85 protein-coding genes, 3 tRNA genes and 1 pseudogene (1 of these 89 only partly in view) are annotated in these 95,936 nt (G+C 62.3%); 41 read left to right on the top strand and 48 right to left on the bottom strand.

Features of this window, described 5'->3' with window-relative positions; genetic code table 11:
• The 4 genes and pseudogenes from KXR72_RS06935 to mksB form a co-directional block, all read right to left on the bottom strand.
• A pseudogene (locus tag KXR72_RS06935) lies at positions 1-139 on the bottom strand (IS3 family transposase); the annotation flags it as partial.
• Positions 140-447: 308 nt separating this feature from the next.
• Positions 448-3,297: an Mks condensin complex protein MksF gene (gene mksF, locus KXR72_RS06930; RefSeq protein WP_437420336.1), complete on the bottom strand. Its 2,850-nt coding sequence runs from the start codon at positions 3,295-3,297 to the stop codon at positions 448-450.
• Entirely contained in the window at positions 3,294-3,980 is a 687-nt protein-coding gene (gene mksE / locus KXR72_RS06925) for an Mks condensin complex protein MksE (RefSeq protein ID WP_437420335.1), read from the bottom strand. Before mksE ends, mksF begins: the two co-directional genes overlap by 4 nt.
• Positions 3,981-4,085: 105 nt before the next feature.
• On the bottom strand, positions 4,086-5,372 hold the full coding sequence (gene mksB / locus KXR72_RS06920) for an Mks condensin complex protein MksB (protein WP_437420334.1): 1,287 nt from the start codon (positions 5,370-5,372) through the stop codon (positions 4,086-4,088).
• 271 nt (positions 5,373-5,643) lie between these two features.
• Between mksB and KXR72_RS06915 the strand changes: the two genes are divergently transcribed.
• The gene (locus tag KXR72_RS06915; protein WP_437420333.1) at positions 5,644-6,741 is read left to right on the top strand and encodes a carboxynorspermidine decarboxylase; all 1,098 of its coding nucleotides are present in this window, start codon (positions 5,644-5,646) and stop codon (positions 6,739-6,741) included.
• A gap of 26 nt (positions 6,742-6,767) precedes the next feature.
• A complete protein-coding gene (locus KXR72_RS06910; RefSeq protein WP_437420332.1) occupies positions 6,768-8,012 on the top strand; it encodes a saccharopine dehydrogenase family protein in 1,245 nt (414 codons plus the stop codon).
• A gap of 63 nt (positions 8,013-8,075) precedes the next feature.
• Here the strand turns inward: KXR72_RS06910 and KXR72_RS06905 are convergent, their stop codons facing one another.
• Genes KXR72_RS06905 through KXR72_RS06895 form a run of 3 tightly spaced genes read right to left on the bottom strand, consistent with a single transcriptional unit; the run spans position 8,076 to position 11,102 of the window.
• The gene (locus KXR72_RS06905; RefSeq protein WP_437420331.1) at positions 8,076-9,383 is read right to left on the bottom strand and encodes a CitMHS family transporter; all 1,308 of its coding nucleotides are present in this window, start codon (positions 9,381-9,383) and stop codon (positions 8,076-8,078) included.
• A 49-nt stretch (positions 9,384-9,432) separates the two neighbouring features.
• Positions 9,433-9,753: an AtuA-related protein gene (locus KXR72_RS06900; protein WP_437420330.1), complete on the bottom strand. Its 321-nt coding sequence runs from the start codon at positions 9,751-9,753 to the stop codon at positions 9,433-9,435.
• Positions 9,753-11,102, bottom strand: a complete 1,350-nt coding sequence (locus KXR72_RS06895; protein ID WP_437420329.1) for an acyclic terpene utilization AtuA family protein — start codon at positions 11,100-11,102, stop codon at positions 9,753-9,755. The genes KXR72_RS06900 and KXR72_RS06895 overlap by 1 nt, the downstream gene beginning before the upstream one ends.
• 109 nt (positions 11,103-11,211) lie before the next feature.
• On the opposite strand from KXR72_RS06895, the gene KXR72_RS06890 reads away from it, so the two are divergent.
• The 4 genes from KXR72_RS06890 (at position 11,212) to rimI (ending at position 15,279) form a co-directional block, all read left to right on the top strand.
• Positions 11,212-12,144, top strand: coding sequence for a LysR family transcriptional regulator (locus tag KXR72_RS06890; RefSeq protein WP_437420328.1), 933 nt, complete (start codon positions 11,212-11,214; stop codon positions 12,142-12,144).
• A gap of 302 nt (positions 12,145-12,446) precedes the next feature.
• Complete coding sequence (locus tag KXR72_RS06885) at positions 12,447-13,994, top strand: 2-isopropylmalate synthase (RefSeq protein WP_437420327.1); 1,548 nt, start codon at positions 12,447-12,449, stop codon at positions 13,992-13,994.
• A complete protein-coding gene (locus tag KXR72_RS06880) occupies positions 13,991-14,818 on the top strand; it encodes an energy transducer TonB (RefSeq protein ID WP_437420326.1) in 828 nt (275 codons plus the stop codon). Before KXR72_RS06885 ends, KXR72_RS06880 begins: the two co-directional genes overlap by 4 nt.
• Positions 14,819-14,826: 8 nt before the next feature.
• Positions 14,827-15,279, top strand: coding sequence for a ribosomal protein S18-alanine N-acetyltransferase (gene rimI / locus KXR72_RS06875; protein WP_437420325.1), 453 nt, complete (start codon positions 14,827-14,829; stop codon positions 15,277-15,279).
• 48 nt (positions 15,280-15,327) lie between these two features.
• On the opposite strand, the gene KXR72_RS06870 is transcribed toward rimI, so the two are convergent.
• Complete coding sequence (locus tag KXR72_RS06870; RefSeq protein ID WP_437420324.1) at positions 15,328-15,864, bottom strand: hypothetical protein; 537 nt, start codon at positions 15,862-15,864, stop codon at positions 15,328-15,330.
• Between the two features lie 176 nt (positions 15,865-16,040).
• Here KXR72_RS06870 and otsB point away from each other — a divergent pair, with 176 nt between their 5' ends.
• The 4 genes from otsB (at position 16,041) to KXR72_RS06850 (ending at position 19,896) form a co-directional block, all read left to right on the top strand.
• Positions 16,041-16,817 (top strand): trehalose-phosphatase, encoded by a 777-nt coding sequence (gene otsB, locus KXR72_RS06865; protein WP_437420323.1) that lies wholly within the window; start codon positions 16,041-16,043, stop codon positions 16,815-16,817.
• 14 nt (positions 16,818-16,831) lie between these two features.
• Positions 16,832-18,241: an alpha,alpha-trehalose-phosphate synthase (UDP-forming) gene (gene otsA, locus KXR72_RS06860; protein WP_437420322.1), complete on the top strand. Its 1,410-nt coding sequence runs from the start codon at positions 16,832-16,834 to the stop codon at positions 18,239-18,241.
• An 81-nt stretch (positions 18,242-18,322) separates the two neighbouring features.
• Complete coding sequence (gene can / locus KXR72_RS06855; protein ID WP_437420321.1) at positions 18,323-18,970, top strand: carbonate dehydratase; 648 nt, start codon at positions 18,323-18,325, stop codon at positions 18,968-18,970.
• On the top strand, positions 18,970-19,896 hold the full coding sequence (locus KXR72_RS06850; RefSeq protein WP_437420320.1) for a DMT family transporter: 927 nt from the start codon (positions 18,970-18,972) through the stop codon (positions 19,894-19,896). Before can ends, KXR72_RS06850 begins: the two co-directional genes overlap by 1 nt.
• 162 nt (positions 19,897-20,058) lie before the next feature.
• Here the strand turns inward: KXR72_RS06850 and KXR72_RS06845 are convergent, their stop codons facing one another.
• The 5 genes from KXR72_RS06845 to KXR72_RS06825 all read right to left on the bottom strand — a co-directional run bounded on the left by KXR72_RS06845 (position 20,059) and on the right by KXR72_RS06825 (position 23,281).
• On the bottom strand, positions 20,059-20,451 hold the full coding sequence (locus KXR72_RS06845) for a VOC family protein (protein WP_437420393.1): 393 nt from the start codon (positions 20,449-20,451) through the stop codon (positions 20,059-20,061).
• A gap of 277 nt (positions 20,452-20,728) precedes the next feature.
• Positions 20,729-20,956, bottom strand: coding sequence for a hypothetical protein (locus KXR72_RS06840; protein WP_437420319.1), 228 nt, complete (start codon positions 20,954-20,956; stop codon positions 20,729-20,731).
• Between the two features lie 75 nt (positions 20,957-21,031).
• Positions 21,032-21,108: transfer RNA gene (locus KXR72_RS06835), tRNA-Met, on the bottom strand.
• A 117-nt stretch (positions 21,109-21,225) separates the two neighbouring features.
• Positions 21,226-22,026, bottom strand: coding sequence for a 2,5-didehydrogluconate reductase DkgB (gene dkgB / locus KXR72_RS06830; RefSeq protein ID WP_437420318.1), 801 nt, complete (start codon positions 22,024-22,026; stop codon positions 21,226-21,228).
• A 31-nt stretch (positions 22,027-22,057) separates the two neighbouring features.
• Positions 22,058-23,281 (bottom strand): MFS transporter, encoded by a 1,224-nt coding sequence (locus KXR72_RS06825; protein WP_437420317.1) that lies wholly within the window; start codon positions 23,279-23,281, stop codon positions 22,058-22,060.
• Positions 23,282-23,382: 101 nt separating this feature from the next.
• Here KXR72_RS06825 and KXR72_RS06820 point away from each other — a divergent pair, with 101 nt between their 5' ends.
• The 3 genes from KXR72_RS06820 (at position 23,383) to KXR72_RS06810 (ending at position 26,047) form a co-directional block, all read left to right on the top strand.
• Positions 23,383-24,285, top strand: a complete 903-nt coding sequence (locus tag KXR72_RS06820; protein ID WP_437420316.1) for a LysR substrate-binding domain-containing protein — start codon at positions 23,383-23,385, stop codon at positions 24,283-24,285.
• 78 nt (positions 24,286-24,363) lie between these two features.
• A complete protein-coding gene (locus KXR72_RS06815) occupies positions 24,364-24,558 on the top strand; it encodes a hypothetical protein (RefSeq protein WP_437420315.1) in 195 nt (64 codons plus the stop codon).
• A 373-nt stretch (positions 24,559-24,931) separates the two neighbouring features.
• Entirely contained in the window at positions 24,932-26,047 is a 1,116-nt protein-coding gene (locus tag KXR72_RS06810) for a metallophosphoesterase (RefSeq protein WP_437420314.1), read from the top strand.
• Positions 26,048-26,054: 7 nt separating this feature from the next.
• On the opposite strand, the gene KXR72_RS06805 is transcribed toward KXR72_RS06810, so the two are convergent.
• The 10 genes from KXR72_RS06805 to KXR72_RS06760 form a co-directional block, all read right to left on the bottom strand.
• Positions 26,055-26,753, bottom strand: a complete 699-nt coding sequence (locus KXR72_RS06805) for a DNA-3-methyladenine glycosylase (protein ID WP_437420313.1) — start codon at positions 26,751-26,753, stop codon at positions 26,055-26,057.
• 209 nt (positions 26,754-26,962) lie between these two features.
• Positions 26,963-28,063: a redox-regulated ATPase YchF gene (ychF, locus tag KXR72_RS06800; RefSeq protein WP_437420312.1), complete on the bottom strand. Its 1,101-nt coding sequence runs from the start codon at positions 28,061-28,063 to the stop codon at positions 26,963-26,965.
• Positions 28,064-28,191: 128 nt separating this feature from the next.
• On the bottom strand, positions 28,192-28,776 hold the full coding sequence (gene pth, locus KXR72_RS06795) for an aminoacyl-tRNA hydrolase (RefSeq protein ID WP_437420311.1): 585 nt from the start codon (positions 28,774-28,776) through the stop codon (positions 28,192-28,194).
• A gap of 34 nt (positions 28,777-28,810) precedes the next feature.
• On the bottom strand, positions 28,811-29,428 hold the full coding sequence (locus KXR72_RS06790; protein ID WP_437420310.1) for a 50S ribosomal protein L25/general stress protein Ctc: 618 nt from the start codon (positions 29,426-29,428) through the stop codon (positions 28,811-28,813).
• Between the two features lie 123 nt (positions 29,429-29,551).
• Complete coding sequence (locus tag KXR72_RS06785; protein ID WP_021208703.1) at positions 29,552-30,493, bottom strand: ribose-phosphate pyrophosphokinase; 942 nt, start codon at positions 30,491-30,493, stop codon at positions 29,552-29,554.
• 83 nt (positions 30,494-30,576) lie between these two features.
• Positions 30,577-30,651, bottom strand: a tRNA-Gln gene (locus tag KXR72_RS06780).
• Positions 30,652-30,681: 30 nt separating this feature from the next.
• Positions 30,682-30,756 (bottom strand) — tRNA-Gln (locus tag KXR72_RS06775).
• An 18-nt stretch (positions 30,757-30,774) separates the two neighbouring features.
• Complete coding sequence (gene ispE / locus KXR72_RS06770) at positions 30,775-31,635, bottom strand: 4-(cytidine 5'-diphospho)-2-C-methyl-D-erythritol kinase (protein WP_437420309.1); 861 nt, start codon at positions 31,633-31,635, stop codon at positions 30,775-30,777.
• Complete coding sequence (lolB, locus tag KXR72_RS06765; protein ID WP_437420308.1) at positions 31,635-32,255, bottom strand: lipoprotein insertase outer membrane protein LolB; 621 nt, start codon at positions 32,253-32,255, stop codon at positions 31,635-31,637. The genes ispE and lolB overlap by 1 nt, the downstream gene beginning before the upstream one ends.
• A gap of 4 nt (positions 32,256-32,259) precedes the next feature.
• Entirely contained in the window at positions 32,260-33,987 is a 1,728-nt protein-coding gene (locus KXR72_RS06760; protein WP_437420307.1) for a tetratricopeptide repeat protein, read from the bottom strand.
• A 184-nt stretch (positions 33,988-34,171) separates the two neighbouring features.
• Between KXR72_RS06760 and hemA the strand changes: the two genes are divergently transcribed.
• The 6 genes from hemA (at position 34,172) to KXR72_RS06730 (ending at position 39,561) form a co-directional block, all read left to right on the top strand.
• Positions 34,172-35,440 (top strand): glutamyl-tRNA reductase, encoded by a 1,269-nt coding sequence (gene hemA / locus KXR72_RS06755; protein ID WP_437420306.1) that lies wholly within the window; start codon positions 34,172-34,174, stop codon positions 35,438-35,440.
• Positions 35,437-36,519, top strand: coding sequence for a peptide chain release factor 1 (prfA, locus tag KXR72_RS06750; RefSeq protein ID WP_437420305.1), 1,083 nt, complete (start codon positions 35,437-35,439; stop codon positions 36,517-36,519). Before hemA ends, prfA begins: the two co-directional genes overlap by 4 nt.
• A gap of 49 nt (positions 36,520-36,568) precedes the next feature.
• Positions 36,569-37,429, top strand: a complete 861-nt coding sequence (gene prmC, locus KXR72_RS06745; protein WP_437420304.1) for a peptide chain release factor N(5)-glutamine methyltransferase — start codon at positions 36,569-36,571, stop codon at positions 37,427-37,429.
• Entirely contained in the window at positions 37,419-38,174 is a 756-nt protein-coding gene (locus tag KXR72_RS06740; protein ID WP_437420303.1) for a molybdopterin-synthase adenylyltransferase MoeB, read from the top strand. The genes prmC and KXR72_RS06740 overlap by 11 nt, the downstream gene beginning before the upstream one ends.
• Positions 38,167-38,958 (top strand): glutamate racemase, encoded by a 792-nt coding sequence (murI, locus tag KXR72_RS06735; protein ID WP_437420302.1) that lies wholly within the window; start codon positions 38,167-38,169, stop codon positions 38,956-38,958. Before KXR72_RS06740 ends, murI begins: the two co-directional genes overlap by 8 nt.
• 84 nt (positions 38,959-39,042) lie before the next feature.
• Complete coding sequence (locus KXR72_RS06730; protein WP_437420301.1) at positions 39,043-39,561, top strand: acyloxyacyl hydrolase; 519 nt, start codon at positions 39,043-39,045, stop codon at positions 39,559-39,561.
• Between the two features lie 78 nt (positions 39,562-39,639).
• Here KXR72_RS06730 and KXR72_RS06725 read toward each other — a convergent pair whose 3' ends face one another.
• Positions 39,640-40,902, bottom strand: coding sequence for a uracil-xanthine permease family protein (locus KXR72_RS06725; protein ID WP_437420300.1), 1,263 nt, complete (start codon positions 40,900-40,902; stop codon positions 39,640-39,642).
• 2 nt (positions 40,903-40,904) lie between these two features.
• Positions 40,905-41,543: a uracil phosphoribosyltransferase gene (gene upp, locus KXR72_RS06720; protein ID WP_437420299.1), complete on the bottom strand. Its 639-nt coding sequence runs from the start codon at positions 41,541-41,543 to the stop codon at positions 40,905-40,907.
• A gap of 175 nt (positions 41,544-41,718) precedes the next feature.
• On the opposite strand from upp, the gene KXR72_RS06715 reads away from it, so the two are divergent.
• The 4 genes from KXR72_RS06715 (at position 41,719) to KXR72_RS06700 (ending at position 48,897) form a co-directional block, all read left to right on the top strand.
• Positions 41,719-42,276, top strand: a complete 558-nt coding sequence (locus KXR72_RS06715; RefSeq protein WP_437420298.1) for a hypoxanthine-guanine phosphoribosyltransferase — start codon at positions 41,719-41,721, stop codon at positions 42,274-42,276.
• A gap of 426 nt (positions 42,277-42,702) precedes the next feature.
• Entirely contained in the window at positions 42,703-44,577 is a 1,875-nt protein-coding gene (locus tag KXR72_RS06710; protein ID WP_437420297.1) for a DUF1302 domain-containing protein, read from the top strand.
• Between the two features lie 97 nt (positions 44,578-44,674).
• Entirely contained in the window at positions 44,675-46,036 is a 1,362-nt protein-coding gene (locus KXR72_RS06705; protein WP_437420296.1) for a DUF1329 domain-containing protein, read from the top strand.
• Positions 46,037-46,275: 239 nt separating this feature from the next.
• A complete protein-coding gene (locus KXR72_RS06700) occupies positions 46,276-48,897 on the top strand; it encodes a LuxR C-terminal-related transcriptional regulator (RefSeq protein ID WP_437420295.1) in 2,622 nt (873 codons plus the stop codon).
• A gap of 139 nt (positions 48,898-49,036) precedes the next feature.
• Here the strand turns inward: KXR72_RS06700 and KXR72_RS06695 are convergent, their stop codons facing one another.
• The 4 genes from KXR72_RS06695 to KXR72_RS06680 form a co-directional block, all read right to left on the bottom strand.
• Positions 49,037-49,306, bottom strand: a complete 270-nt coding sequence (locus KXR72_RS06695; protein ID WP_437420294.1) for a DUF3509 domain-containing protein — start codon at positions 49,304-49,306, stop codon at positions 49,037-49,039.
• Positions 49,307-49,399: 93 nt separating this feature from the next.
• Complete coding sequence (locus KXR72_RS06690; RefSeq protein WP_437420293.1) at positions 49,400-49,654, bottom strand: YebG family protein; 255 nt, start codon at positions 49,652-49,654, stop codon at positions 49,400-49,402.
• A gap of 102 nt (positions 49,655-49,756) precedes the next feature.
• Positions 49,757-50,221 (bottom strand): multidrug transporter, encoded by a 465-nt coding sequence (locus tag KXR72_RS06685; RefSeq protein ID WP_437420292.1) that lies wholly within the window; start codon positions 50,219-50,221, stop codon positions 49,757-49,759.
• Positions 50,222-50,257: 36 nt separating this feature from the next.
• Entirely contained in the window at positions 50,258-50,719 is a 462-nt protein-coding gene (locus tag KXR72_RS06680; protein WP_437420291.1) for a DUF721 domain-containing protein, read from the bottom strand.
• Positions 50,720-50,995: 276 nt separating this feature from the next.
• Between KXR72_RS06680 and secA the strand changes: the two genes are divergently transcribed.
• The 7 genes from secA to KXR72_RS06645 all read left to right on the top strand — a co-directional run bounded on the left by secA (position 50,996) and on the right by KXR72_RS06645 (position 60,636).
• Positions 50,996-53,731: a preprotein translocase subunit SecA gene (gene secA, locus KXR72_RS06675; RefSeq protein WP_437420290.1), complete on the top strand. Its 2,736-nt coding sequence runs from the start codon at positions 50,996-50,998 to the stop codon at positions 53,729-53,731.
• A 108-nt stretch (positions 53,732-53,839) separates the two neighbouring features.
• Positions 53,840-55,057, top strand: a complete 1,218-nt coding sequence (argJ, locus tag KXR72_RS06670; RefSeq protein ID WP_437420289.1) for a bifunctional glutamate N-acetyltransferase/amino-acid acetyltransferase ArgJ — start codon at positions 53,840-53,842, stop codon at positions 55,055-55,057.
• Positions 55,058-55,150: 93 nt separating this feature from the next.
• Complete coding sequence (locus KXR72_RS06665) at positions 55,151-56,107, top strand: Nudix family hydrolase (RefSeq protein ID WP_437420288.1); 957 nt, start codon at positions 55,151-55,153, stop codon at positions 56,105-56,107.
• 182 nt (positions 56,108-56,289) lie between these two features.
• Positions 56,290-56,853 (top strand): alkyl hydroperoxide reductase subunit C, encoded by a 564-nt coding sequence (ahpC, locus tag KXR72_RS06660; RefSeq protein ID WP_046162591.1) that lies wholly within the window; start codon positions 56,290-56,292, stop codon positions 56,851-56,853.
• 140 nt (positions 56,854-56,993) lie between these two features.
• Positions 56,994-58,556 (top strand): alkyl hydroperoxide reductase subunit F, encoded by a 1,563-nt coding sequence (gene ahpF, locus KXR72_RS06655; protein ID WP_437420287.1) that lies wholly within the window; start codon positions 56,994-56,996, stop codon positions 58,554-58,556.
• Between the two features lie 192 nt (positions 58,557-58,748).
• Positions 58,749-59,876, top strand: coding sequence for a DUF3182 family protein (locus KXR72_RS06650; protein ID WP_437420286.1), 1,128 nt, complete (start codon positions 58,749-58,751; stop codon positions 59,874-59,876).
• Complete coding sequence (locus KXR72_RS06645; RefSeq protein ID WP_437420285.1) at positions 59,860-60,636, top strand: alpha/beta hydrolase family protein; 777 nt, start codon at positions 59,860-59,862, stop codon at positions 60,634-60,636. The genes KXR72_RS06650 and KXR72_RS06645 overlap by 17 nt, the downstream gene beginning before the upstream one ends.
• On the opposite strand, the gene KXR72_RS06640 is transcribed toward KXR72_RS06645, so the two are convergent.
• From KXR72_RS06640 to KXR72_RS06620, 5 genes are read right to left on the bottom strand one after another with little or no spacing between them, the layout of a single operon-like run.
• Positions 60,633-61,655: an ion transporter gene (locus tag KXR72_RS06640; RefSeq protein WP_437420284.1), complete on the bottom strand. Its 1,023-nt coding sequence runs from the start codon at positions 61,653-61,655 to the stop codon at positions 60,633-60,635. The two genes, KXR72_RS06645 and KXR72_RS06640, sit on opposite strands and share 4 nt — an antisense overlap.
• Positions 61,648-62,232, bottom strand: coding sequence for a cob(I)yrinic acid a,c-diamide adenosyltransferase (locus tag KXR72_RS06635; protein WP_437420283.1), 585 nt, complete (start codon positions 62,230-62,232; stop codon positions 61,648-61,650). Before KXR72_RS06635 ends, KXR72_RS06640 begins: the two co-directional genes overlap by 8 nt.
• A 14-nt stretch (positions 62,233-62,246) precedes the next feature.
• Positions 62,247-64,262: an ATP-binding protein gene (locus KXR72_RS06630; RefSeq protein WP_437420282.1), complete on the bottom strand. Its 2,016-nt coding sequence runs from the start codon at positions 64,260-64,262 to the stop codon at positions 62,247-62,249.
• Positions 64,263-64,305: 43 nt separating this feature from the next.
• Positions 64,306-65,217, bottom strand: coding sequence for a putative 2-dehydropantoate 2-reductase (locus KXR72_RS06625; RefSeq protein WP_437420281.1), 912 nt, complete (start codon positions 65,215-65,217; stop codon positions 64,306-64,308).
• Positions 65,217-66,182: a response regulator gene (locus KXR72_RS06620; protein ID WP_437420280.1), complete on the bottom strand. Its 966-nt coding sequence runs from the start codon at positions 66,180-66,182 to the stop codon at positions 65,217-65,219. Before KXR72_RS06620 ends, KXR72_RS06625 begins: the two co-directional genes overlap by 1 nt.
• 148 nt (positions 66,183-66,330) lie before the next feature.
• Here KXR72_RS06620 and KXR72_RS06615 point away from each other — a divergent pair, with 148 nt between their 5' ends.
• Positions 66,331-66,810, top strand: a complete 480-nt coding sequence (locus tag KXR72_RS06615) for a YajQ family cyclic di-GMP-binding protein (protein ID WP_437420279.1) — start codon at positions 66,331-66,333, stop codon at positions 66,808-66,810.
• Between the two features lie 93 nt (positions 66,811-66,903).
• Positions 66,904-67,728 carry a mechanosensitive ion channel family protein gene (locus tag KXR72_RS06610; RefSeq protein ID WP_437420278.1) on the top strand — a complete coding sequence of 275 codons (825 nt, stop codon included), beginning with the start codon at positions 66,904-66,906 and terminating at the stop codon, positions 67,726-67,728.
• 41 nt (positions 67,729-67,769) lie between these two features.
• Here KXR72_RS06610 and KXR72_RS06605 read toward each other — a convergent pair whose 3' ends face one another.
• Together KXR72_RS06605 and KXR72_RS06600 are read right to left on the bottom strand one after the other, a co-directional pair.
• A complete protein-coding gene (locus tag KXR72_RS06605; protein ID WP_437420277.1) occupies positions 67,770-69,476 on the bottom strand; it encodes an AmpG family muropeptide MFS transporter in 1,707 nt (568 codons plus the stop codon).
• 34 nt (positions 69,477-69,510) lie between these two features.
• Complete coding sequence (locus tag KXR72_RS06600) at positions 69,511-69,879, bottom strand: MGMT family protein (protein ID WP_437420276.1); 369 nt, start codon at positions 69,877-69,879, stop codon at positions 69,511-69,513.
• Positions 69,880-70,068: 189 nt separating this feature from the next.
• On the opposite strand from KXR72_RS06600, the gene KXR72_RS06595 reads away from it, so the two are divergent.
• A complete protein-coding gene (locus KXR72_RS06595) occupies positions 70,069-71,073 on the top strand; it encodes a DUF481 domain-containing protein (RefSeq protein ID WP_437420275.1) in 1,005 nt (334 codons plus the stop codon).
• A gap of 62 nt (positions 71,074-71,135) precedes the next feature.
• Here the strand turns inward: KXR72_RS06595 and KXR72_RS06590 are convergent, their stop codons facing one another.
• Positions 71,136-71,894: an SDR family oxidoreductase gene (locus tag KXR72_RS06590; protein WP_437420274.1), complete on the bottom strand. Its 759-nt coding sequence runs from the start codon at positions 71,892-71,894 to the stop codon at positions 71,136-71,138.
• Positions 71,895-71,985: 91 nt separating this feature from the next.
• On the opposite strand from KXR72_RS06590, the gene KXR72_RS06585 reads away from it, so the two are divergent.
• The 5 genes from KXR72_RS06585 to KXR72_RS06565 all read left to right on the top strand — a co-directional run bounded on the left by KXR72_RS06585 (position 71,986) and on the right by KXR72_RS06565 (position 75,971).
• Positions 71,986-72,690, top strand: coding sequence for a HugZ family protein (locus tag KXR72_RS06585; protein WP_437420273.1), 705 nt, complete (start codon positions 71,986-71,988; stop codon positions 72,688-72,690).
• A gap of 115 nt (positions 72,691-72,805) precedes the next feature.
• A complete protein-coding gene (locus KXR72_RS06580) occupies positions 72,806-73,270 on the top strand; it encodes an FxsA family protein (RefSeq protein ID WP_437420272.1) in 465 nt (154 codons plus the stop codon).
• Positions 73,271-73,520: 250 nt separating this feature from the next.
• The gene (locus tag KXR72_RS06575; protein ID WP_003294630.1) at positions 73,521-73,814 is read left to right on the top strand and encodes a co-chaperone GroES; all 294 of its coding nucleotides are present in this window, start codon (positions 73,521-73,523) and stop codon (positions 73,812-73,814) included.
• A gap of 57 nt (positions 73,815-73,871) precedes the next feature.
• On the top strand, positions 73,872-75,512 hold the full coding sequence (gene groL / locus KXR72_RS06570; protein ID WP_437420271.1) for a chaperonin GroEL: 1,641 nt from the start codon (positions 73,872-73,874) through the stop codon (positions 75,510-75,512).
• 228 nt (positions 75,513-75,740) lie between these two features.
• Positions 75,741-75,971 (top strand): hypothetical protein, encoded by a 231-nt coding sequence (locus tag KXR72_RS06565; RefSeq protein ID WP_437420270.1) that lies wholly within the window; start codon positions 75,741-75,743, stop codon positions 75,969-75,971.
• Between the two features lie 62 nt (positions 75,972-76,033).
• On the opposite strand, the gene KXR72_RS06560 is transcribed toward KXR72_RS06565, so the two are convergent.
• From KXR72_RS06560 to KXR72_RS06530, 7 genes are all read right to left on the bottom strand, one after another.
• Positions 76,034-79,090 (bottom strand): multidrug efflux RND transporter permease subunit, encoded by a 3,057-nt coding sequence (locus KXR72_RS06560; RefSeq protein WP_437420269.1) that lies wholly within the window; start codon positions 79,088-79,090, stop codon positions 76,034-76,036.
• A gap of 20 nt (positions 79,091-79,110) precedes the next feature.
• Complete coding sequence (locus KXR72_RS06555; protein ID WP_437420268.1) at positions 79,111-80,265, bottom strand: efflux RND transporter periplasmic adaptor subunit; 1,155 nt, start codon at positions 80,263-80,265, stop codon at positions 79,111-79,113.
• Between the two features lie 248 nt (positions 80,266-80,513).
• Positions 80,514-82,139 carry a methyl-accepting chemotaxis protein gene (locus KXR72_RS06550; protein WP_437420267.1) on the bottom strand — a complete coding sequence of 542 codons (1,626 nt, stop codon included), beginning with the start codon at positions 82,137-82,139 and terminating at the stop codon, positions 80,514-80,516.
• Positions 82,140-82,249: 110 nt separating this feature from the next.
• Positions 82,250-83,344: a DUF1513 domain-containing protein gene (locus KXR72_RS06545; RefSeq protein ID WP_437420266.1), complete on the bottom strand. Its 1,095-nt coding sequence runs from the start codon at positions 83,342-83,344 to the stop codon at positions 82,250-82,252.
• Position 83,345: 1 nt separating this feature from the next.
• Positions 83,346-84,419: an imelysin family protein gene (locus tag KXR72_RS06540; protein WP_437420265.1), complete on the bottom strand. Its 1,074-nt coding sequence runs from the start codon at positions 84,417-84,419 to the stop codon at positions 83,346-83,348.
• Between the two features lie 38 nt (positions 84,420-84,457).
• On the bottom strand, positions 84,458-85,876 hold the full coding sequence (locus KXR72_RS06535; RefSeq protein WP_437420264.1) for a di-heme oxidoredictase family protein: 1,419 nt from the start codon (positions 85,874-85,876) through the stop codon (positions 84,458-84,460).
• A gap of 161 nt (positions 85,877-86,037) precedes the next feature.
• Positions 86,038-87,387, bottom strand: a complete 1,350-nt coding sequence (locus KXR72_RS06530) for an imelysin family protein (RefSeq protein ID WP_437420263.1) — start codon at positions 87,385-87,387, stop codon at positions 86,038-86,040.
• A 180-nt stretch (positions 87,388-87,567) separates the two neighbouring features.
• Here KXR72_RS06530 and KXR72_RS06525 point away from each other — a divergent pair, with 180 nt between their 5' ends.
• Entirely contained in the window at positions 87,568-88,146 is a 579-nt protein-coding gene (locus KXR72_RS06525; protein WP_437420262.1) for a LemA family protein, read from the top strand.
• A complete protein-coding gene (locus KXR72_RS06520) occupies positions 88,146-89,027 on the top strand; it encodes a GIDE domain-containing protein (RefSeq protein ID WP_437420261.1) in 882 nt (293 codons plus the stop codon). Before KXR72_RS06525 ends, KXR72_RS06520 begins: the two co-directional genes overlap by 1 nt.
• Positions 89,028-89,036: 9 nt before the next feature.
• On the opposite strand, the gene KXR72_RS06515 is transcribed toward KXR72_RS06520, so the two are convergent.
• Both KXR72_RS06515 and KXR72_RS06510 read right to left on the bottom strand, forming a co-directional pair.
• Positions 89,037-91,097, bottom strand: a complete 2,061-nt coding sequence (locus tag KXR72_RS06515; RefSeq protein WP_437420260.1) for a putative bifunctional diguanylate cyclase/phosphodiesterase — start codon at positions 91,095-91,097, stop codon at positions 89,037-89,039.
• A 171-nt stretch (positions 91,098-91,268) separates the two neighbouring features.
• Positions 91,269-91,892: a TetR/AcrR family transcriptional regulator gene (locus tag KXR72_RS06510; protein ID WP_437420259.1), complete on the bottom strand. Its 624-nt coding sequence runs from the start codon at positions 91,890-91,892 to the stop codon at positions 91,269-91,271.
• Between the two features lie 256 nt (positions 91,893-92,148).
• Here KXR72_RS06510 and KXR72_RS06505 point away from each other — a divergent pair, with 256 nt between their 5' ends.
• Complete coding sequence (locus KXR72_RS06505) at positions 92,149-94,080, top strand: methyl-accepting chemotaxis protein (protein ID WP_437420258.1); 1,932 nt, start codon at positions 92,149-92,151, stop codon at positions 94,078-94,080.
• A gap of 74 nt (positions 94,081-94,154) precedes the next feature.
• On the opposite strand, the gene KXR72_RS06500 is transcribed toward KXR72_RS06505, so the two are convergent.
• Both KXR72_RS06500 and KXR72_RS06495 read right to left on the bottom strand, forming a co-directional pair.
• On the bottom strand, positions 94,155-94,976 hold the full coding sequence (locus KXR72_RS06500) for an outer membrane protein OmpK (protein ID WP_437420257.1): 822 nt from the start codon (positions 94,974-94,976) through the stop codon (positions 94,155-94,157).
• A 68-nt stretch (positions 94,977-95,044) separates the two neighbouring features.
• Positions 95,045-95,936, bottom strand: the 3' portion of a protein-coding gene (locus KXR72_RS06495) for a nucleobase:cation symporter-2 family protein (RefSeq protein ID WP_243606330.1). 608 nt of this gene lie beyond the right edge of the window; only the last 892 of its 1,500 coding nucleotides appear in the window; its start codon lies beyond the right edge, outside the window; the stop codon is at positions 95,045-95,047.

Genomic DNA, 95,936 nt, shown 5'->3' with positions numbered 1-95,936 from the left:
GGGTTTGCGCGGCACAGCCAATCTTCGGAGCGATGGCCTCAATGGCTGCCCACTCGGACGGATAGTCGTTCAGGTGTTCCAGAACCATGCGCACAGCACGTTCACGGACTTCAGGGGAGTAGGTAGTAGTCTTTCTCATGGCCTCATCTTCTCAAGAGTTGAGGCCTCTACGAAACCCGGGGCGATTCAGACGCAGGAGATTGAGCAAGACTGAAATCAGTAGGTCTGCTTAATGTTAGCGTCGTTACTGTTCAGATAGGAGAAGCATCGCGCCCTGTCGAAAGCGGCACTCGGCGCGGTTGCTATTGCTCAATCGAGACGGCACTGCCATGGCGCGGCAAAGTTCGGCCCGTTCTGATGATTTCGATTACTGCCTAGACTAGCCGGCCGCAACGCTGCGGTTCAAATGGGCGCAGCGTTGATGTCGTGCCGACGTGTTATGCCTAATTATCCAGCTGCTTCGGCTTCTTCAGCTCTACGTTCGACCGCTACGGTGCCCATCTGTCCGCTTGGCTGGCGTCGTTTGATGAATTTCCAGTCCGCTTCGTCGATGTAGATTCCGCTTGGGCCGCTTCCGCCTTCCAGGTCGATGGCAACGTCGGCGGAGACTTGAGGCTTGACGGAGGCCAGGATTGGGACGAAGCCAAGTTGCTGGCTGGTCTCGATCAGGGCTTGCTGGTTGCGCTCATCGATGTCCGCGGCCTCGTCAAGGTAGTACGGAAGCCGGATGCGAGCCGCCTGTTCGCGGTCCATTAAGTGCAGCAGGAGGTACATATTGGTCAGTGCCTTGATGGTCATGGTCGTCCCGTTCGAAGCAGCACCGTCGATATCCGTATGAATCACAGGCTGGCCGCCAACCTTGGTAATTTCGAACGCCAACTCGAACAAGTCCTTCAGGCCCAACTGGTTGCTATTGGCAGCGACCAGGCGGGCCAGGTATTCCTTAGCTTCCTCGTTCTTACTGTCCTGTTCGCTGCTTTGCTGTAGGTCGAACACCGACAGCGTTTCGCCTTGCTCGTATTGGCCGGCGCTGTGAATGATCTGATCGATATGCTTGAGTGCATCCTTGTTCGGCGCCAGGACAATACGGAAACTTTCGAGGTTCGAGACTTGCCGCTTGTTGATCTCACGGTTGAACAGAGCTAGCTGATGCTCGAGGCTGTCGTAATCGCTGCGGATGTTGCGCAAGGTGCGGGCAATGTCGGTCACCGCGGCGCGGCGCGCCTTGGCGAGCGTCAGGGCTTCGTCCTGGCGATGTGCATAGGCGTTCACGAGTAGCTGCAAACGGCGCTCTGGATCTTCTTCGCTATCAAATTTGGCGACGCCCTTGAGACGCACCTGCGCATAAAGCGCTTCGATCTGACCATCGACTCGCTGCAATGCCTGCCAGCTGTCTTGATAGTCGTTAAGCAGCGGCTGGAGGTTATCCAGCGAGTCGTCCACCGGATCCATGAACGGTGTGCCGAATGGCAGGTCGGCTGGGAGCAACTGGCGGCGGCGCAGCGCGTCCTCCAGCGTACGCTCCTTGGCCTCGAGATCGGCCAGCTGTCGGCCGACCAGCTGCAGTTTTGCCGAGAGGTGCTGGACTCGTTCGGTGAAGGCGTCGCTGGTCCGCTTGAGTTCGTCCTGCGCCGCCTCGGCCTGCGCCAGCTGCTCAAGCTTGCCGTCCTCTTCGGCTGTGAGCGTCTGGCAGCTACGGAAATCCTCCAATGCCTTTTGAGCGTCTAGCACCTGTTGGTACAGCTGCTCGGCCTGCGCCTTGCTCGCGGCGCGGTCGACCGCTACCGAATGCTGAGCCTTGAGTTGTTTCAGTTCCCGCTCCAGTCGGTCTTTCTGGTCTCGCAACGCAGCGCGGTCAGCCAGCGCCTGCAAGGCCGGTGGCTCGATATGGGACAGGTCGATGGACAGCCCGGGCGCTTCGAATCGCTCGCCCTTGAAGCCGTCGAGCACCGCTTCGAGCGATTTGACCCAAGTATCGCCGTCGTCTGTGGCGATACCTTTGTCACCCAGCGGCAGGCTGAACAGCTGCGCGTTGAACAGGCGCATCAGACGATCGACATCGGCTTGGGAGAACTCTTCGCGCAGGCGCGAATAGCTGTTGTTGTCCGCATGGTCCAGTTGCTGGCGTACCGACTTGAGGCGCTTTTCCAGATCGCGCAGACGCTCGTCGAGATCTTCGCTGGAGAACTGGCGCGATTGCGACAGCGCACCTGCCAGCTCGTCGTGGGCGTCCTTAGCGGCCAGCAGCTGTTGTTCGAGCACGTGCGCATCTTCGACCAGCGCAAAGCGGTTCTTCAACGCCGAGAGTTCGCCCAGCCAGCGTTGAATCTCGCTGATCGCACGTTCCAGACGCATCAGTTCGGCAGTGCTGCCACGCTGTTCGTTCTGCAGGCCGTCCTGTTCGCGACGATAGTGTTCAGCCTGTATGACCAACTCCTCCTTGCGCGCGCCGGCATAGTCCTGCCACGTGCCGAGTAGCGAGTCGAGCAAGGGTGACAGGCGATGCAGCTTGCCACGCAGGGTTTCGCGTTGCGCTACGCCAGCGGCAAGCGCTTCGACCAGCGGGCCGGCGGCGACCAAAGCCTGGTAATCCTGCTCCATGCGGCGCACGTCGCGGAAGGCTTCTTCGGTAGCGGCGATGTAGTCAACGCTGCCAGAGCGCAGGCTGTGCTCGAACGCGTCGAGAAACAGCTGCTTGAGTTTGGCGGCGGTGATCTCGCGCATGTGCAGCAAGTTGATGAACAGAGCGCGAAATGTCTTCAGGCTCTGCTCGCTGGTCGAACGCAGCGGGATCAGCGTCATGTCCAGCGGGATCGAGGTGTGCCCGCCGACCAGGAGTCGGCGCAGCTCGTCCGGCTTGGCCTCATAGGCCTTGATACCGGCGCGCTCGAGATTGTTGAACAGTTCGCGCTGACGGAGGCACGTGCCGTTGAACTGGTAATGATCGAGGTCCAGCGAGCCCTGATAGACGAAGAACTGATGCCCGAAGCCACCACCCGGTCCACGGCCAGCAACGCCGATCACGTGCGGACCTTGGGGCAGCGCGACTTCGACGAGGATATAGCTGGTATCGCTGCCGAAGTAGAACTTGCGCGACTGCTCCAGGCTGTACTTGCCGAAGCTCATGTCGGACATGCGCGCCAGGATCGGAAACTGTAGTGCGTTGATCGAGGCGGACTTGCCGAGGTTGTTCGCGCCGTAGACCGACAGCGGAGTTTCCAGCGGGAAGACTCCCAAGCTGTAGCCCGCGGTGTTCAGCAGGGCAAAGCGGCGAATGCCGTAGCGTTCCTGGCTCATGCTTCAAGCTCCTTTTCTTCGGCGATGGCACGCGCTAAGGCATCCTCTTCGGACGCATCGTGCTCGGCTCGGTCCAGAACGATGATTTCCTCATCATCCTCGGCCATCAGTTGCGGCACAGGTAGGGACAGGTCGCTGCTGTGCAGGTTTGCGGCGAGGTCGCGGTCCTGCTGCACCGACAGGCAGACGTCGAGGAAGCGGTGCATGGGCGGCAGGAATCGGTAGACCCCATTGCTGTCCTCGGCAAACCCCAGTTGCGTCAGGCGGCGCACCACCTTCTCTTCGAGCTCCTCCTGCGTAGTGATCTCGGCCTGCACAAACAGGTCGCGGTACTTTTCCAGCAGGGCGGGCAGCTCGTCGCGGCCCAGGCTGCCCCCATCCAGCACGGCGAGCGGATCGCGCCCCTGATCAGCCAGGTGCTCGACCAGGATGAAGGTAAACAGCGCCAGGCGCTGGGCCGTCTTGTTGACCTGCGCGCCCATCTGCTCAGGGACGAAGTAATAGAATCCGCGCGGGTCGCAGACCAGCTCGAAGCCGAGCGCCTTGAAGAGTGCGCGGTACTGGTCCTGCATGTTCGAGAGTTGGGCGTAGCACTCAGGCTCGCTGCGAGACAGGTGATAACCCTTGAAAAGCTCCCGGAAGATCGGGGCTAGCTGGGTCATTTCCTTGAGATCGATGTTCATTAGCGGGGCTCGGAGAGGCTGGGGATGGAACGCGGCAAGGCCAGTTTCATCGGGACATTCAGAAAATAAACGCGGGGCAAGCGTGTCGCCCAGGCTATGCGCGATTCACACATCGGCATTCCCCAAAAGCGCGTAAGAGCTCAGGCTGACTTGATGATCGCGCGTCAGGTATTCGCGGCGCTCCAGTCGGTCGCGTTGAAAGCGGCCGTCGCGAGAGAGGCGTGAGAACCAGTAGAGGAGCTCGTCGGTTGCGCCTTCGGGCTCCTGCTCCAGCAGCCACTGCATCAGGTCCGGCAGTGGTAGCGCCTGCTCGCAGCGATCGAGCATTTCGCGCGCCGTCAGCGGTGAGCGTGGCGCTTCGGCCCTGCGCTTGCCGCCGCCTTTGGGGAATTGCGCGGGTTTTGCCTCGAAGCGGGCCAGCGCATAGACATAGGCTTCGACCTGGCTGGCCGATCCAAGGAAAGTGCTCTGAGGCCGGGTGAACAGCGGCATCGAGGCCTGCGGTACAGCGTCCAGCCCCTTCTTGCGAATTGCCGACAGGGCCAGCGCGGCGCCGCGGGTAACCGCATTGTGGCGGCGCGCTTCCTCGCGCAGCGGCAGGAGCAGTTCCCGGGCGTGCCGCAGCGTCAGTTGCGCGGTGCTCTGCATGTCCAGGATGCGTGCATGAGTGCGTAGCAGTAGATCGTCGTCGACCAGTTGACCCAGCCTCTGCTGTTCACCGAGCAGCTTCATCAATACCTGCTCGACGCGATAGACGCCTTGCTCGAAGGCGCCGTCGGCTGCGACCAGCTGGATCATCGGCTCGACATACTCGTCCCAGGTCGCCAGCACCTCGGCGTAACGTTGCCGCAGCGGGATCTGCCGGTCGCTGGTCTTGGCCCGATCGGCTACGCCGATAAGCGCCTGCTCGTCGTTGGCGAGCTTCTTCAGCACGTCGCGCACGCGCATGTCGAGCAGGCGCAGTTGGCGGGCCAGGTCCTGGCCGTCTCGGATCTCAAACGCATCGAGGATATGCCCGGCCAGGCGTTCGAGATGGCGCAGGTACGCTTCGATTTCCAGGCATAAGCCCAGCCGATGTTCGCGGCGCAGGTAGGCAAGGAAGTCGTGGATCTGTGCGTTCAGCTCGAAGCGATTGGGGCTCTTCGCCACTGGCACCAGGATATCCAGGCGGATCCACTGGTCGAGCAGGGCTGTGATATCGGTGGGCGTGCCTTCCGGCAATTGCGCGGCCAGCTGATGACGAAGTTCGACCAGGCTCAGGGTGCCGGCGTCGAAGCGTTCGCACAGCGGCTCAAGCAACGTCCAGTGTTCGGCGAGGGCACGCAGTACGCGCTTGGGTTCGATCATCGTGGCGCCAGTCCAGCCAGTAAAAAAGCGCAAATTGTACTGCATTGACGGCTGGGTGAAGGCCGGCCGGACAACTGGACGCGCCGAAAGCGACCTCACTCAAGTAACGAGGCGATTCACCGGGGCGTCATCGCTCACGCGCTAGCTTGTCTAGCGTCGGCCTTCGGGGGCCGCTCGGAACTGCCGGACGTCTTTCAATGGTGACGAAGTGTTGAAAATCTATTTCGATCTGCTTCCGTAATCGGCACAATTCGCCGCTTTTGCAAACGGGGAGCTGGCGGCTCCTGGCAGCAAACTACCTTGGGGGCACGTAGACATGATCAAGACGCCGTACTACCTCATCGACAAACAGAAGCTGCTGGGCAATCTCGAGAAGATCGCCTACGTGCGCAAACAGTCCGGCGCGAAGGCGTTGCTGGCTCTCAAGTGCTTCGCCACCTGGTCGGTGTTCGACCTCATGCAGCAATACATGGACGGCACCACTTCGTCCTCGCTGTACGAGCTCAAGCTCGGTCGGCAGAAGTTCGCGGGCGAAACCCATGCCTACAGCGTGGCCTGGGCCGACGACGAGATCAAAGAGATGGTCGCCAATTGCGACAAGATCATCTTCAACTCCATCGGGCAGCTGGAGCGCTTCGAAGCGGGCACCGAGGGCACCATTCGCGGCCTGCGCGTCAATCCGCAGGTGAGCAGCTCCGACTACCTGCTGGCCGACCCGGCACGCCCGTTCAGCCGCCTGGGCGAGCATGATCCGACGAAGATCGAGGCGGTGATCGGCAAGATCAGCGGCTTCATGTTCCACAACAACTGTGAGAACGCGAGCTTCGAGCTGTTCGACCAGATGCTGACAACCATCGAGGAGCGCTTCGGCCATCTGCTGGAAAAAGTGGAGTGGGTCAGCCTCGGCGGTGGCATCCACTTCACCGGCGAAGGCTACCCGCTCGATGCCTTCTGCGCACGGCTGAAGGCGTTCTCGGAAAAGTTCGGCGTACAGGTCTACCTGGAGCCCGGCGAAGCGGCGATCACCATGAGCGCCTCGCTGGAAGTCACGGTGCTCGACACCCTGTACAACGGCAAGAACCTCGCGGTGGTCGACAGCTCCATCGAGGCGCACATGCTCGACCTGCTGATCTACCGCCTCAACGCCAAGATGGCGCCCAACGACGGCGAGCACAGCTACATGGTGTGCGGCAAATCCTGTCTGGCCGGCGACATCTTCGGCGAGTACCAATTCGATCGTCCGCTGGCCATCGGCGATCGGCTGTCGTTCATCGACGCGGCAGGCTACACCATGGTCAAAAAAAACTGGTTCAACGGCCTGAAAATGCCGTCCATCGTGGTAAAGCAGCTCGACGGCAGCGTCGAGGTGGTTCGTGAGTTCGACTTTAACGATTACCTGTCCAGCCTTTCCTAAGGCCACAGTACAAGGGGGTGAAACAATTGAAGAAAAACGTTCTTATCATTGGTGCAGGAGGTGTTGCCAAGGTGGTGGCCCACAAGTGCGCGCAGCACAACGACGAACTCGGTCGTATTGCTATCGCGTCGCGCAGCATCTCCAAATGCCAGGCCATCATCGACAGCGTTCAGGCCAAGGGCGGGCTGAAGCAGCCCGGCGACATCAAGGCTTATGCGCTGGACGCTTTGGACGTGGAAGCGACCAAAGCACTGATTCGCGAAACTGAATCGCAGATCGTCATCAATGTCGGCTCAGCCTTCTTGAATATGGCCGTGCTGCGCGCGTGTATCGAAACCGGCGCCGCGTATCTCGACACCGCCATTCACGAAGAGCCGAACAAGATTTGTGAAACGCCGCCGTGGTATGGCAACTACGAGTGGAAGCACCTGGCCGAGTGTCAGGAGAAGGGCATCACCGCCATCCTCGGTGCCGGCTTCGACCCCGGCGTGGTTAACGCTTACGCTGCCCTGGCGCAGCAGGAATACTTCGACAAGATCGAGTCGATCGACATCCTCGACGTCAACGCCGGTTCCCACGGCAAGTATTTCGCCACCAATTTCGACCCGGAAATCAACTTCCGCGAATTCACCGGCCAGGTGTACAGCTGGCAGAACAGCCAGTGGACGACCAACCGCATGTTCGAGGTCAAACGCACCGACGACCTGCCGGTTGTGGGCGAACAAAACCTCTACCTGACCGGGCATGACGAGGTGCACTCACTCTCCAAGCACCTCGACGTACCGAACGTCCGCTTCTGGATGAGTTTCGGTGATCACTACATCAACGTCTTCACCGTGCTGAAGAACCTCGGTCTGCTCTCCGAGCAGCCGGTGCGCACGGCCGAAGGGCTTGAAGTCGTGCCGCTCAAGGTCGTCAAAGCCGTACTGCCCGATCCCGCCTCGCTGGCGCCGGGCTACACCGGCAAGACCTGCATCGGCGATCTGGTCAAGGGCACCAAGGACGGGCAGCCGCGCGAGCTGTTCATCTATAACGTCGCCGACCACGAAGAGGCCTACGCCGAGACCGACAGCCAGGGCATCTCCTACACCGCTGGCGTGCCGCCGGTCGCCGCCGCGCTCCTGATCGCCCGTGGCGAGTGGGATGCCAAGCGCATGGTCAACGTCGAAGAGCTGCCGGCCCAGCCGTTCCTTAAGTTGCTCGATGTGATGGGGCTGCCAACCCGGATTAAAGACGAGCACGGCGACCGGGCGTGGGATCAGGCTCTCTGATTCCTCTCTGCTGAATGAAAAAAGGATCGCCTCGGCGATCCTTTTTTCGTTTCAGACCTAACCTCAGACCGTGACCACGCCGAACAGCACGGCCGTTGCGAGCATCACCAAGCTGATGCCCCAGGCCCACAGCACGGTGTAGCGAATGTGCTTGTACAGCTCGACACCGGCCAGGCCGATGGCCAGGTAAACGCTCGGCACCACCGGGCTGATGCCGAAGCCGGTGTTCTCACCGATCAGCATGGCGCTGGCCACGGCTTGGGCATCGACACCCGCAGCCACGGCAACGTCGCGAATCACCGGCAGCAGGGCGAAGTAGTAGGCGTCCGGCGAGAACAGCATGCCCAGCGGCACGCCGAAGGCCCCGATGATCAAGTGCAGCCAGTTGGCCGAGCCTTCGGGCAGCACGTTGATCATCCAGTGCGCCATACCGTCGGACATGCCGGCGCCGGACAGCACGCCGAGCAGGATGCCGGCCGCAAGCATCACCAGGGCCATCTGCATGGCATCGCTGGCATGGCGCAAGACGGCCTGGTTCTGCTCCGCCAGGCTCGGGTAGTTCAGCACCAGGGCGACGCCTAGGCCGACCATGAAGCAGGCGAACAGCGGAAAGGCGCCAGTGAACAGGCAGACGAGGATGATCAGGGTCAGCGCCAGGTTGGCCCAGTAGCGCCAGTTCATTGGGCTCAGCTGACGGCTGTCGTCGCCAGCTTCAGCAGTCTGCGCGGCTTGGTGGCCGGCGACCACGCCATGGCCATGGAAGCTGCGCTGGGCACGCAGGCCAAGGAATACCGCCAGCGCCATGACCAGTGCCAGGCCTACCGCCTGCACGGGAATCAGCGAGACCCACAGCAGCGAGGCGTCGATGCCGGTCACCGCCGAGGCGCGTGCGGTGGTGCCGCCCCAAGGCACCATGTTCATCACCCCGGCGCTGAGCACCACCAGGCAAAGGAGCATTTCTCGCTTCATGCCCAAGCGCAGATACAGCGGCAGCAGAGCCGGAATCACCAGCAGGAAGGTGGCTGCACCGATACCGTCCAGGTGGGTCACCGCCGTCACCGCGACAGTGACCACCGCTACCGCCAGCGGCTTGCCGCCGGTGCTGCGCAGCAGGAAGTTGACCAGCGGCGCGAACAGGCCACGCTCGCGCATGACGCCGAAGTAGAGGATGGCGAAGATGAACAGCGTGGCTGTTGGAGCCACGGCTTTCAGTCCCTCGGTGATGAACTTGCCGATTTCCCCCAGGCCGAAACCGGCGAGGGCGCTGGCGATCACCGGCAGAGTGACGAAGGCGACCAGCGGGCTGATCCGGCGCAGCAGGATCAGGGTGACGATGAGAAACATCAGGCCGAAGCCCAGGGCGGTGATCATGTCGATCTCTCCGGTGTTGTTATTGTTGGAGACAGGGTGAAATGGCGGCTCAGTCCGGAGGCGGCAGCCTCAGGCCGAGCAGCGCGTAACTCAGGCTCTTGCCGTGACGGTCCAGCCCGGGGCTGGCGTTGACGCCACCTTCCAGTGCGTGCTCTACCACGAAGTTGAGGCCGCCCAGATTCGGCAGCTCGTAGCGTTTCACCGTGCCGATGGCGCGGTGGTTCAGGCAGCCGGCGACTCGGTCGCAGGTCAGCTCACGGGCCAGCCAGGCATAGTGCTCGGCGGCGAAGGCGAACACCGCCACGCTCAGGGTGTTGCCCTTGTCGCCAGCGCGGGCGTGGGCGTAGTCGCACAGCAGTACGTCGGTCATCAGAACCACTCCAGTCGTTGCCGCACCGCGGTGCGCTCGATAAAGAAACTGGCGGTGCCGAGGGATTCGCCGATATGCCGGCGTACGCCGCCACCGCCGGCGGGGCCGTTGGTGTAGAGCGATTCGGCATCGAGCAGCAGGCGTTCCAACAGGGCCTTGTCGCGATCCAGGAAGCTGATGCGCAGGCGCACGTCCTGGCAATCGACCGCTTGAGTCAGGCGCTGCTGAAGCCACTGACCGCCAGCGTCGTTGAACAGGCTGGCGACGCCGATCACATCGATCCACGGCGTGAGCTGCGGCGCCAGCTTGGCGCAGCGTTGCTTCAGGATGTCGCGCGCCAACGCGGCCCGAGCCACGGCGCCAGGGCCTGCGTAGGAAATCTCCGCTTCGGCGAACCACTTGCCGCGCAGGCCGACCAGCCCCTTGAGGTGCTTCGGCTGCGGTTTGCCGCGCACGCCCTCGACCGCCACCTGATCGCTTGCGACCTGCCGGACACGCACCTGGCTCAGGTCCATGACCACGTCCGGCGTCAGGTAGCTGGCCGGGTCGTGCACCTCGTAGAGCAGTTGTTCCTTGACCGTGCGTTCGGTGACGCAACCTCCGGTGCCAGCCGCCTTGCCGATGACGATCTGCCCATCGGCCGTGACGCTGGCGATGGGGCAGCCGACATTGGCCAGGTCCGGTACGTCTTTCAGGCCGGGATGAGCGAAGTAGCCGCCGCTGACCTGGGTACAGCATTCGAGCAAATGACCGACTGCCGTGGCCTGGGCGATGCGGTCCCAGTCATCGGCCTGCCAGCCGAAAGCATGGCGCAGCGGTCCGACCGCCAGGCTGGGGTCGGCGACACGGCCACAGAGGACGATGTCAGCGCCTTGATCCAGCGCCTGGACGATGCCACCGGCACCGCTGTAGACATTGACTGAGACCACCTCGCCATCGAGTTGCGCGGGCAGCCACTGCTGCAGATTGATGCCGCTGTCGAGCAGGTCGTCACCCAGTACGCAGGCGATGCGCGCCGAAGCGTGTCGCGTGCCCTGCAACTGCTGACGCAGGCGTGTGGCGGCGGCGGTGGGGTTGGCAGCGCCGCCGTTGGTGACGATGGCGATGCCGGCATCCAAGCAGGTCTCCAGCACCGGTTCGAGAAAGTCGAACAGGCGCAGGGCGTAGCCGCTCTGGACATCGTTGAGACGACGCAGTTGGGCTTCGGCCAGGGTGCGCTCGGCCAGCAGTTCGAAGAACAGGAAGCGTCGGCCGTCGCGACCGGCGAGGTCGTTGGCCAGCGCCAGCGCGGCATCGGGGCGATCATTGGCGAAGCCCGCGCCGCACCCGATATGAGCTGTTGTGGTCATTGTCGATCCATTTACGGTCAGGTATGCAGCCAGGGTGATGCCTGTGGATTTAGTTGTGAATTCGAAATGTGATATGAATTGATAAGAGAATTTTATAAGTTGCCGAGCTATGGACATCAGCTTTCGCCAGCTTCAGGCCTTCGTCCTGATTGCCGAACACCGCAGTTTCAGTCGCGCCGCCGAGCAGGTTCATCTGTCACAGCCGGCGCTTAGCTACAGCCTGCGCAAGCTCGAAGACGCCCTCGGCTTGTCGCTGCTGGCGCGCAACACGCGCAGCGTGGAGCTGACCGCCGCCGGCCTGCGTTTTCTCGAACAGGCTCGCCGCCTGTTGCGTGACATGGACAACGCCGTGCACGACGCGCATGAGCAACTGCATCTGGAGAGTGGTTCGCTGCGCATCGCTGTGTTGCCGTCCGTGGCCATCGAGCCTCTGCCACGGGTGTTGCAGGAATACCGGCGGCGCTATCCCGGTATCGACATCAGCCTGCACGACGGTCGCGCCGGGGAAATCCGCCAGTGGGTGAGTGCGGCCGAGGTGGATTTCGCCATCACCTCGGCGGCCGACGACCTCGGCGCGCTGGATTTCCAGCCGCTGTACGACGACAGCCTAGTGCTGCTGGTACGCGGCCACGAGCGCCTGCGCGGCAAAGCGTTGCTCGCAGCGCTACGTGAGCAGGACTACATCGCCACCACCCGCGATACCAGCCTGCGCGGCATGGCCGATGAAACTCTGCTCCGTATGGGATTGCTGCGCGATCCTGCCTGGGAAGTGGCGTACATGAGCAGCGCCGCCGCGCTGGCGCGTGCAGGATTGGGCTTCGCCCTGCTGCCGGCCAGCGTCGCAGATACCTTCAACGGCGACGGCAGCCTCGCCGTGCACCAGCTCGACGAGGCGCCTGCGCGCAGCATCGGCCTGCTGCAGCGCAAGCCGTGCTACCTAAGCCCGCCGGCGCAGGTCTTTGTCTCGCTGTTGCAACAGCAGGTGGGTGGGGCTTGGGGCATACCCACGACTACCGAGCCACGCAACGACTTCGGCTCTTGAGCCGATCGCGCTGGATAGCTCGAGTAAAGCGCCAATGTTCGCCTGACGCCATGCCGGCGGCGCTCGCGTCGTCACGCTCCGGGCCGACCTCGCCGCGCCGTCGAGCTGAGGAGCCACTCTTACCGCTACAGGGCAAGGTGGGCGATACCTCGGTGACTGACTTGCGGCGCCCACCCTGGTGCGCTTGGGGGCGTCCGCCGTGCAGCCTGCAGCTGCTCCTTCCCGCCCCGTCCATTTCACGCGACAATCCCCAGGCGACAAGCGCCCTGCCTGAGGCGCTCGGCAGCCGTGAGGACAGTCCTATGAGCAGCAACGACCGCGTCATCATTTTCGACACGACCCTACGCGACGGCGAGCAAAGCCCCGGTGCGTCCATGACTGGCGAAGAAAAACTGCGCATCGCCAAGGCGCTGGAGCGGCTGAAGGTGGACGTGATCGAGGCGGGCTTCGCGATCGCAAGCCCGGGTGACTTCGCCGCGGTGAAGGCCGTGGCTGACAACATCAAGGACAGCACTGTCTGCAGCCTGGCGCGTGCGGTGGATGCCGATATCGAGCGCGCCGCTGAAGCCTTGGCCGGCGCCAACTCCGGGCGCATCCACACCTTTATCGCCACCAGCCCGATCCATATGCAGTACAAGCTGCGCATGCAGCCGGATCAGGTGGTCGAGCAGGCGGTGCGTGCGGTGAAGAAGGCGCGCAGCCTGTGTGCTGACGTGGAATTCTCCTGCGAGGACGCCGGCCGCTCCGAGATCGACTTCCTCTGCCGCATCATCGAGGCCGCTATCGATGCCGGCGCGCGGACCATCAACATTCCGGACACCGTCGGCTATGCGATCCCGCACCAGTACGCCGATACCATTCGCCAGTTGCTCGAACGCATCCCCAATGCCGACAAAGCAGTCTTCTCCGTGCATTGCCACAACGACCTCGGCCTGGCCGTCGCCAACTCGCTGGCCGCAGTGGTCGCCGGTGCGCGCCAGGTGGAGTGCACCATCAACGGTCTTGGCGAGCGTGCCGGCAACGCCGCGCTGGAAGAAATCGTCATGGCGATCAAGACCCGTCAAGACCTGCTCGACGTGCACACCCGCATCGAGACCGAGCACATCCTCGCCGCCTCGCGCCTGGTCTCGGGCATCACTGGCTTTCCGGTGCAGCCGAACAAGGCGATTGTCGGCGCCAATGCCTTTGCGCATGAGTCCGGCATTCACCAGGACGGCGTGCTCAAGCACCGCGAGACGTACGAAATCATGTCCGCCCAATCGGTCGGCTGGAACGCCAACAAGATGGTCATGGGCAAGCATTCCGGGCGTGCGGCGTTCCGCTCCCGGCTCGAGGAGCTGGGCATCGTTCTGCCAGGAGAGGGTGAGCTGAACGCAGCCTTTGCGCGTTTCAAGGAACTGGCGGACAAGAAGCATGAAATCTTCGACGAAGACCTGCAGGCGCTCGTGTCCGACACGCTGGCTGAAGAGCTACCCGAGCATTTCCGGCTGGTGACGCTGGAAGTCGCGAGCAAGACTGGCGAGACGCCGGACGCGAAGATTGTGCTTAACGTGGCGGGCAGCGAGCGCCCGGCATCCGCCCAAGGTTCCGGGCCGGTCGATGCCACCTTCAAGGCCATCGAGTCGGTCGCCAGCTCTGGCGCCACGCTGCAGCTTTATTCGGTCAACGCCATCACCAAGGGCACCGACTCGCAAGGCGAGGTCACGGTGCGGCTGGAGAAGGGTGGGCGTATCGTCAACGGCAATGGTGCGGACACCGACATCGTCGTCGCGTCGGCCAAGGCTTATCTCAACGCGCTGAACCTCATGCAGGTTGGCGCCAAGGCGCATCCGCAGGTGGAAGGCGTTTGATCAGCGAACAGAGGCGCCGCGCCTATTTGGAGGCCATGCAGGTAGCCGTCTGGCTGCCACGCAGCGAATTGCCCTTTGCCGCTCCCTCCCGGCTGGAGCTGCTGCAATTCGAGAGCATGCCAGCCGAGCCGGCCCCGGCCCAGGTGCCGGTTCGACCTGCTGAGCAGCCGAGCAGGCCTGCTGCCCAGCCAGTGGAGGAGGCGGTCGCCGCATCGGCGAGTCCTGCAGCGGACGCCGTGCGAGCGGCCATGCAGCGTGTCGCCAAGCCCGATCCCAAGAAGCCGGTGGTGTCCGCCGACGAATCGCAAGGAGAGGCGACGGAGCAGCCCTCCATCGCACCGCCGCCTCGCTTTGCGTTGCAGTTGATGCGCGCAGGTAATGTGCTTCTACTGGTCGAATTGCCCACAGGCGAATCGTTCCAGAGCCGAGACCCGGCTTACATCCTGCTCAAAGACATCCTGCGAGCAGCGCGCCTGCCGGACAGCCCCCAGCAGGTCGGCGACGGTGAGCCGATTCGCTGGCCGCTGCTGCATCGCGGCAGCCTTGACCAGGGCGCCGACGCCGCACGCGATTACGTCCAAGGCGTCGTTGCCGCCGAGTTGGAAGGCATGGGTTGCGCCTGCCTCTGGCTGATTGGCGCGCCAGCGCTGCGCTTCGCCGGGGAAGTCGAGGCTGACGCCTGCTTCCGCGAACTGACTATTGAAGGGCTCGGGCCGGCGTTGACCATGCCTGGACTCGAGCAGCTGATGGAGCAGCCTGATAGCAAAGCACAGCTGTGGCAGGCCATGCGGCGTAGCATGCCGCGTTGGGTGATGGGCTTATGAGCGCCGTGATGAATGATGCAGTGAGCTTCCGCCCGATGACCCCGGCGGACCTCGAAACCGTGCTGAAAATTGAGTATGCGGCCTTCAGTCATCCGTGGACGCGCGGCATTTTTACCGATGCCCTGACGACCTACGAGTGCTGGGTCATGTTCGAGGGTGAACAGCAGGTTGGGCATGGCGTGATCAATGTGATCCTCGACGAAGCGCATCTGCTGAATATCACCGTCAAACCGCAAAGCCAGGGGCGCGGGCTCGGCTTGTGCCTGCTTGACCACCTCATGCAGCGAGCCCAGGCTCGCGGCGGCCGGGAGTGCTTTCTGGAAGTGCGCGCGAGCAATGCAGCAGCCTATCGGCTGTACGAGCGTTACGGATTCAATGAGGTGGGCCGGCGGCGCGGCTACTATCCGGCGGCCGATGGTCGTGAGGATGCGCTGGTGATGGCTTGTACGCTCATCGATTAGACGGCTAGCGGCCTCGCCAGTTGGGCAGGCCGCTGCCGGCCACAGTCGTTAAGGGGCCCTGTCACGACCAGAGTCGAGCGGGGCGTCGCCTTCCAGCTCGTTGTCATCCAGCACGTCGTCGTTCTCATGAAGAACGGCATCGCCGCCGCCTAACCCGGTGTCCGGGTCGCCATCGGCCGGACCATCCCACGGTTTGCCATCCAACGGGTCGTAGCGGGCCGCTTCGGCCTCGTCCAACTCCACGTCGGCGCCAATCTCATGCTCCGAGACGACACTCAGGTCCTGGTCTACCGGCCCCCCATGGCCGCGTTCGTGCGGCGACCGCGCGCCGTCGTCGGGAATCTGCGTTTCAGGCGCCAGGTCGTCCATCGTCGGCTGGCCGCCAGGCACTTCTCCGGTGGTCATCCCGGCCTCGGCTACGCGCTCCGGCGGGAATTCGTCTTCGAGCTCTTGCGCCGGGACTTCATCGCCAATCCGGCCTTTGCGGTCGTCGCGGTGCTGGTCAAAATCGAGCTGCTCGATAGAACCCATGCGGTCTTCGGTGTCGTCGATTTCCTGGGGTGTGTAGGGCTTGCGATCGTTCATGACAACCTCCTGCTTGAACCTTCGTCTTGCAGGTTGTGACCCGGCCCGGATAGGAAGATTCAGGCACGCCGCTAACCGGTCCGTATCGGCGGGAAGGGGACTGCATGCGGCAATGAGACGGCCGTTGGGCGGAAAAAAACGCGAACCACTGCCGTTGATCGGGAGTCTCACAACCCATGAGCAAACAAAACGATCTGCCTGCGCTAGCACCGCACCGCTGCGCCTTTTTCTTCGATGTGGATGGCACGCTTGCCGAGATCCAGCCACGCCCTGAACTCGTCTTCATCCCGCCCCGCTCACTGGCTGCATTGCGATACCTGCATGAGAGGGGCGTCCCGGTGGCCGTGGTGTCAGGACGCCCGATCGAACAGCTTGATGCGCTGCTACAACCACTGGTGCTACCGGCGGCTGGTGTGCACGGTGCGCAGCGACGCCCGGCCAGTGGAGCGATGCAAAACCTGGCGCTCGATGACCAGGTATTCGACGCCATTCAGCAAGAGTTGGCCGCTGCGTGTGCCGAACAGCCTGGCCTCGACCTGGAAAACAAGGGCGTCGCTTTCGCTCTGCATTTTCGCCAGGCACCGCATCTGGAAGACGTGGCCAGGTGGCTCGCCGAGGATTTCGTCAACCGCTATCGCGACGTACTGGCGCTGCAGCCAGGTAAATGCGTGTTCGAACTCAAGCCGCGCGGTGCCAGCAAGGGTGAGGTCATCCGCACCTTTATGCAGGAGCCGCCATTCGCCGATCACAGGCCGGTTTTCGTCGGCGATGACCTGACCGATGAAGCCGGTTTCGCCGTCGTCAATGAACTGGGTGGCGTCAGCATCAAGGTCGGCAGCGGCGAAACGGAGGCCACCGGCCGCCTCGAATCGGTTTCGGCGGTCGCCGACTGGCTCGACCAGCTGCAACAGGCCCTGTCCGAGCAGCGAGCACATCCAACACAACCAGACTGAAGCGAGAACTGCCCATGAGCCGACTAGTTGTGGTTTCCAACCGAGTAGCGCCAATCAAGGCGGGGAAGGTCGCCGCGGGCGGGCTTGCGGTCGGCGTCTACGATGCGTTGCGACAGGCCGGCGGCATCTGGTTCGGCTGGAGCGGCGACGTCAGCAGCACGCCGCAGACCAATACCGAGGTGGTCGGCAATATCACTTACGTGACGATGGGCCTGACCAAACAGGACTATGACCAGTATTACCGGGGCTTCTCCAACGCCACGCTGTGGCCGATCTTTCATTACCGCATCGACCTTGCCCGCTACAACCGCCAGGAATACGAAGGGTACAGACGGGTCAACGCCATGTTGGCGGAAAAACTTAAGCCGCTGCTCAAGCCCGACGACATCATCTGGATTCATGACTACCACCTGATTCCCTTCGCCGAGGCCTGCCGTCAACTTGGCATTCGTAACCGCATCGGCTTCTTCCTGCACATTCCTTTCCCGCCGCCGGAAATCCTTACCGTCATCCCGCCGCATAACGAGCTGCTCAAGACGCTGTGCTTCTACGACCTGATCGGCTTCCAGACCGAAACAGACCGTCTGGCCTTCCAGGACTACATGACTCGCGAAGTTCGCGGCATCCTCGAATCGGACGGCAGCCTAACGGCTTACGGGCAGAACTTCCGGGCTGGGGTGTACCCGATTGGCGTGGTGCCGGACGAGATCCAGCAGCTCGCTGAAACCGCGAAGGTGGGGCCACGGCATCAGCGGCGCACGACCGACGTGGCCCGCAAGAAGATCATCAGCGTAGACCGGCTCGACTATTCCAAGGGGCTGCTGGAGCGTTTCAGAGCGTACGAGGCCTTTCTGGAGCGTTACCCCGAGCACCGTCGCGCTGTCGATTTCATCCAGATTGCGCCCACTTCTCGCTCTGATGTGAAGACGTACCAGACCATCCGTCAGCAACTCGAAAGCCTGGCCGGGCACATCAATGGCTGGTTGTCGGACCTGGACTGGACGCCGCTTCATTACCTCAACAAGAGCCATGATCGTCGGACGCTGATGGGCCTGTTCCGTCAGGCCGACATTGGCTTCGTCACACCCCTGCGCGACGGCATGAACCTCGTCGCCAAGGAATATGTCGCCTCGCAAGACCCGGAAGACCCCGGCGTGCTGGTGCTCTCTCGTTTCGCCGGTGCGGCGCGCGAACTCACCTCCGCGCTGATCATCAACCCCTACGACTGCATCGGCATGGCCGAGGCGCTCGACCGAGCGATGCGCATGTCGCTGACCGAGCGTAAGGATCGTTACGAGCACATGATGCGTGCAATACGGGCGGCGGACCTCAATGCCTGGCGAGACAATTTCCTTAGAGATCTACGCGCGTTTTCATCCAGGCCGCGTGCAGAGGTGCCATCGAATCCCTTGTTCACGGTCTGAGCCGAGGGTGGTTGGGGCTCGCGTGCTTGTCAAAAACCCGAGCGGTTCGTAACGTGCGGGTCCGAATGTAAGGGGCAGGCGATGAGCAACGATCTTCAACAGCTGTTCGATAACAATGCGCGCTGGGCCGAGGCCATCCTTGACGAGGATCCTGAGTTCTTCACCAAGCTGGCCAAGCAGCAGGTCCCCGAATACCTCTGGATCGGCTGCTCGGACGCCCGAGTGCCCGCCAATGAAATCGTCGGCATGTTGCCCGGTGATCTGTTCGTGCACCGCAATGTCGCCAATGTCGTGCTGCACACCGATCTCAATTGCCTGTCGGTGATCCAGTACGCGGTGGACGTGCTGAAGGTGAAGCACATCCTCGTCACCGGCCACTATGGTTGCGGCGGCGTGCGCGCCTCGATGCGGGACGACCAGCTGGGTCTCATCGACGGCTGGCTGCGTACTATCCGCGACCTTTACTACGAGCACCGTGACCATTTGGCTGGCTTTCCCAACGAGGAGGCGCGGGTCGACCGGCTGTGCGAGCTCAACGTCATCCAGCAGGTCGCCAACGTCAGCCACACCGGCATCGTCCAGAATGCGTGGCACCGCGGCCAGCCGCTGTCGGTGCATGGCTGCATCTATGGCATCAAAGACGGCATCTGGAAGAATCTCAACGTCACCGTCAGCGGGCTTGACCAGCTGCCCCCGCAGTATCGCCTGCGCCCGAACCGAGCCGTTTGATGCGAGGCCATCAGGGATGGGCCTTTGGTGGCCTGCTATTGGCGGTGCTCTGCTGGAGCGGCAATGCACTCGTGGCGCGCGCGTTTCACGACGCCATACCGCCGCTGACCCTGGCGTTCTGGCGCTGGGTCTTGGCGACTTGCCTGCTCCTGCCCTTTGTGGCGCGCTCGATCTGGGCCCATCGCGCCACGCTTCGTGCTGCAGGCTGGCGCCTGCCAGTCGTCGCCGCGCTGGGTGTCAGCAGCTACAACTCACTGCTCTACACTGCAGCGCAGAGCACCGAAGCGATCAACCTGACGTTGGTTAACACCTGTCTGCCGCTGTTTACTTTCATTGGCGGCGGGCTGCTCCTGGGGGAGTGGCCCGCGCGCCGCGCCTGGTTCGGCATGCTGATCGCCGCAGGCGGCCTCGTTTACCTGATCAGCCGCGGTAGCTGGGTGGCTTTCACCGGCTTGGCATTCCAGGCTGGCGATCTGATCATGCTCGTGGCGGTACTGGTCTGGGCGCTCTACACGCTGTCATTGCGGCGCTGGGCCAGCTTTCTGCAACTGCCACCGCTTACCTTGCTCGGCGTGCTGATGGCGCTGGGCACGCCCCTTATCCTGCCGTTTTACCTGCTCGAGCTCGCCCGTGTCGGCGGCTTTACACCAAGCCTGGCTAACCTCTCGGTGATCGCCTATACCGCGATATTCGCCTCGCTGGTCGCCTACCTGTCTTGGAATCATGGCGTGAAAACCGTCGGCGCCGCCCGGGCGGCAATGGCTACCTACCTCATGCCGGTGTTCACTGCAATTCTTGGCTGGCTGCTGCTGGGAGAAGGCCTGAAGACGTTCCACTGGATCGGCGGCGGTCTGATCTTCGCCGGGTTGTTGCTGGCGACCCGCACCACAGCTTGCAGCGCAACGGCACAACAGGCGAAACAATAAGGCAAAGGCTTACAAGGCTGACCCTGCGTGCCGGGGGCGACCGGAGCGAGATGATGCGAGACGTTCCGCGTTGTTTCGTCAGTACACCGAATGCCCCGCTTGAGGATTGCTTGGCCGTTCAGGCTCACGCCGAACGTGGGTCGTGTGGCGCCGGGTTGACGCTTAGGGAGCGCGATAGATGGCGCACAGTTTGTTGCCGTCGGGGTCGCGAACATAGCCCAGATGCATTGCGCCCAGGCTGCTTTCGCGCAAGCCCGGCGGGTCTTCGCAGCTGGTGCCTCCGTGGGCGACCGCGACGTCGTGAAATTCCTGTACCTGCTCGGGTGAGCTGCATTTGAAGCCGATCGTACCGCCGTTCGCGACGGTGGCTTCTTCACCGTTGATAGGTTCAGTGACGCCGAACAAGCTGCCGTCGTGCCGGTAGAAGAGGCGGGTATGCCCGGTGGGGCCGGTGTTTCGGATCGGCTCGCCAGCACCGAGCACGCCGAGTACTGCATCGTAGAACCGCTTCGACCGTTCGAGATCATTCGAACCGACCATCACATGGTTGAGCATAAGGGCCTCGCTACGTGGTTTTGGATGAACAGTATGGGTGCCGAACTGTAGCACCGGCACGAAGAGGGCCGCCAAGACTCGCGCAACCATTCATGTACGGCTGGTAAGTCAAAAGCAGAACGGTCGAGCGCTTCTTCATTTCACGCGCTGGCGCTCGTGCATTGCTTTCCATGTGCAGACAGGCCCATTCCGCGAGTAAACATTGGGGGCAAGTGAAGTGGAAAACGGACACTTATTTTCGAGTAACGATGCGCTAGTAGCGCCCTGCAATGGTTCCCTAACCTTGCTTCCCCGCCCACGGCACAAGGATCTGCAAATCCCCAACCAGCAGCTGCGCCGCCACCATCCAGACCACCGCACCCATCAACCCCAACGACAGGTGCCCGACAACGATGCCGATGGCGATCTGTTTCCAAAGCCCGGCGTATTGATTGGATTGGGTTGCTGAGGTGGTGCGGTAGGGCGTTTCGCGCTCGGCGCGGATGTTGTCGAAGCTGTCTCTCATGGTGCTCTCGGTGCGGTTGGCTAAACGGCAGGCACAAAAAAAGGGTTCAGCTTTCGCTGAACCCTTTCTTGAATTTGGTGGCTACGCAGGGACTTGAACCCCGGACCCCAGCATTATGAATGCTATGCTCTAACCAACTGAGCTACGTAGCCAAGTGGCGCGCATTATTCGCGCCGCGCGGTTGTGTGTCAACCCTCCTGATGCGCTTTTTCTACCTGCTTTTTCAAATGCTTATGCCGCCGGTCCGGCGGTTGCCGGTGCGCTGTCGATCAGTCCCATTTTGGCGCGAATCCGGGGTTGGCCAGGCGCTCGTTACGGTCCAGCTCGGCGATCTGTTGCATCTCTCCGTCCATCAGCCGCAGCTTCTGCGCCTCGAGGTTGGCGGCGAGGTTCTCGCGCTTGGTGGAGGAGGGGATAACGGCGAAGCCCTGTTGCAGTAGCCAGGCGAGGGCGACCTGCGCGGGGCTGGCGTTGTGGGCTTCGCCGATGCGTTGCAGCACCTCGTCCTGCATCACCTTGCCGTAGGCGAGCGGCATGTAAGCGGTGATGTGGATGCCCTGGCTGCGGGCGAACTCGATGACCTTGCGGTTCTGCAGGAAGGGATGCACCTCGACTTGGTTGGTGGCGATGTTCTCGGCACCGATGGCGTCGATGGCCTGGTGCATATGGCTGATGGTGAAGTTGGAGATGCCGATGGCGCGGGTCAGGCCTCGCTGCTTGGCGTCCAGCATCCTGGCTAGGTAGTCGGCGACTGCCAGTTCATCGTTGGGCGACGGCCAGTGCACCAGGGTGAGGTCGACCTGTTCCATGCGCAGTTTGCTCAGGCTTTCCTCAAGGCTGGGGATCAGGCGGTCGGCGCTGAGGTTGCTCGTCCAGACCTTGGTGGTCACGAATAGCTCGTTGCGCGGGATGCCGCTCTCTGCAATGGCTTGGCCGACTTCCGCTTCGTTGTCGTAGATCTGCGCGGTGTCGATGTGGCGGTAGCCGAGTTCGAGGCCCATCTTCACTGAGTCGATGACTTGCTGACCCTTGAGGCGGAAGGTGCCGAGGCCGAATGCAGGAATGGTCATTGAGCGTTCTCCTGTAGGTTCTTTGATGAAGTCACTGCGAGGCGGTAAGCACTGGCTCGTGCGTATCTGTACCTGGGGTATGGGCTGGTGCTGTACCGGCCTTGCGATCCAGGTGGCCGCTCCAGTAGGTGAGCGTCAGGGCAGCCAGCACCACCAGCGAGCCGATCCAAGCGGTATGGATGAGACCCATGGAGGCGACGATATGTCCGCCGAGCCATGCCCCACCGGCAATGCCGAGGTTGAAAGCGGCGATGTTCAGGCCTGAGGCGACGTCCACAGCCTTCGGTGTGTAGTGCTCGGCCTGGCGCACCACGTAGACCTGCAAGCCGGGCACGTTGCCGAAGGCCACGACGCCCCAGAGCAGTACGGTGGCCAGCGCCAGCCAGGGATTGCCGGCGGTGAAGGAGAGGGCGAACAGCACGACCGCTAGGAGCGTGAAGATCAGTTTGAGCGCGCTGATCGGCCCGCGGCGGTCGGCCAGTTTGCCGCCCCAGATGTTGCCCACAGCCACCGAGACACCATAGACAAGCAGAACCAGGCTCACCGCGCCTTCACCAAAGCCGCTGATTTCTTGCAGGATCGGCGCGAGGAAGGTGAACGCGATAAAGGTGCCGCCGTAGCCGATCGCGGTCATGGCATAGACCAGGAGCAGGCGGGGTTGTTTCAGTACGGCCAGCTGCTGGACGAGGGAAGCGGGTTTGCTGTGCTGAATGTTGCGCGGCACGAAGAGCAGGCTGCCAATGAAGGCGATCACGCCGAGCAGCGACACCGCGAGAAAGGTCTCCCGCCAGCCGAACTGCTGGCCAATGAAGGTACCGAGCGGTACGCCGGTGACCAGCGCGACAGTGAGCCCAGTGAACATGATGGCAATGGCGCTCGCGGCTTTTTCTTTCGAGACCAGACTGGTGGCGATGGTCGAGCCGATGGAGAAGAACACGCCATGGGCGAGGCCGGTGACGATGCGCGCCAGTATCAACGACTCGTAGCCCGGCGCCTGCCAGGCTAGCAGGTTGCCGGCGGTGAAGAGCACCATCAACGACAGCAGCAACAGCTTGCGAGGGACCTTGCCGGTCAGGGCGGTAAGCAGCGGGGCGCCGACCGCGACGCCCAAGGCGTAGAGGCTGACCAGCAGCCCGGCCGAGGGCAGGCTGACGCCGAGGTCTCCGGCAATGGTGGGGATGAGGCCGACGATGACGAACTCCGTCGTGCCGATGGCGAATGCGCTGAGGGTTAGCGCGAACAAAGCGATGGGCATGGGATGAAACTCCGGTTGGATTGCATGGCGCGCAGTGTCTACCGCAGACTCATGCGGAAAAACCGGGTCTCAGGCCAAACATAATTGACTGTGAGTCACAGATGAAAACCACGCTCGACGAATTGCAGGCGTTCACGGCTGTCATCGATACCGGCTCCATCTCTAGCGCGGCGATGCAGCTGGGGCAGACCGCCTCGGGCGTCAGCCGGGCCCTGAGCCGGCTGGAAACCAAGCTCGCCACCACGCTGTTGCGCCGCACGACTCGGCGCCTGGAGCTGACGGAGGAGGGCGCGGCCTTTCTTGTTCAGGCCAGGCGGATTCTCGAAGCGGTGGAAGAGGCCGAAGAGCAGATGTCGCGCCGCTTGCAACGCCCGGCCGGGAGGTTGCGGGTGAATGCTTCCGCACCTTTCATGCTGCATGTACTGGTGCCGCTTATTGGCGGCTTCCGCGAGCGCTACCCGGACATCGAGCTAGAGCTGCACAGCAGCGACCAGATCATCGATCTGCTCGAGCACCGTACCGACCTGGCGCTGCGCCACGGGCCGCTGCGCGATTCCACCCTGCATGCACGGCCGCTGGGGCGCAGCCGGATTCGGGCCGTGGCCAGCCCTGACTATCTGGCGCAGCGCGGCATGCCGCAGCAGGTCGAGGACCTGGCGAAGCACAGCCTGATCGGCTTCACCCAGCCGGAGAGCCTCAATCATTGGCCGCTGCGTCATCCGCTCGGCGAGACCTGGCCCATCGTGCCGAGCCTGTGGGCATCAAGCGGCGAGACCGTGCGGCACCTGGCGCTGGCCGGGCAGGGTATCGCCTGCCTGTCGGACCTCATGACCGCTCGCGATCGCGCCGAGGGAGCGCTGGTCGAGGTGTTGGCCGAGGCGAATACCGAGGTGCTGCAGCCGATCCATGCGGTCTACTACCGCAACACCGCGCTGGCCGCGCGCATCACCTGTTTCCTCGACTACCTGAGCGAGTGTTTGGCTGAGCAGCTGTGGACGCGGTAGTGCGCAGGAGACGACCGGGCCGAACGATGGGGGGCTAGGCCTGCCTAATCCAACAGGCAAACCTGTGAGAATATCCCCATGCTCAGCGTGACCCTACCAAGCGATCCGCCGCTCCATCCCTGGCTGGCAGATGAATCCCCGCTGAACGACCTGGATGACGCCGAAAGCGATACCGAGCTGGACGACGGCGATACGCTGCCGGACGAGGTGCTGGAACAGCTAGAGAAGGAGCCACCGCCGCCAGACCCGATGCCTGATCCAGGCGTGATGTAAAGGATCGGTTGGTTGTAGCTTCCGGACCCTGCGGTACTAGCGACTTGCGGCTTTGATTGGCGGGCTCCGTTACATGCAGCGAACTTCAGCTTGCACGCGCGAGGGCGTTGCTGAGCCGTGCTCATCGGAGTCTTGTGGCTGATCCCATGGATAGGATCTCGAATCTCGGCCGCAGCCTTTTTCCTTGGCTTTGTGGCTCAACAAGTTTCTGGGCTCATGCGCGGCCAAGGGGCTTGCCGATAGTGGATGCACTTTGGCTTCCGCAGCGAGACGGCTCCTTGCCCGTCGCCCATTCAAAATTCTTATATATCGATACGCAGCCAGTCGGCTGGGTGCGTAACAATGTGCTCCCTTCGCTCAAGAGACGTAACGCATGATCAGGCGGTTATTGGTTGTTGTGTTGCTGATTGGCTTGCATGTGTTCGTCGGTATCACGTTGATTCCAGATCTTTCCCTGGGCCGCTTCGGCAGCGTTCTGGCGTGGGGCTATCTTGCGCTCTCGGCTGTGCTGATGCGCTACGGGGTGCTGGTGCGCGGTGCAGGCAATGCGCTGTTGGCGTGGACCGGGTTGTTGGCGATGGGCATCTTTTCCAGTCTCGCGATTTTCGCCTTGCTGCGAGCCTTTGTATTGGTGGTGGGCTCGCTGCTGGGCTGGGAGTCGGCTGCTGTTGCTCAGGGCTCGGCGCTGGCAGTCATCGTTGCGGTGGCAGCGGTCACCCTGTGCGGTGTGCTCAATGCGCGGCGCACGGCTCGGGTCGTCGAGCGCGACATCGTCCTGCGGAATCTTCCACCCGCGTTGGAGGGGTTCAGCATTGTGCAACTCAGCGACATCCATGTAGGGCCTACGATCAAGCAGGGCTATATCGATGCGATCGTCAAACGGGTCAATGGGCTTTCGCCGGACCTCATCGTCATCACCGGTGATCTGGTGGATGGGAGTGTGGCCGACTTGGCCGATGACATTGCGCCGCTGGCTCAGCTGAGCGCCCATCACGGCACCTTTGTAGTGACCGGTAACCACGAGTACTACTCCGGTGCCGACAGCTGGATTGCCGAGTTCGAGCGCCTGGGCATGGCGGTGCTGCTCAATCGTCATGTTCAGCTCGAGCATGGCTGTGCTCGCTTGGTCCTGGCGGGCATCGCTGACTATTCAGCTGAGCTGTTCCGGCCTAGCCATCGAAGCGATCCGGTCGCAGCATTCGCCGGTGCGCCCGATGACGTGCCGCGCATCTTGCTGGCGCATCAGCCGCGCTCGGCGAAGGCGGCGGTCGAGGCCGGCTGCGATCTTCAGTTGTCCGGTCACACCCATGGAGGTCAGTTCTGGCCATGGATGCACTTCGTGCGATGGCAGCAGCCGTGGGTGGCGGGGCTGCAGCGTCTCGGAGCGATGCAGATCTACATCAGCCGTGGCACCGGTTATTGGGGGCCGCCATTGCGCTTCGGCGCGCCGTCGGAAATTACTCGGATTCGCCTGGTCGGCGCCGGCTGATCGAGAGCTAGCTCGCCAGCAGTTCGCGGCGCAGCACGACGTAGTCCTGGCCCTCCTGCTGCCCGCGGCGCAGGGGGTTGCGGGTGCAATGGGCGGCAAAGCCCGCATCGACGAAACGGTACGGCAGGTGTTCGTCGCGACCGGTCGGGATGCCGAGGCGAGTGGTCTGGACGATGTCTGGGCGTGCGCCGATATCGTCCACGCGCAGCCGGGCGGGGTCCATGCGCTGTGCGTTCCACTCTGTCACGGTCAGGCCCAGCGCCTTGCACAACAGCGTCTGGCCAGAACAGAGGCGGGTGAGGGGCCGCAGACCACCTGCGGCAGCTGGGCTATTGGTTCGCATCCGCTCGATGGATTCCTCGCACGAGAGTGAGTCGACCCAGGGATAGCCCGCCTTGATGCAGACGGCGTTGCCATCGCCGCGGACGCTGAAATTCAGCGAGTCTCCGCCACGGGAGTAGTAGAGATAGAGATGGCCGGCCGGCATGAACATCGCGCGTCGCGAAGGGCTGTTGCCCAGTGAGGAGTGGCTGGCTTTTTCATCGACATAATAGGCTTCCGTCTCGATGATTCGGGCCGACAGCCATAGCCCGTCGACGCAGTGACGAATCACCGTCCCGAGGAGATCCTGTGCGACAACTTGGGCGTCGCGGTCGAAAAAACTGTCATCGAGGTGGTGCAACGGCGGTTCGGCAAGGCTGTTCATCGGAACTCCGGCTTCGGCAAGTCTGCCTGTTCCGACCGCATAAACGGCGCGAATATTCCGCAACAGCGACCAGGATTACCTGCCGGTCGTCGATAAGTACCCCGGGGAGTCGTCGATCGTTCGAGGTTAGACCGTTCGGTCGTTACTAACGGCCGGAAACGAAAAGCCCCGCTTGCTACTGCTCGCGGGGCTTTCTGGGGCGCATCTTATTAAACGTTGAAGCGGAAGTGCATTACGTCGCCATCCTTGACGATGTACTCCTTGCCTTCCAGTCGCCACTTGCCAGCTTCCTTGGCCCCGGCTTCGCCCTTGTACTGGATGAAGTCGTTGTAGGCGACCACTTCGGCTCGAATGAAGCCTTTCTCGAAATCGGTGTGGATGACGCCGGCGGCCTGCGGTGCGGTAGCGCCGACCTTCACGGTCCAGGCGCGTACTTCCTTCACCCCAGCGGTGAAATAGGTTTGCAGGTTGAGCAGTTCGTAGCCGGCGCGGATGACGCGGTTAAGGCCGGGCTCCTCGAGACCGAGCGACTCGAGGAACATGTCTTTTTCCTCGCCGTCATCGAGTTCGGCAATTTCGGCTTCGATCTTGTTGCACACCGGCACCACGACTGCGCCTTCCTCGGCTGCAATGGCGTTGACCACGTCGAGGTGCGGGTTGTTCTCGAAGCCATCCTCCGCCACGTTGGCGATGTACATCACCGGCTTGCTGGTCAGCAGGTGGAAGCCCTTCGCCATGCGAGCCTCTTCCTCGCCGAGCTTTTTCAGCAGAGTGCGTGCCGGCTTGCCTTCGGTAAAGTGGGGGATCAGTTTTTCCAACAGCGCCTTCTGCGCCACCGCTTCCTTGTCGCCGCCCTTTGCGTTGCGCGCCACACGCTGCAATTGCTTCTCGCAGCTATCCAGATCGGCAAAGATCAACTCCAGCTCGATGATTTCGATGTCGCGCTTGGGGTCGACCGAATTGGAAACGTGAATGACGTTCTCGTCTTCGAAGCAGCGCACCACGTGCGCAATGGCATCGGTCTCGCGGATGTTGGCGAGAAACTTGTTGCCCAGGCCTTCGCCTTTGGAGGCACCCTCGACGAGGCCGGCGATGTCCACGAACTCCATGGTGGTCGGCAGGACGCGCTCGGGATTGACGATATCAGCCAACGCCTGCAGGCGCGCATCGGGCATCGGTACGATGCCGCTGTTCGGCTCGATGGTGCAGAAGGGGAAGTTTTCCGCAGCGATACCGGACTTGGTCAACGCGTTGAACAGGGTAGATTTGCCGACGTTGGGCAGGCCGACGATGCCGCAATTAAATCCCATGGTGTCTTGCCTCGGTACTGGCTGGCAGCGAATGCGCTACCGGCGTTGCCAAACTGCGTTAAACGGCTTCGTAACGTGCAGTTAATGCCAAGCCGTTGCCTTGTTTTGCGTTCCTGCGTCGAGCTCGATCAGGCCTTCTGGCTATGCAGACGCTGCATCGCGCGCGTCCAGTCACCAACAAGAATTTCGGGAAGCACGTCGAATGCGAAATCGATGCTGGCGTCCAGTTTCTCGCGTTCGGCCTGGGGCGCACGCCCCAGCACATAGCCGGTTACCAGGCTGCTGTGCCCCGGATGCCCAATGCCCAGACGCAGACGGTAGAAATTATTCTGGTTGCCGAGCTTGGCGATGATGTCGCGTAGCCCGTTATGGCCGCCGTGGCCGCCGCCCTGTTTGAGCTTGGCGATGCCAGGAGGCATGTCGAGTTCATCATGGGCGACCAGGATGGACTCAGGGGGAATTCGGAAAAAGCCGGCAAGTGCCGCCACCGCCTGACCGCTGCGGTTCATAAAAGTGGTGGGGATCAATAGCCGGACGTCTTCGCCCTGATGGCGGAACTTGCCGACCAGACCAAAGTACTTGCGATCCACGCTGAGGTTGACGCCCTCGCGGGCTGCCAGACGCTCAACGAAAAGGGCCCCTGCGTTATGCCGGGTCTGGTCGTATTCTGGGCCTGGGTTACCCAGGCCGACGATCAGTTTTACGGCAGTCACGACAGAGGCCCTTCCTCAGGTCTTGGCGAGTGGATTACTCGTCAGCGCCTTCTTCTTTCGGAGTGTCTTCCTTGTTCACGCGCGGGGCATGAACGTTGGCGACCGGCAGGTCACTGCCGTGGGCCAGGGAAACCAGCTCGACGCCCTTCGGCAGGGTCAGGTCGGTCATGTGCAGAACCTGGCCGACTTCAACTTTGGCCATGTCGACTTCGATGAACTCCGGCAGATCCTGCGGCAGGCAGGACACTTCAACTTCGTTGATGTTGTGCAGGATTTCGCCACCCTGCTGCTTCACGCCAACCGAGGTTTCCTGGTTGATGAAGTGCAGCGGGACGGTAGCGGTCAGCTTGTGACCTTCGACGACGCGGACGAAGTCAGCGTGCAGTACGAAGCTCTTGGCCGGATGACGCTGCAGCGCCTTGATCAGAACGGATTCGTTCTGGCCGTCGACGTTCAGGGTCAGCACGTGGCTGAAGGACGCTTCGGTTTCCAGCAGCTTGGCCAGATCTTTGGCCAGCAGGCTGATGGATTGCGGAGCTTTGTCGCCGCCGTAGATTACGGCCGGGACGAGGTTGGCGTTACGACGCAGGCGGCGGCTCGCACCTTTCCCCAGGTCGGAACGCACTTGGGCATTCAGGGTGAAGTCAGTCATTGTGTTTCTCCAAGATGACAACGCGCCCGAGGTGCTCGCGACCAGCACCGCCGGGCGGTTGGGCAAAAAGCCCCGCACGAGGCGGGGCACATTTTCGTTCGGCGCGAAAGCTGAGCTCGAGGCTTAGCGGAACATCGCGCTGATCGATTCGGCATTGCTGATGCGGCGGACCGCTTCAGCGACCATTGGCGCGATGTCCAATTGGCGAATACGGGTACAGGCTTGGGCCGCTGCGGACAGCGGGATGGTATTGGTCACCACCAACTCGTCGAGTACGGAGCCTTCGATATTCTCGATGGCGCGACCGGAGAGGATAGGGTGAGTGCAATACGCGAAGACCTTGGCTGCGCCATGATCTTTCAAAGCGGTAGCTGCGTGGCACAGGGTGCCCGCGGTATCGACCATGTCGTCCACGAGGATGCAGGTACGGCCTTCGATATCACCGATGATGTGCATCACTTCGGACTGGTTGGCCTTCGGGCGACGCTTGTCGATGATGGCCAAATCAACACCCAGCGACTTGGCAACGGCGCGAGCACGTACCACGCCACCAATGTCGGGGGAGACGATCATCAGGTTTTCAAACCGCTGGGCCTGGATGTCATCGACCAGTACGGGCGAGCCGTAGATGTTGTCCACGGGCATGTCGAAGAAACCCTGGATCTGGTCGGCGTGCAGGTCGACGGTCAGAACGCGGTTGACGCCTACGACGTCGAGCATGTCCGCGACAACCTTGGCGCTGATCGGCACGCGTGCAGAACGCGGGCGCCGATCCTGGCGGGCATAACCGAAGTACGGGATGACAGCCGTGATGCGTGTGGCGGAGGAGCGGCGGAAGGCGTCGGCCATCACTACCAGTTCCATCAGGTTGTCATTGGTGGGGGCGCAGGTCGGTTGAATCAGGAAAACGTCCTTGCCGCGAACGTTTTCGTTGATCTCGACACTGATCTCGCCGTCGGAGAATTTACCGACGTAAGCATCACCGAGCGGGATATGCAGCTGACGTACGACACGCCGGGCCAGGTCGGGGTTGGCGTTCCCCGTGAAGACCATCATCTTGGACACGCGCAGTACCTGCCTGAGGGTGGATCCGATGAAACAAAAAGCTGTTCAAAAGGCCAGGCTTCTTGAACAGCTTTCGTGAGATATGGCAGGGGCGGCTGGATTCGAACCAACGCATGGCAGGATCAAAACCTGCTGCCTTACCGCTTGGCGACGCCCCTATAGGTCTAGCTGAATGTCTGGAAAGGTTATGGCAGGGGCGGCTGGATTCGAACCAACGCATGGCAGGATCAAAACCTGCTGCCTTACCGCTTGGCGACGCCCCTGTAACGTATAACCTGATGCTAGACACTCACTTCCTGTGCCAGTTGCGCAAGCCTGCGGTGCAGCATCGAGATGTTGCGACCTTGGGCGACGAACGCTGGCAAGTCAGCTGGAAGTTGGCGGCAGACTTTATCAGCCTCACCCTGGTTTGGGAAGCTCCCAAACACACAAGCCCCAGTGCCGGTCATTCTTGCTGGAACAAATTTGTTCAACAAGCTCAAGGCGTTACGCACTTGGGGGTAACGCCTCTCTACAACCGGCTGGCAGTCGTTACGACCACCCCCTTCAAGAAGGCTGCGAACTGTAATGGCCGGGGTATTACGTGTCAACTCTGGGTCGGAAAATATTTCCGCTGTACTAACAGAGACTTGCGGCGCGATCACGAGGAACCAGGGCTCGCTGAGTTCGACTGGTTCGAGACGCTCTCCGACCCCCTCTGCAAACGCCGCGCGGCCTCTGACGAACACTGGTACGTCAGCACCGAGCGTAAGGCCAATCCGCGCCAGGCGCTCTTCGCCCAGATGGGTTTGCCAGAGGCGGTCGAGGCCGAGCAGGGTGGTCGCGGCGTCGGAACTGCCACCCCCGATACCGCCGCCCATGGGCAGTCGCTTGGTCAGCTCGATATCGGCCCCCAAGGTGCAGCCGCTTTCGGCCTGGAGCAGGCGCGCCGCGCGAACCACCAGATTGCTGTCGTGATCGACGCCCGGCAGCGGCGTGATCAGGCGGATGCAACCGTCCTCGCGCAAGGTAAAGCTGAGTTCGTCGCCGTGGTCGAGAAACTGGAATAGCGTCTGCAGCTCGTGATAGCCGTCGTCGCGCCGACCGAGAATGTGCAGCATCAGGTTGAGTTTGGCGGGCGCAGGCAGGACCAGCGGAGGCATCAGTGGCCCAGCTGGCGTGGCTGCCAGTCCTTGATCACCAGGGTGATCTGCAGGTCGCGACCCGCCAGCTTGATGCGTGTCGGCAGGGCATAGCCATCCTCATCGGCATAGCTCAGATACTGAACATCCCAGTCATCCTGCTGGAGGCTGGCGAGGCGACCGTCAGCATCAATTGCGATGCGGCTGCGGCTACCCGGCGCGGGCAGACCGCGCACCCACCAGAGCAGGTTCGACACCGGCAGGCGCCAACCTAATTGAGTTTCCACCAATGCTTCAGGTGAGTCGGCTTCGAAACGGCCCTGGCCGGCGACTTCGAGGGCGACGGCATCGGGCCGGCCGGTCAATCGGGTCGCGCCGCGTCCCAGCGGGCCCGAAAGCCGGATATCGAAGTAGTCCTGGCGTTGCAGCCAGAACAAGGTTCCGCTGCCCGAGTCCTGCGGCGCGCGAATACCGATCTTGCCGTTGATCTGCCAGCCGTCTATCTCGCTGGTGCGCGTTTTATGTGCGCTCCAGTCCTCGGGGTTGCCGGGGCCCTCGACCGTCTCCTGAGGAGCGAGCCCGGCACAGCCAGCAAGCAGCAAAGCAACGGCGTAGATCAGCAGGTTGCGCATTGGTCTCATAACGTCAGAGGGTCTCCGAGCCTGTCAGGCGTTTGATGGTGTCGCGCAGAATCTGGCTGTCAGGCTCCTGCTCGAGTGCTTCGGCCCACACCCGGCGGGCTTCGCGTTGTTTGCCAGCCGCCCAGAGCACTTCGCCGAGGTGGGCAGCGACTTCGTGGTCGGGAAAGCGCTCGAGGGCTTGGCGCAGCTGAGCTTCGGCCTCTTGAAGGTTGCCCAGTCGGTAGTTGACCCAGCCAAGGGAGTCGAGGATGGCGGCGTCATCTGGATTGAGCCGGTACGCCTGCTGAATAAGGGCGAGGGCTTCTTCGTGCCGGTCAGTGCGATCGGCCAGCGTATAGCCCAGCGCGTTGATCGCCATGGCGTTGTCCGGCTCGCGTTCAATGATGAAGCGCAGGTCCTTTTCCAGCTGCGCCAGATCGCCGCGTTTTTCCGCGATCATCGCACGCGTGTAAAGGAGAGTCAGATCTTCGGGGAATTGCTTGAGGGCCTGCTCGGCAAGTTGCCAGGCCTGTTCGGTTTGCTGCTGGTTGGACAGCGCCTCGATCTCGATCAGGTAGAGCTGGATGGCATAGTCGGGCTGCTCGTCCCGGGCTTGCGCGAGCAGGCGGGAGGCTTCGTCGTGGCGGCCGAGCGAGAAAAGCACTTCGCTCTGCATGAGCTGCGCTGGCAGATACTCGTTACCGGGCCCGACCTTGGCGAACGCCTCCAGCGCTTGCTCTGGCTCACCCAGTTCGCGGTAGGCACGGCCAAGGTTGAATTGGGCGGCGTCCAGGTGACTGCCTCGGGCGATCAATTCCTGCAGATAGACGATCGCCTCACGCCAGGCCTCGGCTTCCAGGCAGACAAGCGCCATGGAAAAGCGCAAGTCATCGTCGCCCGGATACTGCTGGACCAGGGTCGCAAATTCGCCCATGGCGTCCTCGAGTCGCTCCTGCTCGACCAGTAGACGGGCATACGTCAGGCGCAGACGCTTGTCTTCCGGATGCTGGCGTAAGCTCTTCTCGAGCAGCGGAAGCGCTTCCTCGCCCCGGTTCAGCACTTGCAGCAGGCGTGCCTGCAAAAGAATCGAGGGTATTTCCTGATTGCGCGCCGGCTGCGCCTCGAGCAGGTCGAGCGCCTCTTCGGGCCTGCCGTCCTGCTGCAGCAGCACCGCTTTTCCAAACTTCAACTGCGGATTGTCGGGATGCTTGACCAGCAGTTGGTCGAAGCTCTGAAGCAGGCCAGCACGCGTGTCAGGATCGGTCTGGGCGGCCGACAGGGCCAAGAAGTCGAAGTGCGTATCGCCCTGGCCTTGCAGGACGGTTTCCATGTAGGCGAGCGATTCCTCGTAACGACCGGCGCGCGCCAGTTGCACAGCGGCAGCGCGCTGAGCGTCCAGGTTTTCTGGAGCGTTGCGTGCCCAGATCAGCGCGGTATCAAGCGCTGCTTGATCGGCCCTCAGGTACTCGGCGATGCGAAAGCCCCGCTCGGCAACGCCAGCGTCCTCGGTGGCGTTGGCCTGCTGGACGTAATTACCGAGGGCGATGTCGAACCGATTGCGCTGTCCGGCGAGTTCGGCAACCAGCAGCGCATAGAGCGTGTCGGCGCGGAACGAACCGTACTCGCTTGGCTCGCTGGCGACCGGCGCGGGCGTTGCGTCCTCAACTGGCGGGCCGGCATCGGGCGTGCTCTGCATGAAGCTTTGGCAGCCACCCAGGAACAGCGCGGCACTGAGGACGAGGAGTTTGTTCATATAAGGGAGGTTTGGCTTATCTGCGGTCGCGGCATGATGACACAAGCGGCCGGGCAAGCCCATGGGCCGCCGGGCCGGCCTCTTGGGTCGGCTTGGTCAGGTACAGACAATGACCTGCAACGGTTGTTCTAAGTCAGGCGAAGTAGGAGAATCGCGCGCTCCGTTTTTCGAATCAGCGACCTGCATGGCTTTCATCGCGCTTGGCATCAATCACAAGACCGCATCGGTGGATGTGCGCGAGCGTGTGGCGTTCACGCCCGAGCAGATGGTCGAGGCGCTGCAGCAGCTGTGCCGTGTCACGCCGACGCGCGAAGCGGCGATTCTGTCGACCTGCAATCGCAGTGAGCTGTATCTGGAACAGGATCAGGTCGAGGCTGAGACCGTGCTCGCCTGGTTGGCGCAGTACCACCGGTTGAACCTCGACGACCTCAAGGCCTGTGCCTACGTGCACGTCGATGACCAAGCCGTGCGCCATATGATGCGTGTCGCTTCTGGCCTGGATTCGATGGTGCTGGGCGAGCCGCAGATTCTCGGTCAGATGAAGTCCGCCTACGCTGTGGCGCGTGAGGCGGGTAGCGTCGGGCCGCTGCTGGGGCGGCTGTTCCAGGCGACGTTCAGCACCGCCAAGACCGTGCGTACCGACACCGCCATCGGTGAGAACCCCGTGTCGGTCGCCTTTGCCGCGGTCAGCCTGGCCAAGCAGATATTCGCCAGCCTCGATCGCAGCCAGGCGCTGCTGATCGGTGCCGGTGAGACCATCACGCTGGTCGCTCGGCATCTGCATGAGCAGGGCGTCAAGCGAATCGTTGTGGCCAACCGGACATTGGAGCGGGCCAGTGCCCTGGCCGAGCAGTTTGGCGCCCACGCGATCCTGCTCGCCGACATTCCCCAGGAGCTTTACAACAGCGACATCGTCATCAGCTCGACGGCCAGCCAGCTGCCAATCCTGGGCAAGGGAGCGGTCGAGCAGGCGCTGAAAAAGCGCAAGCACAAGCCGATGTTCATGGTCGACATCGCCGTGCCCCGCGACATAGAAGCGCAGGTTGGCGAGCTGGATGACGTCTATCTCTACACGGTCGACGACCTGCATGAGGTAGTCGCGGAAAATCTGAAGAGCCGCCAGGGAGCGGCGCAGGCCGCCGAAGAGCTGGTCGCCGCCGGTACCGAGGATTTCATGGGTCGCCTGCGCGAGCTGGCCGCCGTGGATGTGCTCAAGGCCTACCGCCAGCATGCCGAGCGCATTCGTGACGACGAGTTGGTCAAGGCTCAGCGGCTGCTGACGAATGGGGCGACGGCCGAGGAGGCCCTGGCGCAGTTGGCGCGAGGGCTTACGAACAAGTTGCTGCATGCCCCCAGCGTGCAGCTGAAAAAACTTTCTGCCGAAGGGCGCGTCGAGGCGCTGAGCATCGTTCAGGAACTCTTTGCCCTACAGAACAGCACGGAAAAATCATGAAAGCGTCGCTGCTGAACAAACTCGACATTCTGCAGGACCGTTTCGAAGAGCTGACGGCGCTGCTCGGGGACGCCGAGGTCATCAGCGACCAGACACGCTTCCGGGCCTATTCGCGTGAATACGCCGAGGTCGAGCCGGTGATCGCGACCTATCGCCGCTACCTGAAGCTTCAGTCCGACCTTGAAGGTGCCCAGGCACTGTTAAAGGACACGGACCCGGATGTCCGCGAAATGGCCGAGGAGGAGGTTGCCGAGGCTCACGGTCAGCTGGCCGAGGTGGAGGGGCAACTGCAGCGAATGCTGCTACCGAAGGACCCGAAGGACGGGCGCAATGTATTCCTCGAAATCCGCGCCGGCACTGGCGGCGATGAGGCGGCGATCTTCTCGGGTGACCTGTTCCGCATGTATTCACGCTACGCCGAGCGGCAGGGGTGGCGCGTCGAGATTCTTTCCGAGAACCCCGGCGAACATGGCGGTTATAAAGAAGTCATTTCGCGCGTCGAGGGCGATAACGTCTACGCAAAGCTCAAGTTCGAATCCGGTGCGCACCGCGTGCAGCGCGTGCCGGAAACCGAATCCCAGGGACGCATCCATACGTCTGCCTGCACGGTCGCGGTACTGCCCGAACCGGACGAGCAGGTCGCCATCGAGATCAACCCGGCTGACTTGCGCATTGACACCTACCGCGCGTCCGGCGCGGGTGGGCAGCACATCAACAAGACCGACTCGGCGGTACGCATCACCCACTTGCCGAGCGGCATCGTCGTCGAATGCCAGGAAGAACGTTCGCAGCACAAGAATCGTGCGCGAGCCATGGCTTGGTTAGCGGCAAAGTTGCAGGACGTGCAGGACAGCGCCGCGCACAAGGAAATTTCCGAGACTCGTAAGTTGCTGGTCGGCTCCGGCGATCGTTCCGAGCGCATCCGCACTTACAACTTCCCGCAGGGGCGGGTGACTGACCATCGCATCAATCTCACGCTCTATTCGCTGAATGAAGTGATTGGCGGCGCGGTCGAGCAAGTCATCGAGCCGCTGCTGCAGGAATACCAGGCCGACCAGCTCGCCGCGCTCGGCGACTGATGGCGCGCAACGTGCGTGCAGTAAGACGCCCATCTTTCGCTAGGTGACCATGGCCACGATCGAATCGCTGCTGCGTAGCGCCGAACTACCCGACTCGCCCACTGCGCGGTTGGACGCCGAATGGCTGCTCGCCGACGCGCTGGGCAAACCGTCCAGTTATTTGCGTACTTGGTCCGATCGTGAGGTAGGCGCGGTAGCCGAGGCGCGGTTCCAAGCGAGCCTGGCACGCCGGCGGGCGGGCGAGCCGGTGGCTTATATTCTCGGCCGCCAGGGCTTTTGGAGCCTCGAGCTGGAAGTCGCACCGCACACGCTCATCCCTCGGCCGGACACCGAATTGCTGGTCGAAACGGCATTGGGCCTGGCGCCCCGCACCCCCGTGCAGGCTTTGGACCTTGGGACCGGAACCGGCGCCATCGCGTTGGCATTGGCGACTGAGCGCCCCGCCTGGCAAGTGACCGGCGTCGACCGCGTCGCTGAGGCGGTGGCTCTGGCAGAGCGCAATGCCGCCCGCCTCGGGCTGACCAACCTGAACTTCGAGCACAGCGATTGGTTCGCCTCGCTAGCCTGCCGCCGCTATGGCCTGATCGTCAGCAACCCGCCTTACATTCCTGCGAGTGACCCGCATCTGGGAAGGGGTGATGTGCGTTTCGAGCCGACCAGTGCGCTGGTCGCTGGTGACGACGGGCTGGACGATATCCGCCGAATCATCGACGGCGCACCGGCGCACCTGGAAGCGGGTGGCTGGCTGCTGCTCGAACATGGCTACGACCAGGCCGCGACCGTGCGGGCTTTGCTCGTTGCGGCTGGTTTCGTCGACGCGGCCAGCCGGCGTGATCTCGGTGGGCACGAGCGGATCAGCCTTGGCCGCTTGGCTGGCGCCAACACAACGGGGAATCGCGATGCTGGATGATGAAGAGCTGCTGCGCTACAGCCGGCAGATCCTGCTCAAGCAATTCGATATCGAGGGTCAGCTTCGGCTCAAACGCAGTCGCGCCTTGATTGTCGGTATGGGCGGCCTTGGTTCGCCTGTCGCGCTGTACCTTGCCGCCGCCGGGGTGGGAGAGCTGCATCTGGCTGATTTCGACCGGGTTGATTTGTCCAATCTGCAACGTCAGGTTCTCCATGACGCGGCGTCGGTCGGCCAGCCCAAGGTCGATTCGGCGATGGCTCGCCTGGCGGCGATCAATCCGCACATCAAACTGGTCGCTCACCATGCCGGCCTGGATGCGGACTCATTGGGGGAGGCGGTCGCCCAGGTCGATCTTGTGCTCGACTGCACCGACAACTTCGCGGTCCGCGAGGCGATCAATGTCGCCTGCGTGGCAGCACGCAAGCCCTTGGTCAGTGGTGCGGCTATCCGCCTGGAAGGTCAGCTGTCGGTATTCGACTCTCGGCAGCCAGACAGCCCTTGTTACCACTGCCTGTACGGGCACGGTACCGAAGCCGAGCTGACCTGCAGCGAGGCGGGTGTGTTGGGGCCGGTGGTCGGGATGGTCGGCAGCCTGCAGGCGCTCGAGGCGTTGAAGTTGCTGGCGGGCTTTGGCGAGCCGATGGTGGAGCGCCTGTTGTTGATCGATGCGCTGGCCGGCCGGTTCCGGGAATTGAAGGTCAAGCGCGATCCGGCGTGTGCCGTTTGCGGAGGGCTGCATGACTGACGAGGCGCCCGTCGGTGTGTTCGATTCCGGTGTGGGCGGCTTGTCGGTCTTGCGCGAGATTCGGGTACGGCTGCCTCATGAATCCCTGCTTTACGTGGCTGATAGCGGGCATGTGCCTTACGGCGAAAAGAGCCCGGACTTCATCCGTGAGCGTTGCCGAGCCATCGCCGACTTTCTACTGGAGCGCGACGTCAAGGCCTTGGTGCTGGCGTGCAATACCGCTACGGCGGCAGGTATTTCGGATCTTCGTGAGCGCTACCCGGGGTTGACCGTGGTCGGCATGGAGCCTGCTGTAAAGCCTGCCGCGCAGGCCACCCGCAGCGGGGTCGTAGGGGTACTGGCCACCACCGGCACGCTCAAGAGCGCGAAGTTCGCGGCGCTGCTCGACCGCTTCGCCAGCGACATTCGCGTCGTTACCCAGCCCTGCCCGGGGTTGGTGGAGTGCATCGAGGCGGGTGAGTTGGATACGCCCGCCACCCGCGCCTTGCTCGCCGGGTTCGTCCAGCCCTTGCTGGAGGCGGGCTGTGACGCCTTGATCCTGGGTTGCACGCACTATCCTTTCATCAAGCCGCTTCTGCGCGCCATGGTGCCTCCGGGCGTCGCGCTGGTGGATACGGGCGAGGCCGTGGCGCGGCACCTCGAAACGTTGCTGCAAATGCGTAACCAACTGGCTAGTGGCAGCGCTTCGGTCCAGTTCTGGAGCAGTGGCGATCCCTCGCGAATGTCCCGGGTTCTTCCTATACTTTGGGGCGAAAACGGTACAGTTTCGAACTGTTCTGTTTAGGAACTCCCCGCTTCGTCCAGCCTCTGAACTCTGGAGGCACCGAACAAATAAAAGCGATGCCTAATTTCGATAAGGAAATTTCGTATGAAGAAGCTGATGTCCTTCGCGACCGTTGCGGCTGTTCTGCTGGGTCAGGCAGCGACCGCCAATGCGCTGGATCTAACCGCCGCCGTTGGGCGTACGGGCGAATCGACCATGACCTATCGCCTTGGGGCACAAATGGATTTCAACCGTAGTTGGTTCCAGAGCGGGGTGGGGCGCCTCACGGGCTATTGGGATGCGGGCTACACTTACTGGGAAGGCGATGAAACCTCGAGCAACCACAGCATCTCGCTCGCCCCGGTTTTCGTCTATGAGTTCAACGGTGGGTCGGTCAAGCCTTACCTGGAGGCGGGGATTGGCATCGCAGCGTTCGAAAATACCGAGGTGGAGGGCAATGAGCTGGGGTCTTCATTCCAGTTCGAAGACCGTTTCGGTGCAGGACTGCGTTTTGCTGGCGGCCACGAGGTAGGCCTGCGTGCGATCCACTATTCCAATGCCGGGATCAAGAAGCCCAACGACGGGATCGAGAGCTATTCGATTCATTACCGGGCTGCGTTCTGACCCCATTTCTTCACGGTGACCGGCGCCGTTGCGTGCCAGTCACCCCGAAGCCAGTCGGCGCATGGCCGGGCTGCAGGGTCAGGGTTGCTCCTCGAGTTGCTTGTTCTTCCAGCCTTCACCGCCGGGTAGCAGCAAGTTCAGCACCAGCGCGACGATCGCGCACAGGGAAATACCCGACAGGCTGAACTCACCGTGCCCGACGACCATGCCGCCGATACCGAACACCAGCGTGACGGAGACGATGATCAGGTTGCGCGCCTCGGAAAGATCGATCTGGTGTCGAATCAGGGTACTCAGGCCGACCACCGCAATCGAGCCGAACAATAGGCAGAGAATGCCGCCCATTACTGGCACTGGAATGCTCAGCAGGCCGGCGCCGAACTTGCCGATGAAGGCGAGCACGATGGCGAAAATGGCGGCCCAGGTCATGATTTTCGGGTTGTAGTTTTTCGTCAGCATTACCGCACCCGTCACCTCGGCGTAGGTGGTATTGGGCGGGCCGCCGAATAGCCCGGCAGCGGACGTGGCCAGGCCGTCACCAAGCAGGGTGCGGTGCAGGCCGGGCTTCTTGATGAAGTTGTTGCCAGTGACTCCCCCGATGGCAACTACGCCGCCGATGTGCTCGATCGCGGGTGCCAGAGCAACCGGCACCATGAACAGGATGGCGCCCCAGTGGAACTCCGGCGCCACGAACTTGGGGATCGCCAGCCACGGCGCCGCAGCGATCCCGGTGGTATCGACGACGCCGAAGGCGAACGCCAGGCCGTAGCCCACCGCGACACCCGCGAGAATCGGCACCAGGCGGAACAGCCCCCGGCCAAGCACCGCGACGAGCAAGGTCGTGACGAGCGCCGGCATGGAAATGAGCATGGCGGTTTCGTAAGGCACGAGCTGGGCGCTGCCGTCACCGGATTTCCCCATCGCCATGTTCACCGCGACAGGAGAAAGTGCCAGGCCAATAGAAATGATCACCGGCGCGATCACCACCGGCGGCAGCAGCCGGTCGATGAAACCAGGCCCCTTCAGCTGGACCGCGAAGCTCAGCAGGATATAGACGACGCCGGCCGCGACCACGCCGCCAAGCACCGCCGGCAGGCCAAAATCGGCCTTGGCAGCAATGATCGGGGCAATGAAAGCAAAGCTCGATGCCAGGAAGACCGGCACCTGGCGCTTGGTCACCAATTGGAATAGCAGCGTGCCAAGGCCGGCAGTGAACAGCGCAACGTTGGGGTCCATCCCGGTGATCAACGGCATCAACACCAGCGCGCCGAAGGCTACGAATAACATCTGCGCGCCCGCGAGCACCTGACGGCCGAGCGACTCCTCCATCGGATGCGACATGCTTAGACGTCCTTCTGCTTGGTGCCGAAAATCTTGTCGCCGGCATCGCCCAGACCAGGGACGATATAGCCGTTTTCATCCAGATGATCGTCAATCGACGCGGTATAGATAATGACGTCCGGATGCGCCGCTTCGACTGCCTGAATGCCCTCGGGCGCAGCGACCAGCACCAGCGCCCGAATCTCTTTGCAGCCGGCTTTCTTGAGCATGTCGATAGTGGCGACCATCGAGCCGCCGGTAGCCAGCATAGGGTCGATGATCATCGCCAGGCGCTGGTCCAGATCGTCCACTAGGCGCTCGAGGTAGGTGTGGGCCTGCAACGTTTCTTCGTTGCGCGCGATGCCTACCGCGCTGACTTTTGCGCCGGGGATCAGGCTGAGTACGCCGTCGAGCATGCCGATGCCCGCGCGCAGGATTGGCACGACGGTGATCTTTTTCCCGGAAATTTTCTCGACCTGGACCGGGCCGCACCAGCCTTCAATGTTGTAGTTTTCCAGCGGCAGGTCACGGGTAGCTTCGTACGTCAGGATGGAGCCAACCTCTTGCGCCAGCTCGCGGAAATTCTTGGTGCTGATGTCCGCCCGGCGCATGAGCCCCAGTTTGTGACGAATCAAGGGGTGGCGAATTTCTCGAATGCTCATGGCGGCTCCGGCGGGTAGATAAACCGGCGTAGATTAATGCATCGTGCCTGGGGCGGCTATTGATGAGTCAAATAAGCACTTGCCGTGTCTGTCATTGCATCGGTATCGTCGCGCCCCTTCGATTTCTTGGGCGGGACTGCCGCGCCCTGTCGCACTTTTAAATGGAGCATCGCCAATGTCCGCCGATCTTGCTCATATCCGCCAAGTCATGGCGGAAGCCGACTGCCTCCACCCAGAGGCCGAAGTCGAAGCGGCTATCGATGCCGTCGCCACGAGCATCAATGCTCAATTGGCCGATCGGAACCCAGTCGTGTTCTGCGTCATGAACGGCGGCTTGATCTTCTCCGGCAAGTTGGTCCCTAAACTGAACTTCCCGCTGGAGCTTTCGTATCTTCATGCCACGCGCTACCGCAATGAAACCAGCGGGGGCGAACTGTTCTGGAAGGCCAAGCCTGAGATTTCGTTCATCGATCGAGACGTGCTGATCGTCGACGATATTCTGGACGAGGGGCACACCCTCGGCGCGATCATCGACTTTTGCCGGCACGCCGGTGCGTCCAACGTCTACACCGCGGTGCTTGTCGACAAGGAGCACGAGCGCAAGGCGCGTCCCGATCTCAAGGCAGACTTCGTCGGACTCACATGCGTGGACCGGTATGTCTTCGGCTACGGGATGGACTACAAAGGCTACTGGCGCAACGCCCCGGGTATCTATGCAGTCAAGGGCCTGTAACAGGCTCCATTTTGCAGCGGCGTGATTATCGCGCCGCTGATCCCCCTGTTTCCTTTCTCCCCAATTCCACCGCTGGCGGTAACGCCTACTTCCGAACTTTCCGTTCGGGCAAGGGCTGACTGTGCCCGCTCGACGGCCGACGGGTGCAAGCGCACAGTCGGCATGGTGGCCTTGTGCCTGGATTACCTTTCGTTAAATTCGCCTACCGGCTCGCAAACGCTCTATTACGGGGCTTGCGCATGGCCGGGGCGCGACTAAGCTCTCCGTTAGCTTCACCGGCGTCCCGCTGCCCTACGGGCTTGAAGCCCAGCAGTGGGAAGGCTGTTCATACTTAAGAATTACAAAACAAATCAAACCTTAGTGCGCTTAACCCTCTGCCGCCGTGTCGCTAGGGTGAGCGTACTTCGAACCAACCAGGAGCGCCTCATGACAAAAACAACAAGGCAAGGAATCTTCCAGCCCAGGACTTTGGCACTTGCCGTAGCCCTTGGGACCGTTGCACCGGCCTATGCCGTGAATTTCAATATCGGCGAAGTGGAGGGGCAGTTCGACTCATCGCTTTCCATTGGGGCCAGTTGGTCGACAACTGATCGGGACATGGATCTGGTTGGTATCAATAATGGGGGTACCGGTTATACCCAGACGGGTGATGACGGTCGGTTGAACTTCAAGAAAGGTGAAACCTTCTCCAAGATTTTTAAAGGGGTTCACGATCTTGAGCTCCGTTACCGTGATAGCGGCGCTTTCATTCGTGGCAAGTACTGGTATGACTTTGAACTGAAAGACGAGGGTCGTCTGTTCAAAGACATCAGTGACAGCAATCGAAAAGAAGCAGCACAGTCTTCCGGTGCGCAGATTCTCGACGCATTTCTCTATCACAACTATTACCTCGGCGATTTACCAGGAACTGTTCGTGTCGGCAGGCAGGTGGTCAGCTGGGGTGAAAGTACCTTTATCGGTAACTCAATTAACTCGATCAACCCGCTCGATGCCGCTGCGTTTCGCCGACCGGGTGCCGAAATCAAGGAAGGTCTCATTCCCGTTAATATGCTCTACGTGTCCCAGAGCGTGACTGATCGGTTGAGCATGGAGGCTTTTTATCAGCTTGAGTGGGACCAGACGATTGTCGACAACTGCGGGACCTTCTTCGCCGTTGATGTTGCCCAAGATGGCTGCAACAACAATTACAACGTAGGTAGTCCGGCTATCGCACCGCTACAACCTGTTGCTGCGGCGTTCGGCCAGGGATTCGACGTCAGTTCAGAAGGCGTTGTACTGCCGCGCGGTGGTGATCGCGATGCGAAAGATTCGGGGCAGTTTGGCCTGGCCCTTCGCTGGCTTGGTGACGCGACCGAGTACGGCGCTTATTTTATGAATTATCACAGCCGGACCCCGATCGTTAGCACTCAATCGGCTGGGTTGGGTACTGCGGCAGCGTTAGGAAACGGCAACCCACTTGCCGGACCAACTGGAGGCATTCTTGGAAGCGTTTGTGGTATCGCTTTCGGAGGTGCGCCTGGTTGCTACGGTAACCCTGCATATGGATCAACAGTAGCCGGGCTGGCGCAGAGTGTGATGCTCGGCAATGGCCAGTACTACCTGGAATATCCAGAAGATATCCGATTGTACGGCCTGAGTTTTTCGACCACCTTGCCCACCGGTACAGCGTGGGCGGGGGAGATAAGCTATCGACCAAACGCCCCCGTACAGATCAACACCACGGACGTAACGCGCGCGCTGCTCAATCCGATCGCCCCGGGTACTTCGCCGGTTGCCAGCACCTTCGGCGCTGATAACCGAGGGTATAACCGCAAGGAAATCACTCAGATCCAAACAACCTTTACGCACTTCTTTGATCAGGTGCTTGGTGCTGGCCGCGTCACTCTTGTTGGTGAAGTGGGCTATGCGCATGTTGGCGCGCTAGAAAGCAAAAGCGAGCTTCGTTATGGGCGTGATGCGATATATGGAACGCCAGACGATGCCACACAACTCGCCGCATATGGGGATGACGGCTTCGTAACCGCCAACTCCTGGGGATATCGCCTTCGCGCACTGGCTGATTACAGCAACGTCTTCGCTGGCGTGAACCTGACGCCAAACATTTCCTTCTCTCATGACGTGGACGGCTACGGCCCGAACGGCTTGTTCAACGAAGGTTCCAAGGCCATAAGCGTAGGCGTCGATGCCGTTTACCAGAACGCCTATACCGCCAGCTTGTCGTACACCGATTTCTTCGGCGGTGACTACAACACGCTGGTCGATCGTGACTTCCTCGCGCTTAGCGTGGGTGTGAACTTCTAAGGAGGTTTTTTCGGCGCACGGGGCCGCTTGGTCCCGTTGTGCAAGATGCGTTACGCAAGGCCTCCGGCCATACAAGATCAAGAGGAACTGGAAGCGTATGAAAACAACAAGAAAACTATTCAGTGTCTTGGCCCTTTCGTTGCTTGCGAGCAGCGTGACGGCCGCCGTTTCCCCTGAGGAAGCGGCAAAGCTTGGTGAATCGCTCACGCCCCTGGGCGCGGAAAAATCCGGCAACGCCGACGGCACCATTCCAGCCTGGACGGGCGGCTTGTCGGAGAATGCGGCGCCATTAGACGATGGCCATCTGACCAACCCCTTCAAAGACGAGCAACCGAAGTTCGTCATCACCGCCCAGAACGTCGATCAGTACAAAGACAAGCTCACCGCTGGCCAACTGGCGATGTTCAAACGCTACCCCGAAACCTACAAGATTCGGGTGTTTCCGACGCACCGTACCGCGGCGCTGCCAGACCGCATCTATGAGGCCGCCAAACAGAGCGCGCTGAACGCCGAACTGGTTGACGGCGGCAACGGCATCGCCAACTTCTCGGACAGTCGCTACTACGCGTTCCCGATCCCGAAGAACGGCCTCGAGGTAGTCTGGAACCACATCACGCGCTACCGCGGTGGCAACGTCCGGCGCAACATCGTCCAGGCGACGCCACAGACCAACGGCAGCTACACGCTCGTACATTTTGAAGATGAAGTCGCCTTCCCGAGCGACATGACGGACCTGGATCCGGAACGCGCAAAGAACGCGCTGCTGTTCTTCAAGCAACGCGTGACTGCCCCGTCGCGCCTGGCAGGCAACGTACTGCTCGTCCACGACTCGCTCGATCAGGTGAAGGAGCCTCGTCAAGCCTGGATCTACAACGCTGGCCAGCGCCGCGTACGCCGCGCACCGCAGGTGGCTTATGACGGCCCGGGTACTGCATCGGACGGGATGCGTACCACCGATAACTTCGACATGTTCAGCGGTGCGCCCGACCGTTACGACTGGAAGCTGATCGGCAAGAAGGAGCTCTACATTCCGTACAACAGCTATGAGATCAACTCCAGCGATGTGAAATACAGCGACATCCTGAAGGCAGGTCACGTTAACCAGGATCTGGCGCGCTACGAGCTTCATCGCGTCTGGGAGATTGAGGCGACGCTTAAGAATGGCGAGCGGAACATTTATGCCAAGCGCCGTTTCTTCGTTGATGAAGATACCTGGACCATCGTCCAGTCCGAGCTGTATGACGGTCGCGGTCAATTGTGGCGTGTGGGTGAAGGCCATCTGGTCCAGTACTACCAGCACAAAGTACCGGCGTTTGCCTTCGAAGCCCTATATGACGTCATCTCTGGCCGTTACATTGCGATCGGCATGAGCAACGAAGAGAAGCCGCATGAGTTTGGCTACAAGGCTTCGGCGCGCGATTTCACACCTGCTGCGCTGCGAAATGCAGGGGTGCGTTAATCGCAGTCCATTTAGCTTGTGAATAAGGCGGCCCTCGGGTCGCCTTTTTTTTGCCCAAGTACGTGACAGTGATAGTTTCTGGCCAGTAGCGGCTGGGTACGACCGCGACGGTCGGTCCGCCCGATATCGACAAAGCGCTCCGGATGGTGCAGCGTTGGCCGCACAAAGGCACGCTGCCGAGGATTGCCAACCGGTACGCGGCCGTCAATGGACTGATACAGAACAAGAGAAAGATGGTTATGTCCGTACGCTTCAACCCTGTCGCTCTCGGCACGGATGCCGCTGCGCCGGTCCAGGTAGCGACTATTCCGCGGCTACCGCCGGTCCATGTGCCCCGGCCTCGGCTCGTCAATCCGCTGGTAGAAGCCCGGTGCCGTTTGCGTCTGATCTGCGCACCGGCAGGGTTCGGCAAGAGCGTTTTGATGAGCGAGTGCGCGCGCCAGATACCGGCCGACACGCAACTGATATGGCTGGATATTGGTGGGCGACAGCTCACCCCGGATGACTTGTACGAGCGGCTGCGCAAATACCTATCCGGTGCGCCGCTACCGACCGGCGACGCGCAGCGTGACCTGCTCGAGCTCTTGCGCGCCGCTCGTGGCGCGCTGTGGGTCATGCTCGATGACTTCCCCCGGCAGCCGCATGCGGCGTTCGATGCCTGCCTTGACATGTTGCTTGAACAAGGACCGGAGTCCATCAGCTGGTGGGTGACCAGCCGACGCCAGCCAGCCTGGAAACTGCCTCGCCTTTTGTTGCAGGGCGACTTGCTTGAGGTGCAGGCCGAGTCGCTGGCGCTTGGCTCGGCAGAGCTGCGGCAGCTGCTGCGGGCGCATCGGTTGGATCTGGCCGACGATACCTTCAGGCAGCTGATGACAGGCAGTGAGGGGTGGTTGGCTGGTGTTAGCCTGCTGCTGTTCAACGCTGATGAGCAGGCGGTGCGCGAGCGCTTGGGCGCTGGTACGCCAGTCTTGCGGGACTACGTCCAGCGGGAGGTGCTCGAGCCGCAGAGCGAGGAGGTTCGGCGGTCGCTTTTCGCCTTGGCACGCATGCCCAGGTTTTCGCAGCATCTGTGCGAGCACGTACTTGACGGCAATGGGGGTGAAATACTCGATTCGCTCAAGAGCAATCAGCTGTTCATTCGGCAGATCGACAATTGCGGCGAGTGGTTCCGCCTTTGGCGGCCGCTCGCATCGATCCTTCAACGTATGTCTGCCGGCCTATCACCTACGCAAACGCATCTGCGGGCGTGCCAATGGTTTGCCAACCGCGGCGAGATGCGCGAGGCGGTCGAACACGCCCTTTGGGCAGGCCAGCCGGAGGTTGCGGCCAATTTTCTTCAGCGCTACGGGCAAGAGCAATTGCTCATTGGCGACAACGTTTCGGAGTTCATGCGCTGGCGCAGCGAGCTGCCGCAGGATCTATTCAACAGCACGACACGGCTGATCGTGCTGCACGGTTGGGCGCTGATTCTCTCGGCTAGGCTCGATGAGGTCGATGAGTGCCTTGCCAACCTGGCGAAGTTCTTTCCACAACCCGATGCGCGGCGGCAGGCTCAACTGCTGGCTCAATGGCAGGCGCTTCGGGGATTTCAGGCGCGCTTGCGCGGCGAACCCGAAGCCCGTGATTACTGCCTGCAGGCGCTGGATGTGCTGTCCGACCATGCCTGGGCGCAGCGAGTGTTGTGTTTTCAGGTACTGACGCAGCAGGCAATGGCCGAGGGCAAGCTCGAGCTGGCGCAGCACTACAACAGCGAGGGCATGAAGCTCGCCAGGCTCAAGGGCAGCCTGTTGTACGAGGCGATGCTGAGCGTCGATCGCATCCAATTGCTCGAGCTTGCAGGGGAATTCGAGCGGGCCGCGGGCGTGCTTGACGAATCGCTCATGGCGCTGCGCGACAGCGTGCGCCATAGCCCTATCATCGGCAGGCTGAAGCTTTTGCAAGGACATCTACTGGCATATCAGGGCCTTGACGACGCGGCGCGTGAGGCGTTTCAGCAAGGGCGCATCGAGACCGAGACGTGCGGCGATTCCTATGTCTTTTTCGGCTATGCAGGCCTGGCGGAACTCGCGGCACGTAATCAGGAGTTTCCTTCGGCCTATCACTGGCTCCGTGAAGTCGAGCGGTTGACCCAGTGGCGGCACGTACCTGAGGCTCGGTTTCGCGGCATTCTCGCGTTGTTAACCGGAGCGACCTGGCTGCACCAGGGGCAACTGAAGAAGGCGCGTTCGATCTTCGTTCAGGTACTCGATCTGTACGACGGGCACACCTTTCTCGCCCCGTCCGGTTTCTACGAAATTCTCCCGCGGGTGCATCGCTATCTGGCCGTCATCGACATGCTCGGCGGGCGCAGTGCGCTGGCGATCGAGACCTTGCGCGAATTGATCGAGCAGAGCGTGCGGACCCAGCGGTTCGCCTTGGCATGTGAGTGCCGGTTCACGCTCGCCGAAGCCCTCCATATGCATGGCCAGCAGGTCGAGGCCGAGCAGGAGTTGCGTAAGGCGGTGGACGAGGCGGCCCGGCAGCAGCTAGTCAAGCCACTGTATGAATTTCAGCACCGTCAGCCGCAATGGCTCGCGCGGGTTCTGCCTGCCGGTAAAGGCGAGAGCCTGCGCGACCGCCTGTTACAGTTCGAGCGTGAGCCCGAAGAGGGCATGAGTGGCGCGGATGACATGATCCTCAGCAACCGAGAATTGACGGTGCTGCGCCTGATCGCGCAAGGCTTTTCCAACCAGGAAATCGCCGAGCAGCTGTTTATCTCCCTGCACACGGTCAAGACCCACGCACGTCGAATCAACACCAAGCTTGGCGTGGCCAGGCGTACGCAGGCCGTGGCACGAGCCAAGGCGCTGGGCTGGTTCTGAGCGAAACGGTCCGGTCGCCGGGCCCGCGAGCCGCGCGCAGGGACGCGCGTCGCTGCATAGGCGGCGGCATCAGGCGTTCAGTGGGTTCTTGTTATCAGAATTAAGCGGTTGCAGCCTGCAGGCGTCAGGCTGGGTTCGTTTATTGCGCGGCGGTGAATGCGTGCTTGGTCAGGCGGTAAGTGCTGGTTTGTTCGCCGCGCTCGATCGCGAGGCTGAATTGCAGGCTGGTGATCAACCGCTCGAGTTGTTGCTCGTCCCGCCACTGGCTCGCCGCAATGTAGCGCTTCACTGCTACGCCGGCGGCATCGGTGAGGGTGAGCAGGATGCTGCCGTCGGGCTTCTCGATACTGAAGTTTACGCTGTAGCTGGGTTGGAAGACGTCGCTGATCTTCTTGAATGGACTTTCCATGCCGATTACCTGTTGAGTGACTGCACTCAATGGACCGGGTGCCGTTTGACTAGTTTCGCCCGCTCGGCGAGCGGGCTGCGACAAAACGAAGCATCAAGGCTCGACAGGTAGCTCAGCGAGGGCTTCGGGGTTGTTCTTGAAGGCCTTGGCGAACAGATCACGGTGCCTGGCCATGAAAATGCCAAGGTCTTCCGCCTGTTGCTCGCTCAGGGATGGGGTTGCTTTGTGAAGCGCGGCCGAGAGTGCTTCGGCAAGCTCCAGCATCTTGTCGTGACGATCGGCTTCGGCTTTATCCATGAACAAGCGCTCCAGGTCCCGGCTGCTGCGGTACACCACTTCGACGGCCATCTACCACCTCGGCTCTGTTGATTGATACTGTTTGGATATACAGCATAAGCGCTGCCGTTCGGCTTGCAAAGAGCGGCGTGCACGCAGCGGCGGCTCGTCGCGTCAATCGGCGAAGCGGCCCTGCAAACGCAGCGCCTGGAATCTGAGCTGGCTGGCCTGATATCCGGGCCGAAGCGGTGGAAGCGGCAGGCAAGCCGTCCACTGCTCGCCAGGCTGTAAATCACCGGGCCCGCTGTAGCGCGGGTTGTCGTAGCCGGACTGCACCAGGTCTAGGTCCGAGCCGGGCGAGTGCGCTTTGAGGTCCCAGCGCAAGGCGGTCAACGTCCTTGGGCTGCGATTCTCCAATTCGGCGCGCAACGGCTGACCGGCACCGCAACGCTTGGGGTCGTACTCCACGCGAACATGTATCTGCCCGAGCAGATGCGCTTCGCGCTGTTCCTGCCAGATGACCCACGCAGCGACCAGGCCCAGGCCAAGCAATGCGCCCAGCGAGATGGGCACCGCTCGCATCGGATAACGAACCAGGAGAATCACCCAAGTCAGGATCAGTAGCGCGCCGATGAGCATGAAAGTTCCTCAGTGGCTGGATTGGTCGACATGCGCTCAGCCTCGGTCATGGTCCCGAGCATGACTGGCCAGGCGCTCGAGCGCGGCCTTGAGTCGCGGGTCGCGGATACCTTGCGCCGTCTCCTCGATATTCCCCGCAGCCTGGGAAGACAGTTTTGGCGGCGGTGCCGGTTTGTAGCGAGGGGTATCTGGGGGCTGGACCTTGAACAGGATGCGAACCAAGCCTGCAAACTCTTCGATGGCCGCCAGTTGCCGATGCAAGCGGCGCTGCTGGTAGCGCAGCCGAGTTGCCCAATGCCCATCGGTCACGATAAGGAGCAGCGTGCCATCGCGCAGCGAGGCCACATGGCAATGCGCACGTGCCGCGGGTTGCAACTGGCTGTTGACCAACGCTTGCAGCCGATCCAGCCGCCTGGCCTCGCCGAACAGCGCGCGTAGCGGTTTCGCTTCGCGTAGCAGGGCGGCCGGTGGGCGGGCGGGGGAGGGGCGCAAGGACATGGGCGACCGGAATAGCGAGTAAAGTGCGGCCATCATAGCAGACGGCCTTGGGCCGACCGCCGTGGTCGTCCGTGCCAGTCACGAGGCGGCAAGGCTGCGTTTCGGGTTGCGGTTGAAATTCGCCAAGATGCCCGCACATTTGCTCCCTGGTGCCTGCACAGCTGCGCGGTAGGCACGCTTTCCTCCCTGGCGTTTCCGAGTAGAATGCCCCCTTTGCACGTTCCGTGGTGGCCCCGCAGGCGTGCCTCCATCCTCAGCATGGAAGTATTTGTCGATATGTTTGCGCCTTTAATGAAGAAGCTCTTCGGTAGCAAGAATGACCGCGAGGTCAAGCGCATGCTCAAGGCGGTACAAGCCGTCAATGCGCTCGAAGAGCAGATGCTTTCGCTTTCCGATGAGCAGTTGCGAAGCAAGACCGAAGCGTTCAAGGCCCGCCTTGCCCAAGGCGAGACGCTCGATCAGATCCTTCCAGAAGCCTTCGCGGTATGCCGCGAGGCGGGTAAGCGCGTGATGGGGATGCGGCACTTCGACGTACAGCTTATCGGCGGCATGACGCTCCACGAGGGCAAGATTGCCGAAATGCGTACCGGTGAAGGCAAGACGCTGGTAGCGACCCTGGCGGTCTACCTGAACGCGCTCGCCGGCAAGGGTGTACACGTGGTCACGGTGAACGACTACCTGGCCCGTCGCGACGCCAACTGGATGCGTCCTTTATATGAATTCCTGGGTTTGACAGTAGGCATCGTCACGCCATTCCAGCCGCCCGAAGAGAAACGCGCCGCCTACGCTGCCGACATCACGTACGGCACCAACAATGAGTTCGGTTTCGATTACCTGCGCGACAACATGGCGTTCAGCCTGCAGGAAAAGAACCAGCGCGAGCTGAACTTTGCGGTGATCGACGAAGTCGACTCGATTCTCATCGACGAGGCCCGTACGCCGCTGATCATCTCCGGGCAGGCGGAAGACAGCTCCAAGCTGTACCAACAGATCAACCAACTGATTCCGCTTCTCAAGCAGCACATCGAAGAAGAAGAGGGCGTCGTTACCCAGGAAGGCCACTTCACCATCGACGAGAAGACTCGCCAGGTCGAGCTCAACGAGTCGGGCCACCAGTTCGTCGAGGAAATGCTGACGCGTGCCGACCTGTTGGCCGAGGGTGAAAGCCTCTACTCGGCTCATAACCTGGGGTTGCTGACTCACGTCTATTCCAGCCTGCGTGCGCACAAGCTGTTCCACCGCAACGTCGAGTACATCGTGCAGAACAACCAGGTCCTGCTGATCGACGAGCATACCGGCCGGACCATGCCGGGGCGGCGGCTCTCGGAAGGTCTGCATCAGGCGATCGAAGCAAAAGAAGGTCTGCCGATCCAACCGGAAAGCCAAACGCTTGCGTCCACGACCTTCCAGAACTACTTTCGCCTGTATAAGAAGCTGTCGGGCATGACCGGCACCGCCGACACCGAAGCCTTCGAGTTCATGCAGATCTACAACCTGCCGGTAATGGTCATTCCGACCAACAAGCCGCTGGCGCGCAAGGACTACAACGACCTGGTCTACCTGACCCAGGAAGAAAAATTCGCCGCCATCATTGCCGACATCAAGGACTGCCAGAACAACGGCCGGCCGGTGCTTGTCGGGACCGCGACCATCGAGAGCTCCGAATATGTTTCGCAACTGCTGCAAACGGAAGGCATCGAGCACAAGGTGCTTAACGCCAAGCACCACGACAAGGAAGCCGAAATCATCGCGCAGGCCGGTCGCCCGGGTGCGGTGACCATTGCCACGAACATGGCCGGCCGCGGGACGGACATCCTGCTCGGCGGCAACTGGGAGGTCGAAGTCGCGGCACTCGAGAACCCGACCGACGAGCAAGTCGCTCAGCTCAAGGCTGACTGGCAAAAACGTCACCAGGCCGTACTCGAGGCCGGCGGTCTGCATGTAATTGCCTCCGAACGGCACGAGTCGCGACGTATCGACAACCAGCTGCGCGGCCGCGCCGGTCGCCAGGGCGACGCCGGCTCCAGCCGTTTCTACCTGTCTCTCGAAGACAGCCTGATGCGTATCTTCGCCTCGGACCGCGTGAAGAATTTCATGAAGGCCCTGGGAATGGAGTCGGGCGAGGCGATCGAACACCGGATGGTCACCAACGCCATCGAGAAGGCCCAGCGCAAGGTCGAGGGCCGCAACTTCGATATTCGCAAGCAATTGCTCGAGTACGATGATGTCGCCAACGAGCAGCGCAAGGTGATCTATCACATGCGCAACAGCCTGCTCAGCGCCGAAGAGATCGGCGAGACCATCAGCGAGTTCCGCCGCGAGGCGCTCGACAACGCCATCAGCCAGCATATCCCGCCGCAGTCGCTGCCTGAGCAATGGGATATCGCCGGGCTCGAGGCTGTGCTCTACAGCGACTTCGGTGCGCGCCTGCCGGTCCAGCAGTGGCTCGACGAAGACGAAAAACTCTACGAGGAAACCCTGCGCGAGCGCATCCTCGAGGCGCTGGTCGAAGCGTATAAAGAGAAAGAAGAGCTTGCGGGGGCCGAGGCGCTGCGCACCTTCGAGAAGCAAATCGTCCTGCGTGTGCTGGATGATCTCTGGAAAGATCATCTGTCGACCATGGACCACCTGCGCCACGGCATTCATTTGCGTGGTTATGCGCAGAAGAACCCCAAGCAGGAGTACAAGCGCGAGTCTTTCGCCCTGTTCCAAGACCTGTTGGAGTCGATCAAGCGGGACAGCATCCGCGTCCTGTCCCACGTGCAGGTTCGCCGGGAAGACCCGGTCGAGGAAGAGCAGCGCCTGCGCCGCGAGGCCGAGGAACTGGCGCGCCGCATGCAGTTCCAACACGAAGAGGTCTCGGCCCTGGAGCCGGTCGACGAGGCCGAGCAGGATGCCGATGTGGCCACGGCTGCGGCACCTGCACGGGCGGAGCAGAAGATCGGCCGCAACGAGCCCTGCCCTTGCGGCTCCGGTAAGAAGTACAAGCATTGCCATGGGCAGGTCCAATAAGCGGACACGTCCTGTTTGACCCACGCCGCGACCGGCACTGCCGCTCGCGGCGTTTTTCGCCCTGTTTTCCGGTGGTGTGAGCCACCCATTTCCTCGAGGAGCGTAACGATGGCCGTCGGTCTTGGTCCCTTACCTACCCTGCATCCTGTGCCTGGCTTCGAACTGGGCATCGCATCGGCCGGCATCAAGCGCCCCGGGCGCAAGGATGTCGTCGTGATGCGCTGTGCCGAAGGCTCGACCGTCGCCGGGGTATTCACCCTCAACGCGTTCTGCGCCGCACCGGTGATCCTTGCCAAGCAGCGTGCAGGCGAGGGTGTTCGTTATTTCCTGACCAACACCGGCAACGCTAATGCCGGCACCGGTGAGCCGGGCATGCAAGCGGCGATTCGCAGTTGCGCCAGTCTGGCCCGCCTTGCGGGCGTCGAGGATAAGGCTGTCCTGCCGTTTTCCACCGGCGTCATCGGTGAATTGTTGCCGGTGGAGAAGATCGAGGCGGCGTTGCCGGCAGCTCTCGCCGACCTGGACGAAAATCACTGGGCTGACGCCGCGACGGGCATCATGACGACCGATACGCTGCCCAAGGGCGCGAGCCGCCAGTTCCAGCATGATGGCGTGACGGTCACCGTGACGGGTATTTCCAAGGGGGCTGGCATGATCCGGCCGAACATGGCGACCATGTTGGGCTACATCGCGACCGATGCGAAGGTTGCGCAAAATGTGCTGCAGGAATTGGTACGCGATGCGGCGAACAAGTCGTTCAACCGCATCACCATCGATGGCGATACCTCGACCAACGACTGCTGCATGCTCGTTGCGACCGGCCAGGCGGCGCTGCCTGAAATCAGCGAGGCCAGCGGCGCATTGTTCGAAAAGCTCAAGCAAGCCGTGTTCGAGGTCAGCATGGACGTGGCGCAGTCCATCGTTCGAGACGGCGAAGGGGCGACCAAGTTCGTTACCGTGGTCGTCAACGGTGGTGAAAATCATCAGGAGTGCCTTGATGTCGGCTATGCCGTCGCGCACTCGCCGTTGATCAAGACCGCATTGTTTGCCTCCGATCCGAACTGGGGACGCATCCTGGCAGCGGTAGGGCGTGCCGGTGTTCCACAACTGGATGTTAGCCGGATCGACGTTTTCCTGGGGGACGTCTGCATCGCGGCGCAAGGCGGGCGTTCGCCGAGTTACACCGAGGAGCAGGGCGCCGCAGTCATGGCTCAGGAGGAAATCCAGATCCGCATCGAACTGGGTCGCGGCGACTGCAGCGAGACGATTTGGACAACCGATCTGTCCCACGAATACGTTCGGATCAATGCCGAATACCGGACCTAATCCGAACCTGCCGCACGAACCAAATGGAGCCGGTTGACGATCCTGTCACCGGCGCCGCGCCCACTTCCAGCCTTCCTCCACTTCTGAGCGCCCATGTCCCGCCTCCACGTTGCCGCTGCCGTCATTCGCTCCGCCAATGGACAGGTGCTGATCGCCCAGCGCCCTCTGGACAAGCACCAGGGCGGTTTATGGGAATTTCCCGGTGGGAAGGTCGAGCCGGGGGAGTCCGTCACGGTTGCTCTGGCGCGCGAGCTGGACGAGGAATTGGGCATCACGGTGACCGCGTCGCGGCCGCTGATCCAGGTCCGCCACGATTATCCGGACAAGCAGGTCCTGTTGGACGTTCACGAGGTGCTCGCCTTTACCGGTGAGCCGCATGGGGCGGAAGGCCAGCCGCTGGCTTGGGTCGCGCCCGATGAGTTGCCGCGCTATCCGTTTCCTGCCGCGAACCGACCGATCATCGCGGCCGCACGGCTGCCGGACCGGTATCTCATTACGCCGGATCTCTTAGCGCCGGATGCTTTGCTGGCAGGCGTGTCTACGGCGCTGGATCAGGGTATCCGGCTGGTTCAGCTGCGTGCGCCGTCGCTGCCCTTGGCTGAATACCGTGCCCTCGCCGCACGGGTAACCGCGTGCTGTGCTGGGCGAGCGCTGGTGATGCTCAAGGGCCCACTCGACTGGATCGACGATTTCCCCACTGCCGGTTGGCACCTGACATCCGAGCAGCTGCGACAGTTTGCCGCTTCGCAAAGGCCGGTCGAGCCGGGGCGCTGGCTCGCAGCGTCATGCCATGATGCAGCGGAGTTGGAAATGGCGGCGCAAATCGGCGTCGACTTCGTCGTGCTGTCGCCGGTCTTGAATACGGCGTCGCATCCTGATGCCAAACCCCTGGGTTGGTCCTGCGCTGCACAATTGCTTCTCGGATTTCCGCAGCCGGTTTATCTGCTAGGCGGCCTGAGCGAGACCGATCTGACGCAGGCCAGGGCGATCGGAAGCCAGGGTGTTGCGGCCATTCGAGGGCTCTGGCCTGAGACCTCAGCGCGGTTGTGAATGCCGGGGAAGCTTCGGTGAATTCCTGTTCGATCATGCTGTCGCAGCGTGTGCGGCGAAGATTTCATACGGATCGGATAGTCAAAAGCTATCGGAGCAATTCCGTCAATCAATTACCTTATTTAGAATCTTGCGCTATCGTAGGCACCCGTTGAATTTCTAAATCCCACAGGAGTTAGTAGATGTCTCTGATTAACACCCAAGTCCAGCCGTTCAAAGTCAACGCTTTCCACAATGGCAAGTTCATCGAAGTCACCGAAGAGTCCCTGAAGGGCAAGTGGTCGGTGCTGATCTTCATGCCGGCAGCCTTCACCTTCAACTGCCCGACCGAGATCGAAGACGCTGCCAACAGCTACGCTGAGTTCCAGAAGGCCGGTACCGAGGTGTACATCGTCACCACCGATACTCACTTCTCCCACAAGGTTTGGCACGAAACCTCTCCTGCGGTCGGCAAAGCTCAGTTCCCGCTGATCGGTGACCCGACTCACCAGCTGACCCGCGCGTTCGGCGTGCACATCGAAGAAGAAGGTCTGGCCCTGCGTGGCACCTTCCTGATCAACCCGGAAGGCGTGATCAAGACTGTGGAAATCCACTCCAACGAAATCGCTCGTGACGTCAGCGAAACCCTGCGCAAGCTGAAAGCTGCCCAGTACACCGCTGCCCATCCGGGCGAAGTTTGCCCGGCCAAGTGGAAGGAAGGCGAAGCCACTCTGGCTCCGTCCCTGGACCTGGTTGGCAAGATCTAAGACAGGCCTAGCGTGGCGCTGCGATCGTTCGCAGCGCCTCTGCACTGTCGGCGGATCGAGTAGGTCCGCAATCGAACGCCTGGACGCGAACCGTCCGGGCGTTTTACTTACCGAAACCCGAAAGAAGGGGCCCGCTGCTCATGTTGGACACCAATCTCAAAGCGCAACTGAAAACCTACCTGGAAAAGGTCACCCTGCCATTCGAGATCGTTGCGTCCCTCGGTGAGGGCGCCAAGTCCGAAGAAATGCTCGGCCTGCTGCAAGAAATCACCAGCCTGAGCGACAAGATTACTCTGCGCACCGACGGCAACGATGTCCGTAAGCCGTCGTTCGCGCTCAACCGCATCGGCGGCGACATCAGCCTGCGTTTTGCCGGCATCCCGATGGGGCATGAGTTCACCTCGCTGGTCCTGGCACTGCTGCAGGTCGGCGGCCATCCGTCGAAAACCGCGCCGGAGATCATCGAGCAGATCAAGAGTCTCGACGGCGAGTACCACTTCGAAACCTACTTCTCGCTGTCTTGCCAAAACTGCCCGGACGTCGTCCAGGCGTTGAATTTGATGGCCGTGCTCAATCCGAACATCCACCACGTCGCCATTGACGGTGCGTTGTTCCAGGAAGAAGTCACGGTTCGCCAGGTCATGTCCGTACCGAGCATCTACCTCAATGGCGAGCTGTTCGGCCAGGGCCGCATGGGCGAGGAAGAGATCCTGGCCAAGCTGGACACCGGCGCTTCGGCACGTGATGCGGAGAAGCTGAGCGCCAAGGATGCCTTCGACGTGCTCGTTGTAGGTGGCGGACCTGCAGGTGCTGCTGCGGCCATCTACGCGGCGCGCAAGGGCATCCGCACCGGGGTTGCCGCCGAGCGCTTCGGCGGTCAGGTGCTGGACACCATGGCCATCGAAAACTTCATCTCGGTCAACGAGACAGAAGGTCCGAAACTGGCCCGCGCGCTGGAAAACCATGTACGCGAATACGACGTCGATATCATGAACCTGCAGCGCGCCGCCCAGCTGATCCCAGCCTCAAGCGAAGGCGGCCTGCACGAGATCAAGCTGGAGAACGGCGGTTCGCTGAAAGCCAAGACATTGATTCTCGCGACTGGTGCCCGGTGGCGTGAAATGAACGTGCCCGGCGAGCAGGAATACCGCGCCCGTGGCGTTGCCTACTGCCCGCACTGCGACGGCCCGCTGTTCAAGGGTAAGCGTGTAGCAGTCATCGGCGGCGGCAACTCCGGCGTCGAAGCAGCTATCGATCTGGCTGGCATCGTCGCTCAAGTGACGCTGCTCGAGTTCGATAGCCAGCTGCGTGCCGATGCCGTGCTGCAGAAAAAGCTGCACAGTCTGCCCAACGTCACGGTGATCACCAGCGCGCTGACCAGCGAAGTGCATGGCGACGGCCAGAAAGTCACCGGGCTGACCTACAAGGACCGTAACTCCAGCGAGTTCCACCAGCTTGAGCTCGAAGGCATCTTTGTGCAGATCGGCCTACTGCCCAACTCCGACTGGCTCAAGGGCACCGTGGAGTTGACGTCGCGCGGCGAGATCATCGTCGATGCACGTGGCGAGACCTCGCTGCCCGGCATCTTCGCAGCGGGCGACGTGACTACCGTGCCCTACAAGCAGATCGTCATCGCCGTCGGTGAGGGCGCCAAGGCCTCGCTGAGTGCCTTCGATCACCTGATCCGCAGTTCGGTTCACTGAGCACAGCGTGAGCGAATGGGGAGCCTATGGGCTCCCCTTTTTGTATCTAGCGCCTGTCAGGACGAAGGATAGATAGCGTCGCAACGGGGTCTACCGAGTGTACCGGCCTGCCATCGGGCCGGTCAGCACGAGCGACCAGCGCGGCCCAGCCTCGCATCGCACCTGTACATGCAGTCCATGGGGCGAAGCAATATGACCAATGCGGACAAACCGCAGGCTGCTCGTGGAGCAGCCGTAACCCTGGCCAGCCGTACGCGGGAACCGCAACACGAGGCGGTCGTCCACGAACAGCTGGCGCGCAAACTCGCCATGCTTCAGGGCATGGAGTTCCTGGGGGCCTTCGATCCCGACGTCCACTATGGGCGGCCGTTGTATTTCGTACCGTCCGGCACGCTTGTCGGGACGGACGACGCACGCAAGCTCGGGCTCGACGATGAACACGACCTGTTCGGCGGCGTAGTGCCGCAGGCGTTCGTCGAGACCAAGGTCATCACCCATCCTTTGGTGCGGCCGGATGCCGATGCGCCCTATGGCTGGTCACGGGATTTCGCCGAGCGGGTCAGGGGCAGCGTATTGCCTGGCTACAGTGTTTTCTCGCTGGCGGACGCGCGTGAAGCTGGGCGGCGGTTGCTGCCCGAAGGGCCGATCCGATTGAAACCGGTAGGTGCTACGGGCGGCCGTGGGCAGGAGCGCATCGACAATGAGCTGGCGCTGGATCAGGCGCTGGAGCGCGTCGATGTCGCCGAGTTGGAACAGCGAGGGCTGGTGCTGGAGGCCAACCTCGAGCACGTCACCACCTTCAGCGTCGGGCAGATTCGCACCGCTGGGCACACCCTGAGCTATTACGGCACGCAGCGCCTGACCACCGACAACGCCGGTGAGATGGTCTACGGTGGGTCCGACCTGTTCGTAGTGGATGGAGGCTTCGATGCGTTGCTGGCGGTCGACCTGCCTGAACGCACTCAGCTTGCCGTCGCTCAGGCGCAGGAGTACGACGCGGCAGCATCGGCGTGCTTCCGCGGCTTCTTTGCATCCCGGCGTAACTACGATATCGCTCAGGGCATCGATGGCCGTGGGCGTGCTTGCTCGGGCGTGCTGGAGCAGTCCTGGCGCATTGGTGGCGCGAGCGGTGCCGAAATCGCTGCGCTCGAAGCGGTCATCGAAGGGGCCCACGGCCTGGTTCACGCGTCCACGGTGGAGGTGTATGGCGAGCAGGAACGAGTGCCGGCCGGTGCCACTGTGCTGTTTCGTGGCGAGGATCCCGAGGTTGGCTTCATCACCAAGTACGTAACGGTAGAGCGCGATGGCAACTCAAAGTGAATGCGTGGACATCCTGGTGGATGGCGAGCACATCGCCGGCACTTTTCTGTCACCTCCGACGAAACTTCCCGGTGTGCTTTTCGTGCATGGCTGGGGGGGCAGCCAGGAACGCGATCTGACTCGCGCCCGGGGCATCGCCGGGCTGGGCTGCATTTGTTTGTCGTTCGATCTGCGCGGCCATGCCCTGACGCTGGCGCAGCAACAGACGGTGACACGTGAGCAGAACCTCAACGATCTGCTCGCCGCCTATGACTTGCTCGCACAGCATCCGAATATCGATCCATCCGCGATCGCCGTGGTCGGCACCAGTTACGGCGGATATCTGTCAGCTTTGCTCACAGCGCTGCGCCCGGTTAAATGGCTCGCGATGCGCGTGCCGGCGCTGTATGCCGACGACGATTGGCAAGTGCCGAAGCGCATGCTGAGCCGGGACCGCCTGAATGAGCTGCGCGCCCGCCGTGTGACGGCGGAAGAAAACCGCGCGCTGGCTGCCTGTGCCGCGTTCCGAGGCGATGTCCTGCTGGTGGAGTCGGAGCACGACCACTTGGTGCCGCATGCGACCATCATGAGCTACCGCGCAGCGTTCCAGCAGACGCATTCCCTGACCCACCGGATTATCCTGGGCGCCGACCATGCGCTCACCAGCGAATGTTGCCAGAAGGCCTACACGGGCATCCTGGTGAACTGGGCTACGGAGATGGTCGTCGGGGCGCGCCTGGACCAAGGCGAAGGGGCGAAAGCCGCGACAAGCCTGCGCTAGCGGGGTGTCGGCGGCTCGACGGGGCCAACGAAACGGCTCCAGCGCCTATCCAAGACCTGCTGCTTGAGCACTTCGATAATGTCGACCAAGAGTTCTTCGAGTGCCAGGTCGGTTGTGTCGTCCTGATAGACCCAGGCCTCGAAGCATTCATCCGCTAAATTCCGCGCCAGACGCTGGAACTGGGCGCTTTGTAGCCCATCGGCGGCGCCCTGGATCAGGCGGGCAGCGATATCCGCCAGCGCATCGTCGAGCGTGTCGGCAACCCGCCCGCCTAAGGGCAACCGACGCAGGCCGGCCACTTCGGGGTTGTTCGCCAAGGCTTGGTGGATGAGGCCACCCACGTAACCTTCGATGGCGCCTCGGTTATCGCGGTAGCCGCTTTCGAGCATGGCGTGCATACGCCGCGACAGGTCGTTGAGCAGGCGTTCCTTTCGGGGGCGTACTACATCCTCAAGTAGCCGACGCGAGAGGTCATCGCTGGCGCCGATCTCCTGTTGCATCCGGCTAAACAGGCGCACCATGACCCGGTCGGCCAGTTCCTCCAGCACGAGTACGTAGTACCGGCGAACGACGCCGTAGATAGCCCACTTGCGCATGTCGATCAGCCCGAGGCGCTGCAGGCGGATCAGCAGGCTACCGACGCGCAGTACACGCAACCAGCGCAGCCCGGCCAGCGGAATACAGCCGAGCACGTCGTACCAGTGGGCGAAGGGGTAGTAGTACCAGCGCGCATAGCGACGCTCGAACAGCGCAATGGTCCAGCCGAGCAGCACGTCCAGAATGAAGATGGCGACAAAGGCCAGGTCGATGTGCTGGAAATTCCGGTGAATCAACGCCTCGTAGCGATCGTGCAAATTCGGCAGCCACGTGGCGAACAGCTCCCGCAGGGGCGTCAGTGCAAACAGGCTGTCAAACAGGATCAGACCCAGATTGATGCACACCAGCAGGACGATGAACGCTTCCCAGCCGGCATGCAGCCCATCGAGCCTGCGCTGGCGAGCCCTAGCCTGATCAGGCATCGGCAGGGGCACTGGCGGCATGCCAAAGAATTTCGGCGCAGCCCTGGCGACGAGCGATCAGGCGTGCCACGACGAAGAATAAGTCCGACAACCGATTCACATAGGCCAGGCCGACCGGCCGCAGCGGCTCGACGGCATTGAGCTGCTGGCAACGGCGCTCACAGGTCCGCGCCACGCTGCGGCAGAGGTGGGCGAGGGCGATCAGTCGAGAGCCGCCTGGCATGATGAAGTCTTCGAGCGGCCCTAGCTCGGCGTTCCAATGGTCAATGGCCGACTCCAAACGGGAAACCTCGGCCTCGTTCAGCGCCTTGTACTCCGGCATGGCCAGTTCGCCGCCGAGGTCGAACAGACGGTGTTGGCAAGGGCTGAGAACTTCGATCAGCTCGGCCAGCGCAGGCCACTGCGCTTGCGCCTCGGCGAGCTCGGCCAACAGCAGGCCCAACTCGCTGTTGAGCGTGTCGATTTCACCCATGGCTTCGATGCGCGGGTGGTCCTTCGGGACGCGGCGGCCATCGGCCAGGCCGGTCTGCCCGGCATCCCCGGTGCGGGTGTAGAGCTTCGAGAGGCGGTTACCCATGGATCAGTCCTTGTCTAGCTGTCGGTGGCTTCGGACGGCGAGGTCAGCGGCAGGCGCAGGGTGAATGTCGTCCCCTGGTCTGGCCGGCTCTGCACTTCCATCTGCCCCTTATGGTTGTTGGTAATGATGAAATACGAAACGGAAAGCCCCAGTCCGGTTCCCTGGCCGACTTCCTTGGTGGTGAAGAAGGGTTCGAAAATCCGCTTGCGGATGTGCTCGGGTATGCCGCCGCCGTTGTCCTCGACCTGAATTTCCGCCCAGGGGGGATTCAGGCGCGTGCGCAAGATGATTTGGCCCTGCGCGCGTTCCGGTTTCTGATGGATCGCTTGCGCGGCGTTCTTCAATAGGTTGAGCAGCACCTGCTCGAGTTCGTTGCCGATGCACGGCACGCGATCGACCTGAGGGTCGAAGTCCCGCACGATGTCGATGGCGCGAAAATCGAAGCCTTCGATCAGGGCGAAGTCGTTGCCGGCGATCTCCAGCGCCTGGTCGATCAGTACCGGTAGCTGGCAGTCGGCGAGCTGGCGGTTGCTCAGGCGGCTGAAGCTCAGCATATGGCTGACGATCTTCGCCGCGCGCGAGCCGGCCTGTTGGATGCCGTCGAGCAGTTGCGGAATCTCGCGACGCTGCAGGTACTGGTTCACCGCGTCGAGCAACACGCCGGTTTCGTCGGCGGCTTCACGGTTGCGTTCGAGGTCCGGCGAAAGCCGCCGGCGAATGTTCTGGGCGTTGTGCAGAATGGCGCCGAGCGGGTTGTTGATCTCGTGCGCCATGCCGGCGGCGAGGCTGCCGACCGAGAGCATCTTTTCTGACTGCACCATGATTTCTTCCATATTGATGCGCTCGGTGATGTCGTCGATGCGGATCACCACGCCGCGCCCGCCGCCACCCATTAGGGGGTAGAGCGTCAGGGCGAAATGCCGGGGTTCCTCGTTGACGGTCCAGGTGACGCGCTCGACTTTCTCCACCTGATGCCGTTCCGAGGTCCGACGGATCTGCGTGAGAAAGGGCTTCAGCGGCTCGAAGGCGATGAATACCGGCTGGTTCAGTGCGTCATCCAGCGAGGTACCGGAAAGCACGCTTGCCTGCTGGTTCCACTGGGTGACGTAGAGTTGCTCGTCCAGGGCGATGAGCACAGAGGGCATCGAGTCGATGATGCTGTTCAGGTAGTTCTGAAACCCCGTGAGTTTCTTTTCGATCTTGCTGCGCACCTGGACTTCCAGCTCCAGTTTGCGGTTGGAGTGGCGGGTTTCCTCAGCCAGCCCCTGGGCATGATCGAAGGCTTCCTGGGCGTCGTCGCGTGCCCGCTTGAGCTGCTGCTCACGGGCTTCCATGCGTGACAGCATGGTATTGAAGGCATCGGCCAGCCGCCCGATTTCGTCCTGGCTTCGGGCGGCGGCCCTCAGGGAGTAATTCTCTTCACGCGTGACCTGTCGGGAGAGCGACTCCAGGTCGCGGATCGGTCGGGTAACGAATTGGCGTATCTGCCGTGCGACCAACAGCCAGAGCAGCAGGCTAGCGAGCAGAATCGCCAGGCTGGCGGTCAGTGTGCCGGTGTAGAACGCGCCTGGTAGCTCGCTGCTGGCGACCATCAGCAGATGCCCGGGCGGCCCGTCTGGTTGCGGAAGTTCGACCAGCAGGTTGGCGCGCATTTCAGTCTTCTGCCATTCAGGCAGGCCCTGAAGGCGCTGCGGAAGGTGGAGGGAATCTCCGCGGTAGAGCTGGCCGAGGCTGTTGCCGGCGCTGTCGTAGATGACCGCCGCACGCAGGGGCGCATAGTCGTCGAGCTTGCGCAGCAGTGCGTTTGCCGCGGCCTGCGATTGCAGGGCGCGCTCGCTCAGCTCCGGTGTCGCGAACAGGGCGCCGAGCGTGTGCATCGCCTGGGGGGCGACACTCTGGCGCGAAATCCAATACGCCGCGCTGATGAAGGCCAGGTTGGACACCAGCAGCACGGCGGCCAGCAGCACCAGCAGGGCGATCAGCAGTTTGCGGCCGACGGGCAAATTTTCGAGGCGTTGGCGCAAGGTCATGGCGGGGCACGGTGGAGGAACCTTCCCGCAGGGTAGCGGTGCCTCAGTCGGCCGGCAATCCGAGCTGGCGTAGCCGTGCCTGCAGACGAAGAAGCAGGGCGCTGCATCTTGGGGCCGGGATGCCATTCTGTGTCGCGGCTTGGCACATCTGGGCAAGCAGATAGGCGATCTCGGTGCGTCGACCGTTGGTCACGTCCTGATGCATCGATGAATAATTCTGCGCCGTTTTCTCGATGACCACGAATACGTCCGCTTCGAGCCCTCGGGCCGCATCGGTTTGCCCGCACGCCTGCAGGATGCGTTCGAACTCGACGCAGAGCGCGTGCAGCTCGTCGCGGTGGGCGAGCAGTGCGCCGTTGCGGCAATCATGCAGGACCGTCAGCGGGTTGATGGCGCAGTTGAGGGCCAGCTTGCGCCAGAGCCGTGTGAGGATCGTGTCTGTCCACTGGTAGGGGATGCCGGCTACGTCCAGGTCGCTTAACCAGTGCGGCGGTGCGGGGTCGCGCGGGTCACCCAGCCAGTTTTGCCCGAGCCCGGCATGCACGATCTCGAACGCATCACGCCGATAGGCGCCCTCGGTGCCGGACACCATGATGCATCGCTGCGCGGGCCAGCGCTGCGCAACGGCCTGCTGGCTGCCTATGCCGTTCTGCAGCAGCAGAATCTCGCTGCCTTCATGCAGGCGCCCCGAAACGGACGCTACGGCCGCCTCGGCATCGTAGGCTTTGCAGGCCACCAGGAGCCGGTCGATCGCGCCGGCTGAATCTGGTAGTTCCGCTGGCACCGCCAACCGCTGGCTCACGCCTGCTTCGACCAGCCGAAGGCCACCGGCAATCGTGTAAGCAGCGAGCCGTTGCTCGTTGCGCAGGATAAGGCGGGTGGCAATGCCTGCACGGTGCAGGCGCCCGGCCCAGAGGCAGCCCAGGCTTCCCGCGCCCAGCACGTGCCATGTCATCAGGACGGGTGCTTGAAGCGGTAGGGGACGATGCGCCCGGTGGTGTAGGCATCCGCCAGCAGCGACTCGGCGCGCTCGGTGAGTTGGCGCCCGTCGACCGGCAGGGCGCTGGCGTCCAGGCTGACGAGCCCGACACCGGCCTTGATGGAAATAAACCCTTCGCTGGTCTTGAATGCCTTGAGGTTGAGCCCTTCGTGCAAACGTTTGAAGCTGCTCGGCGAGCAGGCTTTGAGGTCTTCGATCATGGTCAGCAGGCCGAAGTGGTGATCGTCCAGGCGCGTGAGCGTGTCAAGCGGACGCACCAGTTGCTGCAGCCGCCGGGCGACGCCGCGCAGCAACTCGTGGTGGAACGGGTCTCCGTAGCGCTGCCGTTGAGCCTCGATCTCGGGCAGACCGATCAGCAGGTAGCAGAGCGCGCCGCCGCGGCTTTCGAGCTGGCGCAGGCTGTCGCCGAGTCGCTGGTGTAGATAGCGGGCGTTGCCGAGGCCGGTCACGGCGTCGATCAGGTTGCGCTGCTCGAGGCTGGCGATGTTCTGAGTGAGCAGGCGATTTTCCTGCATCAGGCGTTGGAACGAGCCGCAGATGCGGTCAGCAGCATAGACGCGCGGGACCAGCTGCTCATTCATGGTGGACTTGCTGATGAAGTCGTCGACTCCGCGGTCGAAGGCGTGGCCAAGCACGTCGGGGCCGTCTCGGCCGGTGAGCAGGACGATGTAGGTGTAGTGATCGGTCATCTCGTCCTGCTGACGCACTTGTGCCGTCAGTTCGAGCCCATCCATTTCGGGCATGAGCCAGTCGGCGAGCAGAACGTTGGCGGGCCGCTCCTCGATCAGCTTCAGCGCGGCGCCGGCGCTGTTGGCGAAGCGTACGTCCTCATAGCCTGCCTTGGTCAATGCGCGGCCGATCATGACGCTGGAAAACTTGGCGTCATCGACGACCAGGATGCTGAGTTGGGGGTTAGGCATGCGATGCTCGGTGGGGGTAGCAGCCTAAACGCATTCGGCGGCCGGGTTGTCAACGTGAAGCAGTTATAATGATGGCCCATTTGAACCGTCAAGCTACGCGCGCTGGATCACAGCATAGCGCCGTCATATCAACCAATGGAGGAAGCCCATGCCCTCGTTCGACGTGGTGTCCGAGCTGGACAAGCACGAAGTGACCAACGCCGTCGACAACGCCGTCAAGGAACTTGACCGGCGATACGACCTTCGCGGCAAAGGCAGTTTCGAGTTCAAGGAACTGACCGTCACCCTGACCGCCGATGCGGATTTCCAGTTGGAGCAGATGCTCGAGATTCTCAAGCTGAGCCTGGTAAAGCGCAAGATCGATATCCAGTGCCTTGAAATAAAGGACGCCTATCCTTCCGGCAAGATGGTCAAGCAAGACGTCGTGCTACGCGAAGGCATCGACAAGGAGTTGGCGAAGAAGATCGTTGCCTTCATCAAAGATGCCAAGCTCAAGGTGCAGGCTGCCATTCAGGGCGAGCAGGTGCGCGTCACGGGCAAGAAGCGTGACGACCTGCAGGAAGCCATCGCGCTACTGCGCAGCAAGGACCTGGGCATGCCCCTGCAGTTCAACAACTTCCGCGACTGATCCCCTCCGGCTCCCCTGGGGAGCCTTTCCGTTCGAACCGCTGCGCATCCGCCTGCCCGTGTGTGCTCGGTTGTTTCAAGGAGACTTTTACTGATGGATTTGAGTGTCGATTACCTGGTCGATCTTTCCGAGGCCTGGCTACCGATCGTTCTTCAATATGGCGCCCAAGTGGCTCTGGCGCTGGTCACGTTCCTGATCGGCTGGTGGCTGATCAACGCGCTCATCGGCAAGGTGGGCAGCCTGCTCAAGCGGCGCCAGATCGATCCGTCCCTGCACGGTTTCATCGAGAGCCTGGCGGGCATCATCCTCAAGGTGTTGCTGCTGATCAGCGTCGCCTCGATGATCGGTGTCGAGACCACCTCGTTCATCGCGATGATCGGTGCGGCGGGCCTGGCGATCGGCCTGGCGTTGCAGGGTAGCCTGGCCAACTTCGCGGGCGGCGTGCTGATCCTGATTTTCCGCCCGATCCGCGTCGGCGAGTGGATCGAAGCCCAGGGCGTGGCGGGCACCGTGGATTCGATCCAGATCTTCCACACGGTGCTCAAGACCGCCGATAACAAGACCATCGTCGTCCCCAACGGCAGCCTGTCCAACGGGCACATCACCAACTATTCACGCGAGCCGCGCCGGCGTGCGGACATCAATGTTGGCATCGACTACAGCGCGGATATCAAGCTGGCCCGCAAGATCCTGCTCGAGCTAGCGGAAGACGAGCGGGTTCTGCGTGATCCGGAGCCGGTGGTATTCGTGACCGGCCTGGGCGACAGCTCGGTCAATCTGTCGCTGCGTGTGTGGGTGGCCACTGGTGATTTCTGGCCCGTGACCTTCAGCTTCACCGAGCGGCTGAAGGAGCGTTTCGACGAGGCGGGCATCGGCATTCCGTTCCCGCAGCGGGTGGTGCACCTGGTGCAGAGCTGAAACCGCGAACATGAAAAAAAGCCGGCAATGCCGGCTTTTTTTCATGGTGAAGATTGCTCGGTGCCGGGTAGCGGCGCACTCGCTTGAGGCGGGTTGCGGCTACGCGACCATTGCCACGCAATGAGCACCAGTGTCGGCACGCCGAGCAGCGCCGTCACCAGGAAGAAATCGCTGTAGCCCAGGTGTTCGACCATCACGCCGGAGTAGCCGCCGATCAGCCGGGGCAGAAGTAGCATCAATGAGCTCAGCAGGGCGTATTGAGTCGCCGAGAACTTGAGATTGGTCAGGCTCGACAGGTAGGCGACGAAGGCCGTCGAGGCCAGGCCGCCGCTGAAGTTGTCGCAAGAGATAGTGACGATCAGCATGTTTAGGTTGGCGCCCATGCCCACCAGCAGCACGAACATCAGGTTGGTCGCCGCCGAGGCCACACCGCCGAGAAAGAGGATCGGCAGGATGCTGAACCGGACGATCAGCAAGCCGCCAAACGCAGCCCCCAGTAGTGTCATCACCAGGCCGAACAGCTTACTCACACTGGCGATTTCATCCTTCGAAAAGCCCTGGTCGATGTAGAACACATTGGCCATCACGCCCATGACCGTGTCGGACATCCGGTAGGTCGCGATCAGCCCGAGCAGCAGCAAGGCTTGCCAACGGTAGCGCAGGATGAAATCGGTGATCGGCGTCAGCACCGGCCCCATGAGGATGCGCCCCGGTGCGGATAGGCAACCCCAGACGATCAGCAGGTACATGGTTCCGCGCGGCCAGTAGCCACCCCAATAGGATTGGAACATGCCGCCCGTGGCGACCAGCAGAATGATCAGCAGGATCACCGAGACGGCCTGATGCACGAAATCGAAGTGCAGCGGGCGTTGTCGCTGTTTCGCCTGGCCGAGCATCTGGCGAACGGGCACCAGCAGGCTGCGGCCCGCCGGGGACAGCGAACCGACGATGAACAACAGGTAAAGCGTGGCGCGTGGCCAGGCCTGGGCGATCAGTGCATTGATCAGTGCCGGCACCGAAATCAGCAGCACCAGCAGCAGGCCTACCGCGGCCAACTGATGATTGAAGCTGTAGCGTGAAGGCTCGCTGGGCAGTGGCACGCCAGCGTCCGGTTCGGGAATCAGCAGGCTGGTCAGCAGGCCCGGCAAAATCAGCAGCGCGAAGACGATATAGGTCGTGGTCCAGGCCGACTGGCTGTATTGAAGGTTGCTCGAACCCAGCCATTCGGCCAGGAACAGGGCGCCGGCGCTGGCTAGCAGCATGGCGATGCGGTAGCCGGTCATGTAACTGGCGGCGAGCGTCGCCTGCAGCTTGTCCTCGGCGATTTCGAGCCGGTAGGCATCGATGGCGATGTCTTGGGTGGCCGAGGCGAAGGCGACGGCCACGGCCAGCGCGATCAGCATGGTCAGGCTGGTTTGCGGGTTGCATAGCGCCATACCGACCAGCCCGACCGCAATGGCCGCCTGCGATAGGACGAGCCAGGAACGCCGCCGGCCCAGCTTGCCGATCCAGGGCAGCCGCCATTGATCGAGCATCGGTGACCACACCCACTTGAAGGCGTACGCTAGGCTGATCCAGCTGGCGAACCCGATGGTTTCCCGGGAAACCCCAGCCTCGCGTAGCCAGACCGACAAGGTGGAAAACACCAGGATCGCGGGAAGACCGGCGGCGAACCCGAGGACCAACAGGGTTAGCGAGGCGGGGCTGGCATAGGCGGCCAGTGCGGCACGCCAGGTTTCACGGGACATGGGCAAATCGGGCATGGGCAAGTGAACGCGCACTCTACCCGCTGTGCTCCGGCGAATGCCAGCCGTGTCGACGTATGTCGACGCGGCCATTGACGACCATCACTCCCTCGGCGCGAAGCCGTGCGCGCTGCTCGTCGCCAGCCGCGCTGCCGGCTGGCAGACTCAGCCGCCCGCCGGCACCCATCACGCGATGCCAGGGCAGGCGAGTATCGTCTGGCAGCTGCGACAGCACACGTCCGACCCAGCGAGCCGCGCGACCGAGGCCGGCCATGGCGGCAAGTTCGCCATAGCTGGTGACGCAGCCTTCAGGGATCTGCGCCAGCACCAGATACAGGGCAGCCCGGCGGCTCTCGGCATCAAGAGGGTGCAGCGCGTTTGGGTGCCGCTCTTCGTTGGCTTTCATCATGTGCATCCGCTGGTGAGCCGGCATCGGCCGGGCGTATCGGCAAAGCTTCGGCCATGCTCGGTTCGTGGGCAAGCAGGGGCTGGATGGTGTGCAGGCGGCTCCGTTCAGCGGTCTGCCCTTGTTGTCCGCGAGCGCATCAGGATAATGGCAGGCTTTCTCATTTAGCCCTCTCGCAGACCTCCCAAGATGTTTCCCAGAACCCTGCTTTGCGTAGCCCTGTCGACCCTGACCCTGCCGGCACTTGCCGATACCGTATGGCTGAAGAATGGCGACCGTTTGACCGGCAAGATCAGCGTGCTCGACGGTGGCAAGCTGCTGATCGAAACCGAATACGGCGGCTCCATCCCCGTGAAGTGGAGCCAGGTAGCGACCCTGGAGAGCGACCAGCAACTGCTGGTCAAGCAGGATGACGTGACCGGTGAGGTCGCGAAATCCCTTCAGGCTGCCGATGACGGCAAGGTCACCCTGACCAATGGTGACGCGCCGCGCACGGTCGCGTTGAAGAGCATCACCCAGATCATCCATCCCAAGCCGCTGATTCAAGATCTGACCTGGAAAGGGAATGTCGACGTCGCAGTGGATTACAAGCGCGCCGAAACCGACACGGACGACTACGACATCGCCTTCGACACCTCGGCCCGTCACGGCCTGTGGCGGCATAACGGCAAGGGCAGTTACAACCGTGAATACCGTGACGGCGTAACGGCCACCGACAACTGGGACGCTGAGTACGCGCTCGACCGTTTCATCGACGAGCATTGGTTCTGGCAGGGGCGGCTACAGTACAAGCGTGACAAGATCGAGGACGTGCGCCGCCAGCGCACCATCGGTACCGGTCCCGGTTATCAGTTCTGGGACAACGAGCTTGGCGCGTTCTCGCTGGCGTCGCTGCTCAACCGCAGTGACTACGAATTTGCCAGCGGCGAAAAGGAAGACTTCTACTCGCTGGCAATGAAGTGGGACTACAACCGCTACCTCGTCGGCAAGACGTTCGAGCTGTTCAGCCAGGGCGAGATCGGCAAGCCCCTGGAAAACGTCGCGGATTACGAACTCGATGCGGCCGTCGGCCTGCGCTACAAAGTGACCGACTGGGCGTCCCTTAATATGAAGGCCGAGAAGGACATCGTTAGCGGCGCTGAGAGCGACCTCGACGAAACCCGCTATAGCATCGGCTTCGGTATCGGCTGGTAAGGCTGGCTGAAACGAGAAGGGGCGCTGGTGGCAAGCGCCCCTGCTCGATCAATTGCCTGTCATCACAAGCGCAGCCCGCCGTCGAGCTCCAGGATGCGTCCGGTGAAGTAGTCATTCTCGAAGAGGTAGGCGACCGAGTGGGCAATCTCCATCGGCTTGCCCAGACGTTTCAGCGGGATGCCCGCCGCCATCTTCTCCAGTGCTTCGGGCTTCATGCTGGCCACCATCTCGGTCTCGATGAAGCCGGGCGCTACGCCTGCGACACGAATGCCATATCGAGCCAGTTCCTTTGCCCAGACGACGGTGTCTGCTGCGACGCCTGCCTTTGCGGCTGAATAGTTAGCCTGGCCCATGTTGCCGGCGCGTGAGATCGACGAGATGTTAACGATTGCGCCCGGGCGCTTCAGCTCGATCATCTTGGCTGCGACCTCCCGCGTGCAAAGGAATACGCCGGTCAGGTTCACATCGATCACGGCCTGCCACTGAGCCAGACTCATCTTCGACAGCTCGCCATCCTTGACCTTGACAGTCAGCCCGTCGCGCAGGATTCCAGCATTGTTGACCAGGCCGTCCAGTGCGCCGAAATCCTCGCTGACCCGTGCAACCATTTGGCTGACCTGTGCTTCGTCGGCCACGTTGCATAGATAAGCACGGGCGTCACCACCGGCCTGCTTGCAGGCGGCCACCGCGTCGTCCAGTCGCGCCTGGTCCAGATCGACCAGCGCCACTTTTGCCCCTTTGGCCGCGAGATATTCGCCCATGGCGCGGCCGAGCCCCTGGCCGCCCCCGGTAATGATGATGACCTTGTCGTCGAGCTGCATGTGATCTCCTGCTGTCGAGGCGCTCGCGACGCCGCGAAGTCGAATCGGTATGCTGGTGCGACCCAGTCGCGACCCGCCCCGAGGAGCCTCCGTGAGCGCAGAAGCCACCAAGCATGCCCGACTCTTGTTGCTCAAGGAATACCGCGGCGTGCTCTCCACGCACTCCCATGCCTTGCCAGGATTTCCCTTCGGTTCGGCCGTACCCTATTGCCTCGACGAGGCCGGTTGGCCGCTGTTGCTGATCAGTCGGATCGCCCAGCACACCCGCAATCTGAAGGCCGATCTGCGCTGCTCGCTGCTGGTGGGGGAGCGCGGCGCCGAGGATGTGCAAGCGGCTGGTCGATTGACCGTGCTGGCCGAGGCTCGACAGCTTGAGAGTGCGTCTGCCATCGAAGCCGCCGCCGTGCGCTACTACCGATACTTTCCCGAGTCGCGTGATTATCACCGCGCGCACGACTTCGATTTCTGGTGCCTACAGCCGGTGCGCTGGCGTTTCATCGGAGGTTTCGGTGCCATCCATTGGCTTGACCAGGTCGCGTTGGCCAATCCGTTTGCCGGTGAGAGCGATCTCGAGCGCGGCATGATCGAGCACATGAACGCCGACCATGCCGCTGCGATTGCCCATTACGTCCGGCAGGCCGGCCTGCCGACAAGCGAGCCAGCACAGTTAGTGGGCATCGACAGCGAAGGCTTTCACCTGCGCATCGGCCAGGCCATCCACTGGTTGGCGTTTCCCGAGCCATGCAGGAACCCTGGTGCTGTGCGCCAGGCGTTGGTATCGATGGCACGCGCCTGATCGAACGAGGCACCAATAATTCGTTACAGGGTGGGTGCGGTCATGGGTTGAATCCGCTCCCACTCGACGTCATCTACACCACTTCGGAAGCCGTTCTTCCGCCAAAGGATCTTCGATGCGTATCTTCCTGCTTCTGTTTCTGCTCTTTCCGATCGCCGAATTGGCCGTGCTGATCAAGGTCGGCAGCGCTATTGGGGTGCTGGCGACCCTACTATTGCTGGTCATCAGTGGCATGGCCGGCATCCTGTTACTGCGTCTGGCCGGCTTCGCCACGGCCTGGCGCGCCCGCGAGCGACTCGCACGTGGCGAACTACCAGAGCAGGAAATGCTCCAGGGCCTGATGATGGCGGTCGCCGGTGGGTTGTTGTTTTTGCCAGGATTCATCAGCGACGTGATCGCGCTGCTGGTGCTGTTTCCGCCGACCCGCCGCTTTTTTCTGGGCATGGTCGGGCGCCGTATCGAGCTCCAGGCGCAGCGCCGCCGCGCCTTCGAGGATGACCTGCGCCAGCGAAGCGGCGAGCAGCCGGCCAACCAGCGTCCGAATGTGATCGAAGGGGAGTGGGAGCGCCGCGACAAGTAAGAAACGAGGCGATCGATCAAAGGGATGCTCCAGCATGCCTTTTTCGTTTCTCAATGAAAAAAATCGCGACTCGCCCCTTGAATTCATTTTGCCCGCCCGCATGTAGCGGACACCGAAAGGTCGCTGTCGCGATTTGACAGTCCGTCTTCCGCGGCTCGCATTGCGGGCCGCAACCGGCACCGCCGGATTTGCCCAACCCGCCGATGCATGAGCGTCGGCATGGAAACCACCGTACTAGGAGAGATCGACAATGAAGCTTCGTCCTCTGCATGACCGCGTCGTGATTCGTCGCAGCGAAGAAGAAACCAAGACCGCAGGCGGCATCGTCCTGCCGGGCTCCGCTGCCGAAAAGCCGAACCGTGGCGAAGTCGTCGCTGTTGGCACTGGCCGCGTTCTGGACAACGGCGAAGTGCGCGCCCTGGCCGTCAAGGTTGGCGACAAGGTCGTGTTTGGCCCTTACTCCGGCAGCAACACCGTCAAGGTCGACGGTGAAGACCTGCTGGTGATGAGCGAGAACGAAATCCTCGCCGTCGTCGAAGCCTGATCAGCGCTCGCTGCTAAGCGACTGCGTTCCATCAACAGAATTTGAGGAAGAATCAACATGGCTGCTAAAGAAGTTAAGTTCGGCGACTCCGCTCGCAAGAAGATGCTCACTGGCGTCAACGTCCTGGCTGACGCGGTAAAAGCGACCCTCGGCCCGAAAGGCCGCAACGTGGTTCTGGAAAAGAGCTTCGGCGCTCCGACCATCACCAAGGACGGCGTTTCCGTTGCCAAGGAAATCGAGCTTAAGGATCGCTTCGAGAACATGGGCGCACAGCTGGTCAAGGACGTCGCGTCCAAGGCCAACGACGAGGCCGGTGACGGCACCACTACCGCGACCGTTCTGGCTCAAGCCATCGTCAACGAAGGCCTGAAAGCCGTCGCTGCTGGCATGAACCCGATGGACCTGAAGCGCGGCATCGACAAGGCGACCATCGCCATCGTCAGCGAGCTGAAGAACCTGTCCAAGCCTTGCGCTGACTTCAAGGCCATCGCTCAGGTTGGCACCATCTCTGCCAACTCCGACAGCTCCATCGGCGCGATCATTGCCGAAGCCATGGAAAAAGTTGGTAAAGAAGGTGTGATCACCGTTGAAGAGGGCTCGGGCCTGGAAAACGAACTGTCCGTCGTAGAAGGCATGCAGTTCGACCGCGGCTACCTGTCTCCTTACTTCATCAACAAGCCGGACACCATGGTTGCCGAACTGGACAGCCCGATGCTGCTGTTGGTCGACAAGAAGATCTCCAACATCCGCGAACTGCTGCCGGTGCTGGAAGGTGTTGCCAAGGCTGGCCGTCCGCTGCTGATCGTTGCTGAGGACGTCGAAGGCGAAGCGCTGGCGACCCTGGTCGTCAACAACATGCGCGGCATCGTCAAGGTCGCGGCTGTCAAGGCGCCTGGCTTCGGCGACCGCCGCAAGGCCATGCTTCAGGACATCGCCATCCTGACTGGCGGTACCGTGATTTCCGAAGAAGTCGGCCTGAGCCTGGAAACCGCTACCCTGGAGCACCTGGGTAACGCCAAGCGCGTCGTGCTGAACAAGGAAAACACCACCATCATCGACGGCGCTGGTCAGCAGGTCGACATCGAAGCCCGCGTTGCGCAGATCCGCAAGCAGGTCGAAGACACCACCTCCGACTACGATAAAGAGAAGCTGCAAGAGCGTCTGGCCAAGCTGGCTGGCGGTGTTGCCGTGATCAAGGTCGGTGCCGGCACCGAAGTCGAGATGAAAGAGAAGAAGGCCCGCGTCGAAGACGCCCTGCACGCGACTCGTGCAGCCGTCGAAGAAGGCGTGGTACCTGGCGGCGGTGTTGCCCTGGTGCGCGCGCTGCAGGCCATCTCCGAGCTCAAGGGCGAGAACGAAGACCAGAACGTCGGTATCACGCTGCTGCGTCGTGCTGTCGAAGCACCGCTGCGCCAGATCGTCGCCAACGCCGGTGGCGAGCCGAGCGTCGTGGTCGACAAGGTCAAGCAGGGTTCGGGCAACTACGGCTTCAACGCGTCGACCGACGAGTACGGCGACATGATCGAAATGGGTATCCTCGACCCGGCCAAGGTCACCCGTTCTGCTCTGCAGGCGGCGGCGTCCATTGGCGGCCTGATGATCACCACCGAAGCCATGATCGCTGAGATCGTAGAAGACAAGCCTGCTCCGGCCATGCCGGACATGGGCGGCATGGGTGGCATGGGCGGCATGATGTAAGCCGACTGGCACCTGCCTCGCTGTAAAAAAAGCCCCGCCTCGTGCGGGGCTTTTTTTTGCCCGCCGCGTGCAAGTCATGGCGCCGTCATCCGTCGCTGGCAACCTGGATCGCGACGCTGTCGGCTCGCTGCACAGAAGCGATTGACCGTTGGTCGCTAGACCGAGCGACAGGCTTTTCCCTGGTCTATGGTCAGGTTCTCGAATCACGACATATCAAAGGGTTGCGCGATGAAGCTGGAATTAGCTCGAGGACTGTTCATGGTCGGCGCGCTGGGCGTCGCTTCGTTGTGCGCCGCGGCTTGGAGCGAGCCCGACGCCCGAGTGATCGCCCGAAGCGACCTCGGCAGCCTGTGTCCCACTCCGCGTGTGGTCCAGGCCTCTCCAGCGGACGTTCGGCCGGATCATGATCTCTTGCTGTTCATGTACGGGCTGTCACAGAGCCTGGTCAGCCGTAGCTGACAGCGCGGCACATTCCAAAAACGGGCGGAGGCCCGTCAACGGACGAGCCACCGAGCGGCCTGCTATGCCAGGTGCGCGTGTTCCTGCCCATCCGTTTGCCGGTCGGGGCTCGCCAACAGGCTGTAGACGGCCGGCAGCACGAACAGTGTGAACAACGTACCTACGGTCATGCCGGTAGCGATCACCAGGCCGATGTCGAAGCGACTGACCGCGCCGGCCCCGCTGGCAACGATAAGCGGAACCATGCCGAACACCGTCGCCGCGGTGGTCATCAGTACGGGCCGCAGGCGAATGGCCGCGGCTTCTTCGGCCGCCTCCCGGCGGCTTAGGCCACGCTCGCGGCGCAGTTGGTTGGCAAATTCGACGATCATGATCCCGTGTTTACTGATCAGGCCGATCAGCGTCACCAGCCCGACCTGGGTGTAGATGTTCATGCTCGATAGCCCCAGGAATAGGGGCACCAGCGCGCCGCAGATCGACAGCGGTACCGTGACCAGGATTACCAGCGGATCGCGGAAGCTTTCGAACTGCGCAGCAAGCACCAGAAAGATCACTGCCAGCGCGAGACCAAAGGTCGCATACAGGGCGGTGCCTTCCTGAATGTATTGGCGCGACGCCCCGGCATAGTCGAAGGTAAAGCCCTGCGGCGCTTCCTCGGAGGCGATACTGCGTAACGTTTCGATGGCCTCGCCCATGCTGACGATGGGGAAGCCCTGAATGGTCGCCGCGTTGAGTTGCTGGAATTGCGTCAACTGGGTTGGCCTGGCACGGTCGCTGACGGTGATCAGCGTCGACAGCGGCAGCATCTCGCCGCGCTCGTTCTTCACGTAGTAATTGCTCAGCCAGCTTGGATTGTCGCGGTAGGCACGCTCTACCTGGGCGATCACCTTGTAGCTTCGGCCCTCAATGGTGAAGCGGTTGATCTCGCTTTCACCGAGTAGAGTCGCCAGGGTCAGGCCGAGGTCTTCCATGCTGACGCCCATCTGCGCGGCCTTTTCCCGGTCGATGTCCACGACCACCTCGGGCTTGTCGAATGCCAGGTCGACGTCGAGAAAAGCGAATTTGCCTGAGGCCTGCGCCTTCTCCCGGATGCGTTCAGTCACTTGCAGCAGCGACTCATAGTCACTGGCCGTGTTGATCACGAACTGGAACGGCAAGCCTTCGCCCGTGCCAGGTAACGAAGGCAGGTTGAAGCCAAACACCTGCAGCCCTGGGATTCGGTCGATCTTAGCCTGCACCTCGGGGAGCACCTCCATCTGTGTGCGCTCGCGTTCATCCCACGGCGTCATGAGAAAGCCGCCAATGCCACTCTGCACGCCGTTGAATCCATTGATCTGGAACCAGGAGTAGTACTGGGGGAACGACTTGAAAATCTCGAGGAACTGGTCCGTGTAGGCGTTCAGGTAGTCGAGGTTGGCGGTCTGCGGCGCGCTTGCCATCATGAAGATGATGCCTTGGTCCTCTTCGGGCGCCAGTTCGCTTTCGGTGAACATCAGCAATACCGGAATCAGGCCGAGTACGATCACCGCGAAAACGAACACGACCGGGCGGGTGTCGAGCGTGCTGTGCAGGGCACGTTGGTATCGCCGCTTCAAGCGATCGAACAGCAGATCCAGCCGGTGGGCAAGGCCGCTGGGATTCTCCTCGTGGCGCAGCAGCCGCGAGCACATCATCGGCGACAGGGTCAGCGCCACGATGCCGGAGATCAGCACGGCGCCCGCCAGCGTCAACGCGAACTCTTGGAACAGCGCACCGGTCAGCCCTTGCAGGAAGCCAATGGGTGCATAGACCGCCGCCAGCGTGATGGTCATGGTGACCACGGGCATAGCGATCTCGCGGGCGCCGTCGATTGCCGCCTGGAAGGGCGTCTTGCCCTGCTCGATGTGCCGGTGGATGTTCTCCACCACGACGATCGCGTCGTCCACCACCAGGCCGATCGCCAGAACCATCGCCAGCAAGGTGAGCAGGTTGATCGAGTACCCCATGGCCTGCATGACGAACAGCACGCCGATCATCGACAGCGGGATGGTCACCACCGGGATCAGCACCGAGCGCAGCGACCCGAGGAAGAGAAATACCACGACGATGACGATCACTACCGCTTCGGCGAGCGTCTTGACCACCTCGTCGATGGACGCCTGGATGAAGCGCGTCGCGTCATAGGCAATGGTCACTTTCAGGCCGGGCGGCAGCTGCGACTCGATCTGTGGCATCACCGCGCGGACTTCTTCGATCACGTCCAGCGGGTTGGCGCTGGGTGTGCCCTTGATGCCGATGTAGACCGAAGGAATACCGTCGAAGGAGCTGACGGCGTCGTAGCTTTCGGCGCCCATCTCGACCCGCGCTACGTCGCCGAGCAGCACCCGACTGTCGCCTTCGGTCTTGACCGGAATGCGGGCGAAGGCTTCCGGTGTCTTCAGTTCGGTGTCGGCGTTGATGCTGGTGACGGTGTATTGGCCTTTCACCTCGCCAGCGGCGGCGAGGAAGTTGTATTTGCGAATGGCATCGTTGATGTCCGAGGCGGCCAGGCCGTAGGCAGCCAGTTTCACCGGGTCCAGCCACAGGCGCATCGCGAACACCTGGTTGCCGAGGATTTCCGCTTCCGCCATCCCTGGGAGCGTCGCCAGTTTCGGCTGGATCACGCGCGACAGGTAATCGGTGATTTGCGGGTTGGTCAATTGGTCGCTGTAGAAGCTGATATACATCAGCGCGGTCGAATCGGCGGCCTGCTTGTTCAGTACCGGGTCTTCTGCATTTTGCGGTAGCTGGTTCTTGACCGAGTTGGCCTGACTGAGCAGCTCGGTGTAGAGCCGGTCAGTATCGGCGCCGATGCGGGCGTAGACGGAAATAATGGAAACGTTCTGCTGGCTCACCGAGGTCATGTAGTCGACCCCTTCGGCGCTGGCCAGGCTCTGCTGCAGCGGCTGGGTGATGTAGCCCTGAATGGTCTCGGCATTGGCGCCGGGGTAGGCGGTGGTCACGGTGATCAGCGCGCTTTCCATCTGCGGGTATTGGCGGATCACCAAGCTAGTGAACGCTTGGAGCCCGAGCAGCACGAGCAGCAGGCTGATGACGCTGGCGAGCACCGGACGACGGATAAAGGGGTCTGTAAAGGCCATAGCGTGTCCCTAGCGCCCAATCAGCGGGAGGTGGAAGGAGCGTCTGGTGCGCGCTCCAGGGTGCGTGACTCGGCAATCGACACGTGGGCGCCATTGTCGAGCTTGAGCTGGCCCGCTACGACCACCTGCTCCCCAGCCTCGAGGCCTTCGAGGACCACTACCTGGCCATCCCGACGCTCGCCGGTCCTGACGAAGCGTCTCTGGACAACCAGGTAGGGTTCGGTGCCCCGGTCCGTTGCCTCTGCTTCCTCACCTTCGGGCGGCTGACCTTCCTTCACCACCAACACCGAGTTGCCGTAGAGGGTGTAGGTGATCGCCGTCTCTGGAACGATCACTTGCGGCGCGTTCTTCGGCAGCACGACCTGCAGATCGGCGAACATGCCGGGCAGCAGGCGTTGACCGGGGTTCGCCAGCTCGGCACGAACCTGAACATTTCGCGTGGTGACCTCGACCTTGGGGTTGATGGCCACGATCCGGCCGTCGAACCGCTCGCCAGGAAACGCCGCGACTCGGACTTGCACCGTTTGGTCGAGGGCGAGTAGCGGCACCTGTTGCTCAGCCAAATAGAAATCGACGAAGAGGGTGGACAGATCCTGCAAGGTCGCCAATGGCGTACCGGCAGCGACGAAATCCCCGACGTCGACCTGACGGATGCCGATGGTCCCGGAAAAGGGCGCAACGATGCGCTTCTTCGCCAGGGTGGCCTTGAGTTGCGCCACGGTGGCAGCGGCTTTTTGCGACTCGGCGTTGAGACGGTCGTATTCGCTGCGGGAGATGGCCTGGCGGTCCACCAGGCTGCGCGCACGCTCGAACTCGGCCTTGGCCAGGCGCAGGTCGGCCTCGGCGGCGGCCAGGCTGGCGCGTTCGACCTCGCTGTCGAGCAGTACCACGGGCTGGCCTTTCGCGATTCGTTCGCCGGAGCGGAACTGGACGTCACTGATCGTGCCGGCAATCTCGACGGTGAGGTCGATACCTTGCGAGGCGGTCAGCGTACCGATGGCCGGCAGTCGACTCTGCCATGGCTCACGGCGTGCTTCGTGGACTTCCACGGCGATGGGTGGCTTGGGCGCCTTGAACTGCTGGATCTGCGAGTAGATGGTGTTGAATTTGAGCGCGGCGAGGATCAGTACCACGACGATCACCGCGCCGAGCATGAACAGCATGCGGCGCCACATGTTCCGTATTCCTTGGAGAGATGAGCCGGCTGCTAATGCCGTTGAGAGGCAGCCGAGGGACACGCATCACGAGTGCAGCCTTCGGCTAGCCTCGTTGTGTTGTTATCTGGACCAGGCAGTCCACTGAGGCGAGAGACGTTAGCCGCGAAGCGAACGCAAGTAAAGGGGAGGGCGGGCATTCGCGGCCGGCGAAAGCGGACAGGGCAGGCAGGCACGACAGAGTGGCCGGCCTGCCACGGTGTGCCGGGTCAGCTGGCCAGGCGGCGGGTGACGTCGCTCAGGCCGGTCGACAGGTCATGCAGATTTTGGCTGGCCCTCTCGGTGCGATTGACGTTGTCCAGATTGGTCGTCGCGATTTGGGTGATCTCGATCAGGTTGCGAGAGATGTCCTCGGCCACTGAGGTCTGCTCTTCGGCAGCGGTGGCGATCTGACGGTTCATATCGCGAATCGCCTCGATCTCCTGGGTGATGCGCTGCAGCATGTCGCCCGCCTCGGTCACTTGCTCGACACCCTTGTCGCTATGGGTCTGCCCGCTTTCGATCGCTTTGACCGCGTCCACGGCACCGGTCTGTACGGTGTCGATGATCTGGTGGATTTCAGCAGTCGAATCGGCAGTGCGGCGCGCCAAGGTGCGAACCTCGTCGGCCACCACGGCGAACCCCCGCCCGGCGTCGCCGGCACGTGCCGCTTCGATCGCCGCGTTCAAGGCAAGTAGGTTGGTCTGGTCGGCGATCCCCCTAATCACCTCGAGCACCTTGCCGATGCGCCCGCTGTCGGCTTCAAGCCGGCGGATGACGTTGGCGGTGTTGCTGATCTCACCGCGCATGTACGTGATGGTGTCGATGGTTGAGCGCATGACCTGTTCGCCGTCTTGGGCCGAGCCGTCGGCAGCGTCAGCGGCACGTGCCGCTTCGGCGGCGTGGCGCGCGACTTCCTGCGCTGTGGCGGACATCTCATGCATAGCGGTGGCGACCTGGTCGGTGCGCGAGAACTGGTCGCGGGTGCCCTGGCCCATGAGGGCGGCAATCGCGTTCAACTCGCCGCTGGCGCTGTCCAGGTCCGAGGTACTGCGCTGGAGACGGGTGAACGTGTCGGCGAGGAAATCTCGAAGCACATTGGCCGCTACGGCCAGGCGACCCAGTTCATCTTGGCGGCTGCTGTCGACCCGCTCGGCGAACTGCCCCTGGCTGAGGCGGGCGATGTGGTCGATTAAATGGCGGATCGGCGAAATCAGGTTGCGGTTGACCAGCCAGAGGCTGAACAGCGAGACCAGCACGCCAGCGGCCAACATGATCAGTGACCCCGCGACGATTGCCTGGTCTGCCGCCTGGCTGATCGTCGAGGCGCTTTGCTGCGCGGAGTTGCGCAATTGATTGACCAGTGCGCTGAGCTGGTCGCTGGTCGCACGATCGATACCCTTGACGGCGGCGTCTCCAGCGCTGGGGTCTGCATCAGCGGCGAGAAATGCATCGCGACCCACTCGGTATGCGGCACCCAGCTTGCGGTGTTCGTTTTGCAGACTTTGCAGTTGAGTGGCCAGAGCGGCGTCGTGCTGGTTGGCTTGTACCAGGGTGGTTAGGAGCGCTTGCACTTTGGCTTCCTGCGATTCGAAGCTCTGCCAGTATTTATCGAGGTTTTCGACGGACTTGCCCCGCAGCAGGACGTTCTTCCATTCCTGCACCTGAATCTTGAATTCAAGATTGGCTTGATCGATCAACCGTGAGGCTTCGATGGGGCCTTTAAGCAGCTGCTGGTAAGCCGCAATGTCCTTGGATAGGAAGGAAAAGCTGGCCAGCGCGATGATGAGCATCGTCGCCAGGCTGCCGGCGATCAGCGCCAGCATTTGTGCACGCAGGGATTTATTGAGCGTCATGAACGGTCTCGCATCGAGTGAGGTATTGCCGCTGACGCAGGGCGCGCCGATGGCCGACGACGTCCATGTCGCACCCTATTTCGGCCTACGGCCTCGATACTTGAACGTGCTCAGACCAAGCGCATGTGGTTGTCCCAAAGCCCTGCCGGGAGTTGAAGGGGAGTGCTGGCGAAGCGGTCACCGGTGCAGTCGAGCAAGCGGCAGCGCCCCTGGCCTGAGGTCACCACGAAACCGGTCTCGACCGAGGCGACGCCAGCACAATCGGGCAGGTGGATCTCGGCACGCAGCGCCGTGCTATCCAGGTCCCAGACGAACACGGTGTTGCCGCGCGGCGCTGTGACGGCGAGTAACCGCAGGCGATCGTGGATTGCCAAGCTGGCGGTGTACTGGTTCATCGCCATGCGCTGCGCCTCTTCAAGCGGGAAGGGCTGGAAGGGCTGGCCGGGGCGCTTGATTGCCAGCAGCGGCGCGCGGTCCATGGCGTCGCCTTCGTACTGCTGGCCGGATACCACGGTACCGTCGGCCGCGACCGCGAGGTGACGCACGCTGTTCATCTGCTCGGGCAACTGCTCCTTGCTCACCAGGGTGCCATCGCGGCGCAGCAGCACCAGGCTCGGCTCCATGGCGTCGAGGTTCATCATTTCTCGGCTATCGGCTTCGGTGCGGATGCCACCGTTGGCGATGACCAGCGTCTCGCCATCCGGCATCCAGAGGAGTTGGTGCGGGCCGATGCCATGGGTGGCGTGCTCGCCGATGCGAACCAGTTGGCGCTCCTCGACCCGGTAGACGCCAAGCACGCCGCGGCCGGCATCGGAGGTGTCGTTTTCGGTGGCGTAGAAGCGATCGCCGCTGGCATGGAAGACGCCGTGCCCGTAGAAGTGGCGATCCGGCGCCGCGGTGATGACCTGTAGCAAGGTGCCGTCACGGCTGTCGATCAGGTAGCTCTCGCGGCTAGGGCGGCGGCCGACGAATACGGCCAGTGGCAGGTGCGGGTGGGCGTAGATATCGTGGCAGCGCTCGGCCACCGGCGTGGCGAACACGCGAGTGCCGTCGAGGCGATAGCCCACCGCGTAGTGCCTGCCATCGCTATCGTCGCGTGCAGACAACAGGAGCGGTTGATCCGAGGCGTGGGTGAGTGTCCAGCCACCGACTGCGGTAGCAGCGACCAGGGCACCGCCCAGGCCTAGGAATGCGCGGCGCTTCATATCAATCTCCGTCGTGAGCGTTGAAGCCTATCTGTACGCCCAGCGCGCGCGCCAGTTCGGTCTGATGCAGACGGTGCAGGGTGTTCAAGTCGTCATAGAGGGCGTTGAGGCGTTCACGTCCCGGTTCGTCGGCGATGAGCTCGCTGAACGGCACCATGGCGTCGGCGAGGTGCTTGCGCGTGGTGGCGTAAGCGACATCAATGCGAGACACCAGCTCCTTCTGATCAGCGGGCACCAAGCGCTTCAGGCCGTCATCATCCGCGCCTTGCCATAGGCGCTGAGCACCGGCTAATGCGGCGTCGATGCTGCCAAGGGTGGCATCGCTGCGCCAGGCCTCAGCCTGGAACGGCTGGGGATGGCCTTTGCTCTGACGCCCCAGTGGCGCACCGAGCTTTTTCTTCAGGCCGTCCAATGCCGTGACCTGAACGCGCATGATGTCGGAAATGGCTTCATTGGCGTCGGCGTAGCGCTCGTTGGGAAATTCCTTGAGCTGTGCAGCCATGCCATCTTCCGCTTCCCAAACCTGCAGCATGTCCGCGGACAGCTTCTGCTGGTGCTCGCCGATGGCCTCCAGCAGAGGGCAATAGCGTGCCTTGGTGGCCTTGTCGGTGAGGTCCACGGCTTTGTCGTACAGCGCGTACTCGTAAGCAGTCAGACCCTGCAGCACGACGCTGCCATTCTCGATGTCCGCTTGCGTGAGGTTGGGTTTGCGCTTGAGCAGGGCGGTGACCTGGCGGCCGACAAGGTTCTTCTTGTCAGGCCAGAACTGCACTTGCCAGGCGCGGTTGCCTTCGCCCATGGGGCCGATGAGTATCGGTTGCAGCCCGGCCCAGGCGAACTGCGCGGCGAGGAAGGTCTCGCGTGTGGCCTGCAGTTCCTCGTTGCCGGCGCAGAACGCGATGCTGCTGGCGGCCATGCGCCGGTTGGCCTCGGCCCACTGGGTGTAGGCGGGGAGCAGGACGTCGTCGGCAAGCGCTTGGCTCGTTTCGGCGTAAGGATCGCTAGGTGCGCAGGCGCTGAGTAACAATCCCACGGCAGTGACGGCGGCTAGCCGTAGACAGGAATTCGCGTACATGGTGCTCCTCGCTGTGGAATGGAATCGCTGTTTCATGACTAGAGTGATTCGAGAAAGGCCAATAGGGCCTGGCGTTCGACCTGGCCAAAGCCAAGCACGGCCTGTTTTGCCTGCTCCGCTTCGCCACCGTGCCAGAGGATCGCCTCGAGCAGGTTGCGCGCACGGCCATCGTGCAGAAACTGGGTATGCCCATTGACCGTTTCGGTCAGCCCGATTCCCCAGAGGGGCGGCGTGCGCCATTCGCGGCCGCTGGCTTCGAACTCGGGCCGGCCATCGGCGAGGCCTTCACCCATGTCATGCAGCAGCAGGTCGGTATAAGGGCGGATGAGCTGGTTGGCCAGCTCCGGTTCGGCGGCGTCGGCGGCCGTGGTGAAGGCGGGCACGTGGCAGCGCTGGCAGCCGGCTTGGTGGAAAAGGCCCTTGCCGGCCAACACTTGAGCGTCGCCCACGTTGCGCCTCGCCGGCACGCCGAGGTTGCGGCTGTAGAACAGCACCTGGGCCAGAATATTGTCGCTCACCTCAAGTTCACCGCCGTTGGGCAGCGCGCGGCATTCCTGCTGGCGCTCGGTGCAGCTGGTGCCGTTGAACAAGCGGGTGCTCAATCCCATGTCGTTGAAGAACGCGTCGGCATTTTGCTGGTTGAGCGAAGGCTGGCCGGCCTTCCAACCGAAGCGGCCCATCACCGTTTCGCCGGTCGCCTGGTCGAACACGCGGTTGGGGCGGCCGGAAATGCCGTCGCCGTTGCGGTCATCCGGGTCGGCATGAGCCAGCAGCGCCGCTTCGGGGATGGCTTCGAGGAGCCCGAGACCGATCATCGGTGGCGCCACGCGCACTGAAAACAGCGTCTCCGGATGCAGAGGGCCATAGCCCAACTGCGAGATTTTCAACAGGGGCGTGCGAAGCTCGACTTCATGGCCATCGGCGAACCGTTCGGTATGGGTGCGGTAGTCGAGACGGACCTTGCCCTCTGGCGCGACGCCAGGGATGGCCATGTCCTGTAGCTGCCCGCCATAGGTCGGCTCCGGCGCGATACCGCGCTGCCTGAGCACCTCCGCATGGCCGTCTTGGGCGGGTATGGAAAGGCGTACCAGCATCGAAACGGCATGGCCCGCGTCGCCTTCGACCGGGTGCCCGCGACCGTCCTTGATATGGCAGTTCTGGCAGGCATTGGTGTTCATCAGCGGCCCGAGGCCGTCGCGGGCCGTTGTCGAGGCGGGCGCGATCACCCAGGGGTTGCGGAAAAAGCTGTTGCCGACGCTGAAATCCACACGTCTGATCGGCGCCAGGTTGGCGGCGGGCATGGAGAAGGCGTTCTGGTCGAATCGCTTGATCGTTGCGCTGCCAGCCGAGAGGGCTTCGCCAGGTTCAGCCTGCTCGAAGCGAGGGGCCGACTTGTCGCAGGCGCCGAGCGCGAGCGCAAATAGCAGGACGAGAGCTGAACGGCATGACGGGCGCATCGAGTGACCAGGACCTTGTAAGGGGCGGCAATCTTAGCAGGCCGGGCGCGGCTAAATAAGAGCAATTTTCATTCAGGAGGCCAGGCCCGCCAGGCAGGCTCGGATGAGGCGCTGGCGGGCTGGAAAGGCTGCAGCCTTGCGCTGCAGCCGGTCGACAGCGATCAGAACTCGTGATCGGCGGTGTCGGGGTTCAGGTCGCTGATGCCAAGCGCGGCGGCAGCGCTTTCGATCGAGCCGGTCTGCTTGACCAGCGCGCCAATCGCGTCGCGAACCTTTTGCTGGCCTTCGCTATTGTCCGGGCCAATCAATTGGTCGAAGGCTTCACCGTTCTCGGCGCTCGTAACCAGGACCTGCATTTTGGCTTCGGTGGTTTCCAGATCCGCCTTCAGCGTGCTGTTGAGCTCCGGGTTCACGCCTTCGACCAGCGAGGCCAGGCTTGGGCCGGTCAGCTTGCTTCCGTCGACGCGGTCGTACTCGCCCAGGTAGACGTTACGGATGCCCTTGGCGTTGTAGTAGTGCGAGTTGTGGGTGTTGTCGCTGAAGCAGTCGTGCTCGTCCTCAGGGGAGTTGGCTTCCAGCGCGACCTTCATGCGCTCGCCAGCCAGCTCACCCAGCGAGAGGCTGCCCATGCCGAACAGCATCTTGCGCAAGCCGTTCTCCGCCGATTCCTTCTCCAGGCTGGCGCGATAGTTGTCGGCGCCCGGTTTCCACTCGTTGACCATCTCTTCGAGATCGCTGACCAGCAGCTCGGTGGCCGCCTTCAGGTAGGCGCGACGGCGGTCGCAGTTGCCGCCGGTGCAGCCATCACCCTCGACGAAATCGCTGACCGGACGCTGACCTGCGCCCGCTTCGGTGCCGTTGAGGTCCTGGCCCCAAAGCAGGAATTCGATCGCGTGGTAGCCGGTGGCGACGTTGGCTTCGGAGCCAGCCAGCTCGTTCAGGCTGGCCAGCTTTTCGCCGGTGATGTCACTGACGTCGATCTTGTCTTCGCCAACCTGAATTTCCTTGTTGGCGATGATGTTGGCGGTCGCACCCGGGTTGCCCAGCGCGTGCTGATAGTCGCCGTCCACGTAGTCGATCATGCCTTCGTCCAGCGGCCAGGCGTTGAGCTGGCCTTCCCAGTCATCAACCACCGGGTTGCCGAAGCGGAACACTTCGCTCTGCATGTAGGGGACGCGAGCGGCCAACCAGGCCTCTTTCGCAGCTTGCAGGGTTTCGTCGGTCGGGTTGGCCAGCAGTTGGTCAACGGCTTCCTGAAGCTTGAGGGCCGTGCTGTGAGCGTCACTGAATACCGCGTGGGCGATGTCGGCGTAGTGCTTGACCACGGCCTGGGCCGCTTCGCTGTTCACCGTCGCTGCTGCAGCCTCGGGCGCAGCCGCTGCCGGCTCGCTCTGGGTGGTGGCTTGCGGTGCGCTGGCCTGTTCGGCGGGCGCTTTGTCTTCGCCGCAACCAGCGAGAGAAATGGCGACAGCCAACAGGCTGGCGGTTGCCCAGACGGGTGTGCGTAGCATGGCGGGTTCCTTTGCTTGCGGGTTTGTATGAACGCGTCGGCAGCCAGGCTGCGACAAACGGTATCGGAGCATAATGCGAAAGATTTTCATTTTGTGCAAAGAAATTGCGTGCAGCCCATCGCGTATGCGGTGCACGGCTGTCGCTAGAATGCCGCTATCCCTTATCCATGGAGTGGCCTAATGAGCCCGAGCGCCGTGATCCTGTTGGTTCTGCTGTTTCTCGCCGTCACCTATGCGGTTGTGCTCTATAACGGGCTGGTGCGCCTCAAGCATGGCGTCGGCAAGGCCTGGTCGAACATTGACGTGCTGTTGCGACAGCGCCATGAGGAGTTGCCCAAGCTGGTCGAGGCCTGCAAGCAATACATGCAGCATGAGCGGTCCACGCTGGAGCAGGTCATCAAGGCGCGCAATGCCGTCTCGAGCGCGCGCGAGCAGGGCGATGTCGCGGCGTTAGGCCAGGCGGAGACGGGCTTGCGCGCGGGGCTTGGCAGGCTGTTCGCTGTGGCTGAAAGCTACCCCGAGCTGCGTGCAAGCGAGAGCTTTCGCCATCTCCAGCAGCGTATCAGCGGGCTGGAAAGCGGAATCGCCGATCGCCGGGAGCTGTATAACGAGGCGGTCAACTTGAACAATGTCCGCATAGAACAATTCCCGGATGTGCTGCTGGCACGCACCTTTGGCTTTCGCGAAGCGGCGCTGCTGCAGTTCAGCGAGGCCGAGCGTGCGGATGTCGACCTCAAGCCCTTGTTCGACCGCACCTGATGGATGGGGCTTGGCTGCAGCCTGCGGTGGGTGCCGCGTTGGCGCTGGCCGGTGGCTGGCTTTGGATCGGGCGCTGGACGCGGCTGCGTCATCTTCAGGACACCCCCACCTCGCGAATCCGCTCGGCCGCACAGGGTTACGTCGAGCTCGCCGGCGTGCTGGCCGAATTGGTCGACGCACCCCAGCAAATCGCCCCGCTGACAGGCACACCATGCCTGTGGTGGCGCTACCGCATCGAGGAATATCGTGAGACCAGCAAGCGTGGAAGCTGGCGGGTCGTCGAGCAAGGCGCCAGCAGCGCTTTGCTCAGGCTGTTCGACGGGAGCGGCGATTGCCTGATCGACACCCGCGGCGCGGAGGTGCTGCCTAGCCGTCGCGATCGGTGGTCGGGAGACGTGCGTCATCCTCGCGGGCTGCCCGTCACCGGCCTGCGGGCGTGGCTCGGCGGCACCCGGCGTTATCGCTATACCGAGGAGCGGCTGCATCTGGGTGAGCCCCTGTATGCGGTAGGAGACTTTCGTAGCGACGGTGGTGGGCGAGCAGGTCTGGCGTTGGAGGCCGCGCGAGGGGAGGTCATCCGAGAATGGAAGGGCGAGTACGATGGCCTGTTGCGGCGTTTCGACAACAACCGTGACGGCCAGCTCGATGTGGCCGAATGGCAGCGGGTACGGCTGGCTGCCGGGCTTGAAGCCGAAGCGAGGCATCGTCTCGCCAGCGTGCAACCAGTCCGGCATTTATTGGCCAAGCCGGACGAGGGGCTGCCCTTCGTACTGTCGAGCCATGGCGAGGAAGTGCTGGTGCGGCGCTATCGCTGGCAGGCGCTGGGTGGCGCCTTATTCTGCATGCTCGGTGCGCTACTCGTGGCAACTAGCTGGACCTGACTGTTCACGTCAGAGCGTCTCGGGATTGAACGTGCGTTCGAAGCGCAAGGACTGGCGCAGCAGGTTTACCAGCTCGTCGGCGGGAACGGGTTTGCTGTAGTAGTAACCCTGGCCTTCGTCGCATCCCTCGGTAACCAGGTAACGCTCCTGCTCCGCGGTTTCCACGCCTTCGGCGATGACCTGCATGCCAAGGCTGCGTGCCAGGTGGATGATCGCGCGCACGATGGTGGCATCGCCTTCGTCGGCGTCCATGTCGCGGACGAAGCTCTTGTCGATCTTGATCTTGTCCAGCGGCAGGCTCTTGAGATAACTCAGCGACGAATAGCCAGTGCCGAAATCATCAATGGCGATCAGCGCGCCGGAGCGGCGCAGGCTGTGCAGGTTATGCGTGGCGGCGGCGATGTCTTCCATCAGCCCGGTTTCGGTTACCTCGAGCTCCAGCGTTTCCGGCGGCAACTGGTGGGTCGCCAACAGGTTGCCGATCACGTTAGGGAGCTCGGCATGGTGCAACTGGACCGTCGACAGGTTCACTGCCATGCGCAGCCCGGTGAAGCCTTGCTGATGCCACTCGCGAAGTTGGCGGCAGGCCTGGTCCAGCACCCATTCGCCGATCGTGATAATGCTGCCGTTCTGCTCGGCCAGCGGGATGAAGATGTCCGGCGGAACCATCCGACCGCTGGGGTGCGACCAGCGTAGCAGGGCCTCGACACCGGTGATGCGCTTGAGCCGGTAATCGATCTGCGGCTGATACACCAGCCTGAATTCGCCGCGCTGGATGGCCTCGGCAAGGTCTTTCTGCAATTCCCGCCGCTCGCGGATCTCGCTGTCGATGCTGGCGACGTAGAACTGGTAGCGATTGCGTGCCCGGCTCTTGGCCAGGGTCATGGTCTGTTCGGCCTTTTGCAGGAGCTTCTCGGTGCTGTCCCCATCCTCTGGAAACAGCGTGATACCGATGGTCGCCCGCAGGCGGACGTTGTCTCGGTCAAGGACGATGGGCCGTTCCAGGTCGTCGAGCACCTGCTGCGCCAGTTCGGCGGCTTCGTAGGGCTTGTCGAACCCGGAAAGGATCATCACGAATTGGTCGCCGCCGAGGCGGGCCAGCGCGCCGATGCGCCCGCTCTGCTTGCGCAGGCGGTCGGCGAGGGCGATCAGCATGCGGTCGCCGTTCTGGTAGCTGTACTGCTCGTTAACGCCTTTGAAGTCGTCGAGGCCCAGGCACAGCACGGCCACTCGGCGCTGCAGCCGCGCGGCCTCGGTCAGGATGTGGTCCAGTTGCTGCTGCAGCTGGAGCCGGTTGGGCAGGCCGGTCAGGAAGTCGAACTGCGTCATGCGCTCCAGGTTGCTCTCGGCGGCGTGGCGCAGCTGCATGTTGCGTTCGATCGAGGCGAGCAGGCCGTTTGCTGTTTCCACCCACAGGCCCAGTTCATTGCCTTCGTGCCCCTTTAGCATGGGCAGCTTGTTCTCGCTGGGGCGATCGGGATTGATGTTGGACAGGTGCTCGATGAGCTTGGTCAGCGGCCGGGTCAGCAGCCACTCGTAGATCAGGTAGAGCACGAGCCCCAGCGTCAGCGCGCGCAGCATGCCGACGATGAAGATGACCAGCGAATTGCTGACAAACTCCTCGCCATAGCGCGCGGTGTCCAGGGTGATGCTGAGGTCGCCGTAATATTCGTTGTAGGGCGGTCGGCCGATCAGGGGGATCGAAAAATTCTGATCGCGCCCGAGGATGGGGTCGGTGATCCAGCGGGTCGGCTGCTCGGACAATGGACGGGACTTGAACGCCAGCGGATCCTCGCCGGGGTGACCGATGGCTGCCTTGCGGATCGATTCGTGCTGGAAAAGGCCTTCCATCACCTGCGCGCCCATTTCCCTGTCGAGGCTGTAAATAGCCTGAGTAGACGGATCGCGCGTCATGCGGAGGATGCGTTGCGCCTCCGCATCTATCAACTGGCGAGTGCTATAGGCGTTGTAGATTATCTGCGAGCAACTCAATACCAGCCCGACGGCCAGCGCCGACAGCAGGACGATACGTAACAGTTGTCGCGACAGGCTGCTGCGCAGGTGGCTCAAAAGAATTTCCTTTTTCCGGGCCGCTTGTTCGCCAGTATTGATACGCGCAGGACATACGTCAAAAGTTGGCGCCGTCCTGTATGGCAAAACGTTATCAAAACACATCGCTTGCCGCAGAGCCGCCCGTCGAGGATTCAAGCCTTTGCCGGGCAGGGCGACGGACCGGGGCGATCAGCCGTGTGGCACGGCGTCCTGAACGTCGCAGCCCTTGATCACCAGGCGGATGATGGTCTCGGCGGCGGCATCGTAATCGGAGTCGTCGAGCCTGGCCTTGCCGGTCACGGTAGAAATCTGCCAATCGAAATCGGCGTAGGTCTGGGTCGCCGCCCAGATGCTGAACAGCAGATGGTGAGGATCGACCGGGGCCATCAAGCCGTCGTCGATCCACCGTTGAATGCAGGCGACGTTGTGGCTCGCCTGGGCGTTGAGCTGCTCGGCACGCTCGGCGGGTAGGTGTGGTGCGCCATGCATGATCTCGCTGGCGAAAACCTTGGAGGCGCAGGCGTGCTCCCGCGAGATTCGGATCTTGGTGCGAATGTAAGCGCGCAAGACGTCGGCCGGATGGCCCGGCTGGTTGAACGGCTCGGAGGCTTGCAGCAAGGGCTCGACGATGCTGTCCAGCACCTCGCGGTACAGGTTTTCCTTGCTCTTGAAGTAGTAGTAGACGTTGGGCTTGGGCAGCCCGGCGCGCTCGGCGATGTCGCTCGTCTTACTCGCGGCGAAGCCTTTCTCGGCAAATTCCTCGCTTGCCGCACGGAGGATCAGTTCTTTGTTGCGCTCGCGGATACTGGTCATGGGCCCCTTCGATTCACTACCTGCGAGGCCGGTTGGCCGGGCGGGAATCCTAGCACCTGCGTCCCGGCCGTCTCAAGGAAGCGGAACGCTCGCTGGCCGGTCGCCAACGCTGCTGTTCGCCTGATGCATGACGGTCCGCCGGACGGTCCTCCAGCCTCTCGTCCGTGCAGTCGATAAATACCTGGCGTCAGAAATTCAAGTTGTATACATTTTTGCTGATAGATGTGTACTTAATCCTGTGCTCGAGGGTCACCCTATGCCTTTCATGCAACGCAGTATCCAGTGGCAGTTGATCGTCAGCATGGGGGCGGCCCTGCTGACCAGCCTGCTGATCGTGATCCTTGTGTATTCATCCGCGGTCAATCGGCTGGCCGAGCGCTACCTGGTGGGGCAGGCGCTACCGGCGAACGTCGGCGCCATCGGCAAGGACATCGAGCGCACGTTGACCGCGCCCATCACTGCCACGGCGGGGATCGCCAGCAATGCCTTGGTCCATGACTGGCTGCGCAGCGGCGAAACGGGGCTCGATGCCGATGCGGTCGGCCGCTACCTGGAGGGCGTCAAGGCTCAACAGAAGGCGTTGACGACCTCCATCGCCGTGCTTGAGAGCGGCAACTACTATTCCGAGGCTGGGCTGTCACGCACGCTCAGCCGCAGTGCTGCTGGTGATGCCTGGTTCTATAGCCTGGCCGACAGCAGCATCGAACGGCGCTTCGAGATCGACATCGACAAGACCACCCGCCAGCCCACGCTGTTCATCAACCAGCGGATTGAGTCGGGCGGGCGCACGTTGGGCGTCGCCGGTCTCGGCTACAGCTTGAGCAGCATGTCCGAGCTGATCAGCAATTTCCGTTTTGGCGAGCGGGGTGAGGTGTATCTGGTCAACGCGGACGGGCGGATCAAGGTGCATCCACGTGCCGAGCACAACGACCGTACTGAGCTTGGCACGCTGGCCGGGAGCGACGCCGCTCGCCAACTGCTGGGCGGCACACGCGATGCGGTGCGCTTCGATCGGGACGGCGAAGCGTACCTGGCAATCGCCCGCCCGCTAGAAAGCCTAGGCTGGGTCCTGGTAAGCGAAGTGCCGGAAGCGGAAATCTTCGCCGAGGCGCGTCGCACCTTGTGGACCATCAGCCTGATCGGTGCCTGTATCGCGCTGTTCTTCCTGGGCTTGGTCGTCTGGCTCGCGCGTGGGCTGGTCAAGCCGATCCGGCAGGTCACCCAGGCGTTGGTCGAAATCGGCGGAGGCGGCGGGGACCTGACTCGACGCCTGGACGAGAGCCGCGCCGATGAGCTGGGTGACCTGGCTCGCGGCTTCAACCGCTTCATCGCAAGCCTGCGAGTGTTGATCGGCGACGTGCTGACGACCAGCCAGCAATTGCGAACGGCCGTCGGCCAGGTGGCGCAGGTGGTCGACAACACGGCGACGCGTGCCGGTCGCCAGCACGAGATGACGGACATGGTCGCTACCGCCGTGCACGAAATGGGCCTCACCGTGCAGGAAATCGCCCGTAACGCGAGCAACGCGGCGCAGGCCTCGCAAGGTGCGCGCAGCGAGGCGATGCAGGCGCGCACGGTCGTTGGCGAGTCCATCGCGCATATCGAGCGGATGTCCGGCGAGATCGGCCACGCGGCCGAGTCGGTGACTGACCTGGCGCAGCAGGTCGCGTCCATCGACAAGGTGCTGGCGGTGATCCGTAGCATTTCCGAACAGACCAACCTGCTGGCCCTGAACGCCGCGATCGAGGCCGCCCGTGCCGGCGAAATGGGGCGCGGGTTCGCCGTCGTTGCCGACGAGGTACGTACCCTGGCCAGCCGTACCCAGACGTCGACCGATGAGATCCAGCAAATGATTCAGGGGCTCAAGAACGGCGCGCAGACCGCTGTGAATTCGATGCATGCCGGTCAGGCGGCGACGGGGACGGGTGTGCAGGCCAGCCAGCGCACCGGACAGTCGCTGAGCGCCATCACCGAGCAGGTCGAGGCGATCAGCGACATGAACACCCAGGTCGCAGCGGCGACCGAGGAGCAGAGCAGCGTGACCGAGGAAATCACTCATAACGTGCAGGGTATCGCCGACCTGGCGCAGGCTACGGCGCGGGACGTGCAAGCCTGCCGGAGCGACTGCCAGGCGCTTTCGCAGCTGGCGGAAGACCTGGGGCGGCAGATGGGAAGTTTCCGGTTGTAGCCGAAAGCGCTGACCACGAAAAAGGCGACCCGCAGGTCGCCTTTTTCCTTTCCTTTACAAGCGCGGCAGCGGCTCTAGAAATGCGCCTTCACCAGGAAGCTCGCCGTGTTCTGGTCGGTTGGCCCCACGAAGTTACGGCTGACGAACCCGCCATCCTCGATCCCGTACTTGTTCGACCAGTAGTCGTACTCGAAGCCCACGTAGAGCCGTCCCGGCTCCCCGTCGAGTGCCTTGCCCAGGTCGTACTTGATCTGCGGGTTGATGTGCAGGTTCTTCGAGACGAAGTCCCCGCGGCGCTCGGACCCGGCGTCGTTTACCACCCAGTCGATGAAGCCATCGAAGAGGATGTCGGACTTGCCCACCGGGATCGTGATCGCCCAGGTTGGCGTGACTTGCCACTGGCCGGCCGGTTTGCCGGTACTGCCGTCCGGCTTGCGGTAGTAAAGGTTGATGGCCAGGCGATCGAAGCCTGGCACGTCGAGGTCAACCGCCGGGCCGAGCAGGTAGTTCTGGTTCGGTACGCCGTCGGTGCTCTCGCCGCGCTCATAGGTGGCGGCGAGCAGCACGTCCTTGACCGGGCCTAAGGCCAGGTCTTGGCCGCTGAGCTTACCCAGCGACAGACGCGGGCTGAACTCGCCGTAATAGGTGTGGCCATCGCTGCCGCTGACGCCGTTGTAGAAGATGTTGTCGATGAACAGGAACATGTCGCCCCAGGCCCAGCCGCTGGCGTGTTCGAAGGTCAGCGTCTGCTGGATGGGCGGGTTGATCTTGTAGTCCTTGCCGTACAGGTAGGTGAGGCTGTTGTTCTGCCAGTGCAGCATGTCGTCGGCGAAGGCGGGCGCAGCGAGAAGCGTGCCGGCCAGAGCCAGCGAGAGCGGTGCGAGCTTGGAGGTCATGCGGATACCCTTTTGGTTTTGTTGTTGTAGGCGGAGGGGCGCGCCAGGCTGCGATGCCCGGCGCGCGGTCAGCCGGTCGGGGTGAGTTGGGCGGAGGGATCGCGGGTGATCGCCTTGGGCTCGGTCTTGGAATAGTCCGGGATGTTCACGGCCAGGGTGTTGGTGCCGATCGTGTCCTCGATCAGGTTGTCCGGGTCGTAGTTGTCGTCTTCCTCCGGTTCGCGGGGCAGGAAGAAGTTGAGCAGGATCGCGCTGAAGGCACCGATGGTGATGGGTGAACCGAAGATGTTCTTCAGCACCTCGGGCAGGTGGTTGAGCACATCCGGTACCGCTGCCACGCCCAGCCCCAGGCCCAGCGAGATGGCGACGATGAGCATGTTGCGGCGGTTGAGCCCGGCTTCGGCGAGTATCTTGATGCCGGCGATGGCAACCGTGCCGAACATGATCAAGGTCGCGCCGCCGAGCACCGGCTTGGGCATCAGTTGCAGCACGCCGCCAACGACCGGGAACAGCGCCAGCAGGATGAGGATCGCGGCGATGTACAGCCCGACGTGCCGGCTGGCCACGCCGGTGAGCTGGATCACGCCGTTGTTCTGGCTGAAGGTGGTCATCGGCAGGCTGTTGAAGGTCGCGGCGAGCAGCGAGCTGCAGCCGTCGCCCAGGATGCCGCCCTTGATCCGCTTGAGGTACAGCGGGCCCTTGACCGGCTGACGCGAAATCATCGAATTCGCGGTGAGGTCGCCCGCCGTTTCCAGCGGCGTGATGAGAAAGATCACCGCGATGGGGATGAAGGCCATCCAGTCGAAGGCGAAGCCGAACTTGAATGGCTGCGGCACGCTCAGTGCCGGTAGCGTGGCGAGGCTGGAAAAATCCACCATGCCCATCATCCAGGCGGCGGCGTAGCCCACCACCAGCGCGACGATCACCGCGGACAGCCGCAGCAGCGGAATGCCGAAGCGG

It is taken from the genome of Stutzerimonas chloritidismutans, assembly GCF_051486945.1.
Classification (GTDB): domain Bacteria; phylum Pseudomonadota; class Gammaproteobacteria; order Pseudomonadales; family Pseudomonadaceae; genus Stutzerimonas; species Stutzerimonas chloritidismutans_B.
The sequence above is the reverse complement of the archived record's forward strand: the minus strand, read 5'-3'. Positions and strand labels throughout refer to the sequence as shown.

Excerpts from the sequence above, each read along its gene's own strand:
- mksF (WP_437420336.1), bottom strand. The coding sequence starts at position 3,297 with ATGAGCCAGGAACGCTACGGCATTCGCCGCTTTGCCCTGCTGAACACC.
- mksE (WP_437420335.1), bottom strand. The coding sequence starts at position 3,980 with ATGAACATCGATCTCAAGGAAATGACCCAGCTAGCCCCGATCTTCCGG.
- mksB (WP_437420334.1), bottom strand. The coding sequence starts at position 5,372 with ATGCAGTACAATTTGCGCTTTTTTACTGGCTGGACTGGCGCCACGATG.
- KXR72_RS06915 (WP_437420333.1), top strand. The coding sequence starts at position 5,644 with ATGATCAAGACGCCGTACTACCTCATCGACAAACAGAAGCTGCTGGGC.
- KXR72_RS06905 (WP_437420331.1), bottom strand. The coding sequence starts at position 9,383 with ATGATCACCGCCCTGGGCTTCGGCCTGATGTTTCTCATCGTCACCCTG.
- KXR72_RS06900 (WP_437420330.1), bottom strand. The coding sequence starts at position 9,753 with ATGACCGACGTACTGCTGTGCGACTACGCCCACGCCCGCGCTGGCGAC.
- KXR72_RS06895 (WP_437420329.1), bottom strand. The coding sequence starts at position 11,102 with ATGACCACAACAGCTCATATCGGGTGCGGCGCGGGCTTCGCCAATGAT.
- KXR72_RS06890 (WP_437420328.1), top strand. The coding sequence starts at position 11,212 with ATGGACATCAGCTTTCGCCAGCTTCAGGCCTTCGTCCTGATTGCCGAA.
- KXR72_RS06885 (WP_437420327.1), top strand. The coding sequence starts at position 12,447 with ATGAGCAGCAACGACCGCGTCATCATTTTCGACACGACCCTACGCGAC.
- rimI (WP_437420325.1), top strand. The coding sequence starts at position 14,827 with ATGAATGATGCAGTGAGCTTCCGCCCGATGACCCCGGCGGACCTCGAA.
- KXR72_RS06870 (WP_437420324.1), bottom strand. The coding sequence starts at position 15,864 with ATGAACGATCGCAAGCCCTACACACCCCAGGAAATCGACGACACCGAA.
- otsB (WP_437420323.1), top strand. The coding sequence starts at position 16,041 with ATGAGCAAACAAAACGATCTGCCTGCGCTAGCACCGCACCGCTGCGCC.
- otsA (WP_437420322.1), top strand. The coding sequence starts at position 16,832 with ATGAGCCGACTAGTTGTGGTTTCCAACCGAGTAGCGCCAATCAAGGCG.
- can (WP_437420321.1), top strand. The coding sequence starts at position 18,323 with ATGAGCAACGATCTTCAACAGCTGTTCGATAACAATGCGCGCTGGGCC.
- KXR72_RS06850 (WP_437420320.1), top strand. The coding sequence starts at position 18,970 with ATGCGAGGCCATCAGGGATGGGCCTTTGGTGGCCTGCTATTGGCGGTG.
- KXR72_RS06845 (WP_437420393.1), bottom strand. The coding sequence starts at position 20,451 with ATGCTCAACCATGTGATGGTCGGTTCGAATGATCTCGAACGGTCGAAG.
- KXR72_RS06840 (WP_437420319.1), bottom strand. The coding sequence starts at position 20,956 with ATGAGAGACAGCTTCGACAACATCCGCGCCGAGCGCGAAACGCCCTAC.
- dkgB (WP_437420318.1), bottom strand. The coding sequence starts at position 22,026 with ATGACCATTCCTGCATTCGGCCTCGGCACCTTCCGCCTCAAGGGTCAG.
- KXR72_RS06825 (WP_437420317.1), bottom strand. The coding sequence starts at position 23,281 with ATGCCCATCGCTTTGTTCGCGCTAACCCTCAGCGCATTCGCCATCGGC.
- KXR72_RS06820 (WP_437420316.1), top strand. The coding sequence starts at position 23,383 with ATGAAAACCACGCTCGACGAATTGCAGGCGTTCACGGCTGTCATCGAT.
- KXR72_RS06815 (WP_437420315.1), top strand. The coding sequence starts at position 24,364 with ATGCTCAGCGTGACCCTACCAAGCGATCCGCCGCTCCATCCCTGGCTG.
- KXR72_RS06810 (WP_437420314.1), top strand. The coding sequence starts at position 24,932 with ATGATCAGGCGGTTATTGGTTGTTGTGTTGCTGATTGGCTTGCATGTG.
- KXR72_RS06805 (WP_437420313.1), bottom strand. The coding sequence starts at position 26,753 with ATGAACAGCCTTGCCGAACCGCCGTTGCACCACCTCGATGACAGTTTT.
- ychF (WP_437420312.1), bottom strand. The coding sequence starts at position 28,063 with ATGGGATTTAATTGCGGCATCGTCGGCCTGCCCAACGTCGGCAAATCT.
- KXR72_RS06790 (WP_437420310.1), bottom strand. The coding sequence starts at position 29,428 with ATGACTGACTTCACCCTGAATGCCCAAGTGCGTTCCGACCTGGGGAAA.
- ispE (WP_437420309.1), bottom strand. The coding sequence starts at position 31,635 with ATGCCTCCGCTGGTCCTGCCTGCGCCCGCCAAACTCAACCTGATGCTG.
- lolB (WP_437420308.1), bottom strand. The coding sequence starts at position 32,255 with ATGAGACCAATGCGCAACCTGCTGATCTACGCCGTTGCTTTGCTGCTT.
- KXR72_RS06760 (WP_437420307.1), bottom strand. The coding sequence starts at position 33,987 with ATGAACAAACTCCTCGTCCTCAGTGCCGCGCTGTTCCTGGGTGGCTGC.
- hemA (WP_437420306.1), top strand. The coding sequence starts at position 34,172 with ATGGCTTTCATCGCGCTTGGCATCAATCACAAGACCGCATCGGTGGAT.
- prfA (WP_437420305.1), top strand. The coding sequence starts at position 35,437 with ATGAAAGCGTCGCTGCTGAACAAACTCGACATTCTGCAGGACCGTTTC.
- prmC (WP_437420304.1), top strand. The coding sequence starts at position 36,569 with ATGGCCACGATCGAATCGCTGCTGCGTAGCGCCGAACTACCCGACTCG.
- KXR72_RS06740 (WP_437420303.1), top strand. The coding sequence starts at position 37,419 with ATGCTGGATGATGAAGAGCTGCTGCGCTACAGCCGGCAGATCCTGCTC.
- murI (WP_437420302.1), top strand. The coding sequence starts at position 38,167 with ATGACTGACGAGGCGCCCGTCGGTGTGTTCGATTCCGGTGTGGGCGGC.
- KXR72_RS06730 (WP_437420301.1), top strand. The coding sequence starts at position 39,043 with ATGAAGAAGCTGATGTCCTTCGCGACCGTTGCGGCTGTTCTGCTGGGT.
- KXR72_RS06725 (WP_437420300.1), bottom strand. The coding sequence starts at position 40,902 with ATGTCGCATCCGATGGAGGAGTCGCTCGGCCGTCAGGTGCTCGCGGGC.
- upp (WP_437420299.1), bottom strand. The coding sequence starts at position 41,543 with ATGAGCATTCGAGAAATTCGCCACCCCTTGATTCGTCACAAACTGGGG.
- KXR72_RS06715 (WP_437420298.1), top strand. The coding sequence starts at position 41,719 with ATGTCCGCCGATCTTGCTCATATCCGCCAAGTCATGGCGGAAGCCGAC.
- KXR72_RS06710 (WP_437420297.1), top strand. The coding sequence starts at position 42,703 with ATGACAAAAACAACAAGGCAAGGAATCTTCCAGCCCAGGACTTTGGCA.
- KXR72_RS06705 (WP_437420296.1), top strand. The coding sequence starts at position 44,675 with ATGAAAACAACAAGAAAACTATTCAGTGTCTTGGCCCTTTCGTTGCTT.
- KXR72_RS06700 (WP_437420295.1), top strand. The coding sequence starts at position 46,276 with ATGTCCGTACGCTTCAACCCTGTCGCTCTCGGCACGGATGCCGCTGCG.
- KXR72_RS06695 (WP_437420294.1), bottom strand. The coding sequence starts at position 49,306 with ATGGAAAGTCCATTCAAGAAGATCAGCGACGTCTTCCAACCCAGCTAC.
- KXR72_RS06690 (WP_437420293.1), bottom strand. The coding sequence starts at position 49,654 with ATGGCCGTCGAAGTGGTGTACCGCAGCAGCCGGGACCTGGAGCGCTTG.
- KXR72_RS06685 (WP_437420292.1), bottom strand. The coding sequence starts at position 50,221 with ATGCTCATCGGCGCGCTACTGATCCTGACTTGGGTGATTCTCCTGGTT.
- KXR72_RS06680 (WP_437420291.1), bottom strand. The coding sequence starts at position 50,719 with ATGTCCTTGCGCCCCTCCCCCGCCCGCCCACCGGCCGCCCTGCTACGC.
- secA (WP_437420290.1), top strand. The coding sequence starts at position 50,996 with ATGTTTGCGCCTTTAATGAAGAAGCTCTTCGGTAGCAAGAATGACCGC.
- argJ (WP_437420289.1), top strand. The coding sequence starts at position 53,840 with ATGGCCGTCGGTCTTGGTCCCTTACCTACCCTGCATCCTGTGCCTGGC.
- KXR72_RS06665 (WP_437420288.1), top strand. The coding sequence starts at position 55,151 with ATGTCCCGCCTCCACGTTGCCGCTGCCGTCATTCGCTCCGCCAATGGA.
- ahpC (WP_046162591.1), top strand. The coding sequence starts at position 56,290 with ATGTCTCTGATTAACACCCAAGTCCAGCCGTTCAAAGTCAACGCTTTC.
- ahpF (WP_437420287.1), top strand. The coding sequence starts at position 56,994 with ATGTTGGACACCAATCTCAAAGCGCAACTGAAAACCTACCTGGAAAAG.
- KXR72_RS06650 (WP_437420286.1), top strand. The coding sequence starts at position 58,749 with ATGACCAATGCGGACAAACCGCAGGCTGCTCGTGGAGCAGCCGTAACC.
- KXR72_RS06645 (WP_437420285.1), top strand. The coding sequence starts at position 59,860 with ATGGCAACTCAAAGTGAATGCGTGGACATCCTGGTGGATGGCGAGCAC.
- KXR72_RS06640 (WP_437420284.1), bottom strand. The coding sequence starts at position 61,655 with ATGCCTGATCAGGCTAGGGCTCGCCAGCGCAGGCTCGATGGGCTGCAT.
- KXR72_RS06635 (WP_437420283.1), bottom strand. The coding sequence starts at position 62,232 with ATGGGTAACCGCCTCTCGAAGCTCTACACCCGCACCGGGGATGCCGGG.
- KXR72_RS06630 (WP_437420282.1), bottom strand. The coding sequence starts at position 64,262 with ATGACCTTGCGCCAACGCCTCGAAAATTTGCCCGTCGGCCGCAAACTG.
- KXR72_RS06625 (WP_437420281.1), bottom strand. The coding sequence starts at position 65,217 with ATGACATGGCACGTGCTGGGCGCGGGAAGCCTGGGCTGCCTCTGGGCC.
- KXR72_RS06620 (WP_437420280.1), bottom strand. The coding sequence starts at position 66,182 with ATGCCTAACCCCCAACTCAGCATCCTGGTCGTCGATGACGCCAAGTTT.
- KXR72_RS06615 (WP_437420279.1), top strand. The coding sequence starts at position 66,331 with ATGCCCTCGTTCGACGTGGTGTCCGAGCTGGACAAGCACGAAGTGACC.
- KXR72_RS06610 (WP_437420278.1), top strand. The coding sequence starts at position 66,904 with ATGGATTTGAGTGTCGATTACCTGGTCGATCTTTCCGAGGCCTGGCTA.
- KXR72_RS06605 (WP_437420277.1), bottom strand. The coding sequence starts at position 69,476 with ATGTCCCGTGAAACCTGGCGTGCCGCACTGGCCGCCTATGCCAGCCCC.
- KXR72_RS06600 (WP_437420276.1), bottom strand. The coding sequence starts at position 69,879 with ATGAAAGCCAACGAAGAGCGGCACCCAAACGCGCTGCACCCTCTTGAT.
- KXR72_RS06595 (WP_437420275.1), top strand. The coding sequence starts at position 70,069 with ATGTTTCCCAGAACCCTGCTTTGCGTAGCCCTGTCGACCCTGACCCTG.
- KXR72_RS06590 (WP_437420274.1), bottom strand. The coding sequence starts at position 71,894 with ATGCAGCTCGACGACAAGGTCATCATCATTACCGGGGGCGGCCAGGGG.
- KXR72_RS06580 (WP_437420272.1), top strand. The coding sequence starts at position 72,806 with ATGCGTATCTTCCTGCTTCTGTTTCTGCTCTTTCCGATCGCCGAATTG.
- KXR72_RS06575 (WP_003294630.1), top strand. The coding sequence starts at position 73,521 with ATGAAGCTTCGTCCTCTGCATGACCGCGTCGTGATTCGTCGCAGCGAA.
- groL (WP_437420271.1), top strand. The coding sequence starts at position 73,872 with ATGGCTGCTAAAGAAGTTAAGTTCGGCGACTCCGCTCGCAAGAAGATG.
- KXR72_RS06565 (WP_437420270.1), top strand. The coding sequence starts at position 75,741 with ATGAAGCTGGAATTAGCTCGAGGACTGTTCATGGTCGGCGCGCTGGGC.
- KXR72_RS06560 (WP_437420269.1), bottom strand. The coding sequence starts at position 79,090 with ATGGCCTTTACAGACCCCTTTATCCGTCGTCCGGTGCTCGCCAGCGTC.
- KXR72_RS06555 (WP_437420268.1), bottom strand. The coding sequence starts at position 80,265 with ATGTGGCGCCGCATGCTGTTCATGCTCGGCGCGGTGATCGTCGTGGTA.
- KXR72_RS06550 (WP_437420267.1), bottom strand. The coding sequence starts at position 82,139 with ATGACGCTCAATAAATCCCTGCGTGCACAAATGCTGGCGCTGATCGCC.
- KXR72_RS06545 (WP_437420266.1), bottom strand. The coding sequence starts at position 83,344 with ATGAAGCGCCGCGCATTCCTAGGCCTGGGCGGTGCCCTGGTCGCTGCT.
- KXR72_RS06540 (WP_437420265.1), bottom strand. The coding sequence starts at position 84,419 with ATGTACGCGAATTCCTGTCTACGGCTAGCCGCCGTCACTGCCGTGGGA.
- KXR72_RS06535 (WP_437420264.1), bottom strand. The coding sequence starts at position 85,876 with ATGCGCCCGTCATGCCGTTCAGCTCTCGTCCTGCTATTTGCGCTCGCG.
- KXR72_RS06530 (WP_437420263.1), bottom strand. The coding sequence starts at position 87,387 with ATGCTACGCACACCCGTCTGGGCAACCGCCAGCCTGTTGGCTGTCGCC.
- KXR72_RS06525 (WP_437420262.1), top strand. The coding sequence starts at position 87,568 with ATGAGCCCGAGCGCCGTGATCCTGTTGGTTCTGCTGTTTCTCGCCGTC.
- KXR72_RS06520 (WP_437420261.1), top strand. The coding sequence starts at position 88,146 with ATGGATGGGGCTTGGCTGCAGCCTGCGGTGGGTGCCGCGTTGGCGCTG.
- KXR72_RS06510 (WP_437420259.1), bottom strand. The coding sequence starts at position 91,892 with ATGACCAGTATCCGCGAGCGCAACAAAGAACTGATCCTCCGTGCGGCA.
- KXR72_RS06505 (WP_437420258.1), top strand. The coding sequence starts at position 92,149 with ATGCCTTTCATGCAACGCAGTATCCAGTGGCAGTTGATCGTCAGCATG.
- KXR72_RS06500 (WP_437420257.1), bottom strand. The coding sequence starts at position 94,976 with ATGACCTCCAAGCTCGCACCGCTCTCGCTGGCTCTGGCCGGCACGCTT.